This is a genomic window from Mesorhizobium sp. WSM4819 (genome assembly GCF_055811215.1).
On sequence record NZ_JBVVQO010000008.1, the window covers coordinates 56,066 to 171,408 of the forward strand.

Here is a 115,343-nt window from a genome sequence, read left to right on the forward strand (position 1 = left end):
CCTTGCCAACGCGCCGCGTGGTCCTGGCGACCGGCGGCATCGGCGGCTTGTTTAGCGATACGACAAACCCTCCTGGCTCATGTGGACAGGGGCTCGCGCTCGCCGCCTGTGCCGGGGCGGAGTTCGCCGACCTGGAATTCGTGCAGTTCCACCCGACCGCCCTCGAGGGTCCGCGGCGGCCGATGCCGCTGGTGAGCGAAGCGGTGCGCGGCGAGGGTGCTGTGCTCATCGACGAGCAAGGAGAGCGTTTCCTCGCTGAAACCCCCGGGGGCGAGCTTGCGCCTCGCGACGTGGTTGCGCGCGCGGTTTGGCATCAGCTCGCTGTCGGACGCCGTGTGTTCCTGGACGCAAGGCAATGTCTCGGCCTCAGATTTGACAAGCGCTTTCCGGCGATCGCCGATTTGTGCCACCAGGCCGGCATCGATCCCGCGACCGACCCGATCCCGGTGCGCCCGGCGGCACATTATCACATGGGCGGTGTCGCTGTAGACGCTGCCGGCCGCAGCTCCATCGAGGGATTGTGGGCATGTGGCGAGGTCGCATGCACCGGTCTGCACGGCGCGAACCGACTCGCCAGCAACTCGCTTATCGAAGCGGCGGTCACAGCGAGCTGGGTTGCTGAAAGCGTCGCCGACGTATCACACACCCGGCGTCCGCGCGTGTGTTCCGCATTCGTGCCTCGACGGCCAGACGCCTCCGGCATCCGCCCAATCGTCTCGGCCGCGCTCGGCATCATCCGCGATAGCGAGACGCTACGCGACGGGGTGGCGACCCTGTTGCCGATCGCAGCTCACGACAGCGCTGCCTCCGACCCCGCCTTGGTCGCGCTGATGATCGCCATTGCGGCCCTGCGGCGCGAAGAGAGCCGCGGCTCGCACTATCGTTCCGATTTCCCCGGACGCGATGCAGATGCGCGCCAGTCACGGCTGACACTGTGCAGCGCAATACAGACCGCCGTCGCACTCAGCTGGCGGGCGCCGATACGGAGCACCCTGACATGAATTCGTTCTCACCCCTTCCCTCAACCCTGATCGAGCCGATCGTGCGCGGTGCTCTTCTCGAAGACCTGGGCAGATGCGGTGATCTGACCAGCGACGCCGTGATCCCGCGTGATCGCACGGCCACCTTGGTGCTCAAGTCGCGACAGATGGGCATCGTTGCCGGTCTCGATCTGGCCGCCTTCGCCTTCATGCTCGTCGAGCCTGCGATCGACATGCACATCTGGCGAGCTGACGGCAGCGATGTCGCGGCGGGCGAGACTATCGCCAAGTTGTGCGGACCGGCGCGAGGCCTGCTCACGGCCGAGCGCACGGCGCTCAATTTTCTGTGCCGCCTGAGCGGCATCGCCACTGCCACAGCGGCGATGGTCGAGGCCGTGCGTGGCCACAAGGCGAAGATCGTGTGCACGCGAAAGACCACGCCCGGCCTGCGCGCGCTGGAGAAATATGCGGTACGCGTCGGCGGCGGCGCCAATCACCGCTTCGGGCTCGACGACGCCGTGCTGATCAAGGACAACCACATCGCGATCGCCGGCGACATTCGCACGGCAATAGAGCGGGCGCGCGCCGCCGCAGGCCACATGGTGAAGATCGAGGTCGAGGTCGACACGCTGGAGCAGCTCGATGTAGCGCTCACGCTGGGAGTCGACGCAGTGCTGCTCGACAATATGTCGGTTGAGGACCTTGCGCGCGCCGTGGCAATCGTCGGTGGCCGCGCCATCACCGAGGCTTCCGGTCGGGTGACGCCGAAAACGGCTCCGTTGATTGCTGCGACGGGGGTCGACCTCATCTCAGTCGGATGGCTGACACACAGCGCGCCCATCCTCGACATCGGCCTGGATATGCCGGCGCATCAGCGCGCGCTTGAACTGATGGAGATGGAATGAAAGGCATTCCCACCTCCGCTGGAGCGCGCCGACGCAGGAACTGCTCCATGCGAGCCTGCATCTTTGTGCGGCGCACCCTCCAACTGGTTCAGGCTCATCGGGCTGATCGACGATCATAGCGAACCCGAGGAGGGTCGACAGACTCCTGCACGCGCTGTCGGACCAGCGACAAAGCTTTTGATGATGACGATTGGAACGAACTCGGAGTGCGACGTGAAGCAAGCCATGCAATCGATCGAGGGGGCACTATCCCGATGGAACCGCAAAGAGGCCGAGGCTATCCACGGGATGCCGTTCAATGACCTGCTCTTCCTGGCTCAGACAATCCACCGCCAGAACTTCGATCGCAACCGGGTGCAGCTGTCGCGGCTGCTCAGCATCAAGACCGGCGGATGCCCGGAGGATTGCGGCTATTGCAGCCAGTCTACGCATTACGAAACCGGCCTGAGGGCGTCCAAGCTGATGGAGGTGGAGCGTGTCATTGCCGAAGCGATCAAGGCGCGGGACGCCGGCGCCACCCGCTATTGCATGGGCGCCGCATGGCGCAGTCCGAAGGAACGCGACATGGGCTCCGTGGTCGCCATGATCGAGGGCGTGAAGGCGCTCGGCATGGAGACGTGCATGACGCTCGGAATGCTGGACCTCAGTCAGGCGCAGCGCCTGAAGGCGGCCGGTCTCGACTACTACAACCACAACATCGACACGTCCGAGCGCTATTACGGCGAGGTTGTTTCAACCAGGACCTTTGCCGACCGGCTGGAAACACTTGGGCACGTGCGCGAGGTTGGCATGAAGGTCTGCTGCGGCGGCATTGTCGGGATGGGAGAGGAAAAGGCCGATCGCATCGACATGCTGGTCACACTGGCGAACCTGCCCGAGCCGCCGGAAAGCGTGCCGATCAACATGCTCATCCCCATCGAAGGCACGCCGCTTGCCGAGGCCGAGCCCATCGATCCGATCGATTTCGTCCGCACCATTGCGCTCGCCCGCATCATGATGCCGAAGTCCTATGTAAGGCTCTCCGCCGGCAGGACGGCGATGAGCGACGAAACGCAGGCGCTGTGCTTCTTTGCCGGCGCCAATTCGATCTTTGTCGGCGACATGCTGCTGACGGCGGACAATCCCGGCGAGGACAAGGATAATCGTCTATTCAGGCGTCTCGGCATTGAGCCGATGCCACGCGAGGCAAGATGAACGAGCCGCCGCTTGCCCGCTATGAAGCAACCTTGCAGGGTCTGGCACGCAAGGGCCGGCTGCGGACACTGGCGCCGCGCGCCGGGCTCGACTTCTCGTCCAACGATTATCTCGGGCTTGCTGCCTCGAAGAGACTTGGCGATGCAGTCGCGGCGGCAATCGAGGGGGGCACCCCGGTCGGCGCTACCGGATCGCGGCTCCTGCGCGGCAACGCGCCGGAGCATGAGGCATTGGAGGCAGATGCGGCGGCGTTCTTCGGGGCCGAGCGGGCGCTGTTCTTCGGCAGCGGCTACATCGCCAACTTCGCCCTGCTGAGCGCCCTGCCGCGAAAGGGTGACCTGCTGATCCTCGACGAACTCGCGCATGCCAGCATGCATGAAGGGGCGCGGGCTGGACGCGCCGAGTTCAGGCCGGCCACGCACAACGACATAGATGCTTTTGAGGACGCGATCAGGCGCTGGCGCGCCGAAGGTGGCATGGGGCATATCTGGATCGCAGTCGAAGGCCTGTACAGCATGGATGGCGACTGCGCGCCGATGGAGAGCCTGGTCGCGCTTGCCGATCGGTACGAGGCATTCATAGTGGTCGACGAGGCGCATGCCACCGGCGTCTGGGGACCGGACGGCCGGGGGCTGGCCGCCGCTTTCGAGGGCCGCGACAACATTGTCGCGCTCCACACATGCGGCAAGGCGCTCGGCGCATCCGGCGCACTCGTCACTGGGCCGGGAGTGCTGTGCGACTATATTGTCAACCGCTGCCGGCCCTTTATCTACGCCACCGCGCCATCGCCGCTAATGGCGGTGGCGGCGCGCGAAGCGCTCGCAATCCTGGTCGACGAGCCGATGCGCCGCGTTCAGCTGCACGAGTACGTTGCCTTCGCGGGCCGCCAACTGGCCGAGCGCTGTGGCGTGGCGCGCAGCGGCTCGCAGATCCAGCCACTTGTCATTGGCGACGTCAGCCGCACCATGTTGATGGCGGCGGCATTGCAGGCCCGCGGCTTCGACATACGCGGCATTCGCCCGCCGACCGTGCCGGAGGGCACGTCGCGGCTGCGCATTTCGCTGACGCTGAATGTCGGCAAGCCTGACATTTCGGCCATGGTCGAGACGCTCGTCGAGGTGTTGGCCACGGCATGACCACGCGTATCGTCGTCACCGGAACAGACACCGGAATAGGCAAGACCGTGTTCTCGGCTGGGCTGGCCGGGCTGCTCGACGGCTTTTACTGGAAGCCGGTGCAATCTGGTCTCGATGAGGAGACCGACAGTGAGGCGGTTGAACGGCTCGCCGGCCTGCCGTCAGGGCGCGTGCTGCCGGAAGCTCACCGCTTGAAGAGCCCGCTGTCGCCGCATCGTTCAGCCGAAATCGACGGCGTCTCGATTGAGGCTGCCGATCTTGCATTTCCGGTCCTGCCGACACCGCTCGTCATCGAAGGCGCTGGCGGACTGATGGTGCCGATCAACCGACAGACAAGATTTATTGACATCTTCGCTGAATGGCGGCTGCCGGTCATTCTGTGCGCCCGCACCGAGCTCGGCACGATCAACCACACTCTGCTGTCGATCGAAGCCCTGCGGGCTCGCTCCATCCCGCTGATCGGCATCGCCTTCATCGGCGAAGAGGTAGCCGATACGCAAAGGACAATCACCGAATTCGGCGCGGTGCGTCAGCTCGGCAGGCTGCCACACCTCGTTCCGTTGACGCGCGAAACTCTGCGGAAGGCGATGTTTGCCGGCTTCGACCTCGCCAAGATTGCCGGAGGCGAATGATGTCGCGGTCGCCGGTCTGGCATCCATTCACCCAGCACGCGATCGAGCCGGCCATGCCGTCCGTTGTCCGCACGGAAGGGGTTTGGCTAGAGACGAATGACGGAAGGCATATCCTCGATGCAATCTCCTCCTGGTGGGTGGTCACCCACGGGCACCGCCATCCACGGATCATGGAAGCAATCCGGAATGCGACTGAGATGCTCGACCAGGTGATCTTCGCCGGTCTCACCCATCAGCCGGCAGAGCAATTAGCCTCGGCGCTGATCGAAATAGTGCCGGCAGGCCTCGACTGGGTCTTCTATTCCGACAGTGGATCCACGTCCGTCGAAGTCGCGCTGAAGATGGCGCTCGGCTATTACCGCAATATCGGCGCGCCGCGTTCGCGCATCGTCGTCATGGAACACAGCTATCATGGCGACACGATCGGCACGATGAGCGTCGGAGCCCGCGGCGTGTTCAACGCCGCCTACGAACCCCTGCTGTTCGAGGTCGACACCATTCCGTTTCCGGCCGCAGGGCGCGAGCAGGAAACGCTGGATAGATACGAGGCTTTCTCTCGCGACCGCCGCGCCGCCGCGCTGATCCTCGAGCCGCTGGTGCTCGGCGCCGGCGGCATGCTGATGTATCCGGCCTGGGTTCTGGCCGAATTGAAAAAGATCACTGAGGCCTCCGGCACGCTGCTGATCGCCGACGAGGTGATGACCGGCTGGGGGCGCACCGGAACCATGTTCGCCTGCGACCAGGCATCGATTTCTCCTGATATCCTGTGCACCTCGAAGGGCTTGACTGGCGGCGCAATCCCGCTGGCGGCCACGCTTGCCACCGACACCATCTTCCGGGCCCACTATTGCGAGGACCGGAAGAAGACCTTTTTCCACTCGAGTTCCTATACCGCCAATCCGATCGCTTGCGCGGCAGCATTTGCCAATATCGAGATCTGGCGGGACGAGCCGGTGGCCGAGCGGATTGCGGCCTTGAGTGCCGGGCTGGCCGTCGGGCTTCGACGCTTTCGCAACAATACCAAGTTCACAGATTGCCGGGCGACCGGCACGATCGCAGCTCTCGATCTGCGCGCCGGCTCAGCCGGCTATCTGGCCGAGATCGGGCCAAAACTGCGCGCCTTTTTTCTCGAACGCGGCCTGTTGGTGCGCCCGCTCGGCAATGTCCTTTATCTTCTGCCGCCCTACTGCATCACCGGCAACGAGCTGGACAGGCTCTATGATGCCATCGAGGAGGCCGGCGAACGCTTCGGTTCCCGGCCATGAAGAGATCGTCGACCATTCTCGGCTTGGGTCATGATGCGCCGTCGCGCAAGGTCGAGAATCCGGAAATCGAAATCCGTCTCGGGCTTGAGCCCGGCTGGATCGAGCAGCGGACCGGGATACGCTCGCGCTTCTGGGCAACGGACCAAGACACGCTGTCGGGTCTTGCCGCGCACGCCGGCGACATGGCGCTGGCGAATGCCGGCATCGACCGTGGCGACATCGGTCTTTTGCTGCTTGCCACCTCGACACCCGATCACCTTTTGCCGCCCAGCGCGCCGCTGGTCGCGCATCGGCTGGGGCTCAGCTGCGCCGGCGCGGTCGATCTGACCGGCGCCTGCGCCGGCTTCATCTATGCGCTGATGTTCGCCGACAGCTTCACCCGTCTGCACGGGAAGGCGAGCCTTGTCATCGCCGCCAACATCCTCAGCCGCCGCATCAATCCGGCGGAGCGCGCCAGTGCCGTGCTGTTTGCCGACGCCGCCGGCGCCGTGGTGATTGCCCCGTGCGATGACCCGGATCGGGGCATTCTCGGCGCCGCGTTGGCTTCGGACGGCTCGCGCTACGGGCTGATCCAGATTCCCGCCGGAGGAAGCAACACACCGTTCCACGGCGGCATGGACCTCGGGCAGACCCGCATGACGATCGCCAACGGCCGTGAAGTGTTCAGCAAGGCCGTGGACATGATGACGGCCTGCTCGCAGGACGCGCTCACTTCTGCCCGAATGCTGCCGCAAGACATTGATCGTTTCGTGCCGCATCAGGCCAATGCTCGGATTTTCGATGTGGTCGGGAGGAACCTCGGAATAGCGGATCAGGCAATCGTCAAGACGATCGCCGAGTACGGCAACTCTTCCGCCGCGACCATCCCGCTCTCGCTGTCGCTCGCCCATCGGACGCAGCCGTTTCGGGCGGGCGAAAAGATTCTCCTTGCCGCGGCGGGTGCCGGCCTCACCGGAGGCGCCCTCATCCTCGGAATTTAGCGGTACGACGGCCATGCACAGGATTTGTCACGAATGACACTAGCAAAACGGGCCCAATGCGAAAAAATAGACGCCGGCAAGCTGCATGGGCACTGGTTTGATGACGCGAGATCGAAAACCCTGCAGACGATTTCTCGAGCAGGACGATCGGCAACGCTACTTTGCTGGGCGAGGAGTGGTTGGCGCCAGTCCAGGAGAGCGGAGGTATCCAACTCCTCATTGCGATGAAGTCATCCTCGATATGTCGGCCCTTATTGGTCAACATCGTAACAGCAGTAGTGGCAGCCGTGAATTGAATAACCGGCCCCCCGAAGGCATCAACCGTCATGCAGTCCGAAAAAAATGCTCATCTGCCTGTCTCAACAACGCTGGCTCCATTTCGGAACCCGGTGTTTCGCTCGATCTGGACGGCCACACAAATATCCAGCCTCGGGTGGCTCGTGCAAACGGTCGCCATCAGTTGGCTGATGGCCACGATTTCCGCTTCGGATCTGATGGTTGCACTCGTGCAGGCCGCATCCACGTTGCCGGTATTCTTCCTCTCAATCCTGGCCGGAGCCATTGCCGACAACTTCAGCCGCCGATGGGTAATGTTTGCGGGGCACTGCCTGATAGCATTGGCATCAACGACGCTGATGATTTCTGTGGGTCTGGGATTTGCCGGTCCCTGGCTAATTCTCGGATTAGGTTTCCTGGCCGGCTGCGGCTTTGCCTTGAATGATCCGGCCTGGCACGCTTCTGTCGGCGATATTCTTCATAAGCGCGACATCCCGGCTGCGGTGACGCTTATGTCCGTCGGATACAACATTGTGCGCAGCGTTGGTCCGGCTTTGGGGGGCGTGGTCTTGGCATTTCTTGGACCGCTGGCCGCTTTCGCGTTGGCAGCGCTGAGTGATCTGGCGCCGCTGACCGCAATATGGCGCACTAGATGGAATGTTCGCACGTCACCTCTCCCTCGTGAGCGCATGACGATGGCAATTCATGACGGAGTGCGCTTCACCGTAATGTCCCTGGAGATCAGGGCAGCGATTGCCCGTGCAACCTTTTTCGGGTTGGCAAGCATCTCCATCCTTGCGCTGCTCCCTTTAGTCGTCCGGGATCAGCTGAAAAGCGGCCCAATCGTCTACGGCATCCTGCTGGCGGGCTTCGGCATGGGTGCTTTCGTCGCGGGCATGAGCAATAGCTTTCTAAGGCGGATCACGTCTCAAAACAGGCTGGTATCGTTCGCCTCCGTTGCTTGTGCAGCATGTTGCCTTTCCCTTGCACTCACATCATCGGTCGCTGTAGCGGCCATTTCGCTGGCACTTGCTGGCGCGGGTTGGCTTATCACCTGGACGGGCATCGACGTGTCGGTGCAGCTGGCAAGCCCAAGGTCGGTCGTCGGCCGCACACTATCGATCTACTACGCCTTTAGCGCAGGCGGGATGGCGGCAGGCAGCTGGATATGGGGTACTGTCGCACAGAACTACTCCTTAGCCTGGGCTTTGCAGGGCGCCGCAGGCGCTCTGTTGCTGGTTGCAGCTGCGGGAGTACTGTTACCAGTCCGTCCATGGGAAGAAACGGATCAGGAAAGTTCGGATTTTCACGCGCCGGAGCTGGCACTCGAGTTGAAGCCCAGGAGTGGCCCCATAGTCGTCAAGGTCGAGTATCTTATATCCGAGGAGAATATCGAGACCTTTCTGGGCTACATGCGCGCAAGGCGCCATGTTCAGAGCCGTGCCGGTGCGCGAAACTGGACACTGCAGCGAAATCTTCAAAAGCCTTCGATTTGGACAGAGACATTCCGCACGCCAACCTGGATGGATTTTCTGCGGCTGAATCATCGGCTCACGGCAGCGGATAAGGAAATCGGCCAGCGTCTCCTGGCACTGCATGATGGAGAGCGTCCTCCGCACACAGTGCTGTCGATCGAACGAACGACTGAGGCAGCTCGTACCCGTGCCTCAACAATCTTTTCTCGTCCTCCCAGGTGACGTGATCACGAAAGCGATCGCATTCTGCCGCGCCAGTCGATTTCAAGCAGCGCGCAGGCCGCATCGCCAGTACGCGGAGCCTATGCGTCCGGCGCTCTCTCGCGAATACCCATGCCGCCGCGGGGCTCGAGGCCGGGGGCAGGAACAGTCCGTTCTGGGCCATCTTCGATGCGGCGCGCGACGGCAAGAAGGAGGGTATGGGTTTCGAGCGCTGGTAGTCGCCCTGCGCACAAGCCGATCAGCATCACGTTCGACGTGCGCTTCAGCAGCGCTGTGCGGCTCAGAGACTGGCAGAAGAGTATCTGACTCGTTAGCGGCTGGCGCTGGGCCAGCCGGAACCAGGCCTGTTCGAAGACGGCGCTGGCGCTCGACCTTTCGGCGCCGGACATGGAGTGAGGGTAGGCGAAACGGAGAACCAGTCGCCTTGACGCCCTTGCAGGACGCCATCTTAACCGCAAACGGCAAGCTTTCAGGGATCATTTCTGCGCCGTTGGGCGGCTTGCCGTTCCCGATGTTCGAACGCGTCGGTGAAGCTATCGAGTTCTTGGGGGGTCATCCCAAGCGCCCGCCCCTCCTCCCGCCATGACGCGACCGCCTTTTCGACTTCTGCGAGTATCGTCTTCGCTCGATCACTCCTGATCCGGAAATAAGCGATTACCGACATCAGTGCGTCGACAGTCGCTTCGGGCCCAGTTTCCTCGGATATCCAGGTTTTCAGCTCTCGCACGCGCTCAGGGAACGGGTTGATGTCGAATGCAGGCGCCAGGCGCCATTGCCCGTGATGCACATGGAGAAAGCCGTGATTGTGGAGGTGGTCCTCGACATTGGTGATAAGGATCGAGAACGCGATGCGCCGCCAAAGCTCTTCGATGTTGGCCGCTGGCTGGCTGCCGTGCTGACGAAGCACATCCACAAGTTCAGTATAGCTATGCTCGCCAACGTCCCCTGACTCTGCGCCGATCATCGTGGCGGCCGAGATATACATGAGTCGATTGCCGTTCGGAGTCCTATCGAAACGCCGTATGAGCGCGACAGGGGCGCCGTCGCTGTCGAGCAGACGTGTCTCAGCAGCATCCACGCCGGCTTTTCTGGCCAAATTCATAGCGAGCACTTCGCCTTTTGTGACAGATCGATCATCGGCAACGCTCGGAAACTTACCGATAGCGAGGCGTCCGTCATCGTCGACGACAGAGCATTTCGGACGAAGGCCCCCAAGGGACGTGCCACGTCCACGCAAATAGGCGAGATCCGTTGCCGTCTCGGTGTTCGTCTCGACGGCGTGCGTGGCTGCGAGAAGTTGACCGATTTCAATGAGCGGCGGCGTGGTGCGTCGACCCTCCTCGGTCGTTCTTTGGTAACGCCCTTCTTCGTCCTTCAACCGGAGCGCACCAATGCGGCTCATGTCGTCCACTGCCAAGAGGTAATCCATCGCGTTCAGAGGCCGCGTTTCGGCGACATTTCCCGCCCGGCGCGCCTCTTGGCGACGCTTGGCCTGGTCGCGCTGGATTACACGCCGGCCCCATCCGTCCGGCTCCGTGTCCGCGATCGCGTTGTGGAACACGGATCCATCGCCGGTCTTTCGATGGAATTGAGGGCCAGTAACGAGTGGCAGACCGGGTTCGATCGAGAAGCCTTCCGCTGCTCTCAGCCAACCTGCATCATATTCAAAGGCAGCGCTCTCGCGCGCACCCTGCTGATCATAGCACAACGTACCCAGTAGCATCGCTTCTTCGCCAATGTGAACAGCAATAGAACGTCTCATATTGCACCCGGTGGCTTCCGCACCCTTACCCTCTTGGGCAAACGTTCAGCGTCGAGGAGCAGGCCTTGCTCATCGCGATGCGCGTCGATGATCTGCGCCAAAGCCTCATCAAAGCCCAAAACGAAAAAGGTCATGGCGTAGGCCCCCATAGCGACGGTCGGGTCTCCTTTTTCGATCTTCAGATAGGTGCTCTTTGCGACACCCAGTCGTTCCGCCATCATCATCACGGTCAGGCTGCGCTTCTTACGGGCGACCGCAATGTCGGCGCCGAGCTTGCCAAGCGCCCTCTTGACTCTGGGAGGCAATGTATCTGTCACTGTTGAGCGCATCTTTGTCTCATAGAAACGACCTTAACTCTCTCTAGGGCGCTTATATAAGACCTAAGCCGTGATCTGTCGAGAGTTGGCCTGTTTGACCGAACAAGGCGGTGGCCCTGCAACCAACCACACTACTCTCGTGAGCATGCATCCATCCGATCCGCAATGGGCGCTAGGTGAGTCGCACGGGGGTGTGAACGATTGCGCCGCTGCAAAACGAAACGGGCCATCCTTGGCACGATCCAGTTGTGCGCTGCAGCGAGGCTCCCGCCTGACGTGTACCGAGCGGCGCCGCCGCATGCTGTCTCGACCCGAGCTTCACAGCAAACAGGTGCTGTCGGTATCGAACGAAAGTGTCATATATCGAACATACGAACCGTGTCCCAAAACGTCTGCTCGGTGCTCAGCTGACCCCCAAAAAGCAAAAAGAAAAGAGCGCGACGAAGTTGCGCCGGCCAATTTAAGTGTCAGCGCGGAGCTACCTCTTCAGGATGGCACGTCGCTTGCTGCTCCGCATCGAACGCCGACGGCCAACTCACAAATAACGGAGATGAATATTGGTTCAGAAATGCTGAATCCCCGATGTACTGAAAGAATGAGGAACGCTTGTGGGAAGCGCGGCAGGGCAACAGGCGATTTTGCCTTTTCTTGGATCCGGACGGAAGTCGAATCTCACCTCCTTCGGGCAGTTGATAGCCAACCACAGTTGTTTCTTCTATAAGTCGAACTGCTATAAAGAAATGTACAAGTATAACTTGACTTACTCACACCGGGACTACACAAGTCAACATAGTATCGGGCATTCCTCAGGTACGAAAGAGGAGCGAGATGCACATGTTTTTGGTCCTGGGACAGGCCGCCGGTTCGCCCTTTGACGCGTCCGCCTTTTATTCTTTGAACTGGAGATCCAGAATGAACGTAAGCAGGCTTCTTCTCGGCTCAGTTGCGGCCCTGATCTCCGTTTCCGTCGCTCGCGCGACGGACGAAGTCTCCGCGCCGGGTCCGACCGAATATGTCAATATCTGCGACGTCTACGGTTCGGGCTACTTCCATATCCCCGACACCGAGACCTGCGTGCGCATCGGCGGCTACATCCGTTACGACGTCGGCCTCAGCGATGTCCGATCGTATGACGGGATAAGAACCTCCGATGTGAGAACTGGCGAGGCTCAGGGCACCTGGCGAAACAACACGCGTTTCACGTTCAAAACTTGGACGCGCCAGGAGACCGAACTAGGCGCACTGAAGACCTATACTGAGACTCGCGTGAACTTCGGCAACCACAACGCTTATCCGGGTCCGGAAAGCCCTCACAACTATAGCTTCAACAGCGGCGTCAAGTTGTCTTCCGCCTGGATCCAGCTTGGTGGCCTCCGAGTTGGCAAGGACGAGTCGGCCTTCGACACGTTTACAGGCTACGCCGGAAACGTACTCAATAACGTACTCGCTCCGTACGGCGACTTCGATACCAACGTGGCTCAGTATTACTTCGATGCCGATAATGGCTTTTCGGCTCTGGTTTCACTTGAACAAGGGTCGGGTGTAGTCGGTACTATCGACAGCTATGTTCCGCACGTCGTCTTCGGCGTGAAACAGACGCAGGGCTGGGGCGCGATCACCGGCGTAATGGCTCCTGACAGCGACTACGAAGCTTTGGCCGGCAAGCTCCGACTCGATGTCAATGTCACAGATGACCTGTCGCTATTCGGAATGTTCGGCTATGGCTCCATTGGCAATCTCAACGATGACCCAACCAACGCGCTCGCCGCTCACGGTCGCGGCTTCTACAAAATTTGGAGCGGCAACTGGGCTTTCTGGACGGGCGCCACTTACACGTTAAACGAGAAAACTTCGTTCAACCTTCAGGTCTCGGGTGATCAGCTCAGGAACTCCGGACTGGCTGCAAACGTCGCCTATATGGTCATTCCAGGTTTCACAGTCACAGCCGAAGTCGATTATGCCCATTACGCCAAGTTCGCTGCCGTCGACCGTTCCGGAACGAACCCGGCTCACGTCGGCAAAAGGAACAGCCTCGGCGGCGTGCTGCGATTCCAAAGCTCGTTCTAACGAAGCGAATCTGAATGTCGGAGGCCCGACTGGAGGCCTCGGTGTCTGGCTTTACGATGTTCAAGATGTGGTCCCGGACGATCATGCCCGGACATTGGTTGCCGGACTTCATAGCCTGATCAGCGAGGCTTCCATAGAGCGCTTAGCAATGCCACTGAATAACTCGTCCAAGACATGTCTCTCGGCCCCATCTGCATCCCTGTTGTGCTACCCTCATTGCGATGAGCGCTCGAGATCGAGAGCTTCGGAGGCACGGCAAGAACGGCTGAGAAATGCCTGGACGCTTCGTCCAAGCACTCGTCAAGTTTCCTCAGTGGTTCAGAATCATCTTCGGCGACCGTCATTGCAAAATTAGTTCGGTTCAGTAAGATTCTTGTTCTGTTTTGGGTCATCTTGAAGAACTACTCCGTGTCTGAGTCGCAGCGGACCGCCCAGAGGCGCGCAAGCCTTTGGTCCTGATCGAACGCGTGACAGCATAAGCTCGATCTTTAGTCCACGGTGGTGCAACCTTGCCTAGTTCTCCGGCGCGTGATTTCTCGCCGAGATATGGCGGATCGAGCCGGCGTCCTCAGCAGCACCGCAAATTGCGCGTGATTGCATCCATGTCGTGGATGTTCTTTATCGAAGCAATCGATTTCTCTGGCTGTCCGATGATGAATATGAAGCGTCACTTGGCGTGGTGGGCGCCATCGGAGTAGTTGCATGGAAGTTTGTCCAGTGTGGCCCGGGTGCCGAGGCGTTCGGTGAGGTCGACCATGTGATCAGCAATCGAACGGCAATCGGCGGTCGTGGAGACAATGAGCACGCATTCGGCCAATAGCTGGGACTATCTACCTGATAATAGCTGCTACAAACCGCATGTGGTCGGCGAGCACGGCCGCGCGCGGGAATGTCCTATGTCGGTCGACCTGAAGCCGCGATGGTGGCGTACCGAACTGTTCGCCGCAAATTGCGACGATGTCGCCCACATCACAGCTGCGACTGCAGTTTCTCATGCCAGCGCTAAATTGAAGTGTTCAGTAGGAGCCAAAGCAATATGCACCGTCGTAATCTGATCAAAGGATTTGTTGCACTCGGCGCGTGTCCTATTTGCGCTGAAGCCGCGCGGGCGGCCAGCACCGAATGGGGATATGCCGGCCTGGTCGGACCCGAACAATGGGGGCATTTGGACAAGACAAATTTGGTCTGCTCGGCGGGCATGCAGCAATCGCCGGTCGATATCCGGGGCGCGGTCAAAGCGGATATTCCGCATATCGCCATAGGCTGGCACAAGGGCGGCGGCAGGATGGTGAACAACGGCCACACCATTCAGATCAACCTGCCGCAAGGCAGCACGCTCACTCTGGGGGATCGTGTCTATGAGCTGCTACAGTTCCATTTCCATGCGCCAAGCGAGCACCACGTTGCAGGCAAGAGTTTCCCGATTGAAGCGCATTTTGTCCATAAGGACCGCAACAGCGATACTCTGGGTGTGCTGGGCGTGTTTCTGACGCCAGGCGCGACAAATGCCAGTTTCGCCAGGCTTGCTGCAGCATTTCCGGCAACGTCAGGCGAAGAGGCAGCGGTCGACGACGTCGACCCGAACGGGCTTCTGCCGGCTTCGCTTGGCTACTGGACATATGAAGGATCTTTGACGACACCACCATGCACCGAAAACGTCGACTGGATGGTGGCGACGGAACCGGTTGAGGTCGACCCAGCAGACATCGAGCGATTTACCTCGCTATATCCCCGGAACGCGCGCCCTATCCGTTCACCCAATCGGCGCTTCATCCTGGGCTTCAGCTGAGGGTCCCTGAAGCCGCGAGGGGTCGAAGCATCGCGTGCGCGTTGTATTCATCTGCTTCCAAGATCGCAACGATGTGCTCCGCATCGCGGGGTCCTTTGGGCGCTCATTCTCGTTCTGGAAGCGGGCCAAAACCAAGTTTGGCAACGGTGTTGAACCGTCCTCATAAGGGGAGAGGTAGGCGTGGCTTTCCTATTCCAGCAGCATCCGGCCGCATACCGAACCCGTGGCGAGCTGGACTTCAGGTTGGATCTTCGCAAGGCGTGCACCGCGGATCAAACGCCGTTTCCTTGGGAAACACGGCTCAGTTCCGACAAAGCAATTGTAATCGCCCTAGCCGCCTCGATTGCGCTCTTGGTCGGGACGCAGGGGCAGCCCCCGCAGATCAACGACGCGATCCTAAGCCAACTGCGAACGATTCAGATCAACGATGCATTGCTCCGGCGCGACGTCGCCCGCGCCCGGACGGATATGGTATTGGACTCCCGATCGGTTGCTTCTACCGGACAGGCATTGCAAAGGAATCGTGAAAACTTGCAACGCCCTCCCGAGACTTCGCCCGATGAGAGCTCCGGGCAATCCAGATTGCGCGCGCAGCTCATAAACTCGATCGAAAACAAAGAGGCTGCCGTCTCAGCCTTGGTCAAGCAAGATCAGCTTGTGCAAAACTGTCTCGCAGATCTTGCTCGCTCGCTTGGTCGCCTTGGGGGGGCATCGTCGCGCAGAGTTGCACTGTCTAAGCTGATCGCGTTTTCGGCCGAACCGGGGCTCACCCTTGCATCACAGATGGATCAGCCTCCCGACCGATTTGCTCCGAGCCAGGCCCGGGCTGCCGCGGATGCTTTGGGCATTTTCCGCAGTCTCCTGTCTTGTTTATGGAGGTTGGACCAAGCTGCCAATCAGATCGCATCCCTCGACACGTCCTCCAGGGCCGCCGAACTGGAGCGAGAGCATCTGAAAGGCTACAGCTTAGCCAGCGCGCAAGCGCAGCGTACGCGATTTTTCTTTGGCTTGCTGTCCATATGCCTCTGCTTGTTTGCGATCATTCGGTCCTCCAGGCAGCATCTGCGGATGAACCGGCTGAAAAGGCGGTTGCAGCTTGAAGAGGCAATGCGTGAGATCGAATCTCTCTTCAACGATAGCAAAGCAAAGAACGCCTCGGCGTGCTTTTCCACCGAAGCAGCGCTTAGAGTCGTGCAACGCGTTTTCGATGCGCATCAATGCGCGCTTGCTCTGGTGGATCCGAGTCTCAGCAGGCAGACTGAGTGCTTTGTGGCGAACACGTGCATACCCGTCTGGAACGTCGCGCTTATTGATGAAGTCGTTTCACTTGTCCGTGCCGGACGACCAGTGTTTCGCGTCGTTCCGGCGGCGGAAATGGTTCGGACCGCCCTAGGCACTTCCGGTGTTTGTCAAATTGTTGCTTGCAGGGCCTCCGATCAGCAGGCTGTGGTTTGCATCCTTGTTTTTGAACGAGATCGCTCACTCCCCTCAGCAGACGACCTGCGGGTTCTTGCCAGTGCCATTGTGCGTTTGAGCAACCATCTTGAAATGCAACGAGTAAATGCCGAACGCGACCTTCTGGTGAGTCGATGGGAGCATGTGGAAAGGCTGAGGACCGTCGGCACGATCGCAAGCGGCGCCACACATGAATTCAACAATATTTTAGGCGCAATAATCGGATATTCAGAGATTGCCCAAGGGCTGGTGCGTCGACCCTCTAGGATTCGGAACCACATCGACCAAATCATCTTAGCTGGACACCGAGCCAAGCTGATCGTTGACCAGATCTTGTCACTCAGCCGAAACCGGAAGCGCGTGGCAGTGCCTATCAGCGTCTCCGAGATTGTTATGGATCTTGCGCCATTGCTGAGGGTTACAGTTCGTGCGGGTGTTCAGTTGAATTTCAAGATCAATGAGTGGCAAACGGTGGTCGAGGGCAGCCCAACCGAGATACAGCAAATCCTTATGAATTTGTGCAAGAACGCGTCGGAGGCTGTCTTGAACCAGGGCCGTGTCGAGATTAGCGTTTCCCGCGCCCAAGTGTGCCAAACAAAGCCACTGGCTCGGGGCACCTTGAGACCTGGACACTACGTTCTCCTCTCCATCAGCGACGATGGCCCGGGAATTGCAAGTTCGATACTTCCGCATGTCTTTGAGCCCTTTTTTACCACCCGCTCTCGCCTCGGCGGGACCGGGCTGGGTCTTTCTGCGGTTGACAGGCACGTGAGCGCGCTCGCAGGATGCCTTGACGTCACCTCGGCTGTTGGCCGAGGTACCCGCTTTGATATCTACTTACCGGCCTCCGAGGAGGAGCCAGTCAGCGCTGACATCGCTGTCGGCCCATACGACGGATCACTTGGCAACGGAGAAATCATTGCAGTCGTGGAGCCCGACCCAGCAGAGTTGGAGATCTACAAGAAGAATATCGCCGCGCTGGGTTATAAGCCGGTCGGCTTCGCGACCTTCGAAAGCCTTTGCGGCTGGATCGAGAGCGGGAAAGCAGCCGACCTGCTGATCTTGGATAAAATGCCTTTCCTCGAGCGAGAACAGGCAGAATCCGCATGCCCCACCCTCATGACGGTGCCTGTCATAGTCGTCGGTGAAATCGACCTCATGCCGGTCACATCTGCTAATCAGGCCTTCGTCCTTTGGCTAGCGAAGCCGGTCTCGTCCAGGACAATGGAGCATGCAATTCGTACAATGATGATGGCATGATGCCGCTGACTCGCTCAGGCTACCCAAGCAATCTGAGAAAGCCCGTCAAAGAGGCATCGAAGCAGAACAAAATGACGCGTCACATCACAATCGACCTATCGAGCCCGAGACGTTGTTCTAGCCTTAGTGCTTGTTAAGAAGGTCGGCTACTGTCTCTCCCCGTCGCCGGGCATCGGCGGCGAGCCATACCTCTCCCACCTCATATACTTCGCCTTGGGTACGGAACGGTACAATGACGTCAATGGCAGCCGACAGCATGTCAAGAAGCGTGCGGTCTTCCACAGCGGCTCCTTGCGGGCTGCTCTTGACGAGTGAAAAGAGCTTTTTAAAGCCTTGGACCGGATCTGCCCCGTGAATCGTTGATATTGATCCCGCATGGCCGGAGACGACTTCGCTGAGGTAGGCCCATGCAGCATCGTCGCGCATCTCACCCAGCAATATTCGATCAGGGCGCATGCGCAAGCTGGCTTGCAACAGTTGCTCTGCCGTCACCGCACCTATGCCTGCCTGGTCTTTTGGATAGAGTAACCGGACATGGTTCTCATGCGGGATTGCAAGTTCGAGCGTGTCCTCGATACTTATCAGTCTCTCTTGCGGGGGTATAGCGTTGATCAAAGTCTTGCTCATTGTCGTTTTGCCGCTTCCAGTAGGTCCGCAAAGCAGCATCGTGAGCCGCCCGCAAACGCACGCTCGCAAAAATTGCTCCAAGTCACCATGGTCGTAGTGCTGAAGAATCGTTTCGTCCTGCCGCTCTTGGCGCTCCTTTCGTGACCGCCATTGATTCCAACGCGAGTATTCGTAGCGAGAAGAAACTTCCTTAAGCTCGGTCACACGACTTGAGGGACGCCGTATGGTCAGGCTTATTGTTCCTGAGGGAACAGCGGGCGGCAAACAGATCTGCAGCCGCTCTCCGTTCGGCAGCTCAGTCGCACAGAGGGGGCTTTGCGGTCCGACATCTTGCTTGCGCAGCGCTCCAGCGAGGATCGCGATGTCCTCCAGATCGTCATAAGATAGCGGTAGCGGATGTTTCGTGAAAACGCCGGCCTGTCGGACAAAGGCTTCCCCAGGCCGGTTGATAGCGACCTCTTCGGTCCTTGGCTCCTCAAGCCATTTCAGAACGGGGTCGAGAAGCAAACGCAATTGAGGATCAGCCTCCGATCGCATTTTTGTCTCTCCGGCGTTCGCGATGTTGGGGGGCTGGCGCCACGGCGGTCGCTCTAAGTTCGTATACATCTGAGAAATCGAGGTCCCGAGCCACAAAGATGGATACAGCATCTCCCTGGTTTTTCTTCAGAGTTGGCGGAAGATTGATCGTCGCTCTCAGTGTCGTCTCGACGGCTTGTCCACCATTGCTCTGGAAGCTGTTGATGCCGCTTCCTTCGCCAGAGCTAGCCGCATATTGACCGGCCGCCTGAAACGCGCCTTGAAGGACGCTCATGAGCATTGCTCCGCCAAAGCGCTGCCAGACGTGATTATCCACCGTGCCAGGCATACCGGAGCGGCCGAGTTCGTCAGCGCCCGGCGATGCTATCGACACGAGGGCATGGTCAGGCGTTTCGATGCGCGTCCACAGCACGAAGACACGCGCATCCCCCTGTTGGAGACCGCGCTGGATCTCGCCAATCACGGTCGTCCCGCGATCCAGGAGCACGACATTGTTGGTAGCGCCGCGGACGTCTTTAGGTAACACGCACTTCACATAACCCGGTAAATTTGTGTCGACTGCCGTTTGCAAAATGCAGGGAATGATCGTTCCTTGAGTAATCACTAGATCAGGGTGCGGCAAAAGTGTAGCCCGGCTTGGCTCCTGTATATCTGGCTTCAATCGCCCTGACAGATCGCCACCGATTGAAATCTCATCCTCGGTCGCGGGAGCATCCTTATGGTGGTCTTCGCTCCGCTGACCGTCGTCGGGCATTTGACTGCTGCTACTGTAGGCGAAAATTGGTGTTTCCTCCGGCGGCGGATCAGCTGGCGCCGGTGGCGGCGTGGATGGCGCAGAATCTGCCGCCTGCGCCGCCTGTACGGGTGCTGGAGGTTCGGGAGCAATCTCGATTGGCACAGGGCGGTATGGCTCAGCGTTGGGGAAAATTGGCGGTTTTGGCTGAGGTGGTTCATCTTGTGTGCTGGGACGACCTCCGAGCCAGATGAGCGATAGAGATGAGATGAGAACAAGACCGGCGACGGCCAACTTCTGCGATCCCGATAGATGCCGGCGGGCCGGCTCCGAGACGATCGATCTGGATGCATCGACATCGTGTACCGACTGTGGGCCGGTTTCATTCATCGGCCCGAGCCTTTCAAAACGCGCCACACATCGGGTCTCACTGTACCGGTCTTTGGCGCTCGTCCCACAGGATCATAAGCCCTGTTAAAAATGGACAAGACCGTATTGCCATCTCTCAGACGCCATTCCCGCGCGACTGCGGATACTTCAACATAGTCCCCTTTGACTGTGTAGTTGGCAGCGGCTTCCTTGCCGTCGGGATTGATAACGTAGAGGGAGGGTATGCGGGAATTGCTTGCGAATCCAAATACGGTCGTAAAGCCATTATCGAAGACTTCCAGCGGCGCCAGCGATCGGTCGCCCTTTGCGACGTAGTGGAAATTGCTTTCGTCCGGACTGGCAGTTGCGGCGGGCCGATTCAACAAATCCTGAACTCTGTCTTCTTGCAGCACTTTCGCCCGGGCCTGACCAAGAATCGAGCGCCTTTCTGCTTCCTTTCTCTGAGCAGCAGCCTCATCAGCAGGATAGGTGAACTGCACACTGTAGTATAGGTCAGGTTGCTGCTCATCGAGTTTTGGCATCGCTCTCGTTGAAATACTGAATACGTATCTCCGTGTACCGGACTCACTCTCGGCCAGCACGATGACCGGCTGCGGCGGGAGCATCCGGCTAGCCTTAAAAAAGAGATAGTTGGCGCGCGGGAGCGCAGCCAGGTCTTTGCTATTGGAAACGGCCACGGCTGCGACGGTCTCGTTGGTCGCGAATGTGACAACCAGCGTTGCCCCCACTGCGGTCGATAGACGCACCACTTCGTCGGGACGGTAAGCCAGGTAGCGCATCCGCGCATCATGCTTGCCGGCAAGTGGTGTGTCTTCCGCGGACGCCTCGATCGTTAAGAAAAGTGAACAGGCCAGCGCGAGAAACGCTCGTTTTGTCATGGCTGTACGGGCCCCGGGATTGATACACTATCTTCCGAGGCTTGATAGGAGGTAACGAGTAGTCCTCCCGGATTGGTCAGCCTCGATTGCCCAGGCAGACCCGTCAAGCGCTCGTAGCGGATGGTTGCTGTCCAGGTGGTCACCATCGGCATCTGCCCATCAACGATAAGAGTGCGTTTGTAGCGGATCTGTTGAACGTCCGGACTGATGTCATTTGAGGAAATGTGCTCGACCTCGAGCTTGCCGCGCTTGCCGACCGTGACTTGCGGCGAGGTGGGATTCGGATAGTTGAAGTAATCTTGATATTCCTGTCGCACAGCCGGTGCGCTGAAACTGGATACGAGATCATAGCCGTATTGGGCTGTATCTGCTGTGTAGCCCTCGCGCAGGCGTACATATTCCCACAGCGAAGCATTTACGACGGCCCGGTCTTGGGTTGCCGGCAGTTGAGAGACTGACACTTCGCTGTCAACTGTCCCATCCGGCCGTACCCAAAGGAACACAGGCACGAGCTTGGTGAACGGGACCATGGCAGCGATGGTAAATGCCTGCGCAACGTTTCCTAGGACCGCCGCCGCCGCAAAGGCTATAAGGGTCTTTGACAGGCGCCGCGCAGACTTCGCTCGTGACGTTTGAAACGCTTCCACCTCCTTGTAGTGGGCGGCTAGCGTTTCTCTCTCCACCAGAAGGGCATGTTCAGGAAACTTCACTTGGGCTCTTCCGCGCAATCGACCTGAAGATCCTCAGGGGTGATTTCCCATTGTCCCACGTTCAGTTGGAATGGCGTACCCGCACAGGTCGCAAGCCCATCGGTTGTCTTGCAGGCGGCCAAAGCTAGGATTGATAAAATTAGGCAATATTTCATTTTGGCACCGCGCTAGTGATTGATTAACGACCCGCCGTTTTGGCAGGGGGGCGAGTGAGGCTGCTAGGCAGTTGGTTCGTACCTGCCCAAGAGCCGCCGGCGATGCTGCTGGCGATCGCCGGAAGCGCGACGATCAGAGCGTCGCCAGCTAGGAAAAGCATGTCGAGTTCGTAAAGCCCGATGATCTTGGCTGCTGTCGTACCGGAGTTTTTGATCACCAAAAGCATGACTCCCAGCGAGGCTGCTTCGGCAGCGATAACTATCGTTGCAACGATGTTGAGGAGGAGAAGCAGCAGCCCATACGAGAGCAGTTGGCCGATCCATTTGGTAGCTATGTCTCGAGTGTGATCAAAAAGATAGCCTACAAGAACCAGGGGGCCGATCGCCAAAAGCACCTTCGTCAGAATTCCGACGGCATCATAGATCTCGAACGCTGTCCACAGCGCGCCGTAGAAAATCCATTCCGCTCCCTGGAAAGCAAGTATGTCCTGGCCATTCATAGGCCCAATTTCGGAAGCAATCACCTGAAGGCTATACTGAGTCAAAGCAAACATCATGTCGAGCTTCTGGGGGATACCGATGAAGGGCAAGTCGCTGCCACTGATCTGGTGAGCAAGCTCTGGAATCGTGTCGTCGAAGACCGATTCAATGTACTGCTGGTAGTTGGCCTGGCCTAAGATAAGGCCAACGACAATCGATACCATGATTACGCGCGAGATACCCCCGCGCGCATCGACTTGACCACGCATGACCAGACAGCCTTGGATTATTATCCAAAGCGTAACACACGCAACCAGAGGCGCGCTGACCGCCTCTTGGATTTTTTCAAGCACGTTGTGCAGCCCTAACGTAAAGGCCTGATGAAAGATCGTGTGTATAGCCGTGAATGGCGCGTGAATTTTGAAAGGCATGGCGTGAGCCTGATGTGTCCCTGATCAGCGCAGCTGAGCCGAATGAACTCTGCGTGGTTTACGGGAGGATGCTAAACATCTTGGCGGTGTCCTGGCGTTCGCGACGCTGCGTGGCGGCCTCCTCCACGGCGTGAAGGCTGCCTTGTGCAGTGGCCATTGTCAGCAGACTCGTGGCCTGGACATTTTGGATGATCGCATCGTGAATCTGCTTTAGGACCAGACCGTTGGTCACCGTGGCCTGCACAATATTTCTCGAGCTGGAAAGCTGACCAAGCGTGTTGTCGTTGGCCTTAAGGCGCTTGTCCATTACGTCCAGAGTGTCGGCTGCAAGACCTGCGGCATTGGCGGCACCAGCGATTTGCCTCTCTAACAGTTTCCCTTCTGCATCGGTGCCGGTGACTATCCGAGTTGGGTCCTGCGCAATGTTACGCGCTATGGTCGAAACTGGCGCCCGAGCATCAAACATCTGCCCCTCCAGCTTATTGCTCGACGGGTAGTGATTTCCTTGGTTCAGTGCGCCCAACAGTCCCATGACACCGAATGACGACGTTAGCATATCCACCATTTCGATCGTGGCAGCGAGCGTCTCGGCTGACTTTATAAGGATCGCCGCAGTGGAAATCGCGGTCGCGGTCGCTTGTGCTTCTGTTAGAGGGTCGCTGACGACAAATTGCGACCTGGCCTGTCCGTGAAGCAGAAGGGAAGCAGCAAGCGTCGTTGCTGCAAGCTTAGCAAATCTCATGAATATTCCTCCGTCAGTCTTGAACTTCGTGGTAACGAGCCATGAACTTATCGAGCCACCCACTTGGGGCATCTCCGTACTGGTCACGAAGCTGGTCGGCAAAGCGCACGGTGTTGGCCCGCCCCGAGAGCACGGCTACGTACTCGCGCATCTGGCCAAGGTCGAATTCGCAAACAACACTCCCGCTGTCGCGCTTGAGCAAAAACTTGCGGCTGCCAATTGCCATTCCCTGGCGGATTGCCTCGAACTCCTGAGTAGTGCACTTCAAGCCATCGACATACGCGGCCCGGTCGGCCGTCGGTGATGGGTAGAAAATCTTCGTCATGCATTGTGCAACGAGACTAGCTCCGAGTGGCGATTCCAGCACGTGTTCAGGCTGCTGCGTTGCGAGTATCAACATCCCGTTGTTCTTGCGAACGGTGAGCAAGAACTTGTCGATAACAGCCGAGAACTGTGGGTTGAGCAGATAGAAGCGAAATTCGTCGCAGCTCATGACGAACCGACGGCCATCGACAACAGCGCCCACGCGGTGCAGAAGATATGCGGCGGCCGGCGCACAGACCTCCTCAAATTCCAGGAGCTGCGTCATGTCGAAGCCGGTAATGGAGGCATCAAGCCTTACTTCGTCGACATCGCCGTCAAAGGCCCATCCAAGCGCATTCCCTCTACACCACCGCTGCAGCCGCGCTCCTGCGCCCTCGGAGGGGCCGTGCAGCAGGAATTCGCGCAGGCCCGCAATTGAGCGCATGACGGGCTCGAACGAAAGTTGACGAACAATGCCACGTTCCAGTCGACGGCTTTCCTCCGGCGAGATCGGACCACGGCCGTCACTCTCGATTAGGGCCATCAACCATTCGCGCAGAAAGTCCAGCGAGGCGGAGGTGTTGTCCAGTCCACGCAGAGGAGCCAAGCCGCTCGGAGCGCCTCTGCGCAACGCTAGATATGTCCCTCCCGTGGCTCGCACCAGCAGTTCACCACCCCGGTCCTTATCGAAAAAGACGATGGCACCATCGCGATCGACCACGCTTTGTTCAAGCATCGCGAGGATAAAGGTCATCAGCGTCGTCTTGCCTTTGCCGACGGGCCCGAATATCGCCGTCATGCCGACGTCATTCTCATGGGGGATGTAGTCGAAAGAAGTTCCACCGTTTGTGCGAAAGCGCGCAACAGCTTTGCCCCAATGGCCGGAACTGCAACCGCTTGGGAAGTTCTCAAAAGAGACAAGCCCGGCAAAATTGTACGAGGTGATCGCCCCGGGGCGCGTGCGCCACCTGTTGTTCCCCGGAAGTTGGGACCAGTACGCGGCCTCCATGCCGATACCCTCTTGGACGATTACGGCGCCCGCGTCGGCCAGCCTTGCGCGCGCATTTGCTGCGCGATCTGCAAGGCTATTGAGGCTGTCGGCATAGACGCACAGGCTCAGATGATGCGAACCCATGACGAACTCGTTGCTTGCCAGTGCGTCCTCTGCTTCGGCAAGTTCATTGATCTGGGTGAGAGCCTTGTCGCCGGCACTCGTCATCTGGCTGGACTTAAGGCTAAGCTTCGCATGAGCTTGTGGCCGAGTGAGGAAGGAAAAGCTCTGGCTGAGGACAAGCGGGAAGTTGGCGGACAGCAGGGGATTTAGCATGCCTGGCCGCGTCGTCGCCGGATATTCACGGAACGAAAACAATGATCCCACGGAGCTATCCCCGGGCCTTCGAATCTCAAGCGCCCGTTTCCCGCAGATGACCTGGTCAGTGTAGATCGAGGCGCCAAGTGAGCCGGTAACCATCGGAACCGGAAGAAACCGGCAAGTCATTATCAGCCGAAGCGCCTCCCCAATTTCCGTGAAGAGCACGTTGCCTTTCTCACGAATACCCAACCGGCGCAGACCGTAACCGCCGAGTGAGCCAGCAATGATCTGCCAGAGGTCTTCCAGGCTTCGCATTTGTGTGGCCAGATCGTTGTCATTCCATCTGGGGGATTTGGCAATGCGCCAGCCGATCTTGCCGATTGCGGTGCGGGGGAACACGATGACAGTCAGGAAGTGGTCGTTGCGAAAGAGCTTTCCCGACAGCACACGGCTCTCATAGGCCTCGCTCAGACTGCCAGCGAATGCACTTTGAAACTGGCGCGATGCCGGCTCCGGCACATCGTTGTTCCGCACAAGATGCGCGTATAGCGTGACATTGTCATCGGCGATGTTGCGCAAGAGAGTGTTGAACGCGCGGCAGCGCGAGTTGCGCATCTCAGCGTCTTCCAAATCAAACGGCAGCCCGTTCACATGTGCCATGGCCATGATCGATCCGTCCTCCATAAGGACAACCTGATCGCTTAGATGACCGACATACGGAAGGTAGATCTCGCCAGATCTCTCGGTCCTGCCACTGGCGCCAAACATTACACCATTCCTCTTCCGCGTTTCGGCACTCTGATCGGATTGGCGCTGACGCTCGCGCCGCCCCAGACCGGCCCGTCCACGCTTCTGCCGGCAGTCTGCAAATAGAGAAGCGCGACGCTTGCGGCGTTATAGTCACGCTCAACAACCAGCCGTGCTCCGAACCAGAGTGGCACGAGCACGATTTCGTAGAGTGGATTCTGAAGGATAATGATGACGAGCCCAGCCAACATCATGAGCAATCCGGCCAGCGTCAGCGGCACCCCCAGGAATAGTGCGGGGCGTGTCGCCGCCACATAGAGGGTGCTCACTTCCAACCGGTCGCTCATCAGCCACCGCCTATGAGCGCCTTGCCCAGGAAGCTGGCGCCGAACATGATGACGATCCCTCCAACGACACCCGCAACCAGGCCAAGTGAAGCACGACCGAACATCCAAGAGATACCGATGGCCACGAGTCCGAGCACGGCCAGTGATTGTCCGAAGGGGCCAAGTATGAAGGTGCAGATATTCTGGACCATCTTGGCGGGATCCGTCCCTCCGGTCACCTGAGCCGCGGCTGGCCCGATGGAGAAGACCGTCCACGCCGCGCCTACAGCAGCGGCCGGTACATATTCAGCCGCCATGCGCAGCATGGAAAAAGGCGAAGGAACACGCGTCTTAAACGTTCGAAGTATTTTGAGTGGCTTCATCATTGCATCTCCATGATTCAATCGAATACGAGTTTGTTCGGGTTCGAAGGTTCCCGCTCTTCCGCAGCCTGGCTGCCTGTCGGACCGGAGGGATCGGCCCCGGAGCGGTTTCGCTGATAGGAGCCCCAAACGTCCCACGAATCTTGTGCGGGTTGCTTTTCATTGGTCTGTTGGCTCTGTTCGAGCAGAGGGGGCACGGTTTTCGGACCGGCTGCCTCAAGGTCTGGCACATCTTGAGCGGTCGGCTCCAGCGTTCGCTCAAGGAGACTTGAGATGTCCTTTGCGGCCGACTCGACCTTGCGTACATAACCGTTGGTGAAGCCACGCGTGACGTCGCCCGTGTTATAGGCCGAGATGGCACGGCGAAGCGCAAGTTGCTGCGCCGGAGCAGTCGTGCCGCCGGCATACCGGCTTTCAAGCAAGTGGGCGGCAGCCGAAAGCGAGGCGCAGGGCTCGAAAGCCTTTTCCGGCGTGAGATTGAGCATGGGAAAGTTGTTGCTGTTTATCTGCATCAATCCAACGTCGACAGAATGTTGTGCTTCGAGGCGGTGCTTGATGCCTCGCGTGGCTTCCAGGTGATCTATCCAGCGAAGCTGCTCACCTGTGGTGTTGTCATGAGCCACCAGCGGTTCAAAGCCACTTTCAATCTTGGCAATCGCGGCGAGGGTGGACGGCGCAACCCATGGAGCGCATTTGCGCGACAGGCTGTGGAACTCACGGGGAGAAAGTGGCGCGGGCTCGGCTGGGAGTGACATGGATGTCAACAGGACGATGGCCAGGGGCCAAGCTGCAATAAACATTCCCTATCACCTACCTTTCCAAGCCGCCGGGCGAGTTCTGCCCCTGTCCGGCACGCGCTTATCGGGGAGGTCTGTTACTCTGTGATGTTCAATTTCAGCTTTTCGGTTTCAACTGAAACAAAGACCGTGTTCGTGTTAGCGTAGGTGAGCAGCTTGCGCATGCGTGGGCTGGCGCGGGCCCGATCAGCCAGCGACATCCGGAGCATCTTGGTACGATGACTCCTGTGCGGGATTGCTCGTCCCGGCCGTCCGTTGCTCCTGGACCGTGGCCCGCGACTTCGGCGCCATGGATGGTGATGGGATCTTCTGTCATCGCTAAGCCAAGGACAAAATGGGAAGCTTGGCGGGTTTCTTCAGGCTAGGGATCACCGTGGGGAATCGACGAAGGCGCTAAAGCAGCCCAACTTTGCCGATATGCTGCCGTGCTTTAAGAGACAGCCATGCGCGGCCCTGCACACTCAGATCATTGTTTGAGACCGCGAGCTCGTCCGCGAAGCTGGCTCGAAGGCGCAAATCCGCGGGGGCGAGGGTCAACTGGGAAGACGTGGCGGCGCAGCCCATCCTGGTGCGAGCCTGGTTCAGCTGTTCGGCCGCGCCGCTACCGGGTGGATCATGCACTGTCCCATCGGCAGAAAACCGCATGTCATTGACGGAGTCCGACGGCGCAATGGACAAGCATAGTGACACGCTCAAGATGGAGGAGTTGCAGTAACCGAGAAATGTTAGCCCGGACGTTCGGCGACCTGCCGGTCGCCCGAACAGCATTTTGAGGCCGCCGGCCACCTTGGACGAAGCCGGCTTGGCAGGAGACCTACTATTTGGCACAAGGCCGCTGCAGCGAATCACGGTCTTCTTCCGCCGACCGCCTCTCCGATCAATTAAACGCCGCGCTGCTCAACCATGTCCGAGCTGGATCCACGAGCCGGAGGATGTCGAGATGATCCAGCCGCACGCAACGGCGAGTGGTATTAAGGGGCAGCTGTTCTGCGTCGGTGCCCCAGGGTTGCTCGGCAACAGGTTTAGACAAGGGGATACAAGATTGAAGGTGTGCCGTTGAAACATGTTCTTGTCATTGACGATGATGCCGCAATGCGGCGCCTCATCGCCGAGTATCTCACGATGCATGCCCTGAAGGTAACCGCAGTCCACGATAGCAAGCAGTTTGACCATGTTCTTTCACATGAGCCAGTCGATCTCGTGGTTGTTGACCTTAACCTAGGCCGGGAGGATGGACTTGCGATTGTCCGCAATCTGGCGACAAAATCGGATGTTCCTATTATAGTGATCAGCGGCGACCGGCTTGATGAGGCGGAAAAAGTGGTTGCACTGGAGCTCGGCGCAACCGATTTCATTCCAAAGCCTTTCGGGATGCGCGAATTCTTGGCCCGCATTCGAGTAGCGCTACGCGAGCGCATGTCTAGTCCGCGAACCAGAGATCAGCGCTCATTTCGCTTTGGGGCCTGGAAGCTCAGCGTGAAGCAGCGGCGACTGATCTGTGCGGAGCGTGGCGAGGTCAAGCTTACCGCATGTGAGTTCAATCTCTTGATCGCATTTCTGGAGAACCCCCGCAACGTACTATCCAGAGAACGGCTTTTGCTCGCGAGCCGTGTGCGTGGAGAAGAGGTGTACGATCGAAGTATCGATGTCCTAATCATGCGCTTGCGCCGAAAGCTGGAGGTTGATGCGGCCAATCCTCGCCTAGTCAAGACATGCCGTGGTGCAGGGTACTTCTTCAACGCTGACGTAGACGTTAGCTACGGAGGTACCTTGGCCGCGTGACAGGAGCTATTCAGGAGAATCAAGCGTAAGACCGTATGTCCGCCTCTGCCGATGAGGTGGCTCGCCCTACACTGCGCGTCCGAGGGTTGCTCGGCGGGCCGAGCCGATCCTCACCACAGGAGGACGAGCCGTGGCGGATTATAGAGAAGCATTTGTCGGAATCGATGTTGCGAAGCTGAAGAACGCTATTGCGATTGCGGAGGCAGGCCGGGAAGGAGAGGTTCGGTTCTTCGGTGAGGTCGACGCGTCGGCGACTAGCATGCGGCGGGTCATAGGCCGGATCGCCAGCCGCTTTGATTACGTGCATTTCTGCTATGAGGCTGGGCCGACCGGGTACGGCCTTTATCGCCTGATCCGGTCGCTCGGGCACGAGTGCACCGTGATTGCACCATCATTGATACCGAGGAAGCCCGGCGATCGGGTGAAGACGAACCGTCGAGACGCCATTTCCCTTGCCCGGCTATTGCGCGCCGGCGAGCTGACCGCGGTGTGGGTTCCCGACGAAGGGCACGAGTCCATACGGGATCTTGTTCGCGCGCGGGCGGCCGCGGTCGAGACGCTGCGGGTCCATCGCCAGCAGGTGAGCGCATTCATGCTCAAGCACGGCCGTAGCTATCCGCGAAAGAAGAGCTGGACGATGCGCTATCTACGCTGGCTTCAGGAACAAAGGTTCGATCATCCCGCGCATCAGATCGCACTCCAGGAGATGGTCGAGGCGGTGCGCGTCTCGAAAGAGCGGGTCGAGCGGCTGGAGCGTGTGATCGAAGAGTTCGTCCCGGCCTGGTCGCTGGCACCGATCGTGTGGGCGCTTCAGACATTGCGTGGGGTAGACCTAATTGTCGCCGTGACGTTCGTCACCGAAGTCGGCGACGCCAGCCGGTTCGAAAGCCCACGCCAGCTCATGGGATATCTCGGTCTGGTCCCCGGCGAGCGCTCAACCGGGGAGACAGTCCGGCGCGGCGGCATCACAAAGGCAGGCAACGGTCGGGTTCGCCACATGTTGGTCGAGAGCGCCTGGACCTATCGACATCCGCCCAAGGTCGGGAGGAATGCCGCCAATTCCCCGCCATGTATGGTGTGTGCGGTAGCTGCGGGAATGGCGCCTTCGGCACGCAGCACTGCAAGCAAATGCGTGATGGCCGCCCTGAGTTCGTGCGGCAAGCGACGGGCCGGATAAGGGCAGTCACAGACGGGAAGATGCTCGCTGATAAACCGAACTCGCGCGGCTTCGCCTGTGGACTCTAACGCGAGCCGTTCGGTCGAGATCCAGTGGGCGAAATGGGCAATGCAGCACAGATAAACACGTGCGGTGCTGGGCGCATAGCGGGCACGGCCCAGGTGCTCAAGATAGCGCTCCGAGAATGGCCCAACGGGCTGTTCTCAAGCCACTGACGGGGCGCCGGCTGCAGTTTGATTTGGTTCATGACGATCTCCTCTACGGTTGGCGCGCAGAGGAGATCAGGATTATGTAAACCTACGGTCGCCCGGCCTGCTGGGGGATGCCCGGCATCCGCTCGCATCCCGAACGTCGCGCACACAAACTGCGCATAATCCGGGCCTGAGCATAATTGCGGTTGAGCGCGATCGGACGGATTGAGCGCTCGACGGTGTTGCTGTCGATCTCGATGCGGCCAAGGAAGCGCGAGAGGCCTTCCCAGCGTGAGAGCGTAGCGGATTGCCTCGGCGAGCTTGATCTTCTGACTGATCAGCCCGAGCTTTTCGCGCAGTCAAGGTTCAAGATCGGCGACAATAGCGCGGCTATTTTCCTGACGCATCGCACGGCGTTCATTGGCCGATCGGCCGCGGATATCGTCCTCGATCTTGAGGTCGGCGATTGTCTCAGCGCCTGGCCGGCGATCGGCGAGTTCCAGGCCTACAATCGCCTGCCAACAGTGCCAGCCTGATCAATTACGGCGAGAGCTACCGGTCCGGAGATCGCATCAGCCTCTCCGTCGCCAAAGAGCTGTTCTGCTTCATCCCGGCCATCGAGCTCAACGCCCCGCGTCGGAGCGCTCTCTGCTTCTGGAGGAAGCCATGAGGTCCGCTCGGGCTTGATCGGAGGCTTGCCTGATGGGCGTCGTGGTTGCTTCGCTCGCCTGCCGCCCCGTGGCGAGGGCTTGCGGATTATCGGTCCTCTGCCTCTTCGCCGGTATCAACAGCGCTGTGTAATGTTCATTGTTTATGATGACGCCTCCGCTGTTCACGACAAGTGTACTCGTCAGTTCGTCCTGGGCCTCGCGCTTCTTGCCCAAGTGCCGTTCAAACGGCGCTGGCGCGACTTGTCGGGCTTGCTGCTCTTGCAAGACGGCGTGTTGCACCTGCGACCCGGCTGCTGCAAAAGCGTCGGCGGGGATTGCGGCAAGCTCGTGCGGCAAGCGCTCCTCCCTCAGTCGGTTTTGCAGCGCCTGCCGATCGGCAACGAGGTAGTTGAGGTCCAGCGGCAGCTGCGGGACTGGCCGCTCATCGTTCGCCAATCGAAGAACCAGCTCGCGCGTGCCGTCCACCACAAAGACGCCGCAATCAACATCGTTGTTCTGCTGCGCCATGGCGGGTGTCACCATGGTGGTAGCGTCCAGTCTTGTTGCGAGCTCTAGTGCAGGCGCGTTGTTGTATCCCTGTCGATTTTGCTGGATGGAGTCGTAGTGATAGGCGACCGCTCTTTCCGGGTCACGGCGATCAACGAGCAGCAGCGACCAATGGGTGCCGCTCTCACCAAGAGTGCCATCATTCACTGGCAGGAACAGGAAGTCGGGTGGGCCGGCGTTTCGATTATAAATCGACTGCAACGTGCCTCGCGCGTCTTGCTGCTCCATGTGGCGCAGCAGATGGGAGACCGTCGGATCCACCAGCCGCATCTGGGCGGCGAGCGCTGGATCGGCCTGCTGCAGGTCCTGCTCCAGCAACCGGTAATCCCTGTGGATATGGGCGTCGCTCAGCAGGTCGGCGCCGAGCACCGCCCCCTCGGGGAGGTTGGACGAGCCTGACGGAAAAGCTTCGATCCGAGCATCGGAGGAGGTGGTCAGATGGACCAACGGAACACCGCGATAGGTGTCTGACAGCCTGGCGGTCGCTGGCGAGGCGGATCCTGGAGCCCTTGCCGGTACTGCTGCCGCTGCAGCTTCACTCATCGGACCGCGATGGACGAGCCAAAAGTCGTTGCGCCCTTCTGGCCTCTCGGCGGCGTAGCCGTGACCTTCAATCTCGTAGTTCCATCCCGGCTTTTCCGCATCCGGCAAGAGGCCATAATGGTCCAAGGAAGAGAGCATCGCGTCGCGTTGAATCCCATGGGAGAAGCCTTTGGGGACGGCGAATGAGACGTTTATAGAGTTCTCGATCGCAGCGGGGGGTGCCTCAGACCTTGCGGAGGGCGCGGCCTCCGCATGCAGCCTCCCGATGTGTTCGGACCATGTCCCTTGAACGGTTACCCCTTCCAATGGCAATTCACCCAACTGCTGCATGGGGGGCTGCATCGGCACGCGGCCGCCTGAATTGCCGATTTCGCTCAGCGGCTGCTGAATGGCGGCGGCTTGCGGCGTATTCAGGGCCCTCTGCCTCTCCGCTGGCCTCAATAGCACTGTGGAATGTTCGTTGTTGATGATGACCCACCCGGGCACCTGGTTGCCCTGGTCAAGCGCATCCGGCGAGGGCCGGATCTGCTGTTGGCTGGCTGCTAACGCTGGCGGGGCGGCGGCCTCAACTCCGGCGTGCCCAGAGCCGGCCGCTGCGAAAGCGTCCGCCACGATGCTGTTGAGGTCACGCGGTCGAGCGGGCATCCCTGGGTCGCTGAAAAAAGACGAGGCGGCTTGATCATCCTGCCGTCGCTGAAGCACTTCGCTCAACCCCTGTTCCAGTCGCAGAAGCTCCTCTCGACTGGTTGGCGACTCATCAGCTTGATCGAACAGCCTCCGGGCCGTCTCGAGACCCCCGGCTGACGCGGACTCCGCATCGCGAACCCGTTGCAACGCGAAGATGAGATTGCGTTTGTCTGGAAGTAACGTCTCGGCGAATTTGATCCGCGAATCGTGATCCAGCCCAGAGATCGTCAGGCCCCGACTCTCAAGCGCCTCAGAAAATCTGCGAAGACTACGACCATAGACAACACGGCTGCTTAAGGCCAAGCTGCTGTCACTGGTCACTTGTTCTAAGACACGCGCGTCTGCCTTTGACGGCACTGCCGGCCGGGCAGTCGCTGAATAGTCCGGATCATGATACGCACGGAGGAAGTTCAACGCCGTCTTTAGATCACCGTTTTTCGGAAAGAAAGCATCGACGTGATCGACCAGGGATTGGTGATTTTTTAGATCAGTCGCTTGACCACGAGCGCCGAGATCATTCGCCAATCGGCGAAGCGCATTCGCGTATATTCGAAGCGTCGCCGCGCTATGGTGTTGCTGAGCCGCAGCGTGGGCGATCGCCGTATCAATAACGTCCCGGTGTTCGCCGGACATATGGGGATAGCGGGCATCACGGGCGCCACTCGCGACAGGAGCCGGATCGGCTCGGCGCGGCTGGGCCACGTGCTGCTCAAAACTCACTTGCCGGGCCTGGCCCGCATTCGGCAAGGGGTCGTGGCGGTCCGCGAAAGGGAGCATCGCGTCTGGGACGCGATGAGTCCAATGGGAGAAGCCTTTGGGGACCGCAAATGAGACGTTTATGGAGTTCTCGATCGCAGCGAGGTGCTTCTCAGACCATGCGGACGGCGCGGCCTCCTCATGCAGCCTTCCGATGTGTTCGGACCCTGTCCCTTGAACGGGTACCCCTTCCAATGGCAATTCACCCAACTGCTGCATGGGGGGCTGCATCGGCACGCGCCCGACTGAATTGCCGATTTCGCTCAGCGGCTGCTGAATGGCGGCGGCTTGCGGATTATCAGTCCTCTGCCTCTTCGCCGGTCTCAACAGCGCTGTGGAATGTTCGGTGTTGATGATGACGCCCCCGGTGTTGCTCCTGTCAGGTGTACGCGTCAGCTCGTCCTGGGCCTCGCGCGTCTTGCCCAAGTGCCGTTCAAACGGCGCTGGCGCGACTTGTCGGGCTTGCTGCTCTTGCAAGACGGCGTGTTGCACCTGCGACCCGGCTGCTGCAAACGCGTCCGCGGGGATTGCGGCAAGCTCGTGCGGCAAGCGGCCCTGCCTCAGTCGGGTTTGCAGCGCCTGCCGATCGGCGACGAGGTCTTCGAGGTGCAGCGGCCGCTGCCGTTCCGGCCACTCTTGGTTCGCCAATCTCTGAACCAGCGCGCGCGTGCCGTCCACGACAAAGACTCCGCAATCGACACCGTTGTTCTGCCGGGCCATGGCGGGTGTCACCAGGGTGGTCGCGTCCAGTCTTGCTGCGAGCTCTCGTGCAGGCGCGTCATTGTATCCTCGTCCATCGCGCTGATGGATAGAGTCGTAGTGATAGGCGACCGCTCTTTCCGGGTCACGGCGATCAACGAGCAGCAGCGACCAATGCTCGTTGCGTCCATCAGTCGCCACCGTAGCCAAAGGATTGCCACTGTTCACCGGCAGGAACACGAAGTCGGCTGCGACGTCGTTTTGATGATAGATGGACAGCAATGTAAGTTGCGGGTCCCGGTCGTGACGGCGCAGTTGCTGGGAGACCAAGGGATCCACCAGCCGCGTTCGGGCGGCGAGCGCTGGGTGGGCCTGCAGGCTCTGCTCCAGCAACTGGTAATCCCTGCTGATATGGGCGTCATCCAGCAGGTCGGGGCCGAGCACCGCCCCCCGGGGGAGATTGGACGAACCTGACGGAAGCGCTGCGATCTGTGCATCGGAGGAGGTGGTCAGATCGATTAACGGAACACCGCGATAGCTGTCTGACAGCATGGCGGTCGCAGGCAAGGCGTGTCCTGGAGCCCTTGCCGGTAATGCTGCCGCTGCAGCTGCACTCATCGGGCCGCGATCGACGAGCCAAAGGTCGTTGCGCCCTTCTGGCCTCTCGGCGGTGTAGCCCTGACCTTTAATCTCGTAGTTCCATTCCGGCTTTTCCGCATCCGGCAAGAGGCCATAATGGTACAAGGAAGAGAGCATTGCGTCTGGAGCGGGTTGAGTCCTATAGCCTTCAGGGAGGGTGAATGAGACGTTTGTGGAGTTCTCGATCGCAGCGGGGGCTGCCTCAGACCTTGCAAAGGACCCGGCCTCCGCATGCAGCCTTCCGATGTGTTCGGACCATGTCCCTTGAAACGGCAGCCCTTGCAAAGGCAATTCACCAAACTGCTGCATGGGGGGCTGCATCGGCACGCGGCCGCCTTCGCTCAGCGGCTGCTGAATGGCGATGCTTTGCGGATTATCAGTCCACTGCCTCTCCGCTGGCCGCAACGGCGCCGTCGAATGTTCATTGTTGATGAACCGCTCGGGTGGCAGGAGGTTGCCCTGGTCAAGCGCATCCGGCCAGGGCCGGTGTTGGCTGGCAGCTAACGCTGGCGAGGCGGCGGCCTCAACTCCGGCGTGTCCAGAGCCGGCCGCTGCGAAAGCGCCCGCCACGATCCTGTCTGACGCGGGCTCCGCATCGCCGACCCGTTGCAGCGCGGAGCGGAGATTGCGATTGCGTGGAAACAACCTCTCGGCGAATTCGATCCGCGAATCATGATCCAGCCCAGAGATCGTCTGGCCCTCATTCTCAAGCGCCTCAGAAAATCTGCGAAGACTGCGACCATAGCCAACACGGGTGGTTGAGGCCAACCTGCTGTCACTGGCCACTTGTTCCAAGACATCCGCGTCTGCCTTTGACGGCACTGGCACTCGCCACCCGCGAGTAGCTGAATAGCCCGGCTCATGATACGCACGCAGGACGTTCAACGCCGCCTTTATATCCTCGTTATGCGGAAAGAAAGTATCGACGTGATCGACCAGGGATTGGTGATTTTCTAGATCAGCCGCTTGGCCACGAGCGCCGAGATCATTCGCCAATCGGCGAAGTGTACGCCTGTAATTTTGGAGCGTTCTCACGCTCAATTTTTGCTGAGCCTCAGCATGGGCGATCGCCTTATCAATCACGTCCCGGTGTTCGCCGGAGAGATGGGGATAGCGGGTAGCACGGGCGCCACTCGCGACAGGTTCGGCGCGGCGCGGCTCGGCCACGTGCTGCTCAAAGCCCGCTTGCCGCGCCCGGCCCGCATCCGGCAAGGAGCCATGGCGGTCCAAGGAAGAGAGCATCGCGTCTGGGACGCGTTGAGTCCCATGGGAGAAGCCTTTGGGGACGGCGAATGAGTCGTTTATGGAGTTCTCGATGGCAGCGAGGGGCTCAGACCTTGCGGAGGGCGCGGCCTCCGCATGCAGCCCTCCGATGTGTTCGGACCCTGTCCCTTGAACGGTTACCCCTTCCAATGGCAATTCACCCAACTGCTGCATGGGGGGCTGCATCGGCACGCGGCCGCCTGAATTGCCGATTTCGCTCAGCGGCTGCTGAATGGCGGCGGCTTGCGGCGTATTCAGGGCCCTCTGCCTCTCCGCTGGCCTCAATAGCACTGTGGAATGTTCGTTGTTGATGATGACCCACCCGGGCACCTGGTTGCCCTGGTCAAGCGCATCCGGCGAGGGCCGGATCTGCTGTTGGCTGGCTGCTAACGCTGGCGGGGCGGCGGCCTCAACTCCGGCGTGCCCAGAGCCGGCCGCTGCGAAAGCGTCCGCCACGATGCTGTTGTGGTCACCCGGTCCAGCGGGCATCCCTGGGCCGCTGAAAAGAGACGAGGCCGCTTGATCATGCTGCCCTCGCTCAAGCCCTTCGCTCAATTGTTCAAGTCGCAGAACCTCTTCTGGATTGGTTGGCGACTCGTCCGCTTGATCGAACAGCCTCCGGGCCTCGGCAAGGTGCTGCTCAACGCCCACTTGCCGGGCCTGGCCCGCTTGCCCTTCTTGCAAGCCGGCGTCCTGCATCTGCGACAAAGCTGTTACACGGGATGGATTACTATTTCGCGGGTCCACACTAGCCTCACATCAAACTGTATCGTCAAAGTCCTGCGCCAATCCACGCAGCGGCTCATCGGGTTGAGATTCTGCCGAGAGCCCCTCGTCTGCTATCGTCAAGGGTGCCGGCTCCGGGAGGGCGCCTGTCTGGCTTTCAAAGATGCGTTTCAGGATGCGATCCGAAAAATATCTGACCTTCCTCAATTGCAATGGTGGCAGACCTTTGATGAGGAACGATCTCGTACTCGTCATTGAGCAGCCGCACCTGTTCGGGACGCAACAGCGGTGCATCTTGATTGAATTCTGGATGTTCCAATCGAACGTTCGCGCCTGGCTGTAGGAAATCGATTGGGCTTGAAATGTGTATTCACCGATAGCTTTGGAAAAGTAGTTCGGAGTCTCGTCATCGGCAGTGGCCATGAACACTTGCAGTCCGGTATTGCTGAGAAAATTCTGCTTGCCAGCCTCGCCATAAGCCCCCGTCAGAGCCGAAAGGCTTTGGATGATGAGCATGAAGCGACCCTTGTAGCCCGCGATGGTCGTAATTGCGGTCTCGATCGCCTCCAGCTTACCCAAGTGCTTGAATTCATCGTGCAGAAAGAAGTGCAACGTCCTGAACTGCACGTCGCGCTTGCCTCTCGGCGGATTTGAAGCTCCCAAGATCGCGTGCTGTATCGCGCGGGCTAGCGGTTATTACCCGCTCTGCAACATTGGTCAGTGGCCCGTCCGGAAGGTCAAGGCGGTTACGCCGTTCCTCGGCCCTCCTTCCGTCGCGGGATGAACTTCCAGCTGCACGTGTCCGCTTGCTATCGCGATCCATTGCTCGGCTTCCAGAGTCGTATCTCTACCCCATGAGGTTACCACCGAAGCTTGATCCGCTAAACCAATATGGTGTTACACTTGTAGTCTCGCAGAGGCTTCTCCCAGCTCTCTGGGTCACGCCGAGAGCCGTCGATGAACAGGTGAGCACAAGGTTCGCGCCCCTCTGGGGAACAAATCTGTAGACCGACGTTCCTCACTGCAATCTTATGCGACTTTTGGGTGAACAAACACCAAACAACACTACAAAGGCTCCGCTCAAATTCTACGGAATCCAAGAGACAAGATACAGACCGCTGATGGGTCCGACGCGGTACTCTAACTTGGGACGCGATGTCGGATGAGCGTGAGCCCTGTCGGCCGAAGGGCATTTACCGTGAGTCCTTCGGCGAGGACAAACCCATCGTCGTTCTTGCCGGCAAGCTCAATGCCAATCGCTGCCATGGCGCAGGTCACTGGTCTCCTCTCGCTGCGGCGCCAGATCATCGCTATCGACGTTGAAGGCCACGGCCAGGTCTGCGAGACACGCCCATGAACCGCGAAAGGAACGGCGATGACGTTGCCGCAGTCCGGCGCCACCTGGGGATAGTCCAAGCCGACGTAGCAGTTTGGCCGACCATCTGCACAACGGTAACATTTCCGTCGTTTCCGACGATTATAGGTTGCGCATCACTTCTGATTCGGCGGACCAGATGGCGGATTAGCGCAAGAAGCAAATCTTTCGTACGAGCAGCAAATGGCGGTGGAACGACCCGACGCCGGCCCCGTGCCTAAGAGCGCTACGGACTGGGGCATCCAGGGTCTGGCCATCCTGCCCGGTGATGTCCAGAAGACCCGACGCATTCGAAGCCCTAAATTTGAAGGTCTGCCGGCCGACGCCAGCACCATGTTCGAACTGCTGTCCGTCACCTGGAACAGGTTGTCGGCTCCAACGATCTGCGCCCGGCCTGGTGGCTGGAGGAAGGCGCAGCTCGCTCGCGCGCCGTTTGCAAGATCGACGCTTCTGGCGTCGATCTACAAAGGGCGCTCCGGCACTTGGAGCGGGTCCGGTTTTCTGGTCGCGCCGGGTATACTGTGCACCAACCATCACGTCCTCAACAGCAAGGAGGTCAGCGCGCGCTGTTCGATTTCGCCGCCCTTCCCGACGGGACTGTGCGACAGGTCTCAACTTTTCACCTGCGTCCCGACCACCTTTTCTGGACCAGCCCGGTCGTCGCAACCGGCTGCAAGGGCAGTCTCGATGTCACATTTGTTGCCGTCGAAGGCCAGCCCGGCTCGACCTTCGGCAGCATTCCGCTTCTGCGGCAAGCCTTTGTTGTAGCTGACGAAGACAAGCTGAATGTCATCCAGCACCTAAATGGACGCCTCAAGGAAGTCGCGATCCGCAACAACACGGTGGTGTTCCAAAACACCCAGGTCGTCCAATATCGGTCGGACACCGAGGCGGGCAGTTCGGGCGCGCCGGTAATGAATGACGGTCGGTAGCTCGTAGCGCTTCACCATGCGGCGAAAGAAGACAAGTCGAACGAAGGCATCAAGTTCTCGGCGATCGCCGCTGCTCTGGAACTGGAGGCGCAAACCGGCAACGCGAGATGCACCCGAACCGACAATGGCACTTGGCCTCGATCCTGTCGGCCCTCTACGAGCGCCTTGACGATGTGTGATCCCGATCGGCGGATGCACGCGGTCGGGCGACCTCAAGTGCCTCGCCGTCAGGCCCGCAAACAAGGCCGTTTCGGGCGGCAAACGTCTCGCACCACTCCTTCATCGCGTTCAGGACCGGCGCGAGCGTCTTCCCGAACTCTGTGAGGGAGTACTCCACGCGGGGCGGCACTTCGGCAAAGACCTGGCGTTCGACCACGCCGTCGGTCTCGAACTGTCGGAGTTGCATCGCGATGGAGCGCTGGCTCGGCTCGCCCACCATGCGCCGGAGTTCACCACGTCGTGGGCCGTTGAGGAGTTCGTAGATGATCAGCGGTTTCCACTTTCCGCCGGCCACGTCGACCGTCACCTCCACCGCACAGTTGTAGGCGAAGCTTCAATGATGTACTTTATACACCTATAGGCAAAAATATTGCCTACTTGCAAGAACACTTGTGGCATCGACATCCCTTTGGTCATTGGCAAATGTCAGGAGACCGAGAATGAGAGCTGCTTTCTACGACCGGCAGGGCGCCGCGAAGGACGTCCTCCAGATAGGTTCTCTTCCTGATCCCGAGCCCCAGTTCGGCGATGTCCGGGTCAAGGTGGCCGTCTCCGGCCTGAACCCCTCGGATATCAAGACGAGAACGGGGTTCGGCGGCAGGCCGATGCCCTTTCCCCGTGTCGTTCCCCATCAGGATGCGGCCGGGATCATCGACAAGGTTGGGCCGGGCGTGTCCGAGGAGCGGATCGGTGAACGGGTCTGGGTTTTCAAGGCTCAGACAGGCCAGGCGTTCGGATCCGCGGCCGAGTTCGTGGTGGTTCCGTCCTCCCATGCGGCCCCTCTTGCCGAGAATGCGTCGTTTGATGTCGGGGCTTCACTGGGCATCGCGGCCATCACCGCCCATCGCTGCCTCTTCGCCGATGGTGATCTGCGCGGAAAGCGCGTTCTCGTCCAGGGCGGCGCGGGAGCCGTCGGCACGGCGGCCATCCTCCTCGCCAAATGGGCGGGCGCCTGGGTCGCGGCGACCGTGAGCCGCGAGGAGCAAGCCACGGTGGCAGCGGCGGCGGGCGCCGATCTCGTGATCAACCGTCATCAGGAAGACATCGCTGAACGGATCAGGGCCGCGACCGGCGGCCGTGGCGTCGAGCGTATCGTCGACGTCGATTTGGCAGCCAACGTCGAGGCCGATATCGCCTGCCTCGCTCCGAGCGGCGTCGCGACGGCCTACGCGACGGAGGATCCGACGGTCAGGTTGTCGATGCCGTTCCTATCGACGATGTTCGGGGGCTATGCCTTCCGCTTCGTGTTCTTCTACACGATCCCTGAGGATGCGTTCCGCCAGGCAGTCGAAGAGGTCTCCGCCTGCGTGGCGGCTGGGGCCTACTGGCCGCAGATCGCGATGAAGCTGCCGCTCGACCGCATTGCCGAAGCGCATGAGGCACAGGAGAGGGGCAAGGCAGTCGGCAAGATCCTGATCGAAATCTGATCTGATCTTGCATTTTGGCGACGGAGCGTGCCACCCATCCCTCACTCGGGGTCGGGGCACATGTGCTGATTTCCTGCACGGCCTAAAAGCGGTCGTTCAGGAGATCGTCAACGGGCGGCTTCGAAAGCGCCGCCGGTAGTCGTTGGGCGTCAAGCCGACGATCCGGATGAGCACTTTCCGGAGGGCGCCGGGATCGGATGACCACCGGGGTTCAGCCGCAGGCCAACACCATGTCGGGATACGAGACCCAGTAGGTGCTGGGAGGATGACCTCGTCGCTTTCGCCGACGGTGCCACCAAGGCGTTGTAGATGACCTGCTTCGGTCCCAACCGTCACCTGATCGAGGTCGCAACGGAGCTTTGCGATGATGGCCTGGCGCAGCGCCGGCGCATCGTTACGGGCGTGTACCGCGTCTTGCCTGCTGCGAGCGCGGCCACGACCGCATCCTTGGGCCTCCTGTTGGCGCACGAGCGCGAGCAGTTCCGGAGCGACCGCGCGATCGAAGGCCGCGACGCCATCCTTGTCGCCGAGAACGACATCCCCGGCATGACCACCATGCCGTTGGCAGCAACGGGAAGGTTGATCTCGCCGCGCAGCGAGCAAAGCGTTCTTCCTCAAGGCACTCGAACCGCTCGGTGTAGCTGTTGCCTCGGAGGGGACGCCGACGTACGGTGTCGAGCTTGGCCCGAAGGGTAAGGCTTCATTGTGCATGTACCAAACCCAGGAGAAGCCGGCGCATCTTCACGGCCGAGAATCGCCAGCAAGTCGAACTTTCTATCGCGCGGCTCTGGAGGCAGGTTGCAAAGACAATGGTGCGCCTGGTCTGCGCCCGCACTACCACGCGACCTACTATGCAGCTTTCGTCATTGGTCCGGACGGGCACAACATCGAAGTGGTTTGCCACGAACCCGATGCCTAACCCTTCCATCCAGGGGACGTCCACAAGCGGGGCTTCGCTGACTTGCGGCCGCCCCGCATAGCAAACGTCGAATATGTGCTTCCAGCCCAGATGCATTTGACTATCGCCAAAGTGCGTCTAGCTGGACGCGTCACAACGTCCGCCCTTGGAGACCAGACGAGGCCGCCTGATTACTGACATACGGCGCGAAGCGGCCATTCACCTGCAGGAGACAAAGGTCGCCTTCGGTGAGGGGCGTGAATTTAACGACGTCACTGGCTCGGATCGGCGGAGACACTGCGCTCCAACCCATCGCACAGTGCCGAGGGTCATATAGACCAACGCGCCACGGCTCACCCCGGTTGTTCGCAAGCAGTCCTCGAGTTGGCCCGCGTGGATTCGCATGTCCTCCTCCGATGGCGCGATGTCGCTTTCCAATCAAGAACGACCGAGACGCGGCCATCGTCCATAGCGACGGCATCGATCCGGCCGGCAAGCGCTGGTGTGGTCGCTCTCGATTTCCATCTCAGGTCTTGCAGGATCGAAAGTGTCCGACGTGCAATCGGATGCGTGTGTCACTTGGCAGTTAATGAGGGTCTTCCTCAATTTGTGTGGTTCATCCGCTGTTAGCGACGCTATCGCTATGGGCGGGCATGCGAACGAAATCGAAATGGTCGCCCGGCCCAGGGGTCAGAATTCTGGGTGTCGCGCTCACTGATGATCACAGTTGGGTTGTTTCCGCTGCCGGACCAGCGATCGGCATTTGCCCGATTGCGGCCGGCGAAGCCGAAGTCGGCATGGCTGGTCCAACCGCACCTTCAGGATCTGCCGGTCCAGGGCAAGCCCGTGACGGTGAAGCTCCTGCTGAGCCGCTGGCGATGTGCACATCAGAAATGTGAGCGACAAACGTTCACTGATCGACTCCCGACGGTTGCTTCCCCTTATGCGCGCAGGACAACGAGGGTCGTGGAGATTGTCGGCTTGCTCGGCCATAGCACGGGTGGACGTCCTGGCGAACGCCGCATGCAACGGCTCGGCATGCCGGTCAGTGACGGTCGGAAACACTGGACCCCTGGATCGACGATGCAATTGACTCCGACATCATTCCGATCATGCGATACGCCCGTGTTTTGCGCAGAGACATCGATGCCGTCAACAACGCCATCGAGCTGCCCTGGAGCAACGGACAGGCCGAAGGTCAGATCAACCGCCTCAAGACCATCAAGCGCGCAATGTACGGCAGGGCAGGCCCCGAACTGCTGAGAGCACGAATGCTGCCACCGCGCCACACAAATTGAGGAAGAACCCAGTTAACTGCCAAGCGACAGCAGAAAATCCTCCAGCGAAAGTACGTCCTCGACCATCCCGATCCGCCCCTTGCGGCCTTGATAGTTACATTTTCGATAGTTACAAACGCAACAACTTGGATCGTCAAGCCTGTCTGCGGGCGGCGATCTGTCGAAACCTGAACGGGAGGTTCACATGCTGGTCAATGACGTCTCCCTGCGCGGGCTGATCCCGGTGGAGCTTGCAAAGGGATTCGGTTTCTTTCAGTCAAAGCCGTCTTCCGCCTTCTCACCGGTGGCGGTCACCCCCGGGGAGCTGGGCGATGCCTGGGACGGAGGCAAGCTGCACCTGCCGCTGGCCGTGGACTTGAACGGCAAGCCCTTCGGCCGCGCCAACGCCGCCATCGACATGACCTTCGATTTCCTACGCTAATGGCCCACGCGCCGAAAACACGGCCGCTCGCCGCCGGCACAATCATCGGCTCGGGCACGGTATCGAACAAGCTCGGCGATGGGCCGGGCAAACCTGTCTCTGAAGGCGGCGTCGGCTATTCCTGCATCGCCGAGATCAAAATGATCGAGACTATCGAGCAGGGTGCGGCAAAGACACCTTTCATGCGTTTCGGCGACACGGTCCACATCGAGATGAGAGACAAGGCCGGCCACTCGGATCTTCGGCGCGATTGAGCAGACGGTGCCGCAACACAAGAAGGAAGCCTGAGACCATGGCCAAGCAATTCGCATCTGTCGGCGATATGGCAGAGAAAAAGATCTCCTTCACCGAGATCGGCCGCGACTTGTGGGCCTTCACCGCCGAGGGCGACCCGAACACTGGTGTCATCATCGGCGACGAATCGGTGATGGTGATCGACGCTCAGGCCACGCCCCGACTGGCCGGCAAGGTGATCGAGAAGGTCAGGACCGTCACCGACAAGCCGATCAACTATGTCGTGCTGACGCACTATCACGCTGTGCGGGTTCTCGGCGCTTCGGTCTATGGCGCGCAGCAGACGATCATGTCGGAGAAGGCGCGCGCCATGGTCGCCGAGCGCGGGCAGGAGGACTGGGACTCCGAGTTCGGCCGGTTTCCGCGCCTCTTCCAGGGCCACGAGTCGATCCCCGGCCTGACCTGGCCGACGCTGACCTTCAACGACCGGTTGACGCTCTATCTCGGGAAGCGGCGGGTGGACCTTGAATTCCTTGGCCGCGCGCATACGGCAGGCGACATCGTCGCCTTCGTGCCCGACGCCAACGTCATGTTCACCGGCGACATCGTCGAGTACCATTCGGCCTGCTATTGCGGCGACGGCCATTTTGCCGACTGGCCGCGCACGCTGGAGGCGATCCGGTCGTTTGACCTCGACGCGATCGCGCCGGGACGCGGCGACGCGCTGGTTGGCGCGGAGAAGGTCAATGCCGCGCTCGACAACACTGCCGATTTCGTCAGTTCCACCTACCGGCCGGTGGCGCGGGTGGCGCAGGGCGGTGGCTCGCTGAAGGAGGCGTGGGACGCGGCGCGCGCGGCGTGCGATCCGAAATTCGCATCCTACGCTATCTACGAGCACTGCCTGCCCTTCAACGTCGCCCGCGCCTACGACGAGGCGCTCGGCATCGACATGCCGCGCATCTGGACCGCAGAGCGCGACCGACAGATGTGGGCGGAACTTCAGGGCTAGCAGTCCGGATGCGACCCGGCGGGAGGACACATGGCAAAGATCTTCGAGACGCCGCTTTATCCCTACAGGCGCTCCCCTGATCAGGACGCAATCGCGCCAGTGCGCCGTCCGGTTGTTGTGGTAGGCGCCGGGCCGGTCGGTCTAGTCTGCGCCATCGATCTCGCCCGCCAGGACATTCCCGTGGTGGTGCTGGATGAGAACGACAAGGTCAGCTTCGGCTCGCGCGCGATCTGCTTCGCCAAGCGGCCGCTGGAGATCCTGGACCGGCTGGGCTGCGGTGAGCCGATGGTGGAGAAGGGCATCGTCTGGAACGTCGGCAAGGTGTTCTTCGGGAACCGCCGGGTCTACGAGTTCAACCTGCTGCCGGAGGCCGGCCACAGGCGGCCGGCCTTCATCAACCTGCAGCAGTACCATTTCGAAAAATTCCTCGTCGACCGCGTGTGCGAACTGGAGGCGGAAGGCAGGTCGATCGAAATCCGCGGCAACAACAAGGTCACGGCGGTCGAACAGGATCGCGACGGGGTGATGCTCTCCATCGACACGCCGGAAGGCCCTTACCGCCTGCGTGCCGACTGGCTGGTCGCCTGCGACGGCGCCAACTCGCCGATCCGCGCGATGATGGGGCTCGACTTCATCGGCCGCGTGTTCGAGGACAATTTCCTCATTGCCGACGTAGTCATGGACGCCGAGTTTCCGACCGAGCGCTGGTTCTGGTTCGACCCGCCCTTCAACCGCAGCCAATCGGCGTTATTGCATAAGCAGCCCGACGGCGTCTGGCGCATCGACCTCCAGCTCGGTTGGAACATCGACAAGGAGCGGGAAAAGCAGCCGGAGAACGTCATCCCGCGGCTCAAGGCAATGCTGGGCGAGGACGCCAAATTCACACTCGAATGGGTGTCGATCTACACCTTCCAGTGCCGGCGCATGGAGAGTTTCCGCCACGGCCGGGTGCTGTTCGCGGGCGACTCGGCGCATCAGGTCTCGCCTTTCGGCGCGCGCGGCGCCAATTCCGGCCTGCAGGATGCCGACAACCTGGTGTGGAAGCTGAAGCTTGTGATGGACGGCAGGGCGCCCGAAAGCCTGCTCGACAGCTACGATACCGAGCGTATCCATGGCGCTGACGAGAACATCCTCAACTCCAGCCGGTCGACTGACTTCATCACGCCGAAGTCGGAAATGAGCCGGATTTTTCGCGATGCCGTGCTAGATCTGTCCGAGCACTTCGCCTTCGCGCGGCCGCTGGTCAATTCCGGGCGCCTGTCGGTGCCGTGCACCTATGGCGGCTCGCCGCTCAACGGCCCTGACGCGCAGGGGCTGCCGCCGCGCACCCAGCCCGGCTCGCCGGCCGTCGATGCGCCGATAAAGGGCGGCTGGCTGCTCGACCGGCTGGGCGACCGCTTCCAGCTTCTTACCATTGAAGCCGAGGCGCCCGACCTGATCGAAAGCGGCGGCATTGCGGCCGAGCGGCTGGCCCTGTCGGCTGCGGACGATCCGACCAACGCGCTGCGAGAGCGCTATCTCGGCGATGCGGGTTCGGCGGTCTATCTGTTGCGCCCCGACCAACACGTCGCCGCGCGCTGGACCGCGTTCGACTGCGCGGAGGTCGAAGCCGCGCTTGCGAAGGCCACGGGACGCTGACGGGAGAAACCGGCGATGACGACACTCAATACGGCTCCGAACATTCCGCAGCCGGACGATTTCTACGCCGAGCTGCTGGCTCTGCACGACGGGCGAAGCAAGGCCGAAAGTGACGCCATCAATGCGCGGCTGGTTCTGCTTCTGGCCAATCATATCGGCGACGGCCGGGTGTTGAGTGATGCGCTTAGGGCGGCGGCGGACCCACCGCAATAGGAATGATGACAAGGGAGGACGCAGCTCCGGGTGGAAGTGTCCGGAGCAGGGCCAAGGCAGAGAAGCCATTCCAATGAACATCGAGAGAATTCACCACGTCGCCTATCGCTGTAAGGACGCGAAAGAGGCCGTCAACTGGTATGTCAACAACCTCAACATGGACTTTGCTCGCCATCGCCGAAGACCAGGTGCCGTCGACCCACGAGCACGACCCTACATGCACGTCTTCCTCAACGCGGGCGACGGGTAACGTGCTCGCCTCTTCGAGTTGCCGACCAAGCCGGAGATGGGCCGCGACCCGAACACGCCGAAATGGGTCCAGCACATCGCCTTCAAGGTCAAGGATCGCGACACGCTCTTGGCCTTCAAGGACAAGCTGAAGAGGGGCGCCACATCGCGGGATCGGACCCCGCGATGAGCAAGCCTGTCCTCTACGACTACTGGCGCTCGTCGGCGAGCTATCGGGTGCGCATCGTGATGAACCTGCTCGGCATCTCCTGCGAGACGGTATCCGTGCACCTTCTGAAGAAGGAGCACAAGACGCCGCAGCATCTCGCTCACCCGCAGGGACTAGTGCCGGTGCTGGCGATCGACGGGCTGAGGCTGACCCAGTCGCTCGCTTCATTGAATATCTGGACGAGACACGCCCTGGCTCCGGCCTGTTGCCGCCGGACCCAGCCGGGCGCGCCCGTGTACGGGCGCTGCTGCCGACATCCATCCGGTCTGCAACCTTGGCCCTGTCAGCCATGTGATGGCCCTGACAAAGGGGGGCGAAGAGGTACGCGTCGCGTGGATGCGGAAGTTCATCGGCGAGGGGCTGGCCGCGTTTGAAACGCTCCTCGAGAGTCCCACGACAGGCCTCTTCTGCCACGGCGAGCTGCGGCACCAGGCACAGATCGCCCATGTGTAACGCCCATCGCTGGAATGCGGACATAGGCGCATTGCAGCGCGTCAACGCGATCGCACAGCGTTGTGCGAAACTTCCGGCGTTCGAGGCCGCCGCTCCCCGAAACTGACCCAACCAAAGCGCACTCTGGCAGACCGTCGGCAGCGGGTCGAACCGGATTCGTTCCGCTGTGGCGACGCCCTGTCAGGCGGCGCTTTGTTCCAAACGCTGCTCGCGCATGCCCATGTACCAGTCTGCGAATTTCGAGATGCGCTTTTCCTGGGTGGAGTATCGGCCAGGCCTGTAAGCGGAGGAATTGACTCCCTTCGGCTCCGTCAATGCACGACGAACAGGAACCTCGAACCCCTGAATGTGCTGCTCTCCGGCGGCCATCACACGGGTGCTCCGCCGCCGAAGGAGAAGAAGGAGAGGAAGAAACTCGATGCCGGGAAGGCGATCGACAGGCCGAAACGATCTGGATCAGCCGGGCGGAACCCACCTGCCATGTCGCCAAAGGCAAGGGTCAAGCCCGTGGTAATGATGATGATAACCGCGACGATCTTGGCGACGGGTCCCTGCACCGACTCCAGGACCTGCTGCAGCAGCTGTTCCCAAGGCAAGCCGGAGCCCGCCGCGCAAGCTGGGACCGTGAGAACAAACGCGAGCCCGGCGGACCAAAGAAACCGAAGCTTCTTGCACATGAATTCCGTTTCAAAACAGCTGAAGTTGCGGGAGCGTCAGTTGGGTGACGGCGTAATCGCCGCTGGCCTCTGACCGCTGGACCATGGTTCGTCCGGTTTGACGACCGACTTTTCAGCGCCGTCGGCTGAAGCGTCGCCCGCCGCCACCGAGACCGGCAACTGCTACGCAGAAGGACGAAGCCGATGCCACACATCCATTTCGTAAATCTTTCTATCTGCCAATTCGATTTCCCCGATTATCTGATGAGGAATATGAGGGCGCCAGGTGGCGTGGTGGGTTGCATCATAAGGAGTATCTGCGATGGCAAACATCATCGAGGGTAAGTCCTCGCGTCCCGAATGGCTCATCGGCACCGATCTCGAGGATTGGATGGCGGGTGACGAGGGCAATGACCGGTTTGAGGATCGTCGCGGCAATGACAAGATCGAAGGTGGCGATGGCGATGATCACGGCATCGGCGGCGAGGGAAATGACCGAATCTGCGGCGGAACGGGCGACGACTATCTTCGCGGCGACAACGGCCGCTTCCAACCGCGCCTCGTCGGCGAGAATCATGACAAGCTCTCCGGCGGTCCCGGAGACGATGTCCTCTACGTGGGTGATGGCAAAGACGATTTGACGGGGGGCCGGCAATGACACGCTTCTGTTCCAGTTCCACAATCCGATCCACGGAGTAGTCGAGGGGACGGCGGACATTACCACTATCAGCGATTTCAACGCGAAGGAGGACACTTTCGCCTTCGATGAGGTGAGCCGCGGCGACGACGGTTTTGGCGCGAACTTCGTCAACAACGCCGCCGCAAAATCTGGCAGCCTGGTGAGCAGCTTCTACAGCGGTCCGTCTGCGGTTGCGAAGGGCGAGCATGTGGTGGTGATCACTGACGACTCTTTTGAGACTGCCTCCGACGCAGCGCGTAAGATCTCCGGCGAGGCCGTCGGCGACATCATCGTCTACTACTGACACGACGATTTAGCAAAATGGCAAAGCTGGCGTATGTCACCGCCCGCTGACAGCAACGCCGCTGATTTGCGCATCAACCGAGGAGTTTCCCCAACGTGTTCGTATCCTTCTTCCCGCAGCCGAAGCCTTTTTTCATCTCGGCCGCCGTCTGGAGCCTTCTGCTCGTCCTCCTGTGGTTTTTCGGCGGCGAGCACCTTGGCACGATGCTCGGCATGCCGCCGGTCGACCCGCAGGCCGCCCCTATCATCAGCCCAGTAAGATTCCTGACGCCGGCATTTCTCTGGTTTCATGGATATTTCTTCGCCGGTATGGGCGTATTCTACCTTTTCTGGGCGCTGTATTCCCCGCATCGCTGGCAGAACTGGTCGATCCTTGGCTCTGGTTTGATCATTTTCGTCACCAATTTCATCGTCCAGCTCAGCGTGGCGCTCAATGACTGGCGCGGCATGTTTTACGACATGGTGCAGAGGGCACTCACCACACCGGGCTCCGTTTCCCCTGCCGAGCTTTACTACGGCGTATGGCAGTTTCTGTCCTTGGCCCTGGTCTATATGAGCATTGCCGTTCTGAACGTCTTTTTCGTCAGGCACTATGTGTTTCGCTGGCGCACCGCGATGAACGATTATTTTACCGCTTACTGGCCGCGGCTGCGCCATATCGAAGGGGCGTCGCAGCGCGTTCAGGACGACACGATGCGCTTCTCCGGCACAATGCAGGGGCTCGGAGTGAACTTCATCGACTCCATCATGACCCTGATTGCATTCCTGCCCTTGCTGGCCTCCCTTTCCCTCCATGTCTCGACGCTTCCAATCGTCGGCGCAATCCCTTATCCGCTGGTCATCGCGGCGGTCGGGTGGTCGCTGTTTGGCACCAGCTTGCTGGCAATCGTCGGCATCAAGCTTCCCGGCCTGGAATTTCGCAATCAGCGGGTTGAAGCCGCTCTGCGCAAGGAGCTTGTCCTCGGCGAGGACGATACGGCACGCGCGCAGCCACCAACGCTGGCCGAGCTTTTCAGAAATGTTCGCAAGAACTATTTCACTCTCTATGCGCACTATGTCTATTTCGACATGGTCCGCTATCTCTATCTCCAGGTCGACAACGTTTTTGCTACCTTCCTTCTTGTTCCGACCTTAGCCCTTGGCAAGATAACATTTGGCGTTTTCCAGCAAATTGTCACCGCGTTTTCCCAAGTCGCCAGTTCGTTCCAATATCTCGTGAATTCCTGGCCGACCATCGTCGAGCTGATATCCATCTACAAACGCCTGCGCGCCTTCGAGGCGACGCTTGAAGGGGCGCCGCTAACGAAAATCGACCAAGACTATTTGGCGCGAGAGCGGGCCGGCTTGCGCCTTGAGGATCAGCCGGTAAGCTGAGCGTGGCGGGCGGCGAGCGCTTCTAGTCAGCCGCCCACCGACCTCTGCTTCGCCGTCACGTCGCCGTGAAACATAGTCGCGGTAGCTGATGCACTCGACATCGCGCTTGGTGCAGACCTCGCCGGCAAAGCGCTCCAGCGCATGCCAGTAGGCGCCGTCATTTATCGGCGTGAAATGGAAACGAGTTCCAGCGGAATGCGTTTGCCCTGGTACTGCATGTCGAAGGCGGTGCGGAAGGCGTCTGTCCGGTCGGCGAATTCGTCCGCCTTGCTCGGCCGCTCGAAGCCGCCGGAATGCCTAAAAGAAGATTGTAATCCATCGCGATCACCCGCCTTCCGGCAGACCGGCAAGTCCAAGAGCTGCATATGGCGTTGGCAGAGCGCTTCGCCGCCGAAGGCTTCAAGGGCTATTGCGCGACGCGGCCCTCGCGTATTGCGGCTCTCGGGCCCGAAGCCCGCCGAGAGGTAACGTCGTGAGAGGAACCCGGCGACGGGCCAGAAGTGTGAAATATCGCGGCATTATGTAATTTTAGAGATCCCAGTAACAAATAAAATTAACATTCTTTTCACTTGTATTTTGGGTCTTCTTATTCAACAATTAGGCGGCCGACCCGCGGCAAGGTCAAGCGGGTTAGTCGAAATCCAATTTTGCTGGTGCTTGTTGAGGGATGAGACGCTACGCATTTTGCGCGAAGCTGCAAATGATTTCGTAACTATTACATAATGGTTCTTTGAGGAGTTGTTCGCATGCGCGTAAAAAACGATCATTGCGATGTGATCGGTGTGTCGGTCGCTCCCACGCAGCTTGATAATCTGTCTTCTGCGATTCTGCAGCAGGGGATGGCGCGAGTGTCGCTGCCAGGCGATGTGGTGACCTGGGCGGCAGGCCGTCACCAGACGCTCAGGCGGATGCTTTCCGACCAGCGTTTAGAGATAAGGAATTACGTTCCGTTTTTCACGTCGATGGGAAAAATCGGGATGTTAGCTGCATGGAAACGAAGTTGACGGTTTAGGAGCGGGATGCGGCCCCAAACGCACGCCGGAACCAGCCGAGGCGCGCTCGTGGTTGGGCTTAGCCGAGAAGGGAATCCGCGAAGCACAGCTCCAATTAACCAAGAGGTGAAAGCCGCGCCAGGGTATCTCTCCGCCTGTCGCTACGAAGCTGCTGTAGGCAACGCTGTTTCAAACGCAAGAACTCGCCGGACGCGATGATGTCAGTGGTCCTCGGCTTCTCGAAAGGCCACATTGATTTCTTCGTGGATGCGACCTGGCTGTGCACTGCATGACGATGATTCGATCCGAAAGCAGGAAGGCTTCGTCGATGTCGTGACGAAGACGACCGTCGTTTTGAACTGCTCCCAAACCTCGAGCAGCAGTTCCTGCATCCTGAGCCGTGTAGCCGAACGGAGACAGTCGAGAATGCTGCCAACGGAATTGTGCGCGGGATCAAGGAGCCTGCGAGGGCTGGAGCGCGATCGGTGAGTGGAGGGGTATTCCTCTGAGCGTCTTCCTCCAGCATGTTGGCGCGGACATGACAGCCAAATATGTCGGCTTCAAATGCGGACCGCTATTATTCCAGTATCGATATGCCGACAGCACTGCACCCGCAAACCATCCTGTCGCTCGATTTCGGGAAGGATTCTTGCCGCTCAAATATCGTTCACCGATGAAGCTTAGGGTGTCGACTAAGCTCGGCTTCAAGAACCCCAAAGCATATCCTAGAGGTGTTCGTCGCCAATGTATCCGGGCTACTGGGAAGACAAGGGCTCCAACTGGGTTCAGTGGGCTGTGAACAGCTCCGCCGCCAGCCTTGGGTGCCGTAAACTTCCACGATCGATTGATAGGCTATTGACCCGCGGCGGGTGTACCCTCAGCGATCATGCGAAGATCGTGTGACTGTCCAAGTTTCCCAAAACGCAGGCATCCCACAGATGGGGCACTCGGCTGCTGCGGGTCACCGTCGACGACAGTCCCACTTACTGATCTCGATAGTGATTGTTGAACCTCGGTCTTAAGAGCAGCAGTGCTGACCTCAAGCTCCTGAACCGATGTCGAAATGAGTTCGGCCGCATGGCACGCGCAAGCGGAGCACCCTGGCCAGCCATTGTGCTCCAATCCGTGCCCATTCCTTGCTTTTGCGGCAGCATGCAGCGCCTTTCCAGCATCGTAGGCGATCTCTGGGCAAACGGACTCTACGAGCTGCCATCAAGATCCGCCGACGATTGCGTCTGACTGACCCCTTGTTTTTGCTCCACCTTTCCTAAGCCCGCTGCAGTTGTCGCACCGGCTCTGGTCTTGCCGGCTGAGGCCGTGAATGCGCCTCAGACGCCACCGTCATGAAAGCCTGAAGTGCCGCGGAGAGATACTCGTCGCTCCGCGTCACAAAAACAGTCGGCGCCGACCGCAGATTGTCAGGTAGCTGGTGTATGATGACCTGTCCGTCGGCTGCCGCATCCTGAACGACCCCCCGAGGTAGCATGGCCATCCCTACCCCGGCGGCGACGCAGCCGATGATCCCGTCCATTGTTCCGAGTTCCATCCAGCGGACATGCGTTACCCCACACGCCGCCAGGAACGTGTCCATGCGCCGGCGATAGGAACAGCCTGATCTGGCGAGGCGGCGGCCTCAACTCCGGCGTGCCCAGTGCCGGCCGCTGCGAAAGCGTCGGCCACGATGCTGTTGAGGTCACCCGGTCGAGCGGGCATCCCTGGGTCGCTGAAAAAAGACGAGGAGGCTTGATCATCCTGCCGTCGCTGAAGCACTTCGCTCAACCCCTGTTCCAGTCGCAGAACCTCCTCTGGATTGGTTGGCGACTCGTCAGCTTGATCGAACAGCCTCCGGGCCGTCTCGAGACCCCCGGCTGACGCGGACTCCGCATCGCGAACCCGTTGCAACGCGAAGATGAGATTGCGTTTGTCTGGAAGTAACGTCTCGGCGAATTTGATCCGGGAATCGTGATCCAGCCCAGAGATCGTCAGGCCCCGACTCTCAAGCGCCTTAGAAAATCTGCGAAGATTACGACCATAGTCAGCACGGCTGCTTGGGGCCAACCTGCTGTCACTGGTCAGTTGTTCAAAGACATGCGCGTCTGCTTTTGAGGGCACCGGTGCTGGCCGCCCGACAGTAGCTGAATAGCCCGGCTCATGATACGCGCGGAGGACGTTCAACGCCGTCTTTATATCATCGTTTTTCGGAAAGAAAGTATCGAGGTGATCGACCAGGGATTGGTGATTTTTTAGATCAGTCGCTTGGCCACGAGCGCCGAGATCATTTGCCAATTGGCGAAGTGAATACGTGTATTTTCGGACCGTGCTCTCGCTATATTTTTGCTGAACCGCAGCGTGAGTGATCGCACGATCAATAAGGTCCCGGTGTTCGTCGGACAGATGGGGATAGCGGGTAGCACGGGCGCCAGGTGACGCGGGCTCCGCATCGCGAACCCGTTGCAACGCGAAGATGAGATTGCGTTTGTCTGGAAACAACGTCTCGGCGAATTCGATCCGCGAATCATGATCCAGCCCGGAGATCGTTAGGCCCCGACTCTCAAGCGCCTTAGAAAATCTGCGAAGACTACGACCGTACTCAGCACGGCTGCTTGGGGCCAACCTGCTGTCACTGGTCACTTGTTCAAAGACATGCGCGTCTGCTTTTGAGGGCACCGGCGCTGGCCGCCCGACAGTCGCTGAATAGCCCGGCTCATGATACGCACGCAGGACGTTCAACGCCCTCTTTATGCCGTCGTTTTTCGGATAGAAAGCATTGACGTGATCGACCAGGGACGGGTGATTTTTTAGATCCGTCGCTTGGCCACGAGCGCCGAGATCATTCGCCAATTGGCGAAGTGAATAACGTGTATTTTCGGACCGTGCTCTCGCTATATTTTTGCTGAACCGCAGCGTGAGTGATCGCCTTATCAATAACGTCCCGGTGTTCGTCGGACAGATGGGGATAGCGGGTAGCACGGGCGCCACTCGCGACAGGAGCCGGATCGGCTCGGCGCGGCTGGGCCACGTGCTGCTCAAAACTCACTTGCCGGGCTTGGCCCGCATCCGGCAAGGAGCCATGGCGGAAAGAGAGCATCGCCTCTGGGACGCGTTGAGTCCCATGGGAGAAGCCTTTGGGGACGGCGAATGAGACGTTTATAGAGTCCTCGATCGCAGCGGGGGGCTTCTCAGACCTTGCGGAGGGCGCGGCCTCCGCATGCGGCCTTCCGATGTGTTCGGACCTTGTCCCTTGAACGGGTACCCCCTGCAATGGCATCAGCGGCTGCTGAATGGCGGCGGCTTGCGGCGTATTTAGGGCCCTCTGCCTCTCCGCTGGCCGCAACAGCGCTGTGGAATGTTCATTGTTGATGATGACCCGCTCGGGTGGCAGGTGGTTGCCCTGGTCAAGCGCATCCGGCGAGGGCCGGATCTGCTGTTGGCTGGCAGCTAACGTTGGCGGGGCGGCGGCCTCAATGTGCCCAGAGCCGGCCGCTGCGAAAGCGTCGGCCACGAAGCTGTTGTGGTCACCCGGTCCAGCGGGCATCCCTGGGTCGCTGAAAAAAGACGAGGCGGCTTGATCATCCTGCCGTCCCTGAAGCACTTCGCGGAATCCCTGTTCCAGTCGCAGACGCTCCTCTCGACTGGTTGGCGACTCATCAGCTTGATCGAACAGCCTCCGGGTCTCGGCAAGGTACTGCTCAGCGCCCACTTGCCGGGCCTGGACCGCTGGCCCCTCTTCCAAGCCGGCGTCCTGCACCTGCGACAAAGCTGCTACCCGGGATGGGTTACTATTTCGCGGGTTCATACTAGCCTCACATCAAACTGTATCGTCAAAGTTCTGCGCCAATCCGCGCAGCTGCTCATCGGGTTGAGATTCTGCCAAAAGCCCCTCGTCTGCTTCCATCAAGGGTGCCGGCTCCGGGATGGCGCCTGTCTGGCTTTCGAAGATGCGTTTAAGGATGCGGTCCGAAAAATATCGCACCTTCCTCAATTGCAACGGTGGCAGGCCTTTGATGAGAACAATCTCGTAGTCTTCATCGAGCAGCCGAACCTGTTCGGGACGCAACAGCGGTGCACCTTGATGCGAAATCTGAATGTTCCAATCGAACGTTCGGAAATGGCAAGGCCGTGAACGGAATTCGGGGAGAAGGCGTCACTTACCATGGCCGAGACCTCAACGGCCGGAGCGATCTCTGCTTCTGGAGGCAGCCATTAGATCCTCGCGGGCGTGATTGTAGGCGTGGCTTATGGACTGCCCGACTTGACCACCCCGCCGCAGCTGTTCATAGGAGATTTGTGCACCTGTCGCACGGACTTCAGCCGCAAGACCTGCTATGTGGCCGTCCAGATTCACATTCCGTTCCTCTGCTGCATGCTGCGGCGGAGGCATGTGCGGCAAGATATCTTGCATGCCGGGAACTGCGTGAGCTTGGGCCTGTTGATTTGCGTCGAACTGGTGATACGCCGCCAATTCCGGCGGCTCGACAGGAGGCCGGGGCAGCGAGTCCAGTTGGTTGGCGGCCACCAGAACTGATCCCACTGCGTCTTGGTGCGTGCGCGAGGAAGGATCCATTCCGTAGGCTTCCTGAATCATCAGTGATGCGATTTCCCTTTGTTGGCCTTCAGGAATACGGGACAATGCGTTGCGTACACTATCGGCGAACTCGGGTGAGATCACCTGTACTTCTGCATATTTCTCCCACGATACGGGTGCGTTTTGCTTGCGGCGCAAATCGTTGGCAGTTTGTTCATTTGCGTCCGGATGCACGAACGGAATTAACCCCTCAACACGGTTTTTCAGGAATTCGGCGGTGCTTTTGTCCATCGACCAATGACCTTCCTTGACCGGCACTCCGCTCCATGCGCTGTCTTTCAACCGAACAGCGGGACCGTTGGCCCAGGCATCCATAACCACGGTCGACCTCGCGTCGCGGCTTCCGCGCCGCAGTTCGTTCCAAATGTGACCCGTCTTGACTGGGATCTCATCACCTTGGTCGGTTATCTCTTTCATTGACACGAAAGCACTAGAGGTCATACTCCGCTCGTCGGTCGCCATGTGTGGGGCGTGGACGATAGCGGAAAGGGGAGCGGTCTGATTGCAGCACGCCGCTCCCATGACGACGGCCACTGCAACCTTAATGTTGTCGTCTGCTCCCCTCATTGCAACCGACGATCCGATGCTGTTGTGGCCGTGAGAGGGAATGTCGTCCACCTTAACGTTTCCCCGGCCATGCTTGAGCAGCAGGCGAACGTCGTGAACTGTTTGCCCCGCTGTCGCGAGTCTTATCGGGCTGGTGACGTTGTCACCGACGACACACGCTCCCATATGATAGGCGGCCTGCTGGATCTGATGTGGCTCCAGAGGCGCATCTCCGCCCCGTCGCAACCTGTCGGCAGGCGTGCCCAGGGAGACCCTCAGCGCTGCCGTGGATTCTCGCGGCGACTCTTCCGCATGTCGAGTCGATCCGGAGGATTTGGAGATGCAAATTCCCATAGCCGTTCACCTGTAGTGGAGTTTCTGATCGCCGAGGGACGGGATACGCGAGACGGGCGCTTAACCGTCAGTGTCATCTGGATGAGCTTCCATCAAGGGTGGCGGCTCCGGGAGGGCGCCTGTCTGGCTTTCGAAGATGCGTTTAAGGATGCGGTCCGAAAAATATCGCACCTTCCTCAATTGCAATGGTGGCAGGCCTTTGATGAGAACAATCTCGTAGTTTTCATCGAGCAGCCGAACCTGTTCGGGACGCAACAGCGGTGCACCTTGATGCGAATTCTGAATGTTCCAATCGAACGTTCGCGCCTGGCTGTAGGAAATCGACTTGGCTTCAAACGTGTATTCACCGATGGCTTTGGAAATGTAGGTTGGGGTCTCGTCATCGGCAGTGGCCATAAACACTTGCAGGCCGGTATTGCTCAGAAAATTCTGCTTGCCAGCCTCTCCATAAGCCCCCGTCAGTGCCGAAAGGCTTTGGATGATGAGCATGAAACGCCCCTTGTAGCCCGCGATAGTCGTAATTGCGGTCTCGATCGCCTCCAGCTTACCCAAGTGCTTGAACTCGTCGAGCAGAAAGAGAACCTCGTTCTTTTCATCTTGGCGGGGCAGCGACCGCTGTAGAATTGAAACGATTTGCTGAAAGAACAGGCGTATCAAAGGCGCGATCACCTCAAGGTCGTTCGGACCGACGCACAGATAGATGCACGTTCTGCGACGGCGAAGATCATAGACCGAAAAGTCCGAGCGACTTGTAGCTGCCTTTACAGCCGGATCCGCCCACAGATTGAGCCCGCCATCGCCGAGGACGGACGTGTAGGAGGTCAGGATTTTTGTATCGTTCCCCGCCATGTCGTCGAAGATGCGTTGTGCCTCTTTGTTCCGGGTCTCCATGGCGAGTTGCGCGAAGAGCTTGAACTTCTCCCCCGGCTGGGCGAAGAGGTCATAGACGGCGCCGATTGTTGGCGTGCCCCGCTCGATGCAGGCAAGGATCCCCGCGACAAAGATATCTCGCGCGCCGCTGACGAAACCTTCCGCGCCCTCCCCCTTGGCCGTGATCAGGTTTGCGGCCAAGCGGCGGGCTTCGGTGAATTGCAGCTGTGGAGGCAGCGCTATAAGATCCAACAGCGGATTATAGCAATTCGTGCGCCGCTCCGAATCCAGCGGCGCAAATTTGAACACCTCGTCGCCCGCGGCCTGGCGCGCCCTCGAGGTGAGCTCAAAGAGCTCCCCCTTGACGTCGAGAGCTATCACTGAGCCTTTGAATGTAAGTAGCGTTGGAATGACTATGCCGACGCCCTTACCAGCACGGGTCGGTGCAACGACAAGGCTGTGAGGCTGCTCGCCATTGGTCAGGTAGTAGCCAGGCCAGAAAGGGCCACTCGTCTTCCCAAATACCGGGCCTGTCACGCCACGGTATCGTCGCAGATATCCCGTGCGTCGCATTTCATCCACTCGAGCCCAACGAGCCGTCCCGTGGTGTTCGAGCTTGCGGCGTAATACAATTCGCTGAATCAGCAAGACGACCGCGGACGTCGAGAGCAAGATAGCTGCGCCCCGATAGAAGACGGGGGTTGCGAAACCCAGATAGAAGGGCGTCTCAAACCAAAAGGCACGGACGTCAAACGTCATCAAAGCCTCGCCGCTACCCCCGTGGCGGAACGTTGCGTACAGACTTGCCGCGCAGAAGCCCAAGGCGAGCGAGCACGCGATGCTAATGGCTATGTTTGGGGGCGTCGTTTTTGTTGAAGGCATTGTTCCATTGCCGGATTAGCCGTAGCTAATGCTGCGCTTTTCTCAGACACTGAACCGACGTCGCGCGATGTCGCCGCTCGACAGATCGATGCCGCAACGGGTGGTGCGATGCTTGCATCGCACCACCCGGAAGACGTGGTTTTTGAAAGTTACACTAAGCAGGTACGTCAACGGCCAGCGAATTGGAAACGGCAAGGCCGTGAACGGGATTCGGGAGAGAAAACGTCACTGTACCATGGCCGAGACCTCAACGGCCCGAGCGATCTCTGCTTCTAGTGGCCTCCATTAGGCCCTCTCGGGCGTGATTGTAGGAGCGGCTTATGGATTGCCCGACTTGAGCACCCCGCTGCAGCTGTTCATAGGAGGTTTGCGCGCCTACTGTATCCCGGACTGCAGCCTCAAGACCTGCTATGTGGCCGTCCAGATTCGCAGTCCGTTCCTCTGCTGCATGTTGCGGCGGAGGCATGTTCTGCAACAGGCCATGCAGGTCGGGAAGTGAGCTAGCTTGCGCTTGTTGATTTGCGTCTAACTGGTGATACGCGGCGACAATAGCATTTTGTGCGGTCGCCTTGACCATGTGGTCCTGATGAGGATCAGCAGCCAATTCAATGGCCTGCTCAAAAATGCGAGATTTATTTTGATCATTAAACTTGCTGAAGTTTTGCGCCACAAACATAACTCCAAGCGCTTGCTCCATTGGGTCCATGTTGCCAATGCGATTAACAAGAGCAGTCTGCTTCTGGGGCCCTAGAAAATGGCCTACATTACTAGCCGCTCTGACTTGGAGCAATGCTACATCATCCGAGTTGAACCCCAATCCGGCTGTCAATTTCTCGGCCAGATCGATGGCTGATCGTCCGAGCTGATTAGCCCGCCGTTCAAATGTCGCGAGGTCAGTTTCTGGCCCGGGTTGAGTGCCCCGAACGGCTGTTCGCTCGTGCGTCCCGAGGGCTTTGAAGCCCCCAAGATTTCGCGCTGTGTCGCGCGGGTTAGCGGTTACTAGCCGTTCTGCAACATCGCTCAATGGCCCCTCTGGAACGTCACGGAGGGTACTGCGTTTCCCCACGCCTTGGGATGAACTTGCAGCTGCGCGTGCCCGTTCATTGTCGCGATCCATTCCTCGGCCTCCAAAGTCGTTTCTCTACCCTATGAGATTAGCACCGAAGCTTGATCTGCTAAACCAATATGGTGTTACAGTTGTAGTCTCGCAGAGGGTTCCCAAGAGCCCGTCTAAGCCAAAGAAAATACGATGAAGCTGACATCAAATGCGATGAGTGGGGTTCTGCCTGATGGCATGAATGGCACGCCGACGGCCTACTCCTTCCGGTCCTTGCAAGAGCCCGGCATGATGTTCCCCCGCAGCAGCTTCTCCTTTGAGCGCAGGCTTGCATGCTCGAGGGTTTCGATGACGGCCATCGCCCACTCCGGCTGATCAGCCGCGGCCGAGCTGTCCTGCTTGCTTGGCAAGGAAATCAGTCGCGACCTGATCGGCAATTTGAGCAGGGCCGCGCTAATAGCATCGCTGTACCATGCCACCACCAAGGCATTCCTGCTGCAGGTCGGTGGCTTCCCGACCCAACCGGCGCCAGGCGAGGAGCAAAGGTCCGACTAGGAAAATCGCGCGCGGGCGGGCCGCACGGTCGCGCAATGCCGCCCCGTCCTTCACCCGGCCGTGTGTCGTCTATGAGTGCCGCGGTCGTCAGCACCAGCCGGTGGCGAGCCAACCGCCGCCTGGGCGACGCGACGTCTTCAATGCCTTTGTTCCGGGGTTTTCTCAACGCAGGCGCGCCATCGACTAACTTGCTTGGCTGCAATCCCCTCGCCTTCCGCGCCCCTGGACGGTGCAGGACTCACAGAAACCTTCAATCCCCAAAGACGGTCGGTTTCTCGCGCTCGTATCCGGGGCCAACTGTGGATGCTCCTACGATCGGGTCAAAAGAGTTCGATGGATGAGGGTGTAAGTGGCGCCGACGCGCTCTGCTTGTCAGACGCCATTGGTATTACCCGCGGGAATGCAGCCATCCTGACACCATGCCTGTTTTTCAACGTATCGCGTCTTTGCCGAGGCCCCCGCGCCTCGTCGCCGAGTCAGCTCTGGCTTGCGTGGTCCCGACCGAAGATCTCAAGCCTATGGCCAGCCAGAACGACAGTGTCGACTTTGCAACAATGTCAGAGGTCCGGCTGACACGGGCGGCCCACAACCGTGCAGTTGAAAGCTTTTCTCCTTTGGCACGCTTGGTGCAGCAGATGATCCTCAAACGTTGCGCGGAACCGCGATACACCGACCGGGGAATCCCAGGAATGAACATGACAGGCATCATTGCGTCGGTCGCTGTCGACTTTGTCTGGCTGCCAGCGGTTGGAAAAAATGGACGTAGGCCTGATATCGCTAGAGGTCGATCCTACAAAGCGGCATTTCACGTCCTGGGCGAACCCGATGCGGAGAGCACCATGGCTGTCAGGTTTTTCACGTGTGAAAGCCTGGGATGCGGTTCGAACTTTGTTCGACCGCAACCTATGGGAACAGGGAGCCGATCTGCAGCCAAAGCCAAGGGACAGTGACCGAGATCTACCACGATCACTGCAACATCGACGAGATCGTTGGATCATCAGGCACGGTTGAGGACACCACCTATGATGGGAGCATCGACAGCGGCGATGGGTAGGCAAGCCTGCTTAGCGACGAACATCAGGTTGCTACTTCGAAGGAGCCTCTCACATCGAAGGCATCGTAGAGCCGGCCAGAGTTGCCTCTCGCCTGAAGCAGAGGCGCGCCCAAACCATTGTTGCTGTGCAGGTGTTTGCAGGCCTGTGCGATTTAGGAGACCGCGCGTCAATGAAGTGGATCAGCTTGCTTCTGCTGAGCGCATTCAGGCTCGGACCTGAGTTCCTCAAGATGAGAGTGGTTCGATCCGTCACTGACTCTAGGGCGGGGGGCTTGTTGAGCCGGTGCCGGACCGAACCGTCTAGGGCAACGCCGGCTATGTCGTCGGATTGTGTGGCATCCCCGTGGCCAAACCGTGGCGGTAATGTGTCGCAGATTCACCGTTTCCAACACGCGCATTGCAAACGTGACTGGACGTTTGGGGAAGCGCGTAGCGCTGCTGGGTGTGGCGGGAGCTCTGCAGGCGGGAGGTACCATGGCTGTGAAAATAGCCGCCGGATAACGGTGGCCCGGATGCAGGAAGGGAAAATTCACAATGTGATTCCGCGGGGCGCCGGGCGACTCACCAACTCACGCCGGTCGGCGTCGCGCACCAGATCGAGATCGACCATCTCCTCTCGGAAAGGCTCACAACAGAGCATGGGTGTAGCAGGACATTCGCATCCGAGGCAGAAGTCATGCGCTTAGAGCGGGCTGATGCAAAAGCCCCCGCGATTTTCATGATCTGGCAAGGCCGTTCCGTTTGTCGGGGATGCCGGAATGACGGAACGGCCCCGAGTCGGGACAATACAGATGAGGCGAGCCGGACGAGAGTGGGGTCGGGCTATGGGCCGTTGGGGGAGACGGCATGAGCGGCAGGGTTTCGCGGTGCCAGTTCATCGCAGCGGCGGCTGGCGCGGGGATCGCGGTCAAGATCGGCTTTATGGGCCGGCCATCACCGGCTGGGCCCATTGCCAATTCGCCCGGCCGTTCGCCAAACTGGATCGGACCGGACGGTCGGCCGCGCTTTCGGATGGACGCCACGGCCAAGGTCACCGGGGACAAGCCTTCACCCGCGATTTTTGCGCCCGTGACATAGCGGGCTGGCCGCAGGAACAGAGCCACGCGTTCCTGATCCGCGGCACCCGGGCCGACGCCGCGTTCGACGGGCTGGACCTCTCACCGCTGGGCGAATATCTCAGGCCCGACCGATTGATAGTCGGCGAAGACCTTGTGCGCGATGGTCTCGCGCCTCCGGAAACGACGGCTCCCGGCTTTTATGGCGACATGTTCCTGGTGCCGAAGGGACGCATTCCGCGCCTGCTCGGTCAGCCGGTCGCGCTCTTGATCTACAAGGATTTCGCGCGGTTCGACGCGACCAAGCGGCTGGTCCGTTTCGCCAAGAGTCTCGTGCGCTGGGGCGCGGTCGGCGGCTACGACACGCCGCCCATTACGGCGCCAGCCGGTTCGTGCGCATCGGCGGCGCGACATCGGATGAAACCGCTCCGCTCGAAGGCACCGCCATCTACGGAAGTTTCGAGCGCGATCGGGTCGTCTGGCCGAAGCCGGATCAGAGCGGCGATGCCGCGGCCCGCGCCCTGTGGGCGGCGGGCGAGATCGAGCGTGAGATCACGGCAACCGGCGACGACGCATTGGTCCTGAAGCGCAGCTATTTCTCGCAGTCGACCGATGCCTGCGCGATGGAAGCCGACAATGGTAATGCCTGGTTCGAGCCGGGCAGTTCGACCCTGCACGCACTCATCGCGACCCAATCGCCTTATGAGGTGGCGATCTCCACGTTGGAAGTGCTGTCGAAATCGCGGTTCGCGGTGAAGGAGCGCTCGACCTTTCGATCGGTTACACGGTCGGATACGGTAGCAAGGATCATTCCATCTTCCCCTACTACGCTATCCTGGCAGGCCTCTATGGCGACGGGCGGCCGGTGCGTCTTGCCAACGACCGCTTCGAGCAGTTCCAGATGGGGTTGAAGCGCCATGCCTTCTGGATGGAGAATACGCTTGTCGTGGATCGCTCCACGCACGCCTTCCGCATCATGAAAGGCAACTATCGCACGGATGCCGGAGGACGGCGCAACTTCTCGCCAGACGTTGGTAAGGTCGGGGCCGGCGCGGCGCAGAGCATCTATTATCTGCCGAAGAGCGATTTCTCGGTCGAGGTCCGCGCTTCGCGCGCTGTCGATGCCGGCTCGACGCGCGGGTACGGAACGCTGCAGACCATGGCCGCGACCGAGATGATGGTCGATGAAGCGGCCGAACTGCTCGGCATCGATCCGATCGAGCTTCGCCTCAAGAACGCGTTCAAGACCGGCATGAAGAACTCGCAGGGCGCCATTGCCGGCGAGGCGCTAAGGACCGAGGAGATCCTGAAGCGGGTCCGTGCCCATCCGTTGTGGAGGGATCGCGACGCGAACAAAGCCGCGTTTGAAGCTGCCAATCCGGGTAAGCGCTATGGCATCGGTTTCGCGCAGGTGCAGAAGAATTACGGCACCGGAGCCGAGGCAGCGGTGACCACACTGTCATTCGATCCGTCCGGCCGGCTCACCATGCGCCAGAACGGATGATATCGGCACGGGCCTGACCACCTCGCAGGGGTAATGGTCGACGACATCATCGGCCGGGTGCCGCACGACTGCGCCTTCGGGATCGTCGACTGGCCCGAGATGCCTCTCGTCTCCGCCGAGGAGCCCTATGCGACGCCGCAGGACAGGGAGGACGCGCTGGCACGAAATCCGCGCTGGACGCCCTCGTTTATTTCACCGATGAGCGCCTCAAATAGCGCCTATTTCGTCGGCCACGCCACGCGGACGGCGGCGCGGGCGCTGCTGCGCCTGTCGCTCTGGCCGGCTGCGGTCGCGCTCTGGTCGAGTGGACCGGTCGGCGGGCGGGCGGGGCCGCTCGCTGTCGACATGGCGGACGTGCGAATCGCAGATCGGGCGTGGCGACGATTGCCGAAATCGCAGTGGACACCGCCTCAGGCGACGTGAAGCTCCTTGCACATCATTCCATTCTCGAATGCGGCACTCAAATCGTGCCGGAAGTCGTCTCGGGTCAGCTCCAAGGCGGGCTTGCTATGGGCGTCGGCCACGCCCTATGGAGGAATTGCCGCTCTATGAGGACGGTCCCGGCGACGGGACGTGGAACTGGAACCGGTATCGCCTGCCGCATGCCAGGGATGTCGCGGTCTGGACACAGATATCGGAGGTGTTGGCGCCGCTTTCCGAAATCGACCCACCAAAGGGAATGGCCGAGGTCGTAATGATCGCGATCGTTCCGGCCATCGTCAATGCCGTCAACCACGCCATCGGCAAGCGTTTTTATCAGACACTGATCACGCCAGAGAAGATTTTGCAGGCCCTGCCGTGACCGTTGCCACGCGACCACTTTCGATGACGGTCAACAATCGCAAGGTCGGTCCTGTCGACGTACCTGACGATCTGATGATGATCGACTTCCTGCACGAATATCTCAACCTCACGGGCTCGCGGCTTGGCTGCGGCAAAGGCATCTGCCACGCCTGCGCGATCATTCTCGATGGGCCGGAAGGAAATTCTAGCGAGACGCGGAGCTGCATCACCGGAGCGCATTTCTTCGAGGGCAAGTCCGTCCGCACCATCGAAGCGCATGCCGAACGCGACGCGAACGGCGATGTCGTCCGGCTCTCGGCGATTCAGCAGGCCTTCGCCGAACGTTTTTCGTTCCAGTGCGGCTATTGCACGCCGGGCTTTGTCACCGGTGCAACCGTGCTGGTTGAGCGTCTCAAAGAGAAGCCGGTCCACAGGGCGGATGTCGAACGCACGATCGAGCAGGCGCTTGCGCCGCACATTTGTCGTTGCACCGGTTATGTCCGTTACTATGAGGCGGTCCGTCACGTGATCCTGAGCACGCCCGGCCTGGTACAGGGCTGAGGTCCGGCGACGAGGCGTTCCTGGATATTTGGCCTGCGGCAACGCGTCAGGTGGACGTGCAGCCAATGCGGGCGGTCTGTTTCCGGCACCTGGGCCTGCCCTCTTTGCTTGCCGCGATACGGTCAAATAATTCTCGTCCGTGCCTGCGCTTACGCGGCACGCCTCGCAAGAATATGCGGCTCGCGTCCCAATGTTGCCCAAGCGGCCAGAAGCGCGTCTCTTTCCTGGCCCGTTTCAATCGAAGAACGATTCACCGCTCATTTTCCGCCTTCGAGATCGCCGCATGGACCCAAGCTGGCACTTTCGCCTTGAGGGCGAGTACGCGAGTCCATTCCTCGGGTGTCAGTCTGTTCTTGAGCAATTTCGCGTAGTGGACACCGTTAGATCGGCCAAGGTGCGCGATTGCCCGGATGGCTTCGCCCGACCTGTTCATTGGCAGGCTCGTGATCCAGGCAGGCGCGTGCTTCAGGCGTATTGTGCGGCGGCCAAGTTTCAGCTTCTTCGACTTTCCGGTCGTGAGAAAGACTGTTTGAACCGGAACTTGTGTCGTCAGGCCGAGCCGGTTCGCCGCCGTAGCACCGGTATTGACGACCTTCTCCCCTGACAAGGAAGCGTACGACTTCACGACGGCTTCCGCTTCCGGCAGCACATATCCATACGGCGTCTTCCTGGAGGGCGTGTACATTCCTCTGTAGACGCGCGCCAGTTCGCCCTTTTTCGCAAGTCTGCTGAGAGCTTGATCGGCTGCCGCACGGTTTCCAGAGCCAACGAATTCCTTCGAAGTGAGCAAAGCACCTTCCTTGGCTCTTTTCGCACGCATTTGAACCGCTCGCGTGACCTCTTCCATGGCATTACCTCCTGTCAGAGAGAAGATTCGAGTTTCTGACCGAATTGGCTCTTATGATATTGATTGCAAAGAAACAGTTCAAGATGGGGCTATGGCCCAATCTGGGCGCTATATCCCACCCAAATTATGACGCGGCCTGCCTGTCCAAACCGGACGTCTGGCATTGAGCTTTTGGAACGGGATCAGGCTGCCGCAGGTCTTCGAGCCTTCCTGCGTGGACGAATGAGGATCCCGGGTAAGGCGACTGCCGAAGATCGCTGGATCATTGCCGCCTTCGCCCGGAACTTCAGGCTCGACGAGGTTGCCGATGATCGGCAGCTCCATGTCGGGGCCGCGGCTCAAGGTTTTTTTGGAATCAAATCGCGACCATCTTACGGCCGCACCAAGTCGAAATCGGCCAATTCAGAATCCGAGCTTCAGCGTCGGATCCACAGTTCCCCGTGTTTTCCTGAAGGTCTCGGCGAAGTCGTCTTCCAAAGCCACATTGGCCAACGCAAATTCGACGAGCTCGGCATCAGATGTCAATCCGGTTCGAGCTTTGGCCATCTTAATGAGATCAGCGCTCACCCGTCCCGCAATCCTGCCGTCCTTCTCAGCGCGCAGGCCGGATTCTTCCGCCCTCTGCAGGACGGCGTTAATCCTGGCCAAGCGACGCATCTGCAATTTCTCAGCCAGTTTGGGAAGGGTTCTCGTTCGCTTGCCCACGGATTCTTGGCCGCCACGCATACGTACAGCTGTCTTCGTCATCTGGATTTCCGCAGGTTCCGTTTAACAAAAATCGATTTTAGACAACATAGCAGGCAAGGTGTTTTTTCAAATACCCAAAAATAAAACGGGTGTTGGCAGCCGGAGTTGCGTTGCTGAAGCTCTCCGAAGGGAGGGATGCCACGGCTGCAACCGACCCGTTGGCGGGGTCCACTCGGAGCACCAGGTCGTAGGCGCTCCCGGGCCAAGCTCGCAGCGGGAGTTTTCACCTCGTCCGAGCGGCCCGGCAGCGCCAAGTTGGCACGATTCGGGAGTGCTAGCACAGCGCCAATTCGAAGACCGGTGCGGCCTTGACCCTCGCCAGCACCTGACATACTTTCTATAAGCAATTTGCGTAGGGAACGCGTGTGCAGCCCGATGATATCGAACTCATTGTGGACGCTGAAATTTCGGGGACCCATGCCTCCTCTTTGATGTCGTCACGCCCGATGGCGTGCTTCAGCTATTGGGGGACGTGGAGATGGGCAGCAACCATCTTGTTGTCCGTGACCTAAGAAGCTTAATGTCGACTACATCGAAGTTCATGGAGCGGTTCGGACAACGGGTGCGAACCCGGGACGTCGTCCAGGTGTCGTCAGGCTCTCCCGTCCGGCTGAGCCTCAGCTTTCTACACGGCGCGAATACTCCTGAGGCTGCTAGGGTTCTCGTCAGGAGACAGCTGCCGCTGAGGACGGCCCATGCGGTCCTCACGGAGATGGTCGATCAGGGCAAGGCGTTCGTGACTGTTCCTTGCGTCGACGACCTGCGGGCACTGAAGGACGAACTCTCGTCCGCAGGAGTGATCGCGAAGGTTCATGCGCCGCGGCCGATAAGCGTTCGCGAAGTTCGGGATAGCACCAAGCTGTCCCGGGAGGCGTTCGCCGTGAGGTATGGCCTCGATCTGGCAACGCTTCGAAACTGGGAGCAAGGTCGCTCGGAACCGGATGCAGCGGCGAATACTCTGCTTTGGACCATCGCCCGGAATCCGGAGGCAGTCGAAAAATCGCTCGACATGGAGGACGAAGTGGCGGCGCCGTCTCCCTAGTAATCTAAGTCTGGGGAGAGGCCGTCGGAACGGCCACTCCATCGCGCGGCTACTCGGCATGCCAATGAACTCTAACCCGACCGCGCTTTGCTCCATCGTGGGCATATCCCAATCAGATCCGCAAACTGCAGCACGACCTGTCGAGACGCACGGAGCACGCCCTGGAGGCGGGCCTGCGCCTTCGCGCGAAGACGGCCAAGCATCTCCAGTCCCTTAGCCAGAACCGGAATATCTCGTCACCGCTACGGCCCGGAACTGGCCGCCACCGCCTCCTAGATAAACCGGCTCACCGCCACCCTTGAAGAGATGGCGGCAAAGGTCACTGCATTGATCGCGCGGCGCGCGAGATTGCAGCAGGCAGATCCAGCTGCCTCCTGGGAGGTTCACGGCCGGGATTCAGCGGCCTCCTCGTCTGCTGCGACAGCTAGTCCGATGACATGATGCACCGCGAACACATCGACGAGGTACGCAGCCTCGTCCCGGGAAATAGGCAACATGTCTGCCGTGATTTCATTATCGATATAGGACGCGGCGTCCCATAGGGTGCGAGTCAGCTTCTCGTTGGCCGGCTCAATCCGCTCAATGACCCTTTCGAACGCGGCGTTGGCGGCCTCGATAAGCAAGTTACGGTCGGCCCCGGCGATTGGCAGGGACGCAATAACGGCATGGGAATCCATGACGAACGTTTCCTTCTGGAGTGGCGGTCTCTTGCCTCAGCATTTTCGGTCGCCATGCCGACGCTGGTTCTTGCTGGCGTGGCTCGTCGAAGCGCCAGGCGCCACCTTGTGCTCACATGCGCAGCCGCAGGATACGCGAGAATTCGGCAGATGCAATCAAAGGTGACAAGCACGGCAGCGCCAGGGACAGAACAGTGTCGGCATAGTGGGCGAAAGGCGGTCTCCGAGCTTTAGGTTCCCGCACGAAGCGGCCTGGAACCCAAGCCTGATTCCCGGAGCCGCCGTCGCGCGTTCCGTCAAGCGCAGGCGCGCGCACTCCGCAAGGGCTTGAGCGGAGCGTCCCTTGAGGACGAGCACGGCTGCGCGAGGGACAGAGCGCGTCGGAGGCGGACCGGGTTCAGGCGGCCTGATCCTTGGTGAGTCCAGAGCGTCTTCTTTGGTCGGCCGCTCGGCGAAACGCTGTCCCTGGGGGTGGCAACCTGGCCCTACCATTTCGAAAGCAAGGAGCTAAGGGGATTAAGCCTTCCGGTTTCGCCACGCCTTGTCTAGTCGGCGGATAGATGAGTGTTGTGATGTCTGCTACAATCGAAAAGTAGCGTCGAGGGGGGCGACAATGGTTGAAGTGTTCCGCGGAAGGAGCGGTAAACTCGAACACGAAGGGGCCGCGCGCGGCAGAGTCCATGCGCAGGCAAATCACCGCAAGGCGTTGGGGTACTGGCTCGGGTTCTTGAAGGGCGTGATGGCCAGCGAGCGGGTCGAGCGGGCGGAGATGCCGCCACTCAGGGTCGAAGCTGAGCAGTTCCTGTCCCTTCTTCACGACGATGATGCTGCCGAGCTCATCCGCGATCTGGACATTTGGGGTAACGCGCCCGAAGAGATCTACGCCGTCCTTGAAACGATAATCGGCATACGCTCACGGGAGTTTGTCGCCGCTGACGACAAGGACGAAGTCAACGAGTTCTACGGATTCTGTGCCGGTATCGCCTGCGACAACTCCATCACGCCAGCAGAGGTCGAAAAACTGCTGTCCAGGTTGGACTCGAGTGTGGTCCTGCGCAGAGACAGCCGCGTGGCATCTCTCGGAGAAACTGCCAGAAGGTCTTTTGCTGACGGTCGCATAACCGCCGACGAGGCAGAAGACATATGCGGGTGGATTGCCCGTCTTGTCGGCGACAGCGCGACAGACACGGGGCTGCCTACCTTCGGCAATGTGGGTGTCATTGACGGCGCCTTGGAGGATGCAAGCCAGTTCGTGATTCCGAGCCGGATGTTCGTCCTCACGGGAAAATTCGCCATCGGCCCGCGAAAGGCAGTCGCTGCGATGATTTGCGAACGCGGCGGTGATTGGAAGGACACCGTCTGCGGCCAGACCGACTACCTCATCGTCGCGGCCGAAGCGTCTCGGGACTGGAAGCACAGCCACGAAGGCACGAAGATCATAAGGGCAATGGAGCTTCGCGAAAAGGGAGGTCGGCCGGATCTGGTTCTTGAACCGATGCTGGCCAAAGCGTTGGGTTTCTGACCGCCTCCATCCGGCAAAGGGAAACCCTATTGTCTTGGAGGTGCGGCTTCAGAGCCTAGTCGTCGGAAGCGCGGAGTCTGAACACCTGAGCCTTAGTGAATCCTGATACGGGTCGCTTTTCAAGGCGGGTAGCGGCGGCACCTGGCGCCATCAACCCGCAAAGGATTGGCTGCGAGCATGCCGCCGCTGCGGCTGCGCCTGCGCCGTGATTGCAGCGCTCAGCCCGACACGTCGGGCGGCTGTCAGCGGGGATAGTCCTCCGCTCGGAACAGGAGCCGGATCGATGCCCCTCAACGAAGGCCACGCGGTTGTTTAAACAACATATAACCCATTGAGTTACTGCCAAATGTTTTCTGGCCACGACCTGAGGCGTCAAAAAGTTACGCTTCTATTTTAGGGAAAATCGCCGAAAAAATATGTTTGAGGTTTCGTCAACTATCGGGACCGGTTGGACGATTTTGCACCTGGCGGCCGCCCGTCGGCCTGCTCGACGCTCGTCAAAAAATACCGTCGCACAACCATGCATCCTAGACCGATGCCATCCAACCGCAAGGGAGCACCGCCCGGACTGCCCGCGCCTTGATCAACCCCTGCGTTCTGGTTATATTACTGGAAATATGTCGGAGGCAACTATGGGCAGCTCGCAAAAACGCGCCATTCAAAACTATCGATCTCGCCTCAGCGAGCGCGGCTTGGCGCGCTTCGAAGTGCTTGGCCGCGATGCCGATCGCGACCTTATTCGATCTTTGGCACGCCGCCTGGCCGAAGATGGGCCGGATGCCTCTAGCCTGCGCGCTGCCGTCAGCCGGACCATCGCGGGCGAGCCACCCAAGCCTGGCGGAATCCTCGCCGCCTTGCGTCGTTCTCCACTAGTCGGCGCTGATCTCGATCTTTCCCGCCCCCGTGAAGAGGGACGCAAGATCGACCTGTGACACGCTACCTCCTCGATACCAACATCATCAGCAATGTCGTCAAATCGCAGCCGTCGGAATCGCTTCTGGCATGGATGTCGAGACAGCGTGACGAGGACTTGTTCATCGCCTCGCTGACCGTTGCAGAAATCCTTCGCGGGGTTCTGGAGAAACCTCGTGGCAAGAAACGCGACGCACTCGACAAGTGGTTCTCTGGGCCTGAGGGGCCGCAGGCGCTGTTTGCGGGCCGCATCATGTCGTTCGACGACAAGGCGGGGCTGATCTGGGCTCGGCTGATGGCAGAAGGAAAAGTGGCCGGCATGCCCCGCAGCGGGCTGGACATGATCATCGCCGCTGTCGCTGATGCGAACGAATGCGTGCTGGTGACGGATAACGAAAAAGACTTTGCCGGGCTCGAGGTCGTCAATCCGATACGCGGAGCGGTCTGATGCGGCGGCGGGTCAAGGAATGCTCGGGAGGGCAAGATGGCTGAAACTCAGATAGAGTGGACAGACTCCACTTGGAACCCGGTCGCAGGATGCTCGATCGTTACGGCAGGCTGCACCCATTGTTATGCAATGGAGATGGCCAAACGCCTTGAGGCCATGGGCATCGCGAAATATGCGGGGCTTACCCGTAAAACGGGAAAGCGCACGGTGTGGAATGGCGTGGTGCGGGAAGACCGCGAGGCGCTGGCCATTCCCTACGGATGGAAGAAACCGCGAAAAATCTTTGTAAATTCGATGAGCGACCTCTTTCACGAGGGTGTCAGCGACGAGTTCATCCTCAAGGTCTGGAAGGTCATGCGCGAGGCCGAGCAGATCACTCTCGATGAGGGGCACAAGGTCGAATACGCATCCGACGAGATGGCCGCGATCCAGCGCGTCGAATTCGCCTCGCGCCGGCGAAAAACGAACGATTGGCGCATCTCCCTCCAGATCCCAAAAGACTCCGAGGACACCGCCGATCTGCGAATGGGGAGGCGATCGGTCTGAAGCCGAGAAATAGCGACACACATTGCATTTTGAAAAACGTCTACCGGTTTGTGCCCCCGCCCGGCCCTACGTATGCGCAGCAATCGGACAATCTGCTGTGAGAATCCTGGCCAGGGGCGTGCATCCCAGGGAGGGATCTCGATGAGTATCGCCCAGACAGTTCGACCGGTTCATTTGCGACCGGCCCATCGTCTCGGGTCGTAGCGGCTCTCGCTACGGCCGCCGCGAGCGATACTGGCCTGAACGTTGGACCCGATACGCGCTCTGGAGCAGAGAAGTGAGCTCGATCGGACTTGGGACGTGCTGATGGGGCGTATATCCACTCAGCGCGACCGCCTTGTCCGCTCCCCACAATCCGACAGTGGAAATCAAGCTGCTCATTGGCCCAAGCTCGCTGCTGAGGCTGCCTGGGGCATAAGGAATGCAGCTACATCTCTAATGACGTTCCCAAGATCACCCGGATCGTGAGCGACTTCTCCAACAAACGCGCGCCACTGTCGCTGCTTTTGCGCATCCTCGGCAAAGGCCGACGTCAGCGCATCGGGCAGGTCTTGAGGTATCGCCGTTCCGCGCCGCGCGAAGGTGGCGGCGATCGCTCGTGGCAACCTGTCGTCGTCGAAGGTGAAGGACCGGCTAAGAATCCAGATGTCGTAGAAGTCCTTCATCCTGCTATTCGCCCGCCCCAGCGCCACCATCGCCTGAAATTTCTCGGCAATGACGGTTTCCCGCGCATAAGCCCGCAGCCGGGGCATGGGAAAGTCGAGCATGGAAGGATAGTCCAGCTCTTCGGCACCAGGCTCCAGCGCATCGCCAAAGCCGATGTCGATCGTCAGGCTGACCCGGGCGCCGCTGATCGAGGCCGTCGTCCGCAGCCTGAGCCCACCATACTCCAGTTCCTCGCGAATGCGGTCGACCCGGAGTGCGTCAGCGTCGAACTCGACGCCATCGCTAGCGTCCTGCGCCAGGACCTCCCGAAACGTCGCCAGCATCGGCTCCGCGCTCGGATCGCCAAAACCCAGCAGGTCAAGGTCGCGGGTGCCGCGGTGCGGATCATCGAACCAGCTCATCATCAGCATCGCGCCCTTCAGCACGAAGCGGTCGGCGTGGGGTGACTGGCTAAGCCGGAAAAGCAGCCGCTCGAGGGCGAAGCGGGTCAGAACCAGATCGAGGGTCTGGCCACTTACCTTGGCGAGTTGCAGCAGACGTGCGCGCACTGAGGCGCCGATGTTCTTGATCTCTTTAGCCATTGGCCGTCAGCGCCTCGATATACGGCCGGATGACCGTGGCGACACCGCCACGCTCAGCCTGCCTGGCAATTTCGCCGGGCGTGGCCTTGCGCTGGCGAAGCGCTTCCTGGAGGCCCTCGATCGCCACCGACAGGCCGATCTTGTTGCGATATCGAAAACAGTCCGCGATTGTTTTGACAACCCCAAAGACTTTTACGGTCACGCCCTCGACAACATGAGTTTCGACGCTGTCGTTGAGCAGACTTTCGGTAAAACGCACGATGCGGATGGGTGTGCCGTTGGGTTTGGGAGCCCAGTCCTTCTGGCCGATGGCCAGCCATACCTGTCTCGGAAGCTGATCCGTCAGCTGGTGGAATGCCAGGGCTGACACAAGGCAGACAACGCCTTTGGGTACGCGCTTGGCAGCCTCGGCTAGGCTATGATTAGCGTCGAGCGGCGCATCGGAGAGCTGGTAGAGGCCGCGTGCGAGCCGGAGCACCTCCCCATCCCGTTCCATGCGACTCATCGTGGCCGCTGTTACGCCGGCGTTGCGCAGCTCCGTGAGACGCGCGATTCCGCGCACTGTCAGAAGTGCGTGGGCGATTTGGCGCTGGGGAGAGGGCTCTGGCATTGATACGAAATCTCGGAACTAAGGGGTTACAGTCCGAGGATTTGTATCACTTGTTGAGAATCAATGGAAGCCAATCGTCAGCCGCATTGAGCCTTGCGCCGCAGCCATACTTTGAGCTCGCCGTGGACGGCGGCGCCTTCGAGCAGGATATCGGTTTCCTTGGGATGTGGTCCATCGGGATAGAGATCGGAGCCATGGACAAGATGGATTTCATCCCCGTCGATGCTGAGCGTCCCATCGCGCGGCGACCGGCGCATGAAGGCCTCGGCCGTACGCCGCATCTTCGCAAGCCGGCCTTACCGCGCAGCCGCCGTTGTGCTGGGGCGCATCCGGTATGCACGTGTCGCAACAGATCCTTCAAAGAAAATCGCGGACTTTTAGCACTCTAAACCGCTGAGAATATGTACGTTGAGCCTATCATTTGGGCTGCGGGTCGAGACCGTGACGTATCGGAAACGATCTGCGATGCGGTCGAGCGTATTGACCTCGTCGGACGGCAAGATTGCCTCTGAAAGAGTGGGAGGACGCCAAATGGAGGAAGTCAATACAAGGAGTGCCGGCCGATGATGACACTGGTCAGGCGCCTAAAGGCCGCGGCTCATCTTGATCGACTTCGAATCCTGGGACTTTGTGCGCATGCGGACCTGACCGTCTGCGAGCTAGCAGAAGTTCTGAGTCTGTCTCAGGAGCACGTGGTCGCACACGTGCGCCAGCTCGCCAGAGCCGGCTTTCTTCTCGGCAACGAACATCGCCCCTGGCCTTCGTACCACCTCGAAGCAGGAGGCTCGGACGGCGGCTTGGTTCAATTGTTGGTTGATCTCCTGCCCCACGGCGATGGCCATCACAGACAAGACCTACAGCGCCTGGAGGCGATACAGGGCGCGCGGTCCAAGGTGGCCGCCTGCTTGTCCTGAAACTTAGTCCCAATGGAGCGCGAAGCTGATATGAACAATTCGACTGGCGGCGCCATCGCGGAGCTTGACACTTGCGAGTGGCCTCACCTGGCTGTCGCAGATTCTCGCGTTCACGAGCTGCTTTTAAGACAGGAGCGCCAGGAGCGGACGACCCTCAAACTTATCGCCTCCGAGAACTTCGCGTCCTCGGCGGTGCTGGAAGCGACCGGGTCTATTTTCACCAACAAGTATGCCGAGGGATATCCCGGCGCGCGCTACTACGCCGGAAACGAGATTGTCGATGAGCTTGAGAACCTCGCCATCGAGCGATTGAAGGCGCTATTCGGCTGTGAACACGCCAACGTGCAGCCTTATTCCGGCTCGCCGGCCAATCAGGCTGTCTGTCGAGCGCTGTTGTGTCCGGGAGACAAGATGATGGGCTTGACCCTCCCCGGCGGCGGGCATCTGACGCACGGTTGGGCCGTCAACTTCTCTGGCACTGACTATCAGCGAGTTCCGTACGGGCTGCACGAAAAGACGCAGCAGATTGACCATGACCGTTTGCGCGAGACGGCCAAACGGGAACGACCGAAGCTCATTTGGGTCGGCGGAACTGCTTATCCGCGTATCTTTGACTATGAGGCAATGGCCGAAATTGCTTCGGAGGTGAACTCCTATCTGGTGGCCGACATCGCCCACATCAGCGGTCTCGTTGTCGCAGGAGTGCATCCGAATCCCGTTAGCCATTGCGATGTTGTCACCAGCACCTCTCACAAATCGATCCGCGGCCCCCGCGGTGGCTTCATCTTGTCAAGGAATGAAGACCGCTATCAGGCGCTCTACCATTCCAAGAGCAAACACAATCTGGCCAAACGCATAGACCGTGCCGTGTTCCCTCTCCTCCAGGGCGGACCGCACATGAATACCATTGCCGCGCTAGCTGTCGCTCTGCACGAAGCAGGGAATGCATCCTTCCGTGTGTACGGTCAGCAGATCGTCAACAACGCCAAGGCTCTGGCCCGGGCCCTTCTGGAGCGAGGTTATGAACTCGTCACGGGGGGCACTGACAATCACATGCTGATCCTTGATCTTAGGGACCGGCCGCTGTCTGGAAAAGCCTATGCCGATCGCTTGTCGCAAGCAGGTATCATTACGAATTTCAACATGGTGCCGGGCGACCGGCGCCATCCCGCGCTCACCAGCGGCATACGCTTAGGCACGCCAGCAGTGACGTCTGTGGGCATGCGCGAAGCGGAAATGGTGCAGATTGCCGCTTTCATCGACCTGGTCTGTCGCCAGCCCGATGATTCGGACGTGCATGCCAGAGTGCGCAGAGACGTTGCCGACTTCTGCGCTGCGTTCGACGTGCCTGGCATCTCCGACAGGTAAGACGGCCGGATCAACTGTCACATCAATTCCAACGTTTGAAGCGAGGACATTTCATGACCAGACAATTCGTGTTCTCTTCCGAATCCGTCGGCGCGGGACATCCCGACAAGATGGCCGACAATATCTCAGATGGCGTCCTCGATGCGATCCTTCGCAAGGATCCTAAGGCTCGTGTCGCTTGTGAAGCGTTGGTGAAGTCAGGGATGGTCGTTCTGGCTGGCGAGATCACCAGTCACGCGCATATCGACTACAGCCAAGTTGCCCGCGATATCATTTTGGACATTGGATATGACAACGATGCGATCGGCTTTGACGGCCGGCGTTGCGCCCTGATCTTGGCCTTGACCGAGCAGTCGCCTGACATCAGCCAGGGCGTCGACGAGGGACGAGGGCAGGATCTCGAGCAGGGAGCGGGGGATCAGGGCCTCATGTTCGGGTACGCGTGCAACGAGACCGAAACGTTGATGCCGTTGCCAATCCAACTTGCTCACGATTTGATAAAAAAACAGGCAGAGGTGCGCCAAACCGGACGCCTTGGCTGGCTTCGCCCGGACGTTAAATCTCAAGTTTCCATCCGGTATGAGGGTTTGCGCCCGGTAGCGCTTGATACCATAGTCCTGTCGACGCAGCATGACGAGGAGGTCTCACAAGCCACGGTGCGCGAAGGCGTCATTGAGGAGATCATAAGGCCGGTCTTGCCTCACGACGATCTGGATACGACGAGGATAAGGTTCCTGGTCAATCCAACAGGCCGGTTCGTGGTCGGTGGGCCGCGCGGCGATTGCGGGCTCACCGGCCGCAAGATCATCGTCGATTCCTACGGCGGCATGGGGCGTCACGGCGGCGGTGCCTTTTCGGGCAAGGACCCGTCCAAGGTTGATCGGTCGGCCGCCTATGCGGCGCGGTACGTCGCAAAAAACGTCGTTGCCAGCGGACTTGCGGAGGTGTGCGAGGTTCAGCTTGCTTATGCGATCGGTGTGGCCGCGCCGGTCTCTGTCCTCGTCAATACATTCGGAACCGCAAAGATTGATGAAAAAAGAATCGAGCGCGCCGTCCTTGAGCTTTTCGATCTCCGGCCGAAAGGCATCATCAAGGCGCTTGATCTCCTACGGCCGATTTACCGCAAGACCGCGACATACGGACACTTCGGACGCGAAGAGCCGGAGTTCACCTGGGAAAAGACGGACAGAGCTGACGACCTGTTGCGTGAGGCAGGACCGGCAGCTGCGTGATGCAAGGGTATCGGATGCGTCGTCATAGGGCGACCCATTCCACACTCGCCAAAAACAGGCCGGCCCTGACGTGGCAAGAAGCCGGCTCGGGTTTTTGGCGGAGACATTGATGCCGAAATATGACGTGCTTTGCATCGGCAATGCCATTGTCGACATCATCGCCCAGTGCGACGAGGAATTCCTCGAGACCAACGGCATCATCAAGGGCGCGATGAACCTCATCGACACACAGCGCGCCGAACTGCTCTACAGCCGCATGGGCCCGGCGATCGAAGCCTCCGGCGGCAGCGCCGGCAACACGGCGGCGGGCGTCGCCTCCTTCGGCGGTCGCGCCGCCTTCTTCGGCAAGGTCTCGAACGACCCGCTCGGCGAAATCTATGCCCATGACATCCATGCGCAGGGCGTTGCTTTCGACACCAAGCCGCTCAACGGCGAGCCGCCGACGGCGCGCTCGATGATCTTCGTCACGCCCGATGGCGAGCGCTCGATGAACACCTATCTCGGCGCCTGCATGGAGCTCGGGCCGGAGGACGTCGAAGCAGACAAGGCTTCGGGTGCGGCGGTCACCTATTTCGAAGGCTATCTGTGGGACCCGCCGCGCGCCAAGGAAGCGATCCGGCAGACGGCGAAGCTGGCGCACGCGGCAGGCCGCGAAGTCTCAATGACACTGTCGGATTCGTTCTGCGTCGACCGCTACCGCGATGAATTCCTCGACCTGATGCGTTCGGGCATGGTCGACATCGTCTTCGCCAACAGCCACGAGATCAAATCGCTTTATCAGACGGCGTCGTTCGACGAGGCGCTGGCGCAGATCCGCAAGGATTGCCGGATCGCTGCCGTGACCCGCTCTGAAAAGGGCTCGGTGATCGTGCGCGGCGGCGGAACGGTGGTGATCAAGGCGACCGCAATAAAGGAACTGGTCGACACGACAGGCGCCGGCGATCTCTATGCCGCCGGCTTCCTGCATGGCTACACGCAAGGCCGCGACCTGCAGACCTGCGGCGACCTTGGCTCACTGGCGGCCGGATTGGTGATCCAGCAGATCGGCCCCAGGCCGCGGCAGAATTTGCGCCGCGAGGCCACGCAGGCGGGGCTGTTGTAGGGGAGCATTTCCGCGAGGTGCTGCCCACCTTGCCGTTGTGCAGGCTGTCCAGACAGGCGCGGGTAAATCGAAATGTCGCGTGCCTGCGTGAAGGATGGCGGTTTTTCTCCGAATTTCTGATTGTTGAGGCTCAGGACGTTGTCGCACTTCGGGCCAGTACTGCCGGCCGATCATGATGGCCAACACGCCCTTTTTTGACGAAAGTCGTTTTGAGCCGAGATCGTAGATTGGCAGATTGCCCGAGCGGCCAGGCACAGCCTGCGCAGACCGGCGAGTGGCGCAAATGGCTCAGCTCTACTGCGACCTGCGACTTGGGAAACACGCCGCAGGTGAACGGTTCACATAAACACATAAACATTTCTTTATACGTCATTGACAACAATGCGAGCTGCTGCGATTGTCCGCATGTCGTGGTTCTCCGCAAGGCGTTGCCGTAGCGGAGCTAAGAGGGAAGCCGGTGCAATCCGGCGCTGCCCCCGCAACTGTAAGCGGCGAGCCAACCCACCAATGTCACTGGGGCGAACTGCCCCGGGAAGACGGGGCAGAGGCTGTGACCCGCGAGCCAGGAGACCTGCCACGGTGAACAACGTCCACGGGCGGGGTGTCTGGTGGCCGCGGCAGCTCGGCGTTCATGCCGGCCTGCTAGCGCCTTCCTTGTCCCCGCCCCAAGCATCGGGGTATGGAATGAATGTCTCCCAGCAAGTTCCCATAGCAACGCTTGGCGTGCCGCGTATCGGTCGCCGGCGAGAACTGAAGTTCGCGCTCGAAAGCTACTGGTCCGGAAAATCTTCTGCCGCCAACCTTCTGGCGACGGCGAAGGCACTCCGTGCCGCCAGCTGGAGCGAGCAGCACGACCGCGGCGTGTCGAAAATCCCGTCGAACGATTTCTCACTTTATGACCATGTGCTCGACACCGCAGCAATGGTCGGCGCCGTGCCATCTCGTTACGGCTGGACGGGCGGCGAGGTCCCGCTCGACATCTATTTCGCGGTGGCGCGCGGGACGCAAGGCGATGCCGCGGGTTGCGGACGCGCCAGTCACCGGCATGCAGTTCAGGGCCAGCGCGTAACCGCGATGGAAATGACCAAATGGTTCGACACTAATTACCACTACATCGTGCCGGAGCTGAGCAACGATCAGGCATTCGCCCTCTCGTCGACGAAACCAGTCGATCACTTTCTGGAGGCAAAAGAGCTCGGCGCCCATACACGCCCGGTCATCCTTGGACCGGTCACCTTCCTCAAGCTGGCGAAGTCTCCCGACCAGTGTTTCAATCCCATAGCGCTCCTACCGCGGCTGCTGCCCGTCTACGATCAACTCCTGCGGAGGCTGGAGCTCTCGGGGGCCGACTGGGTGCAGATTGATGAGCCGGCGCTTGTGCTCGACCTTAGCCCGAACGAACGAGCTGCCTTCGAATTCACGTACGGCCAGCTGTCGAAAGCCGCGCCCAAGTTGAAAATTATGCTGGCTACCTATTTCGGGCCGCTCGGGGACAATCTGGAGACCGCGCTTTCGCTGCGCCTGGCGGGCCTACATCTCGACCTCGTGCGCGCTCCCGAGCAGTTGGAGACGGTTGGTCGGCTCGCACCGAAGGATCTGGTGCTCTCACTTGGCTTGATCGACGGCCGCAATGTCTGGCGCGCGAACCTAGCTGCCATTCTCGACCGCATCAAGCCGATCGTTGCCGGCTGGCCGCTGGATCGCGTCGAGATTGCGCCTTCCTGCTCGATGCTTCATGTGCCGATGGACCTGCGGATGGAGACTGCGCTCGATGTGGACGTCAGTTCGTGGCTGGCATTCGCCGCCCACAAGACTGAAGAGCTGCTCGTGCTGGCCCAAGCCTTGTCCGGAGGCAGGGAGGCCGCAGCAGGCGCACTGAAAGCTTCTGCCGAGGCGGCCGCGGCGCGCGCAATGTCTGGAAAGGTCCATGATCCGCTCGTCCATGGGCGGGTTATCAGCATTGACGGCGCTATGAAGCAACGAAAGAGCGCATTTGCCAAGCGTTCCAGAGTCCAGGCTGACACGCTCGGCCTGCCGCCGTTCCCGACGACGACGATCGGGTCCTTCCCGCAGACGCCCGAGGTGCGCAGGGCGCGCTCCGCTCATGCGAAGGGCCGGCTGAGCTATGTCGATTACCAGGCCTTCCTGAAGAAGGAGACCGAGGCGGCGGTCCGCTGGCAGGAGGAGATCGGGCTGGACGTGCTGGTACATGGCGAGTTCGAACGAAACGACATGGTCCAGCATTTCGGCGAGCAGCTGTCCGGCCTCGCCTTCACCCAGCATGGCTGGGTGCAAAGTTACGGCTCCCGGCTCGTGCGCCCTCCCATCATCTTCGGCGACGTATCGCGGCCCAATCCGATGACGGTCCTCTGGTGGCAATTTGCCCAGTCGCTGACGAAAAAACCGGTGAAGGGCATGCTCACAGGCCCAGTGACGATTCTTAACTGGTCTTTTGTGCGCGACGACGTACCCCGCGCCGAGGTCTGCCGCCAGATCGCGCTCGCCATCCGCGATGAAGTGGCCGACCTGGAAAGAGCTGGCGCAAGGGTGATCCAGATCGATGAGGCCGCGTTTCGCGAAGGCTTGCCCCTGCGGAAGTCCGGCTGGAAACATTATCTCGGCTGGGCTGTCGAATGCTTCCGGCTCGCTTCAACGGGTGTAGCGGACGCGACCCAAATTCACACCCACATGTGCTATTCTGAGTTCAATGAGATCATCGACTCGATCGCTGAACTGGACGCGGACGTGATTTCGATCGAGACGTCGCGCTCCAAAATGGAACTGCTAGACGCCTTCACGAAGTCAGAATATCCGAACGAAATCGGTCCTGGCGTCTACGACATTCACTCACCACGTGTCCCGGAGATTGGCGAGATTTTGCATACTCGCCCAACTTGCCCGCGAGCGACTGTCGGACGGCCAATTGTGGGTGAATCCGGACTGTGGCCTCAAAACAAGGAAATGGGAGGAGGTCCGCCCTGCCCTCATCAACATGGTCGCTGCAGCATGCGCATTGCGGGAGAAAGTGCAGGCGCAGGCCGCTGGGCCACTGTGACGGGCAAACATGTGACCCGCGGGCTTCGCGGATATTTAAGGAAGAAAGGACGCCATCGAAAGCCGCGCGCAAGTCGGTCGACGCGTGCGAGTCCCACCCTTGTCGTCCAGCCGAAGGCCCGCTGGACGGCTGAGCGGCGGGGCAGGATCTGGGAAGCCGCTTCTGGTCCGAGGACGGATGATTTCGCCACGAAATGGAGGAAGGCGGCTCTGTCCATGAGCTTCTGCCTCCCGCCAGCGGTCAACAGACACTTCACCGAGGGCGAACGATGCCGCCGGTGCACCGGCACATCGAGATATCGGCGGCGAGCTCGACCATCGAGAGCATCGGTCGCATGTGGCGGACATCGACAAAATAGCAATACCGCCTAACCGCAAGCTGCGACTATTCCTCATCGCTTGATTGAAACTTGGCTGCATCTGGCATGGCGCTTGCTCCGCTTCCGCTAAGGTTCGCTGGAACAGGTTTTCACGCGCACGGGTCGCGGTGAAGTGTTGCTCGACACAAAAGCAGCCGCCAACATTACGATCGATCCAAAGATCTCAGGATGTGCTCTCCGAGCCTACCTTTCCGTTGTTTAGGCTACCGGAGGAGCGGCGAGGAGTAGAACCAACCAAGGTGTAAGGAGCATCTGATGTCGAACATGATGAAGGCGCTGGTCAAGGCCAAGGCCGAGCCGGGCATCTGGATGGAAGAAGTGCCGGTGCCGGAAATCGGCCCGAACGACGTTCTGATCAAGATCAAGAAGACCGCGATCTGCGGTACCGACGTCCACATCTACAATTGGGACCAGTGGGCGCAGAAGACCGTGCCGGTGCCGATGGTGACCGGCCACGAATTCGTCGGCACAGTCGCCGACTTCGGTGCGGCGGTCACCGAATACAAGTTCGGCCAGCGTGTTTCGGGCGAAGGCCACATCGTCTGCGGCCACTGCCGCAATTGCCGGGCGGGCAGGGGGCATCTGTGCCGCAACACGCTCGGCGTCGGCGTCAACCGGCCGGGCGCCTTCGGTGAATATCTGGCGATCCCGCAGCACAACGTCGTGCCGATCCCCGACGATGTGCCCGATGAGATCGCCGCAATATTCGATCCCCTGGGCAATGCGGTTCACACCGCACTGTCCTTTGATCTCGTCGGCGAGGACGTGCTGGTCACCGGCGCCGGGCCGATCGGCATCATGGGTGCGCTGGTGGCGCAGTGCGTCGGCGCGCGAAAAGTGGTCATCACCGACATCAACCCGGTGCGGCTGGCGCTGGCGAAAAAGCTCCGCGTCCAGCACGTTGTCGATGCATCGAAGGAAAAGCTGCGCGACGTCATGCCGGCGCTCGGCATCACTGAAGGCTTTGACGTCGGCCTCGAAATGTCGGGCGCGGCACCCGCCTTCCGCGACATGATCGACGCCATGAACAATGGCGGCAAGATCGCCATTTTGGGCATCGCGCCGACCGGCTTCGAGATCGACTGGAACAAGGTCATCTTCAAGATGTTGCATCTCAAGGGCATCTATGGCCGCGAGATGTTCGAAACCTGGTACAAGATGATCGCGCTGGTGCAGGGCCCGCTCGATGTCAGCGGCCTGATCACGCACCGCATCGGCATTGCTGATTTTCAAGTAGGCTTCGACGCGATGCGCAGCGGCAGCTCGGGCAAGGTGGTGATTGACTGGCAGGGCGACTGGTCGATGTGACTTTGCGGAGGTGCTGACGAGAACGCCACCCTGGCTGCCGTCGATCTCCGCGCGAGGGGCATCGCTGTGCAAAAGCAGTGGCTCCTCCCCCGACGTGCGCCGCTCAATCGTCGGCGACGTATCGCGGCCAAATCGGCGACGCTCGTGGCAATTCGCCCAGATCGGGCAAGGAAATGCTCACAGGCCCGCCGCGATCGTCTGCTTTCCCACTGCCTAGGATCGAGGCCGAGGTGTTGTGGGCGTTTCAGTCGGTAAGATGGGATATGTGATCTCCGGTCGTTTTCCGGTCAGCGAATGAAGGAAGGCAACCAGCTGATCGATTTCGATTTGCGTTAGCTGTTCGCCAAGCTGGGTGGTGCCCATGATAGCGACGGCCTCTCTCAGGTCCCAGACCTTGCCCGAATGAAAGTATGGCGCGGTGATTGCTACGTTGCGCAGCGACGGCACGCGGAAAACATAGGAATCCTCGGGTACATTGGTGACGGCAAATCGTCCTTTGTCGTTCTCCGGCAGAATGGCGGCGCTAGGCCTCTCAACGACGCCGAATGGATAATAGCCTTCCCCACCAATATTGACACCGGAATGGCAGGACGAGCAGCCCTTTTCGATAAAAAGGGCCAGGCCCTGTTTCTCTTTGGGACCGATGGCGGTCTCATCGCCATTGAGGAAGGCGTCGAAGGGGGCCGGCGTGACCAGTGTCGCCTCGTAGTCTGCGAGTGCATTGACTAGGTTGTCGAGGGTGATGGGATTGGCCTCATCCGGGAAAGCTGAATGGAACAACTCCACATATTGCGGCATCGATTTGAACGTCTCGACCACTCGATGCGGTGTGTTGGCCATTTCGACACCGGCCTGTATCGGGCCTTTGGCCTGAGCTTTCAGGTCTTCGGCGCGACCGTCCCAAAACTGTGATTTGTTGAAGACAGAGTTAAACACCGTCGGCGCGTTGCGCTGCCCCTTCTGCCAACCATGGCCAATCGAAGTTTCACGATTGTCGTCGCCCCCGGTGGCCAGGTTGTGGCACGAGTTGCAGGAGAAAACGCCTGAGAACGAGAGGCGTGGATCGAAGAACAGTGCCTTGCCGAGGGCAATCTTCTCCGGCGTGCTCGGGTTGTTGGCGAGCGCCGGCGTGAATGGCAAGGGCTTGAAGGTGGCCAGTGCCGTTTCTCTGAGGTCTGGCGGAATGGACTGCGCAGCAAAAGCTGTGGCTGCCACAAGCGCAACAGCCACCGCAGGGAATAGAATTTTCATAAATGGAGTCCTTACGATGTGCACGGAAACCATTCTCCACATGCGGCTTGCGAACGCCCTGCGCTAGATCAGCGGATCGAGGGAATCGTGCCTGCCGACGAAGCCGATCGAGCGCCGGGAACAGGAACTGCGATTCATCGCCCCGACGGCGGATTCCAATGGTGAGCGCGCGCAATCGCTGTTGTTCGCCTGAGGGTTTGGTCGGTTCCGTGGCCCGTCGCCACATGCTGCCGCAACGCCAACCCATACGCGCAAGCTGCCCCCATCGAGTGCACGGCTCATGGTCTACAAGCTTTGTGCGTCTTCCCTTTGCGATTCAGACGGACGAGATCGGGACTGAACGGCGGATACGGGCGCAGTTATGGACAGCGATTACCGCGCAGATCAGTGTTACGACAGCGTGAAGTGGCGCTATAAACCTCACTATTGGACGAGCAACGAACAATCCTGTGGCGAGATTTGTTGCTTTCATCGGAAATCACCACTAGAAGCGACCGCTCCGCAGACCAATCCACCGGAGAGTTTCATGCCAGAAGAAGACTTTGAAAACGCCAACAACCTCATCGACCTTACCGCGGATGTTGTCTCAGCCTATGTTTCCAACAACCCCGTTCCGGTGGGGGACCTTTCAGCCCTGATCGGCCAAGTGCACGAAGCTTTGAAGGGCGCGGCGGCCGGTCGCGTCTCGGCACAAGAGCCGACGGTGTTGACGCCGGCGGTCCCGATCAGAAAATCGGTGACGCCGGACTACATTGTCTCCCTTGAGGATGGGAAGAAATTCAAATCGCTAAAGCGTCATCTGTCGACCCATTACGGGCTGAGCCCTAATGAATATCGCGCCAAATGGGGTCTGCCGGCGGACTATCCCATGGTCGCGCCGAACTACGCGGCTGCGCGCTCTGCCCTGGCCAAGACAATGGGACTCGGCCGCAAACCGAAAGAGCCTGAAGTCTCGGCGCCGGAGAAGCGGTCCAGAAAGAAGGTACCAGCGTGACTTCCTCATCCAGACCCGCTGTGGGGCTGGCGGCTCGATCGGCATGATGTGAGCAAAACATCGAAAGGCGGGATCAAATCCCGCCTTTTCCTTGCACGGTGTGATTACACGGCGCGAAGCGGAATGGAATTGACATAGCGCAGAGACACAGGAGATCGCAGGGGTAAAAGGAGGACAGTTATCAACTTGGGAGGGAAACTGTTGCAGACTTCTATCCTGAAAAAACATCGCGAGGCTCTCCTGCCTTGGTACACCATCTATCCGACTGTGCCGGAGTTCTCCGCAGCGGTCGACGCCGAAAGTTATGAGGAATGGCTAAGAGGTCTGCCGGCTGACGATCCGGTGTCGCTCTATCTCCACATTCCGTTCTGCCGATCGATCTGCTGGTATTGCGGCTTCCCGACCGCGATTGCCCGCAATCAGGGTCCGATCCTCGACTATGTGGCCGTTCTGCGTGACGAGATCCGTTTGGTCTCGGAGCAGGTGCAGCAGAGGCTCGTCGTGAACGACGTGCATTTCGGCGGTGGAACCCCGACCCTGATCGGGGCAGCGGAATTCTTGGCCATGATTGAACTCCTGCGCCGCCGCTTCGTGTTCAGGGAGCCCGCTAAGATCGCCGTCGAAATTGACCCGCGCACGTTCACGCGCGAGATCGCCGAGGCACTGGGAGCAGCCAATGTGAGCCGCGCAAGTCTCGGGGTGCAGAGTTTTGATCCAATTGTTCAAAAAGCGATCAACCGGGTCCAGAGCGAGGCGCAGACGGCCGCTGCCGTCGAAGAGCTGCGCCGGCATGGAGTAAGCGGCATCAACGTCGATCTCATGTTCGGTCTCCCGAATCAGACGGTAGAGTCCTGCGTCCAGACTGCGGCGGCAACCGCCGCCATGCGTCCCAACCGGCTTGCGGTGTTCGGCTACGCGCATATTCCATCGGTGATCAAGAATCAGCGCCTGATCGAGAAGACTGCTCTGCCGGACAGCGTCGCCCTCGCCGAACAGGCTGCGGCCGTGGCAGATACGCTGGTTGCGGCCGGCTACCGAGAGATCGGCCTCGACCATTTCGCCTTGCCGGACGACGAACTTACGCTGGCGCAGACCCGCGGTCGGCTACGCCGTAACTCGCTGGGTTACTCGGCCGACACCTGCAAAACCGTGATCGGTTTCGGCGCGTCGGCTATCGGGCGGGTCGGCGATGGTTACGTCCAGAACGAGGTGACACACGAGTCCTACAGCCGGCACATAGCAGGGGGCCGTCTGGCAACGTCAAAGGGCTACCGGCTCACAGACGAAGACCGCGTGCGAGCCGCAATCATCGAGCGGCTGATGTGCGATTTGGAGGCCGATGTGCCGGCAATCTGTGCGGCCTATGGATTCGATCCAATCCGCTTTCTCGATTCAACTGAACGCCTGGCGAAGCTGGCCGAGGACGGGGTAGTGGACATCGAAAACGGTCTCATCCGGGTGCGGCAGGAGCATCGCTTCGTGATTCGCGCTGTTGCGGCCGCATTCGATGCTTTTCTCGACCGGGTTGTCCCATAAGCACAGCCAAGCAGCGTGAGGGGCGCCAAAGCGATAAGCTCGTGCCAAAGGGCACGCTCGTAAAAATGCCGCAGGCCCCGGTCACGGCGCCCCTGCGCGGATTGAAGTGTTGGACCTTCCCGAATGGACGAGCGTGCGGCCGATAACGCATTACAACCTTACAACGGTGACTGGTTTTGCGAGATGTCCGGCCGATCGACATCTGTGCCCATGAGTACCACCGTTTCGCAGGCAAGAAACTGGGCGTGAACGACAAGTCGTCGGCGCGATGATCTCGTCCATGGTGCGCGGTATTACGTGTACATCGCATCAGGTTCGATGCGGCAGCCCCTTGTTCGTCAGTGATGAGGATCAATAGTTTGGGTTATGGACGGAAACTAGCCTAGCCTAGCCACAACTAATAGCGACGTGGGTACGATCCGAGAATTCTCAGGCCATCAATCTCCGCCAACGCGGCCAGCGCCGGGTGCGTCAAAACGTGTCCAGCGACATCGATGACATACTGATGGGTGTCCAGCCGATCGCAGGTCGGACGCTGATAGACATTGAGAACGGCTAAATTGTCGTTCGAGAACCTGTTCAGGACACAACTGAGATTTTGCTCTGAAACGCGGAGGTGAAGTGTTGTCCGGTCAAATCCTGTCGGCGCAGGGGTCCTGCGCCCGAGCACCCACCACCGCGTAGCGTTATGCAGCCCTTTTTCAATTCCTGTTCGCAATATCTGCAGCTTGTACAGCTTGGCACCAAGCGCAGGACCAAAGGCTGCTATCGAGGGAGATTTTTGCTCTGCCACGAAAGATGTCGATCCCCGACGGCTCTCTCGCTGGACATTGGGCATGTTCTCGTCGAGCCACCCGGCCACCTCCTGCAGAGCCACGGGGTGGCCCACCACCTTAGCGATCTTCGAGAAACTCGCATCCTTGCTGGCCATGAGGCTGTAGCTCAGGACCTTCGGGTACTCGGCGATATCGTAGGAGCCCTCAAGCTCAAGACTTGGTCGAGGTCGGGAGTGGCTCCGACCAGAGAGGTCGTAGCTGGGACGCATGCAACGTGGACGCAGCCATTCTCATATGCTTCGAACAATCCGTCGCTGAACGGAACGAGTTCAACTTGGTCACCAAAGAGGTCCAGCGAGGCTTGATGGGTCCAGGTCCCCTCAGGGCCAAATGTACCCTGCCCTCTTGATCCAGGAGGTGTCGATCGCTGGAGCCTGGCTGAATTGCTCGTTCATTCCCCGGCACGCTCGATCGAGAATGCGATAAACATCTGCTGCAGAAAGTAAGAGGGCTGGGACCCGCCCCTCTTCGCTTGCAACATCGTGTGGCAGTAGAACTTAGCAGCTTGCTACAATCCGCTGCCCCAGTCGGCGGGGATCCGTGTTCTTGCCCGCTCCTATGGCGCGGTCAGTGGCACTTCTGCCCGGCTCTTGCCGGGCAGAAGCAGAAAAAGGTCAGCCAGCTTTGCTGAGACTGCCAGCGGATGATTTGCCAGTACGGCGGTCCTGTTCGACCTCATAGTTGATCTTCTGGCCCTCATTAAGGGTCGAAAGGCCCGCTCGTTCGACAGCGGAAATGTGGACGAAAACGTCCTGACCTCCGTTGTCAGGCTGGATAAAACCGAATCCCTTGGTGCTGTTGAACCACTTCACCGTTCCAGTCGCCATAGCGTATTCCTTTGTAACAATTCAATGTAGGCAGGCCATAAGCCAGGTCCGCTTCATATCCGAGACTTTAGGGCAGCAAAAGCTAAAATAGCAAAAGCCCGGTCAAATCGCTAAAGCGGCTCGCAAGCTCCATCATGACCGCCTGTCGCGGACAGCGTCTCCCGCGCTGGCGCTCCGAATGGCAAACACAAGTTCTGAAAAGCTCCGGTAAATTCCAGAACCGCGTCTATCGCTGGTTTGGAGTCCTGTTAGGCACCTGCGGTCGGCCGACGTGAGCAAGAGTACGCGGACGACCAGCAACTACGGGCGCGCTGACGCCACCATCTTCGCCGCTGTCCTAAGGGTAGTTCACGTAGCCACCTCTTTAAGCGGCAAGCGCCCCCCATTCGGCAGTGTCAGACGTCGGACAATGTCGGAGGTACGCAACAGAGAGTCCGTTGAATCGCATCGCCGAAACGGCTTTCTCATCTGGCACGGTTCCTGCGGGGTCATGCAAAACACGCAGGAGAGTCGTCCCATGATCCCCACCCAGAAAAATGCCGCCCCACCTTTCGCCGACCTACTCAAAACTGACATCCAAGCCGGGCCTGGCAGCATTGTGAGGGCTCGTCTGGACCGGCGCTGCCCACCGATCCACCTTCTCCCAGTGGGGGCGACAGGGACGCAGCACCTTCAAATTGAGGGACAACTCACTTCCGTGCGAACTTTGTCCATCGCCCGGTCACCACAACCGAAGCCACCGTCTGCTTGGCTGCGGGGCGCACTTTTTGCGACCGCGCTGGCATTTCTGACGACCGCGCCGTCTCCGGCGGCCGCCTATGACATAGCGAATTTCCTGCTCGACAACGGCATGGAGGTGGTCGTCATCCCCGATCACCGCGCGCCCATCGTCACCCATATGGTGTGGTACAAGGTCGGCAGTGCCGACGAGCCTCCGGGCAAATCCGGCATCGCGCATTTCTTCGAGCATCTGATGTTCAAAGGGACGGCCAATCACGGCGCCGGCGAGTTGGACCGCGCGGTGGCGGAGATCGGGGGCTCGCTAAACGCCTTCACCTCTTACGATTATACTGCCTTCTACGAAAGAGTGGCGCCCTCGGCAGTGGAGCAGATGATGAGCTTCGAGGCTGATCGCATGCGCAATCTCACCCTCACGGATGACGTCATCAACACCGAGCGGGACGTGGTCCGCGAGGAGCGTCGCTTGAGGGTCGACAACAATCCGGAGGCGCTTCTCGATGAGGAGGTCGTCACGACGCTCTGGCAGAGCCAACCCTACCGGATCCCGGTGATCGGCTGGATGCACGAGATCGAGAAGCTGGACCGCAACGACGCCGTGGCTTTTTATGACAAGTACTGGCCGAACAACGCCGTGCTGGTGGTGGCAGGCGACGTCGAGCCCGAGGCCGTGAAGGCGCTGGCCGAGAAGACCTATGGCAAGGTCCCGCGTGGACCAGATCTGCCGCCACGCGAACGCCCGTCTGAGCCGGTGCAGAACACTAGGCGCACATTGACGCTAAGGGATGGCCGCGTTTCGGTCCCCATCTTTTCCAGATGTTGGGTGGTGCCGTCCTATCGCACCGCCGAGCCCGGCGAAGCCGAGGCGCTGGACCTGCTGGCACAGATTCTCGCCGGGGGCAACCGCAGCCGGCTGTACCAGGAGCTCGTTGTGAAGCAGGGCATAGCCGCAGCGGCCGACGCTGATTTCGAGGGCACCATGCTGGATGCTGGCAAGTTCAGCATCCGCGGCTGGCCGCGCGGCAAGGCGAAGCTTGCGGATGTCGAGGCCGCAGTCGACGCCGAGATAGCGCGCATCGCCAGGAACGGCATCACCAGCGACGAACTGGAGAAGACGAAAAACCGCTATATCCGCTCGTTCATCTTCGCCCATGACGAGCAGGTCTCCGTCGCTGGCATGTATGGCGCCACGCTTGCCACAGGCGGCAATGTGAAAGACGTCGAGGAATGGCCGGACCGCATCCGCAAGGTCACGGCCGATCAGGTTAAGGCCGTTGCCGCCCGCTACCTCGTGTCCGACCATTCGACCACCGGCTATCTCCTGCCCAAGGAAAATTGATATGATGACGAACCAATTCCGCAGGGCCATTCCACCGGCATTGCCCTCTCCTTTTGGACAAGGCTGGCGCCTCGCCTCCTGGCTGGCTGTCCTTTGCCTTGCTATTTTCTTCCTCACCCTGCCAGCGTGTACCGCCCGTGCTGCGGCGAACATCCAGGAGGTGAAATCTGAAAAGGGGATCACCGCCTGGCTGGTGGAAGACCATAAGCTGCCGATCGTCACGCTCCAGTTCGTGTTTGACGGCGGCACCAGCCAGGACCCGGCCGGTAAGGAGGGGCTTGCCAATTTGATGACCGGCTTGTTCGACGAGGGCGCAGGCGATCACGGCGGCGACACCTTTCAGGTGCGGCTCGATGATGCCGGCGCTGAGATGAGCTTCCACGCGCGGCCTGACGGCATCTATGGCTCGGTGCGCATGCTTTCCCAGCGCCAGGACGCCGCTTTCGATCTCATCAGGCTCGCGTTGAACAGGCCCCGCTTCGATCAGGAACCCTTTGACCGAATCCGCGCTCAGCTTCTCTCCGGCATTATTGCCAACGAGCGCGAACCTCACGCGATCGGCAGGGATGCATGGCGGCGCAGGCTCTACGGCGCGCATCCGTATTCGAGGCCGCCCGAGGGCACCAAGGAAAGCCTGGCCCGCATAACGCCCGCCGATCTAAGCGCCTTCCACAAGGCCGCTTTCGCCCGCGAGGGGCTGCACGTGGCGGTTGTCGGCGACATCGATGCTAAAGCCCTGAGTGCAAGGCTCGACCAGTTGTTCGGCGATTTGCCTCAGAGGCAGGCGCTCGCCCAGGTACCTGATGTCACCCCGAAGCTCGGCCAGTGGACGTTGGTCGCATACGCCCTGCCCCAGACTTCGCTCCAACTGGCTTTTCCCGGCGTCGGACGCAGCGACCCGGAATTCTATGCCGCGCAGCTGATAAACGATATACTCGGAGGCTCGCCATTCACCTCACGTCTGTTCCAGGAAGTGCGGGAAAAGCGTGGCCTGGCCTACGATGTGTCCTCTAGTTTGGAAGGCCACCAGCATTCCAACACGCTTGTCGTGACCACGTCGACGCGCGCCGACAGGGCGGCGGAGACGCTCGACCTGATTAGACAAGTAATCAAGGAGCTGGTGGACACCGGGCCAACAGCGGCCGAGCTCGAAGCGAGCAAAAAGTATCTGATCGGGGCCTATGCTATGAGCAATCTGGGTTCCTCCACGGCGATTTCAGCCACGCTTCTCAGGCTGCAGCTCGACAAGCGCGGCATAGACTACATCCAGCACCGCCCTGCCCTCATCGAGCAGGTGACGCTCGACCAGGTCAGGGCGGCGGCGAAGAAACTGCTGTCGGCCGAGCCCGCCATTATGGGCGTTGGCCCGCGGCTTGCCGGCGTACCGTGACGACGAACAGTCTCGCGCTCTGCCAAGCTTCGCGCTGATCGTCTTGGGAACTGCGTTTATGCTGATTAGCCAACAGTTGGCAAGGAAGGGATTCTAACTTTCCCGTATATGAAACACGCGAAAGTTAGGATGTCTTTTAATTGAGCCGGTCGAGATCGAAGAGCGCCTCGCACAGAAAATGAGGCAGCCAAAGGAGCGTCAGCGCTTGCGCCGGCCGAAGGGCCGGGACGCGGGCCTGACCGCAGTGACAGATCGGTTAAGAGGGCAGACGCAGAATGTCAGCATAGCACCGCCGAGGGCGGAACACGGGACCCGGGCCCCCGACGAGGAGTGCCGCTTTTCCAGCTAGGGATCGTCACCTGCTTGGGCCGAAACGCACCTTTGCGGTTCGGTGGCGGTAACCATAGACCCCCGCCCGGCATAGCCGGCAGCCCCCGCAAAGTATAGGAGTTCGCGTCGTTTGGGTATTTATCGGTCGTTTATTGGGTAAAGCCGGTTCTGTCACTGGTTCAAAGTCATGTGCGACCTCGACAAAGCAGTTGTGTTCTGGCAGGCTAGTGTTCTCTTCGCACAATGCGTCGATGGCGCGGATTTTCCGTTTGGAGTCGCGAGTTTATTCAGACTGGCGGACCGATCGCGGCTTTCCACACGAGCCTCGATAATAACGCGCTGAAAAGGCGGCATGAGAAGCTTGGAAGAAGCGTGCAAAGCAACTTTTTGGGCAGGAAGCTCCGACCCCAGTTTTTGTCCAGTAATCTTTATAATGCCAGCCTCACCTTCGGGTTTGCGGAGGACACCGATCGTGATCCGCAGAGCTACCCGCGGTGGGAAGCCGATGTCCATTGTTCAGTTTGCACCGGTGAGAACCCGCAAGCCATCGACCAGAAGAGTTCAAAAATTCTCCCTTTCAAGTTGAGTGGAATGGTATACCAGCCGCTTGGCCGAGGCCCTATAAGGAACCCGCAGGTGCGGAGTACACGCCGATGCCTGCCAACATACATATCCGCCGCATTTGTGAGGAATCCGGTATTGCCCCTGCGCCTGCCGATGATCCGCCACCTGAAATCCCCGGACCTGTTTGGCGCCATCGATCGCCTGCCAGCACTCGGCACGCCAGTTAGCGAGCGGACATTCGAGGTCCTCAACCCATCGAGTGGCGAAGTGCTGGCAGAACTTCCCGATATGGGCGTGGAGGAGACACGCGCTGCGGTAGACAAGGCCCATGTCGCGCAGCCCGGATGGGCGGCGCTGACCGCCCGAGAACGCAGCGACGTTCTGTGGCGATGGCACCAGCTGACTGTTGACCACGCCGGTGATCTTGCCGCCATCCTCACCGCAGAGATGGGCAAGCCGTTTGCGGAAGCCAAGTCGGAGGTTTCGCATGCGGCCGCGTATCTGCAGTGGTACGCCGAAGAAGCCAATCGCATCTATGGCGAGACGATCCCCGCACCATCGATTGACCGTCGCATGATGGTGATCAAGCAGCCGATCGGTGTCGTCGGCACGATTACGCCGTGGAATTTCCCAGCGTCGATGGTGGCGCGCAAAATCTCGCCGGCCCTTGCGGCGGGCTGCGCGCTCGTGCTCAAACCTGCTGAACAGACGCCGCTCGTGGCAGGCGCTATGTTCGCCCTCGCGCAGCAAGCCGGTTTTCCCGACGGCGTCATCAACCTGGTCTATGCGTCCGAAGGTGACGCCGTTGGACGCGAACTCTGCTCCAATCCCAAGGTGCGAAAGATCAGCTTTACAGGCTCGACTGAGGTTGGCCGGTTGCTCATGCGCCAGTGCTCGGACCAGATCAAGAAGGTCCTTTCATCGTCTTTGATGACGCCGACATCGACGCCGCCGTTGACGGCGCGATCCAGGCGAAGTTCCGCAACGCCGGCCAGACTTGCGTTTCAGCGAACCGCCTTTACGTCCAATCGAGCGTTCACGATGAGTTCGTCGAGAAGTTCGTGGAGAAGGTCCGGCACTTGTCGGTTGGCGACGGCTTCGCTGCCGGAGTTGACCTCGGACCGCTCATCGACAGACATGCTTTGGCCAAGATCGAGTCGCACATCGCGGATGCCGTTGCCAAAGGTGGGACAATTCGATGCGGGGCCGAACGTATCGGCAAGGATGGCACCTTCTTCGAACCCACAGTCCTCACCGAAATTTCCAGCATCATGGCGGTTGCGCAAGAGGAGACTTTCGGGCCGCTGGCGCCGATCATTCGCTTCGAAGATGCGGATCAGGTTGTGCGTGAGGCTAACGACACGATCTACGGCCTCGCCGCCTATTTCTATGCCTCGAACCTGAGGCGTGTCTGGCGCGTGGCCGAGACATTGGAATATGGCATGGTTGGCATCAACACGGGGCGGATGTCTTCGGAAGCGGCGCCCTTTGGCGGAATGAAGCAGTCCGGCATAGGGCGGGAGGGTTCCCGCCATGGGCTCGAAGACTACCTCGAAATGAAATATCTCTGCATAGGCGGAATCTGATCTCTATGTGGATGGACACCTCCGGCTCAGAATGAACCAAAGGGATGATCGAGCGCTTTGGCGAACCTGCTTGCGGCTGGTTCGGGTCGTCTATCGCGACCCCGGCCTGCGCGCCTTAAGTGTGCATCTAGGCGCCCAGTACGTTGAACCGCCTCTGCGGCGACGAGCCAAGGCGCCGGTACCTGACGGTACGTTGCTCATCCTATCCAGCCGCGGCAAGCATCTCATCTGTGCGGGGCGACAGCATCAAGAAGTACCCGGAGATCCACGCCGCCGACAGCTCACCCTTATATGGATATTATAGGTTCGGCCGCAATCGCTCGTTTGGGCCTCATAAATGTCCCCTGTTAAACGACGTATAGCTTCTTCGGAACGGGCAGGTGCCGATCACAGTTCGGCGCCCCAATTGCCTCATTTAGTAATTTTGTCCGATCACGTTCAGATAGGGTTGAGGGGCATTTTCCGACCCACGTTTTCGGCTCGCTGTCGTGAAATTCAAAACGAAGTGTCTGGGGCTCTGCCTCAAAAAATGCCCTAGCCCAAGCTCGGCGACTAGCAGGCTTTTGAACGGGTCAGGCTCTTCGCGAAGGGACATCGCAGGCGCCCGACTGTTACCCTGACTTGGCGGAAACGCGAAAACAAATGAACGGGTAAACCACTCGCGGTCGGCGTCAATATTCGGTACTGAATCACACCTTGGGCGCGGGAGCGACTCTCGAAATCGTTCGATAGGCTGTCCGACCATTGGAAAGTCCGCCAAGGCACCGGCGTGTTTGCGTCCGCGGCGCGAGACAATGCTGGATCACTGTGGTGCCGTCAATCACGATGGTTCTGCAGAGAAACGTCTCGCCAGGTGGTTCACGCGAACTAGAACGCGATCGTCCATCAGATGCGCTGACGCAGCGAATGTCGTCAGCCCAACGGTGCAGCGCGTCCGCACGGCGAGCGGATGACGCACGGACACTTTTTACGCCGCAACCTCCTTATTGCCGCACAAGCAATTGAGCGCCCTTCGCGCATCGCTCTGAATCGCTACAGTCGCCGGTATTCCGGCCTGGAGAAGATACAGTGACACTAGACGTGCCCAGGCCGCGCATCCACGAGAGACATTGAGGGGTGAGATCCAATGATTATAGCGCATCTGCTCGACATGGACGGGGTCCTGGTCCGCGGCGGCCAACCGGTTGCTGGCTCGGTCGACTATGTCGCCGGGCTAGTTGCCAAGGGTGAGCCGTTTCAGATCTTCACCAATAACTCGCGCTTCACGCCCGAAGATCATGCCGAGCGTCTAAGAGCGGTTGGCTTCGCCGTGCAGCCAGAGCACATCTACACCTCGGCGCTCGCCACCGCGCGGTTCGTGGAACTACAAAAGCACGGATCATCTGCTTATGTCATCGGCGACCACGGTCTGGTCGAGGCCCTGCGGCAGGCAGGCTGCCGGATAACGGAGTTTGCCCCCGAGTTCGTGGTCCTCGGAGACACCACTTCGTACCACTATGAGCAGATCGCAACTGGCGCCGAGCTTGTGGCGAAGGGCGCGCGCTTTCTCGCCACCAATCCGGATGCGACTGGCCCGACCGAGCGGGGCTCCCATCCGGCATGCGGTGCAGTCGCAGCACTAATCGAGAAGGCCACCGGCCGTCAGCCCTATTTCGTCGGGAAGCCGAACCCGTTCATGATGCGCAACGTGCTCGACCGGCTCGGAGTGCGAGCTGTCGATACCATCATGGTCGGTGACCGCATGGACACCGACGTGCTCGCCGGGCTGGAATCGGGGCTGAAGACAGCCCTTGTGCTTACTGGGGTCACGAAACTGGCTGACATAGAGCGGTTTCCATTCAGACCGGACCACGTGGTCGAGTGCCTTGCCGATCTGGGCCAGATCATCGTGAACCAATAAGCCGAGCGCACCACTACACAAAGACCAAAGGCTCCCTCTGCGTTCCGCATGGCGGCCGTCAACCTGGGCAATTATCGGCAGGAACAGCTGGCCGCATCCAGAAAAGAAGTGATAAGCATGACAACTTAGTCGAAAATATACCCATGTAGACCAATGCAGGCCGGTCTTGGCTTCTATGAAGCAAGAGTCTTCGACCGAAGAGTCTCGCGCGCCGAAGTAGGCTACGTCCAGCGAATGGGTCAGGTCGGATCGACCAGATGCGTTCGCTGCGACACTCACGCCCGACACCGCCTTCTCTGTGATGGCTGCGAACCACGAGATGGGCGTCGTTCAACCCATTGGAGTTTAGACCGATATGCCGCCTCGCTCCGGAGGCGATCCTACACGTGGACGCCGCGCAGGTTGTTAGTCGTATACCCATAGGTCTGACAGACGAGTTCGTCGAAGTCGATCTGCTCTCCCTATCAGCGCATAAATTCCAGGGCCCGAAAGGCGTTGGCGCGTTATACATTAGGGAGGGGTTGCGCCTCGAACCGCTTTTTTATGGTGAACAGGAGGACGGGCGACGGCGCGGGGACGCTGAACAGCTAAGCAGCCGTCTGACTGGCCGTTGCCGCGAACAGGCGGCTCGGCGGCTGCGTCTAGCGAGTGGCATCGACGCGCTTCGAAACAACTTTGAACGGGAGTTGGCAATCCGCCTGCCGCAAGTACGTTTTAATGGGATTCAAGCACCGCGCCTTCCAAATACGTGCTCTTTGACCATCCCGTGGTGTGAGGCCGATGCGAATGTCGAGCGCCTGGCGATGCGCGGAATCTGTCTCTCCACAGGTACCGCATTGCGCCTCTAATTTGAAGTTCTGAACGCGAGTACATCTGAACACGGATGCCCGGCAGGAGACTGAGCTCGCTGCCGGGCCGGGTACGCCTTGGGAGGTGGCGTAATTCAGCGACTCTCGTGGAGGTGGGAACCACTCAGTCCGCGTGTTTTGCTGAATAGCATGCATGTACCGTGCCAGGTCAAAAAGCGCTTAAAAACACCCGAGAGTCAGGTTCCTGTACCTTGCGTACTCGACATTGTCGGCTATCGGACAATACGAACGTGCCTCTTGGCATCGAGGATGCCTCAACCAGAGCGCCCTCGAAGGCCGTTCGCTGCCATGTCGAGCGGGCCAATCGGTGGTAACGGGTTTTAGCTCCGAACTGTTCGCCCGCTGACGCTCAGGGCGGACTGTCACTTTTTAAAGAAGGAAATCTCTGTACCCTCCATTGATGAGGGCGCGGCCACGCGAGACGGCACGGCGAATGCGGTCGCGCAGATGATCGCGAGGATCCCTCCAGTCGGCATGGACGCGCCGTTGACCAACCAGCGCTTCGGCGAGCTCACGATGTGACGCTCCAGCAAGTGAGCCGTCGAGCGCACGAAGAACGAAGGTCAAACGCGGACCGCGTCTTTCCGGCGGAAACAAGCGGGCGGGCAGGTGTTGACCCAGACTTAGAGCATTGAGGCACTCGAGCGCCCTCAGACGGGGCTTCGAAAGCATCGCTGGCCAGATCGCCTCGGTGCGGAGGCAAACAGGGCGCAAGATATCCGCGCCAGAGACGGCGAGCTGGAGCGTATGTTCCGCATTGCGAAGAAGAACATGCTGGCCCTTGTCGGGCGCCAGCAGGACCGTCGCACGACATGGCAACGCCGAGAGCTCGAACGGCAATGTCGCCGAGGATGCGGACAGCTGTTCTGCAATGACCGGCAGCACATGGACGCACCAGAGCGGAGACCAGAATACGAGCGAATTTCGCCCATAAGACTCGGCGAAACAGGAGACCCCATTGTGACAGGTCGCCGGGCGACGCGACCACGTCGAAAAAGGGTTGGTGCGACAAAGTATTGGCCTGCTGGCTTGCAGCCGTCAAATCACGCTGGAATGCTGGATTGCGGCGCAAGAACTCCCAGGCCCATTCGCGCGGCGTCAGACCAGCGGTGTAATCGTACGATCTTTCATCGCGCCAATCAGCCTCATCCGCGCCAGTCACGAGAACTGTAGGCATCACTGTGCTCCCCTGCCCGCCCCCAGGGAGGTCGAAACATCATGCCACCTGGCAAAGCACCGGCGCCGGGGCCACCAGACCCCGATGACGCCATTTGGTCGAAGAGTGTGCCATTGGCACCTTGGAGGGCAGAAGGCGCGCGCAAATGGCCACCAGACCGTCGAACCCGCGCAGCGACAGCCAGCGCGGCCTGAGCACGCCAAGGGAGCCGGTTTGATGGCGGTGATCGGCTCCTGCGTCGCGTTCCAGACGTTCCTTGCAGGCGCATTAGCGCGGCGGTGGATTGCACGCTGCTTGTGGGAAAGTTGTCGTAGCGCCGGCGCTATAAGCTCAGTCATGGAGGTCTCCTCGGGGGAATTTCCGCCATTGGAGGCCAAGTTCCGCGCTATGGCAGCCTGTATAGTTGTACAGGTTAAGCCGACAGCTCAGTGGACCGCAAAACGAACCGGCGAGGCGCGCAGATCGCTTTTTGCCGGTGCTCACGCCGGGGTTTTGCGAGCGGCATGGAGATGGAGCGGCCGGGGCTCACTAGCGCCTGCTGCAGCTGATTCTTCCAAGCAGACTTGCCCCGCACTGCCCTGTTGCCGCGGCACACCAATGCGTAGCGTCAGGTAGACATCGTCGACCATTAGGCGTCTCGTTGAGATACTACGCCGAGCCCGAGCTCCCCCAATCCTAAACCCTCATATCGGACGGCGGCCCGACATCAGCCCAGGTTGCCATAGGGACGAGTCCCATGCGTTCGCCCGAATGCAGCTTGGTGACTTGATCGACAGACTTCAAGAATGCAACCAAGGGAACGGTGCAGGCCAAGATTGCGGCAGGGCTTGGGCACCATCAGGTCGCCCAAGCGGCGCCCAGCCCTTTCCTCGAATCTCCGGTTTTTTGCCGCTGGACCACAGCCCAGCCACTCCTGCTTGAGTGCTGCACGGTGTCACCGCTCGCGCCGGAGGTTGATCCGGTGATTACGGGGTACGCTCGTTGTCGCATTCGCGACGATGTCTGACATCTGACACAGCGCTGCCAGAGCGATCCCATTGTTCCGTAAGGATTTCCCAGTTGGCACGACGGTTGCGGTCCTATGCGCAAAAGCACTGCGACGCCGCACCGACTGGGAAGAACTCATCCATGATCACGCTTTTCGAACATGCGGGCGACGCCGCAAACATTGATCCTTCTCGAGCAGGCGAGAGCCATTGCGCCTTCATTCCTCAGGTCTTTCGCACATGAGCGAATTCGATTTCCGCCCAACGCTGAATGCGCCCGACGATGACCCTCATCTTTGGCTTGAAGATGTAGAAGGCGAACCGGCACTTGCGTGGACCGCCAGCCGGTCGGCAAAGACCCTGAAGCACTTCGCGGGAACGCAGTTCGAGCGCGACCGGGCGGCCCTGACAGCGATTTTCGACCGTCCTGACAAGATTCCCACCATCTGGCGCCGTGGTCAGTACCTCTACAATTTCTGGCAAGATGCCGGAAATCCGCGAGGACTGTGGCGCCGGACCACCCTTGCCGCCTATATGAAGGCGGATCCCCAATGGGAGCTACTGGTCGATCTGGACGCCCTCGCGGCTAGCGACGGAGAAGACTGGGTCTGGGGCGGCGCGTCGATCGAGCCGGAGACGCGCGAAAGAGCCGTCTTGCGCCTGTCGCGCGGCGGCAGCGACGCGGTCGTGCATCGCGAATTCGACCTGAGCTCTCTGAGCTTTGTCGCCGACGGTTTCAATCTCCCCGAGGCCAAGGGTGACATTGATTGGCTCGACCCCAACACGCTTCTGCTTTCCAGTGCGCTTGGTCATGGCATGGCCACCCGCTCCGGTTACGCGCGCACCGTGCGACTGTGGAAGCGTGGCGCGGATCCCCTCACCGCGCCGGTAATCTTCGAGACCGGTTCCGAAACCCTGGGTGTGTCTGGCCATCTGGACCGTACCGCCGAGAGCGAGCGCGTGTGGTTCATCGAGCAGCTGGCCTGCTTCGAGAAGATAGTCCGCATTGGCGATGAAAGCGGGCCGAAGATTGAGATCGACCTTCCTAAGGACGCCTGGTGGGGTAACTTCGGCGATTGGCTGGCGGTAAAGCCGCGCACAGCATGGACGGTTGCCGGGACGACCTATCACGCCGACGCGCTGATCGGCATCTCGCTTTCCTCTTTCCTGGCCGGCGAACGCCGTTTCAGTACCCTGTTTGAACCGGACGAGAGGCGCTGTCTGCAGTCATTCTTCTGGAATGACGGGAAGCTCATTATCGCCTACCTGGCGAACCTCGTTCCGAGATTCGAGGTGTTCACGCCGGGCCCGCAGGAATGGACGCGCCGAGCCCTGGACACCGTTCCCGTGCAAGGGACTGTTCACCTCTGGTCACTCGATGCCGCAGACCACGAGACCAATGGGGAGGTTCTGGTCGGGGCTCATGATCCAATCACCCCGCCGCAGCTTTTCCTATTCGATCTCAATGCCGCGCCGCCTGTCAGCGCTTCAGTAATCCTGAAGCGCAGCCCGGAGAATTTCGACGCATCCGGCCTGGTGGTCACGCGCCACGAGGCAGTATCGATCGATGGTGAGATGATTCCCTATACACAGGTCGGTCCGGCGGATGGGAACGAGGATGCCCCGGTTCATCTCAGCGCCTATGGCGGGTTCGGCATATCGCTCCTGCCCTCCTACAACTCCTCGCTCGGCAAGCTGTGGCTCGAGCGCGGCGGCACGTGTGTGGTGGCGAACATCCGCGGGGGCGGCGAGTTCGGCACCCGGTGGCACGATGCCGGGCGGAGGGAGGGCAAGCGTCTCGCCCATGACGATTTCGCCGCCGTTGCCGCCGACCTCGTGCGAAGGGGCATTACGCTGCCGAGGCGGATTGCCGCCGAGGGCGGCTCAAATGGCGGCCTGCTGATCGCCAACATGCTTACCCGCTATCCTGAGCATTTCGGCGCGCTGTTCTGCACGGTTCCGCTTATCGATATGCGCCGCTACACCAAGCTCCTGGCGGGCGCGAGCTGGATCGACGAATATGGCGATCCCGACAAGGCTGACGATTGGGCTTTCCTGAAGGAAGTCTCCGCCTATCACGCCGCGACGCCCGGACAGCCCTATCCGCCTATCCTGCTCGCGACCACGAAGCGGGACGACCGCGTCCATCCGGGCCACGCGCGCAAGATGGCGGCAAAGCTGCAGGCCCTTGGCTATCCCGCGTACTTCTACGAGCCCGGCGCGGGCGGCCACGGCTACGGCAAGGACAATCGGGAGCGCGCTGCATTCATCAGTCTTGGCATCCACTTCCTTCGCAGCGCGATCGGCTGGCACGCCGATAGCTTTCATAGACGACCGGGAGCTCGAGAAAGGCTGGCGTCGAATGAGTGAGTAGAGGTCGAGGACTGCGACAAGGTGCAAATAATGCGAGCACGGTTTGCGCAAATGCGCGCCCCGCACGCTGTCGATATCAATCAATACTGCAGGACTATTGCAGTCTACCATTTCTGAAGAGCAAGGAGAAATATAATGGCAACAAATCGAGTGAAGGTGGCGCGGGGAGTACCAGCGGCCGTCGTCTTGATGCTGCTGGCACAGCCGGCTATCGCGACTCCAAAAGCCCCCTGCGCCTCTCCGCCTCCCCCTCCGCCTCCCCCTTACCCGTGCCCGTCTACGACACCAATCTAGGAGCCAAGCTCTGGGCAGTTCCGCCTGCGCCGCCTCGGGGACATATTCGGGCTACGTTAATACGATGCCTATCCCGCTTACTTCTACGGACCAGCGCAGGCGGGCACAGCTACGGCAAGGACAATCCGAGCGGGCCGCATTCATTGCCTTGGCGACAATTTCCTTGGCAGCGCGATCGGCTCGCACGCCGATAGCGTTCATTGGCGACCGGCAGGTCAACAAGGGCGAACTTCGACGAAGTGAGTACAGGCCTAACAATGCGCGTAGAATTTGCAAATAATTCGCGCCAGTATTCTGTTGATAGCAATCAACACAGCAGGACTATTCAAAGTGAAGTCTAACGAGCAAGGAAACAACATTATGGCAACAAAGCGAATGAACGTGTTGCGGGGACTCACAGCGGCCGTCGTCCTGTTGCTGGTAGGACAGCAGGCGGCCGCGGCAGACCTTGCAGAACCGTGCGACCCGGATGAGGGTGCCTTGTTCAGGGAATGGCCAAGCCCTTGGCAGATCCGCCTGCGCGCGTTGGGGGTTATCACTGAGGATTCGGGCTACGTTAACGCGGTGCCCGGCTCCGGTCTTTCCTATTCGAACACCGTAACGCCGGAACTCGATATTTCGTATTTCTTCACGGACAATGTCGCAGCCGAGCTTATCCTCGGCACCACCTATGCCAACATCACAGGCCAAGGCTCGATCGGCGGGCTGGGGAATATCGGCAAGGTTTGGCTGCTGCCGCCCACGCTGACATTGCAGTACCACTTTACCGATTTCGGCGCCTTCAAGCCCTATGTCGGCGCCGGCGTGAACTATACGATCTTCTATCATCAGCAAGCCGGCAGCGCCGATGATCTCAAGGTCAAGAACACGTTCGGCACCGCGCTGCAGGTCGGGTTCGACTACATGGTCGACCAGCACTGGGGCGTCAACTTCGACGTGAAGAAGCTTTTCCTGAAGCCAGACTTCGACGTCACCGTGGCCGGCACGAAGCAGACGGGGAAGGCGGAGCTCGACCCCTGGCTGATTGGCGCAGGCGTCACGTACCATTTCTGACGCCGGCGAAGTCGGCTTACGCGCAGCCCGAGTCGAATGAAGGGCGCCTCGTGCGCCCTTTTGCCGTCGGCCCGACGGTCCACTTTTGTCAACCGACATACACCCAAGGTCATGTGACTTGGGGTTGTCCGAGCTGTCGGATATGCGACGTTAAAGTCGTTCACCCGACACAGACAGTCCGATCGATTGCCATGATCTAAAAGGATCTCCTTTGGCGCGCATATTGCATCGTTCATCCGGACACGGATCAACGGACTGACGACAGCCATGCAGAGAATGTCCATAGCCAACACTTTGTGCCGGGCCCAATTCCGGCCCTTCCAGGTACAGAGAAAGGAAGGGAGTGTGATTGCAAGCGTCATCGGGCTTTGAATTTTCCATCATTGTGGAAATGGAAAATACCCTGCTGGCTCGGCGCCAACTCTTCAGTCTGGTTCACCCGGCCAGTTCCTGGATATCCGCGTAGGGCGCACGGGTCATGGTGACTGCCGTCTCGGCTGCACCCCGCGTGCTGACTCCTTCGAGCAACGCTCAGCGCTGCTGCACACCGGCGATGAAAAGCCAGATCCAACAATGCGTCTCCCGAAAACCGAAGAGGTGAACAGATATGGTCAAGATCGGCGCTTCGGCGCTCTCGTTATTAATTGAAGGGGCATCGGGATCGGCAACCGCTGGGGCGCTGGCCAACGGTTCAACCGGTGCACATCCACCGCTAGCGCCGAGCGATTTGGAGCGGGCACTGACGATCAACGATCGCTATCGCGGGCTCACCGTGAATGTCCCCGAGGGGCCGTTCTGGCTGACTGGAGCCAACGCGTTCATATACCGCCGGACTAGCCATGGCGAGCAGCAGTTCATGCGAGTCGATGCTGCCACGGGTTTGAAACGGCCCGCCTTCGACCAGGCCCGTCTGGCGGCGGCGCTAAATGAAGCGAGCCATAAGAGCTATCAGGCAGGCGATCTTCCCTTCGAGCGTTTCGAACTGACCGAGGATGGTCGCAGGCTCGACTTCCTGATTGAGCAGGTCCGGTGGAGCTGCGACGTTGCAAGCTATGTTTGCACCAGCACAAACTTGGATGTGGACGCGCCGGACTTTCAGCTCCGCCACGACTACACCCCCCCGGCTAAGAATAACCCCGACCAGAGGAGCGTCTCGCCCGACGGCAAATGGATCGTCTATATAAGGAACCACAATGTTTTCCTGCGCAGCAATGACGGATTGCAGGATGTTGCGGTGAGCCGGGATGGATCAGAGGGCAATTACTACGTCTTTTCGACACTGAGCTGGTCGCCGGACTCGCGCCATCTCGCGGCCTACCGCGTTCGCCCCGGCTACAAGCGGGTGGTCCCCTACCTCAATTCGTCGACGGACCGGTTGCAGCGCGAATATTCGGCAATGGTCTATCCCAAGCCGGGCGATGTCCTTCCGCTGCCCCAGCCGGTCCTGTTCGAGATTGCCAGCCAGCGCCAGATCGTGATCGACAACGCCCTGTTCTCCAACCCCTTCAAACTTTCCGCTCTCCAATGGTGGGCAGACGGTCGCGGCTTCACTTTCGAATATAACCAGCGCGGCCATCAGCTCTATCGGCTGGTCGAGGTAGACGCCGCCACAGGGCGCGCACGCTCGCTGATCGAAGAGACCAGCACGACCTTCGTTGATTACCGGCTGCTGGTGATGAACCAGCACCGTACCGGGAAAATCTTTCGTTACGATGTCGACGACGGGAAGGAGATCATCTGGGCGTCCGAGCGCGACGGGCACGAGCACCTGTACCTGTTCGACGGCCAGACGGGCGCGCTCAAGAACCAGATCACCAGCGGTGAGTGGGTGGTCCGCGCGGTCAACCATGTCGATCCGGTCAAGCGCCAGATCTGGTTCGAGGCGAGCGGGAGGAACCCGGGGGAGGACCCCTATTTCGTCCATGCGTACCGCATCGGCTTCGACGGTGAGGGGCTGACTGAGCTCACGCCCGAGCCGGCCAACCACCATGTCGAGTTCTCTCCCGACGGCCGCTACTATGTCGATCTCTGGTCACGCATCGATCTGCCGCCCCGCATGATGCTCTACCGCGCCAGCGACGATGTCAAACTCATGCAGGTGGAGACCGCCGACATGTCCGAGCTCGTCGCCGCCGGCTGGCAGCCGCCACTCAGCTTCCACGCCAAGGGGCGCGACGGCAAGACTGATATCTGGGGCGTGATCCACCTGCCCGCCAATTTCGATCCGAAGAAGAAGTACCCGGTGGTGGAGAATATCTATGCCGGGCCCCAGGGCTCCTCCGTCCCGAAATCCTTCTCAACGCGGACAGAGCCGCTCACGCAGCTGGGCTTCGTCGTTGTGCAGATCGATGGCATGGGTACCAACAACCGCTCGCGCGCCTTTCATGACGTTGCCTGGAAAAATCTGAAGGACGCAGGCTTTCCCGATCGCATTCTATGGCATAAGGCGGCCGCCGCGAGGTATCCGTGGTACGATATCTCCAATGTTGGCATTTTCGGCGGGTCCGCAGGCGGCCAGAACGCGGTGGGCGCGCTGCTCTTCCATCCCGAATTCTATAAGGTCGCGGTCGCCAACAGCGGCTGCTACGACAACCGGATATACAGGATCAGGTGGAGCGAACAGTGGATGGGGTGGCCAGTCGGCATTGAATATTCCCAATCCTCCGCCATCGACAATGCTTACAGGCTGCGGGGCAAGCTGATGATCGTCGTGGGCGAAATGGACCGCAATGTCGACCCGTCCTCCTCGCTGCAGCTTGCCGACCGACTCATCAAGGCGGGAAAAGATTTCGACATGGTCTATGTGCCTGGTGCCGATCACGGCGCGCCAGGCATCTATACTGAGCGCAAACTCCTGGACTTCTTCGTCCGCAACATTCTCAGTCAGAGCCCACCCGACTGGGACGCTAAACGAACCGAGCTGCAAAAGAGCAAATCGTCACGATGATGCTTCGGCTGCTTCTGCCTGTAGCAATCCTCGCGCCCGTTTTGTTGGCTTTGATCGAGGCGGCGAGCGAGCGGAGAAACCGCTCGGACGAGGGCCTGTGCCGATTCCTGCGCAACGGGCCTTCGCAAGACGGAAACAGGAGCGATCCCGACGCTCGACGGCCGCAAAGCGGGAATTAAGGACATGGCGCCCCACCTCTGCCTTCCTCATCGATGACGGTACGCTTCTGCGCCTGAGATTACCGAAGAAAACCGGGACTGGTCCGCCCGGTAACCGTGGCTCCGGGAGGGCGCTGGCCCAGCTACGTTCGCAGGCTCAACAGAATTTCGCACGGGTCGGTGTCAAGCACTGCAGCTACGTCGAGGAACTCAATGACATCGAGACGCCGCTCCCCACCTTCATACTTGGCCACGAAGGATTGCGGCCGGCCAAGCTTCTCGGCTACCTGCGCCTGGGTCATGCCTTTGGCCTTGCGCAGCGATATCAACTGGGCCAGAAACCGCTGGTGGCGGGCAGATCGAAGTGATTTGGGCATGTAGGCGAACCGGTCAGGTAAAGACCGGCTCAGCCACTAATCCCGGTTCCGGATTATCCCATTTTGGGATATGCTGTCTTGAGTCCAGCTATTAACATGCGAGGTTCGCGGCAGAGATGAATCGATCGACGGGAACAGATGGGACTCAAAGCTCGGCACTGCGCGACGAGGTCCCCTGGTCGGACAGCCTCACGGCCTACGACAGGCAGCATTTCAACGTGTATCTGAGAATCCTGGACGCTTGTGCCGACAATGCCAGCGCAGAGGAGATGGCAGATCTCATTCTCGGCATCGACCCGGCTCTTGAACCGGTGCGTGCCCGCAACGCTGTCCGCTGCCATATCGATCGGGCGAACTGGATGGTGACGACCGGCTACAAGGAACTGTTCGCCGCTGAATGATGGAGCTGTGCGCTCCGTCACGCCTCGGGCGAACGTATGAGACCGAGCACGGCCAAGCTAGTCGGCAGGCTGACTGATCCGCGTTCGGCCTGGCGGCCTTGTTCTTCACGCACATCATGCCGCAAAGCTGGTTGAGCGCGGAAGAGACGGCGAATCCACTTGGTCGGCCCGCGGGCATCTCAAACCTCAGAAGTAGTTTGCTGGGGTGAAGCTGCGCAAGCGAATCTACGGTTGGCTCCTTGCATAGATGGCCGCCCCACCTGCGGGTGCAGACCATCCATCCGCGCAAATAGCACCCGCCCCACCTCGTTGCCGGTCGCATCGAGAATGGCCTCGTCCGTCCTGCTTAGGCTGCGGCCAATGCCCTTCAGTGCGAAGCGAATCATGTTCCCCGACGGTGACGAATCGTGAACTGCCGCTACAACAAGTTTACACAATCTTCATGACCGCCAATCGCCAGGGGTGGTAGGTTCCTCACCAGATTTAGGGCGTGGCCGCAACTCCTAGATCCGTCAAAAGAAGCTGACGCTGGTTGTCCTCGTGACGCCACACAGCTCACTGTATCGCCAAGAAGAGAGTGGAAATGGTGTCTTCACTGTCACTGCAGCGACACCCAATGGCAGCAACGACAACACCGGTCCGATTGCTTTCGGCTCATCGGCTGGTCGTCAAGATTGGCTCAGCACTGCTTGTCGATGAAGAAACCGGCGGTATACGCAGTGATTGGCTTGAAACGCTGATAGCAGATATCGCGCGCCTTTTCGCACGAGGGCAGCAGGTGATCATCGTCACATCCGGTGCTGTCGCGCTTGGATCTGGTAAATTCGACGGTTTGGGCAGACCGCTGCGAATTGAGGAGAAGCAAACGGCGGCTGCGATTGGTCAGGTTCGACTTATGCTTGCCTACGAACAGAGTTTAAAGCGCCACGGCTTCGCCGTGGGCCAAATGTTATTGACCGGTGAAGATATGGAGAACCAGCATCGCCGCCATAATGCATTGTCGACCCTTCAGCAACTTCTCAAAATTGGCGCCGTACCCATCATCAATGAGAACGACACGACTGCAACGGCGGAGATCTGCTTTGGCGACAATGACCGGCTGGCGGCACGGGTCGCACAGATGGTGAACGCTGACGTTCTCGTTCTGCTTTCTAACGTAGATGGCCTGTTCACCGAAGACCCATATCACAATCCGTTGGCTCGTCTGGTGACAGAGGTACGATGCATCACCCCCGAGATAGAGGCCATGGCGGGTCATTCCCACGCCCGCCATAGTTCGGGTGGCATGGTGACAAAGTTAATAGCAGCTAGGACAGCCATGGACGCGGGATGCGGCATGCTCATTGCGAGAGGAACCGGACGTTATCCGCTAGCCGCTATCGAGAACGGTGCGCCATCAACGTCCTTTGTGCCGCGCGGCAAAGACAGGGCCACACGCGAGAAACATTGATGAAGTCCTCGCCGCCTGAATAACTCCAAGGACCCACGATTCGCGGATTCGCGGGCAGGCTTGCAATGCCACCGGATGCGATTAAGTTGCGGCATGAGAGCCGGCAGGAATGACGCCTGCGCTCTGCACGAGTGCACCGACCGAAACAGCCTCTGCCAAGCATAGGGCACCAAAGGCACGTCCGTTTTTTAGAGAAGCGAAGATCGTGATGAGGCTAGCAGCGCTACAGCCTGGTCTTTTGTGCGCACGCCGAGCTTGTTCCTGGCATTATCCAGATGAAAAGCGACAGTGCGCGACTTGATACCCAAGATGCAGGCTGTGTCCGAGGCGGACTTGCCGCGCGCCGCCCACTGCAGGCACTCATATTCACGTTGTGTCAGCAAAATGCCGTCTACCATTGGATTGGCCGAGAGTTTGCGCCGAACATAAACGTGAAAGCACGTTGCAATCAGTTGGAGCGCCTGCTCATACCGCTCGGCAACGCGCAGCAAATCCGACAGCTCACGCGCGGCAAAGGTCATAGCTGCAGCACGTCCCCTGCGATCAACAATTGGGATCGTCAACCCACAGCAGATGCCGAACTCTGCCGCTTCAACGAATAGCCTTTGCTGAACCTGCGATGTTTCAACGCCACGAAGATCCGAATCCCATAGGAAGGGGCAACCGGCAAGGCGCGCACGCATGATGACGGGATCGACTCTCTGATACTGGTTTCGGAAATAGTGCGCGGTCCAAGTGGGCGGATAATTGGAGATCAGCTTGGGCTCCCCGGAAGGTCGCGACGGCAGGGATAAATAGGCAAACGTGAGTAGATCAAGTCCCGAGACAACGCTGGCCAAGGCTTCCCGGAAATCTGTTTCGTCGACACTCTCCGACAGCTTTTCCAGGAGTGTCTCGAACGCACGCGGCATGTCTTTGGCCATTGTTCTAAGTAATATTCCACACCATTACGACCGATAATCGGATAAGCGGCGTTGTCAATTTCATCCGCAATTTTGTCAGGCGGGGTGGTGACAGTGCTTCGGGCGACCTTATCGACGAGCCGATAGCGCTCTTTCATGACGTCGGCTTTCCAAACCTTATGCGAATGGGTAGAGCCGTGCTCGCCTTTGGCCGCCATCCTGTCGGGTCCGTGTTCGTAGTTCGTCCCCGCCTTCACAATCGCCTGATGCTCGTGAATGCTGATCCGAATCCTCTGCATGCCGACGGCAACATGCCAGTGCCCCGTCCGTTAAACCTGCAGGCAGACTGGCGACTAGGTCGCAAGCTATGAAAGCACTCATGTCATTGCCCGCGTCTGTAGTTGGTCAACCTCGTCGAATCCATCAACCTTATGTGAGTATGATCTCGGTGATCTGATCTTGAGCACATTGTCTCAAATCGTAACGCGCGAAATTCATTTTTCCCTCATTCTGTGTCCCCTCACGATGAGCCCTCGGTCGCTTCCTGCGATCTCGCGCGCTCTCCCGCCACGTCGGCCAGCTCTGGCATGCCGTCAGGATGGGCGTCCGCCAATGAAAGGACCGGGGTCACACATGCGTCGCTATTCGCGAAGACTCTGCTCCAATCGTCCAACGTTCGAGCCTTGAAACGCTCCGTCAGGCCTTTTCTTGCCTCCGGCCAGCCTTCCTTGCGCTCCATCAATCCGGTTAGTTCGGGCCAGCCGAGCTTCCGCCCGATCTCCGCAATGAACTTCGGCTCCAGCGCACCGGCCGCGAGCCAGCGGCCGTCAGAGGTCGCATAGGTGTCGTAGGTAGGCATCCCGCCGCTCAAGGATTCACGCCAGGATTCCTCCGGGTGACCGCCGAGCACCGTCGCAGCCGAGATGTCCGACAAAAGATATCGGACGCCGTCCGTCATCGAGAGGCAGATGCGCTGCCCCCGGTCCGTGCGCCCGCGTTCGAGCAGTGCGGCCAGGATCGCGCAGACGGCGAGGGTACCCCCTGCCGCATAATCGCCGATGATGTTCTGGGGGGCGACCGGCTTGCCCTGCCGGTCGCGGATCAAGGAGAGCGCGCCGGACAACGCTAGGTAATTGATGTCGTGGCCTGCCCGCGTCGCATGCGGTGCCTTACTGCCGTAGCCCTTGATCTCGCATACTATGAGGTGCGGGTTCTCCGAGCCGAGAACGTCCCATCCGAGCCCGAGCGCCTCAAGCTTTCCTGGACGCATCTCGCTGATAAAGACGTCCGCAGTCCGGACGAGTTGCAGGAGGTCGGCACGCCCCTCTTCCGACTTCAGGTTCAGCGGAAGCCGCGACTTGCCCCTGGCCAACGCGTCGTTCGGACCTCCGCGTCCAGCGAGCATCGGGTCGTCGGCGGCTCCCGCATAATCTGGCTTCGCCTGCGTCGGGTTTACGACCGCAATGACTTCCGCTCCCATGTCCGCGAGCACCATCGACGCGAACGGTCCAGGCGCGTTGACAGAAATGTCGATTACCTTGATCCCTGTCAGGGCTGTCTTCATCCGCGAGCGGCTCCGAGCACGATCATGATCTCTTCACCGATCTTGGAGGTGGTGATGTGCACGAGGGACACTCGTCCGTGCCAGAGTGGATGCCCCGCGGGGATCATGGCTATGTCTCCCGCCTCCATGACACGACGCATACCAACTCCGTCCCGCCCTAGACGGCGATCAGGATGATCGACCTTGTGCACGTGCATGCGGTTACGCGAGCCATTGGCGAAATTGACCGGGTAGGCCTCCAGCCTGTCTTCGGCGGGCTGCTCGCCAAGCCGCCGGAAAGTGTACAGCGGGCCGGTCGCGATCGCACGCCGGACCTCTGCGGGGATCCTAGTAGGGTCATGAATGACTCCCGGAATCGGATTGGACAGCTGCTGGATGATCCCTGCCCGAAGCCGTCCCGTGATGCAGGCTGGCCCCCAGAACCACGACGGGATCACCAAGGATCGCCTCGTTAACTTCGACGCCAAGCCCCGGTCCGCAGTTGTCGGGAAGCCGGATTTCTCCGTTGACGACACGAAGTGGGTTCTTCACGAGGGGAAGGTCGTCGCTGACGTAGTCATACAGTCCGAAGACGAGATTGCGGGGCAGCGTGTGCGCCAGGTGCGTCACCGCGGCGAGCAAAATTCCCGACCCGTAGTAGTCCTCGATCCGGACAGGCACTCCGAGAATTCTGGCAAGCGACATCGCCTGCCGGGTGGCCTCAATGCCGCCGATGCAGGAGGTCTTCAGCGAGGCGACGTCCAGAACCTGGTTCTCCACCGCCTCGAGAAGGCGCCGCGGGCTGTCGAGCACCTCGTCGAGCATGATCCGGACACTGGTGCGCTGGGCGACCGTCCGGCACTCCTCGTAGGTGTCGCAGGGATTCTCGATCATCGGCGAGAGCTCGCGCAACGTGTTGATCACGCGGATCGTGTCATCGACGAGCCAGCCGCGGTTCGGGTCGTACCAGATACGCTCATGAGGAAGCGCTATCTCTTCGACCATCCGGATGGTCTCGATATCCTCATGTACCTCGCCTGCTCCGACTTTGATCTGGAAGCGCGAGTATCCCCTCTTACGCTCCCTTTCGAAGGCGGCAAGCGTCTGGTCGCGCGTTCCGATGCGGACCACGGCGAGAACCGGCACGGAATCCGATACGCGCCCGCCCCAGAGGTCAATGAGCGGAAGGCCGTGTGCCTTCGCTGCGAGATCCCACAGCCCCATCTCCAGCGCTGTCTTGGCGTTGCCATGCCCTCTGAGGGCTGCTGACACGTCCCTCAAGATGGCCGCGACCTGTCGCGGATCGCGGCCCAGCACCACCGGGGAAACGTGTCGGATGCCCTCGCGAGCGCCTGCCGAGAGTTCCGGCAGATAATAAGGGGGCGCCGAGGAAACTTCGCCCCAGCCGACGAGACCGCCATCGGTTTCAATCTTGACCACGAGGATATCGAGCGCCGGATTCATTGACTGGCTCGACACATACCGCGTGAGCTCCATGCCGACGTCGATCGGCACGGAGTAGAGCGTTATCCTCTCAATGCGCATCGGATCACCTCTTCTTCAGGACGATGCCCTGTCCGGCGACCGCGGGAACTTCCTGTCCAGTCTGGGACTGCATGATCAGTTCGAGCCTCTCTGCGACGAGAGGTCGCCAGTTCTCCGGCCGCCGCTCTGTCAGGTTGAAACCGAGACACTTCACCTCGTTCGTGGCTGCCAGCTCGTTCGTCTCCGACTTCCAGATGTGGTGGAAGAGGACGAAGCGCTTGTTGTCCACGCCGATGAGCTGGGTGGTCACATGGATCGGCGTACCCAATGCCAGCTCGCCGATGTAGTGGACGTGGTTTTCGACGATGACGTACTCATGGCCATCGCGTACTTCCATCGTGCTGTCAGGACCGTTCAGCCAGTTCCAAAAACCCCAGTTCGCATGGTCACCTATGGTCAGGTAATGCGCGACATTCACGTGCTGGAAGACGTCGATCCACTCTTCCCGGACTTGCGCTCGGAACAGCGTAAGCGGCGATTCGATATCGCCTGTCCAAGGCAACGGGGCATCATAGACTTCCGCCATTGTCAGCGTCCTTTCCAGTTGGGTGCGCGCTTCTCCGATAGAGCTGCCATTCCTTCGGCTGCGTCCTCGCTTGCATAGACGCGCCGGTACACGGGCAGATCGGCCTCGCGCATGATCCGGTAGGCTTCCCGTTCGCCGTGGCCTTCGGTCGCTCGGTCGATCTCCTTGATTGCCTGCAACGAGAGAGGCGCCGATGCGGCGATCCGATCGGCAAGCTCATGCGCGGCCGACATCAGCTGGCCGGCGGGCACGACCTCATTCACGAGACCCCAGCTCTCCAGCATGTGCGCGCTGACTTGCCTTCCGGAGAACAGCATCTCCATTGCTATGGGCCGTGGGAGCCGGCGCGGAAGACGGATCACGCCACCAGCATCGGCGATGAGACCGATGGCCGCTTCGGTGAGGCCGAACTTAGCATGGGAGGCCGCGACGATCAGGTCGGCAGCCAGTGCAAGCTCGAACCCGCCGCCGAGTGCCAGCCCGTTCACCGCCGCGATGACGGGCTTCTTCAGGGCCCAGTACTCCGTGAGGCCAGCGAACCCGCCGATGCCATGGTCGGCGTCCGGCGCTTCGCCCTCGGCGGCCGCCTTGAGGTCCCAGCCCGCAGAAAAGAACCTGTCGCCGCCCCCTGTGAGGATAGCAACCGAAAGGCTGTCGTCTTCGTTAAGCGTGCGGAAGGCCTCGCCCAGCTCCTTCGACGTCGCGGCGTTGATGGCGTTCGCCTTCGGCCGGTCGAGAACGATCTCGAGTACGCGGCCGCGTCTATCTATCTTAACCGGGGAGCTCACGCACACCACTCCATGATCGGATCTCGAAGGACGTCCAGGTCGACCACGCCAAGGCCTGGACCGCAGCGTTGGGAACCTTGACGCGAACCGTCCACAACCTCGAACGGGTTCTTCACCACCGGGACTTCCGGCAGGTCGTAATCTACAGGCGGAAGCAGGCCACCTCCAGCAGGCCCGAGCGATATGGGCGATTCGGCCAGACGGGCCTGTGCCGCAGAACTCTTCGATCCGCATGCGGATGCCGAGACGTAGGCAAGCTCGGTCAGATGGCGGCGCTGCGAGATACCACCCGTCGAACCCATCTTCTTGAGGACCGCGACATTGATTATGCCGTTACGGGCGGCCCGGATGAAACTCGGCTGGTCCTCGATGGCGTCGTTGAGCATGAGCCCCATGCCCGTATGACGGGCGACCCTCAGGCACTCCTCATAGGGTTCGCAGGGCTGCTTAAAGAGAGGCGCGATGTCGCGGCATAGCGGTATGATGCGCATGGCTTGGTCGATGATCCACGCGCGGTTGGCGTCGAACCAGCAGCGCTCGCCTTCGCGGATGTCGCCCTGGCAGGCCCGGATGCGCGCGATTTCCTCCCGGGGCGAATGGTCGCCGAGCTTGATTTGGAAGAGCTTATAGCCCTGCGCGCGGAAGTCAGCGATCTCGGCAAGCTGTTCGTCGCAGAGGTCGACCAGCGGCAAACACCTGGCCGTGCCGACCAGGTCCCAGAGAGCCATGTCGATGACCGACTTCGTCGGCTTGTGTCCGCGAATCGCGAAAGCGACCTCCTCCATCCGTGCGCGGTGGTTCCGTGGGTCAGCGCCTAGAAGGATCGGGGCGATTAGGTCTAGACCCGCGCGTGCCTTCTGGGGCTTCCGCGGCAGGTAGTAGCTAGGCGGCGACATCGTATTCGAGGCCCCACTCGTCGACGAGGACCAGGTAGGCCGTGGTCCGGTGATCTTCACTACTACGCCTCCACTTTGGGGGGCATGAGGACGAAGCTGCCGACGTGTTTCTTCTCGAAGAACTCCGACTGAGCGGCGTGGATCTGATCCAGAGGCCAGGACTTCGTGCTGAACGGTTTGATCTGGCCGGAGACGACCAGATCGATGAGCCGCGGGAACGTGTCGCGCAGATAGACTGTGGAACCAAACAATGACAGGTTCTTGAGATAGAGCGTCCGCAGGTCGAGATTGACCTTGGGGCCGCCGATGGCCCCTGCCGTCACGTAGCGACCGCCACGGCGCAGCAGCTTCAGGAGATCAGGGAACCGGTCGCCGCCGACCACGTCTGCCACAAGGCTAAGCTTCCTCCCGCCCGTGATCTCCAACACCGCGGAGACGAGGTCTGGTGTGTCGCGATCAATCACGTGATCGGTGCCCAGTT

The 115,343-nt window shown here is 60.0% G+C and carries 92 protein-coding genes, 16 pseudogenes and 1 riboswitch (2 of these 109 running past the window's edge); of the genes and pseudogenes, 59 read left to right on the forward strand and 49 right to left on the reverse strand.

Annotated elements, in window-relative coordinates:
* The 8 genes from AC0L18_RS09895 to AC0L18_RS09930 all read left to right on the forward strand — a co-directional run.
* Window positions 1-1,001: the 3' portion of an L-aspartate oxidase gene (locus AC0L18_RS09895; RefSeq protein WP_473491932.1), read on the forward strand. The gene continues 547 nt to the left of window position 1, outside the view; the window shows 1,001 of its 1,548 coding nt (coding positions 548-1,548); its start codon lies off the left edge, out of view; it ends in the stop codon at window positions 999-1,001.
* Window positions 998-1,885 carry a carboxylating nicotinate-nucleotide diphosphorylase gene (gene nadC, locus AC0L18_RS09900; RefSeq protein ID WP_473491933.1) on the forward strand — a complete coding sequence of 296 codons (888 nt, stop codon included), beginning with the start codon at window positions 998-1,000 and terminating at the stop codon, window positions 1,883-1,885. Before AC0L18_RS09895 ends, nadC begins: the two co-directional genes overlap by 4 nt.
* Window positions 1,886-2,110: 225 nt before the next feature.
* Entirely contained in the window at window positions 2,111-3,079 is a 969-nt protein-coding gene (gene bioB, locus AC0L18_RS09905) for a biotin synthase BioB (RefSeq protein ID WP_473492065.1), read from the forward strand.
* A complete protein-coding gene (locus AC0L18_RS09910) occupies window positions 3,076-4,215 on the forward strand; it encodes an 8-amino-7-oxononanoate synthase (protein WP_473491934.1) in 1,140 nt (379 codons plus the stop codon). The genes bioB and AC0L18_RS09910 overlap by 4 nt, the downstream gene beginning before the upstream one ends.
* Entirely contained in the window at window positions 4,212-4,847 is a 636-nt protein-coding gene (gene bioD, locus AC0L18_RS09915) for a dethiobiotin synthase (protein ID WP_008874741.1), read from the forward strand. The genes AC0L18_RS09910 and bioD overlap by 4 nt, the downstream gene beginning before the upstream one ends.
* A complete protein-coding gene (locus AC0L18_RS09920) occupies window positions 4,847-6,112 on the forward strand; it encodes an adenosylmethionine--8-amino-7-oxononanoate transaminase (protein ID WP_473491936.1) in 1,266 nt (421 codons plus the stop codon). Before bioD ends, AC0L18_RS09920 begins: the two co-directional genes overlap by 1 nt.
* Window positions 6,109-7,092, forward strand: coding sequence for a beta-ketoacyl-ACP synthase III (locus AC0L18_RS09925; protein WP_473491937.1), 984 nt, complete (start codon window positions 6,109-6,111; stop codon window positions 7,090-7,092). The genes AC0L18_RS09920 and AC0L18_RS09925 overlap by 4 nt, the downstream gene beginning before the upstream one ends.
* A 326-nt stretch (window positions 7,093-7,418) precedes the next feature.
* Window positions 7,419-9,065 (forward strand): MFS transporter, encoded by a 1,647-nt coding sequence (locus tag AC0L18_RS09930; RefSeq protein WP_473491938.1) that lies wholly within the window; start codon window positions 7,419-7,421, stop codon window positions 9,063-9,065.
* Window positions 9,066-9,534: 469 nt separating this feature from the next.
* Here the strand turns inward: AC0L18_RS09930 and AC0L18_RS09935 are convergent, their stop codons facing one another.
* Entirely contained in the window at window positions 9,535-10,827 is a 1,293-nt protein-coding gene (locus AC0L18_RS09935) for a type II toxin-antitoxin system HipA family toxin (RefSeq protein WP_473491939.1), read from the reverse strand.
* Window positions 10,824-11,156 carry a hypothetical protein gene (locus AC0L18_RS09940; protein WP_473491940.1) on the reverse strand — a complete coding sequence of 111 codons (333 nt, stop codon included), beginning with the start codon at window positions 11,154-11,156 and terminating at the stop codon, window positions 10,824-10,826. Before AC0L18_RS09940 ends, AC0L18_RS09935 begins: the two co-directional genes overlap by 4 nt.
* A gap of 900 nt (window positions 11,157-12,056) precedes the next feature.
* Here AC0L18_RS09940 and AC0L18_RS09945 point away from each other — a divergent pair.
* The 3 genes from AC0L18_RS09945 (at window position 12,057) to AC0L18_RS09955 (ending at window position 17,715) form a co-directional block, all read left to right on the forward strand.
* Window positions 12,057-13,211 carry a porin gene (locus tag AC0L18_RS09945; RefSeq protein WP_473492067.1) on the forward strand — a complete coding sequence of 385 codons (1,155 nt, stop codon included), beginning with the start codon at window positions 12,057-12,059 and terminating at the stop codon, window positions 13,209-13,211.
* Between the two features lie 1,036 nt (window positions 13,212-14,247).
* Window positions 14,248-15,000, forward strand: coding sequence for a carbonic anhydrase (locus tag AC0L18_RS09950; protein WP_473491941.1), 753 nt, complete (start codon window positions 14,248-14,250; stop codon window positions 14,998-15,000).
* Between the two features lie 243 nt (window positions 15,001-15,243).
* A complete protein-coding gene (locus AC0L18_RS09955) occupies window positions 15,244-17,715 on the forward strand; it encodes a two-component system VirA-like sensor kinase (protein ID WP_473491943.1) in 2,472 nt (823 codons plus the stop codon).
* A 123-nt stretch (window positions 17,716-17,838) separates the two neighbouring features.
* Here AC0L18_RS09955 and virB11 read toward each other — a convergent pair whose 3' ends face one another.
* From virB11 to AC0L18_RS10010, 11 genes are read right to left on the reverse strand one after another with little or no spacing between them, the layout of a single operon-like run.
* The gene (gene virB11, locus AC0L18_RS09960) at window positions 17,839-18,879 is read right to left on the reverse strand and encodes a P-type DNA transfer ATPase VirB11 (RefSeq protein ID WP_473491945.1); all 1,041 of its coding nucleotides are present in this window, start codon (window positions 18,877-18,879) and stop codon (window positions 17,839-17,841) included.
* Window positions 18,863-20,002 (reverse strand): type IV secretion system protein VirB10, encoded by a 1,140-nt coding sequence (gene virB10 / locus AC0L18_RS09965; RefSeq protein WP_473491947.1) that lies wholly within the window; start codon window positions 20,000-20,002, stop codon window positions 18,863-18,865. Before virB10 ends, virB11 begins: the two co-directional genes overlap by 17 nt.
* Complete coding sequence (locus AC0L18_RS09970) at window positions 19,999-20,880, reverse strand: P-type conjugative transfer protein VirB9 (protein WP_473491948.1); 882 nt, start codon at window positions 20,878-20,880, stop codon at window positions 19,999-20,001. The genes virB10 and AC0L18_RS09970 overlap by 4 nt, the downstream gene beginning before the upstream one ends.
* A complete protein-coding gene (locus AC0L18_RS09975; RefSeq protein WP_473491949.1) occupies window positions 20,877-21,590 on the reverse strand; it encodes a type IV secretion system protein VirB8 in 714 nt (237 codons plus the stop codon). Before AC0L18_RS09975 ends, AC0L18_RS09970 begins: the two co-directional genes overlap by 4 nt.
* Window positions 21,587-21,745: a type IV secretion system lipoprotein VirB7 gene (locus tag AC0L18_RS09980; RefSeq protein ID WP_473491950.1), complete on the reverse strand. Its 159-nt coding sequence runs from the start codon at window positions 21,743-21,745 to the stop codon at window positions 21,587-21,589. The genes AC0L18_RS09975 and AC0L18_RS09980 overlap by 4 nt, the downstream gene beginning before the upstream one ends.
* 23 nt (window positions 21,746-21,768) lie before the next feature.
* Window positions 21,769-22,656: a type IV secretion system protein gene (locus tag AC0L18_RS09985; protein ID WP_473491951.1), complete on the reverse strand. Its 888-nt coding sequence runs from the start codon at window positions 22,654-22,656 to the stop codon at window positions 21,769-21,771.
* Window positions 22,657-22,714: 58 nt separating this feature from the next.
* Complete coding sequence (locus tag AC0L18_RS09990) at window positions 22,715-23,398, reverse strand: TrbJ/VirB5 family protein (RefSeq protein WP_473491952.1); 684 nt, start codon at window positions 23,396-23,398, stop codon at window positions 22,715-22,717.
* A 13-nt stretch (window positions 23,399-23,411) separates the two neighbouring features.
* On the reverse strand, window positions 23,412-25,781 hold the full coding sequence (virB4, locus tag AC0L18_RS09995) for a type IV secretion/conjugal transfer ATPase VirB4 (protein WP_473491953.1): 2,370 nt from the start codon (window positions 25,779-25,781) through the stop codon (window positions 23,412-23,414).
* Window positions 25,781-26,107 (reverse strand): type IV secretion system protein VirB3, encoded by a 327-nt coding sequence (locus tag AC0L18_RS10000; protein WP_473491954.1) that lies wholly within the window; start codon window positions 26,105-26,107, stop codon window positions 25,781-25,783. Before AC0L18_RS10000 ends, virB4 begins: the two co-directional genes overlap by 1 nt.
* Complete coding sequence (gene virB2, locus AC0L18_RS10005) at window positions 26,107-26,472, reverse strand: pilin major subunit VirB2 (RefSeq protein WP_473491956.1); 366 nt, start codon at window positions 26,470-26,472, stop codon at window positions 26,107-26,109. Before virB2 ends, AC0L18_RS10000 begins: the two co-directional genes overlap by 1 nt.
* Window positions 26,473-26,486: 14 nt before the next feature.
* Window positions 26,487-27,269 (reverse strand): type IV secretion system lytic transglycosylase VirB1, encoded by a 783-nt coding sequence (locus AC0L18_RS10010; protein WP_473491957.1) that lies wholly within the window; start codon window positions 27,267-27,269, stop codon window positions 26,487-26,489.
* Between the two features lie 1,053 nt (window positions 27,270-28,322).
* Between AC0L18_RS10010 and virG the strand changes: the two genes are divergently transcribed.
* On the forward strand, window positions 28,323-29,048 hold the full coding sequence (gene virG, locus AC0L18_RS10015; protein WP_473491958.1) for a two-component system response regulator VirG: 726 nt from the start codon (window positions 28,323-28,325) through the stop codon (window positions 29,046-29,048).
* A 130-nt stretch (window positions 29,049-29,178) separates the two neighbouring features.
* Window positions 29,179-30,093 (forward strand): annotated as a pseudogene (locus AC0L18_RS10020) (IS110 family RNA-guided transposase); the annotation flags it as partial.
* Window positions 30,094-30,609: 516 nt separating this feature from the next.
* Here the strand turns inward: AC0L18_RS10020 and AC0L18_RS10025 are convergent.
* The 3 genes and pseudogenes from AC0L18_RS10025 to AC0L18_RS10035 all read right to left on the reverse strand — a co-directional run.
* A pseudogene (locus AC0L18_RS10025) lies at window positions 30,610-30,912 on the reverse strand (IS66 family transposase); the annotation flags it as partial.
* A 127-nt stretch (window positions 30,913-31,039) separates the two neighbouring features.
* Window positions 31,040-36,919: a Ulp1 family isopeptidase gene (locus AC0L18_RS10030; protein ID WP_473491960.1), complete on the reverse strand. Its 5,880-nt coding sequence runs from the start codon at window positions 36,917-36,919 to the stop codon at window positions 31,040-31,042.
* Window positions 36,920-36,979: 60 nt separating this feature from the next.
* Window positions 36,980-37,573, reverse strand: a complete 594-nt coding sequence (locus AC0L18_RS10035) for a type IV secretory system conjugative DNA transfer family protein (RefSeq protein WP_473491961.1) — start codon at window positions 37,571-37,573, stop codon at window positions 36,980-36,982.
* 1,230 nt (window positions 37,574-38,803) lie between these two features.
* On the opposite strand from AC0L18_RS10035, the gene AC0L18_RS10040 reads away from it, so the two are divergent.
* On the forward strand, window positions 38,804-39,253 hold the full coding sequence (locus tag AC0L18_RS10040) for a trypsin-like serine peptidase (RefSeq protein ID WP_473491963.1): 450 nt from the start codon (window positions 38,804-38,806) through the stop codon (window positions 39,251-39,253).
* Window positions 39,254-39,407: 154 nt separating this feature from the next.
* Here AC0L18_RS10040 and AC0L18_RS10045 read toward each other — a convergent pair whose 3' ends face one another.
* Window positions 39,408-39,779 carry a winged helix-turn-helix transcriptional regulator gene (locus tag AC0L18_RS10045; protein WP_473491965.1) on the reverse strand — a complete coding sequence of 124 codons (372 nt, stop codon included), beginning with the start codon at window positions 39,777-39,779 and terminating at the stop codon, window positions 39,408-39,410.
* Window positions 39,780-39,912: 133 nt separating this feature from the next.
* Here AC0L18_RS10045 and AC0L18_RS10050 point away from each other — a divergent pair, with 133 nt between their 5' ends.
* The 11 genes and pseudogenes from AC0L18_RS10050 to maiA all read left to right on the forward strand — a co-directional run bounded on the left by AC0L18_RS10050 (window position 39,913) and on the right by maiA (window position 47,626).
* Window positions 39,913-40,899 carry an NADPH:quinone reductase gene (locus AC0L18_RS10050; RefSeq protein WP_473491967.1) on the forward strand — a complete coding sequence of 329 codons (987 nt, stop codon included), beginning with the start codon at window positions 39,913-39,915 and terminating at the stop codon, window positions 40,897-40,899.
* Between the two features lie 592 nt (window positions 40,900-41,491).
* Window positions 41,492-41,818: pseudogene (locus AC0L18_RS10055) on the forward strand (VOC family protein); the annotation flags it as partial.
* A 632-nt stretch (window positions 41,819-42,450) separates the two neighbouring features.
* Window positions 42,451-42,850 (forward strand): annotated as a pseudogene (locus AC0L18_RS10060) (transposase family protein); the annotation flags it as partial.
* A 2-nt stretch (window positions 42,851-42,852) separates the two neighbouring features.
* Window positions 42,853-43,095 (forward strand): annotated as a pseudogene (locus AC0L18_RS10065) (transposase); the annotation flags it as partial.
* Window positions 43,096-43,276: 181 nt separating this feature from the next.
* Window positions 43,277-43,804: pseudogene (locus AC0L18_RS10070) on the forward strand (fumarylacetoacetate hydrolase family protein); the annotation flags it as partial.
* A 4-nt stretch (window positions 43,805-43,808) separates the two neighbouring features.
* Window positions 43,809-44,759: an MBL fold metallo-hydrolase gene (locus AC0L18_RS10075; protein ID WP_473491969.1), complete on the forward strand. Its 951-nt coding sequence runs from the start codon at window positions 43,809-43,811 to the stop codon at window positions 44,757-44,759.
* Between the two features lie 30 nt (window positions 44,760-44,789).
* Window positions 44,790-46,397, forward strand: coding sequence for an FAD-dependent oxidoreductase (locus AC0L18_RS10080; RefSeq protein ID WP_473491971.1), 1,608 nt, complete (start codon window positions 44,790-44,792; stop codon window positions 46,395-46,397).
* A gap of 15 nt (window positions 46,398-46,412) precedes the next feature.
* Window positions 46,413-46,610, forward strand: coding sequence for a DUF2783 domain-containing protein (locus AC0L18_RS10085; RefSeq protein WP_473491973.1), 198 nt, complete (start codon window positions 46,413-46,415; stop codon window positions 46,608-46,610).
* 73 nt (window positions 46,611-46,683) lie between these two features.
* Window positions 46,684-46,860 carry a VOC family protein gene (locus AC0L18_RS10090; protein WP_473491975.1) on the forward strand — a complete coding sequence of 59 codons (177 nt, stop codon included), beginning with the start codon at window positions 46,684-46,686 and terminating at the stop codon, window positions 46,858-46,860.
* Window positions 46,861-46,896: 36 nt separating this feature from the next.
* A complete protein-coding gene (locus AC0L18_RS10095; protein WP_473491977.1) occupies window positions 46,897-47,028 on the forward strand; it encodes a hypothetical protein in 132 nt (43 codons plus the stop codon).
* A pseudogene (gene maiA, locus AC0L18_RS10100) lies at window positions 47,025-47,626 on the forward strand (maleylacetoacetate isomerase). The gene AC0L18_RS10095 and the pseudogene maiA overlap by 4 nt, the downstream one beginning before the upstream one ends.
* A gap of 74 nt (window positions 47,627-47,700) precedes the next feature.
* Here maiA and AC0L18_RS10105 read toward each other — a convergent pair.
* Window positions 47,701-47,889: a hypothetical protein gene (locus tag AC0L18_RS10105; RefSeq protein WP_473491979.1), complete on the reverse strand. Its 189-nt coding sequence runs from the start codon at window positions 47,887-47,889 to the stop codon at window positions 47,701-47,703.
* Window positions 47,889-48,197 (reverse strand): TrbC/VirB2 family type IV secretion system protein, encoded by a 309-nt coding sequence (locus AC0L18_RS10110; protein ID WP_473491981.1) that lies wholly within the window; start codon window positions 48,195-48,197, stop codon window positions 47,889-47,891. Before AC0L18_RS10110 ends, AC0L18_RS10105 begins: the two co-directional genes overlap by 1 nt.
* A gap of 301 nt (window positions 48,198-48,498) precedes the next feature.
* Between AC0L18_RS10110 and AC0L18_RS10115 the strand changes: the two genes are divergently transcribed.
* The 3 genes from AC0L18_RS10115 to sbmA all read left to right on the forward strand — a co-directional run bounded on the left by AC0L18_RS10115 (window position 48,499) and on the right by sbmA (window position 50,532).
* Window positions 48,499-48,834: a hypothetical protein gene (locus tag AC0L18_RS10115; RefSeq protein WP_473491983.1), complete on the forward strand. Its 336-nt coding sequence runs from the start codon at window positions 48,499-48,501 to the stop codon at window positions 48,832-48,834.
* 112 nt (window positions 48,835-48,946) lie between these two features.
* Window positions 48,947-49,159: a hypothetical protein gene (locus AC0L18_RS10120; protein WP_473491984.1), complete on the forward strand. Its 213-nt coding sequence runs from the start codon at window positions 48,947-48,949 to the stop codon at window positions 49,157-49,159.
* A gap of 95 nt (window positions 49,160-49,254) precedes the next feature.
* The gene (gene sbmA / locus AC0L18_RS10125; RefSeq protein WP_473491986.1) at window positions 49,255-50,532 is read left to right on the forward strand and encodes a peptide antibiotic transporter SbmA; all 1,278 of its coding nucleotides are present in this window, start codon (window positions 49,255-49,257) and stop codon (window positions 50,530-50,532) included.
* 33 nt (window positions 50,533-50,565) lie between these two features.
* Here the strand turns inward: sbmA and AC0L18_RS10130 are convergent.
* A pseudogene (locus AC0L18_RS10130) lies at window positions 50,566-50,866 on the reverse strand (polysaccharide deacetylase family protein); the annotation flags it as partial.
* 412 nt (window positions 50,867-51,278) lie between these two features.
* Between AC0L18_RS10130 and AC0L18_RS10135 the strand changes: the two are divergent.
* Both AC0L18_RS10135 and AC0L18_RS10140 read left to right on the forward strand, forming a co-directional pair.
* Window positions 51,279-51,536: a hypothetical protein gene (locus AC0L18_RS10135; protein WP_473491987.1), complete on the forward strand. Its 258-nt coding sequence runs from the start codon at window positions 51,279-51,281 to the stop codon at window positions 51,534-51,536.
* Window positions 51,537-51,990: 454 nt separating this feature from the next.
* A pseudogene (locus tag AC0L18_RS10140) lies at window positions 51,991-52,307 on the forward strand (molybdopterin-dependent oxidoreductase); the annotation flags it as partial.
* A gap of 484 nt (window positions 52,308-52,791) precedes the next feature.
* Here AC0L18_RS10140 and AC0L18_RS10145 read toward each other — a convergent pair.
* The 8 genes and pseudogenes from AC0L18_RS10145 to AC0L18_RS10180 form a co-directional block, all read right to left on the reverse strand.
* Window positions 52,792-53,115, reverse strand: a complete 324-nt coding sequence (locus AC0L18_RS10145) for a LysR substrate-binding domain-containing protein (RefSeq protein ID WP_473491988.1) — start codon at window positions 53,113-53,115, stop codon at window positions 52,792-52,794.
* The gene (locus tag AC0L18_RS10150) at window positions 53,085-54,365 is read right to left on the reverse strand and encodes a hypothetical protein (protein ID WP_473491989.1); all 1,281 of its coding nucleotides are present in this window, start codon (window positions 54,363-54,365) and stop codon (window positions 53,085-53,087) included. Before AC0L18_RS10150 ends, AC0L18_RS10145 begins: the two co-directional genes overlap by 31 nt.
* Complete coding sequence (locus AC0L18_RS10155) at window positions 54,355-55,320, reverse strand: hypothetical protein (RefSeq protein ID WP_473491990.1); 966 nt, start codon at window positions 55,318-55,320, stop codon at window positions 54,355-54,357. Before AC0L18_RS10155 ends, AC0L18_RS10150 begins: the two co-directional genes overlap by 11 nt.
* Window positions 55,321-55,332: 12 nt before the next feature.
* Window positions 55,333-55,629 (reverse strand): annotated as a pseudogene (locus AC0L18_RS10160) (type IV secretory system conjugative DNA transfer family protein); the annotation flags it as partial.
* Window positions 55,630-55,689: 60 nt separating this feature from the next.
* On the reverse strand, window positions 55,690-56,727 hold the full coding sequence (locus tag AC0L18_RS10165; RefSeq protein ID WP_473491992.1) for a type III secretion protein: 1,038 nt from the start codon (window positions 56,725-56,727) through the stop codon (window positions 55,690-55,692).
* Between the two features lie 342 nt (window positions 56,728-57,069).
* Window positions 57,070-58,761 (reverse strand): type IV secretion system ATPase VirD4, encoded by a 1,692-nt coding sequence (gene virD4, locus AC0L18_RS10170; RefSeq protein WP_473491994.1) that lies wholly within the window; start codon window positions 58,759-58,761, stop codon window positions 57,070-57,072.
* 247 nt (window positions 58,762-59,008) lie between these two features.
* Entirely contained in the window at window positions 59,009-59,878 is an 870-nt protein-coding gene (locus AC0L18_RS10175) for a hypothetical protein (RefSeq protein ID WP_473491995.1), read from the reverse strand.
* Between the two features lie 197 nt (window positions 59,879-60,075).
* On the reverse strand, window positions 60,076-60,297 hold the full coding sequence (locus tag AC0L18_RS10180) for a hypothetical protein (protein ID WP_473491996.1): 222 nt from the start codon (window positions 60,295-60,297) through the stop codon (window positions 60,076-60,078).
* Window positions 60,298-62,874: 2,577 nt separating this feature from the next.
* On the opposite strand from AC0L18_RS10180, the gene AC0L18_RS10185 reads away from it, so the two are divergent.
* From AC0L18_RS10185 to AC0L18_RS10210, 6 genes and pseudogenes are all read left to right on the forward strand, one after another.
* Entirely contained in the window at window positions 62,875-63,393 is a 519-nt protein-coding gene (locus AC0L18_RS10185; RefSeq protein WP_473491998.1) for a hypothetical protein, read from the forward strand.
* Window positions 63,318-63,986 (forward strand): molybdopterin cofactor-binding domain-containing protein, encoded by a 669-nt coding sequence (locus AC0L18_RS10190; protein ID WP_473492068.1) that lies wholly within the window; start codon window positions 63,318-63,320, stop codon window positions 63,984-63,986. The genes AC0L18_RS10185 and AC0L18_RS10190 overlap by 76 nt, the downstream gene beginning before the upstream one ends.
* A gap of 33 nt (window positions 63,987-64,019) precedes the next feature.
* Window positions 64,020-64,409 (forward strand): hypothetical protein, encoded by a 390-nt coding sequence (locus AC0L18_RS10195; protein WP_473491999.1) that lies wholly within the window; start codon window positions 64,020-64,022, stop codon window positions 64,407-64,409.
* Window positions 64,406-64,468, forward strand: a pseudogene (locus AC0L18_RS10200) (hypothetical protein); the annotation flags it as partial. The gene AC0L18_RS10195 and the pseudogene AC0L18_RS10200, both read left to right, overlap by 4 nt.
* A gap of 47 nt (window positions 64,469-64,515) precedes the next feature.
* Window positions 64,516-64,788 (forward strand): hypothetical protein, encoded by a 273-nt coding sequence (locus tag AC0L18_RS10205; protein WP_473492078.1) that lies wholly within the window; start codon window positions 64,516-64,518, stop codon window positions 64,786-64,788.
* A gap of 23 nt (window positions 64,789-64,811) precedes the next feature.
* Window positions 64,812-65,330, forward strand: coding sequence for a (2Fe-2S)-binding protein (locus AC0L18_RS10210; RefSeq protein ID WP_473492000.1), 519 nt, complete (start codon window positions 64,812-64,814; stop codon window positions 65,328-65,330).
* Window positions 65,331-65,580: 250 nt separating this feature from the next.
* Here the strand turns inward: AC0L18_RS10210 and AC0L18_RS10215 are convergent, their stop codons facing one another.
* From AC0L18_RS10215 to AC0L18_RS10225, 3 genes are all read right to left on the reverse strand, one after another.
* Window positions 65,581-66,177, reverse strand: coding sequence for a DUF6088 family protein (locus AC0L18_RS10215; RefSeq protein ID WP_473492002.1), 597 nt, complete (start codon window positions 66,175-66,177; stop codon window positions 65,581-65,583).
* A 108-nt stretch (window positions 66,178-66,285) separates the two neighbouring features.
* Complete coding sequence (locus tag AC0L18_RS10220; protein ID WP_473492004.1) at window positions 66,286-66,501, reverse strand: hypothetical protein; 216 nt, start codon at window positions 66,499-66,501, stop codon at window positions 66,286-66,288.
* Between the two features lie 78 nt (window positions 66,502-66,579).
* Window positions 66,580-66,924 (reverse strand): hypothetical protein, encoded by a 345-nt coding sequence (locus AC0L18_RS10225; RefSeq protein ID WP_473492006.1) that lies wholly within the window; start codon window positions 66,922-66,924, stop codon window positions 66,580-66,582.
* 478 nt (window positions 66,925-67,402) lie between these two features.
* Here AC0L18_RS10225 and AC0L18_RS10230 point away from each other — a divergent pair, with 478 nt between their 5' ends.
* Entirely contained in the window at window positions 67,403-67,966 is a 564-nt protein-coding gene (locus AC0L18_RS10230; RefSeq protein ID WP_473492007.1) for a helix-turn-helix domain-containing protein, read from the forward strand.
* Window positions 67,967-68,349: 383 nt separating this feature from the next.
* Here AC0L18_RS10230 and AC0L18_RS10235 read toward each other — a convergent pair whose 3' ends face one another.
* Window positions 68,350-68,643, reverse strand: a complete 294-nt coding sequence (locus AC0L18_RS10235) for a hypothetical protein (protein WP_473492008.1) — start codon at window positions 68,641-68,643, stop codon at window positions 68,350-68,352.
* A 613-nt stretch (window positions 68,644-69,256) separates the two neighbouring features.
* Between AC0L18_RS10235 and AC0L18_RS10240 the strand changes: the two genes are divergently transcribed.
* The 4 genes and pseudogenes from AC0L18_RS10240 to AC0L18_RS10255 form a co-directional block, all read left to right on the forward strand.
* Window positions 69,257-70,165 carry a BRCT domain-containing protein gene (locus AC0L18_RS10240; protein ID WP_473492009.1) on the forward strand — a complete coding sequence of 303 codons (909 nt, stop codon included), beginning with the start codon at window positions 69,257-69,259 and terminating at the stop codon, window positions 70,163-70,165.
* Between the two features lie 632 nt (window positions 70,166-70,797).
* Window positions 70,798-71,097: a hypothetical protein gene (locus tag AC0L18_RS10245; protein WP_473492010.1), complete on the forward strand. Its 300-nt coding sequence runs from the start codon at window positions 70,798-70,800 to the stop codon at window positions 71,095-71,097.
* Window positions 71,094-71,525: a PIN domain-containing protein gene (locus AC0L18_RS10250; protein WP_473492011.1), complete on the forward strand. Its 432-nt coding sequence runs from the start codon at window positions 71,094-71,096 to the stop codon at window positions 71,523-71,525. Before AC0L18_RS10245 ends, AC0L18_RS10250 begins: the two co-directional genes overlap by 4 nt.
* Before the next feature lie 36 nt (window positions 71,526-71,561).
* A pseudogene (locus tag AC0L18_RS10255) lies at window positions 71,562-71,903 on the forward strand (DUF5131 family protein); the annotation flags it as partial.
* A 545-nt stretch (window positions 71,904-72,448) separates the two neighbouring features.
* Here AC0L18_RS10255 and AC0L18_RS10260 read toward each other — a convergent pair.
* The 3 genes from AC0L18_RS10260 to AC0L18_RS10270 form a co-directional block, all read right to left on the reverse strand.
* A complete protein-coding gene (locus AC0L18_RS10260; protein ID WP_473492012.1) occupies window positions 72,449-73,318 on the reverse strand; it encodes a nucleotidyl transferase AbiEii/AbiGii toxin family protein in 870 nt (289 codons plus the stop codon).
* A complete protein-coding gene (locus AC0L18_RS10265; protein ID WP_473492013.1) occupies window positions 73,311-73,928 on the reverse strand; it encodes a type IV toxin-antitoxin system AbiEi family antitoxin domain-containing protein in 618 nt (205 codons plus the stop codon). The genes AC0L18_RS10260 and AC0L18_RS10265 overlap by 8 nt, the downstream gene beginning before the upstream one ends.
* 77 nt (window positions 73,929-74,005) lie before the next feature.
* Complete coding sequence (locus AC0L18_RS10270; RefSeq protein WP_473492014.1) at window positions 74,006-74,209, reverse strand: hypothetical protein; 204 nt, start codon at window positions 74,207-74,209, stop codon at window positions 74,006-74,008.
* 282 nt (window positions 74,210-74,491) lie between these two features.
* On the opposite strand from AC0L18_RS10270, the gene AC0L18_RS10275 reads away from it, so the two are divergent.
* From AC0L18_RS10275 to tdh, 6 genes and pseudogenes are all read left to right on the forward strand, one after another.
* A complete protein-coding gene (locus AC0L18_RS10275; RefSeq protein WP_473492015.1) occupies window positions 74,492-74,842 on the forward strand; it encodes an ArsR/SmtB family transcription factor in 351 nt (116 codons plus the stop codon).
* 30 nt (window positions 74,843-74,872) lie between these two features.
* Complete coding sequence (locus tag AC0L18_RS10280) at window positions 74,873-76,210, forward strand: serine hydroxymethyltransferase (RefSeq protein ID WP_473492069.1); 1,338 nt, start codon at window positions 74,873-74,875, stop codon at window positions 76,208-76,210.
* Between the two features lie 53 nt (window positions 76,211-76,263).
* Window positions 76,264-77,442: a methionine adenosyltransferase gene (metK, locus tag AC0L18_RS10285; RefSeq protein ID WP_473492016.1), complete on the forward strand. Its 1,179-nt coding sequence runs from the start codon at window positions 76,264-76,266 to the stop codon at window positions 77,440-77,442.
* A 109-nt stretch (window positions 77,443-77,551) separates the two neighbouring features.
* Complete coding sequence (locus AC0L18_RS10290; protein WP_473492018.1) at window positions 77,552-78,544, forward strand: adenosine kinase; 993 nt, start codon at window positions 77,552-77,554, stop codon at window positions 78,542-78,544.
* Window positions 78,545-78,938: 394 nt separating this feature from the next.
* A riboswitch (cobalamin riboswitch) is annotated at window positions 78,939-79,137 on the forward strand.
* 115 nt (window positions 79,138-79,252) lie between these two features.
* Window positions 79,253-81,599 (forward strand): annotated as a pseudogene (gene metE, locus AC0L18_RS10295) (5-methyltetrahydropteroyltriglutamate--homocysteine S-methyltransferase).
* 634 nt (window positions 81,600-82,233) lie between these two features.
* Window positions 82,234-83,286, forward strand: coding sequence for an L-threonine 3-dehydrogenase (tdh, locus tag AC0L18_RS10300; RefSeq protein ID WP_473492019.1), 1,053 nt, complete (start codon window positions 82,234-82,236; stop codon window positions 83,284-83,286).
* Window positions 83,287-83,499: 213 nt separating this feature from the next.
* Here tdh and AC0L18_RS10305 read toward each other — a convergent pair whose 3' ends face one another.
* Window positions 83,500-84,537 carry a cytochrome-c peroxidase gene (locus AC0L18_RS10305; RefSeq protein ID WP_473492020.1) on the reverse strand — a complete coding sequence of 346 codons (1,038 nt, stop codon included), beginning with the start codon at window positions 84,535-84,537 and terminating at the stop codon, window positions 83,500-83,502.
* 526 nt (window positions 84,538-85,063) lie between these two features.
* Here AC0L18_RS10305 and AC0L18_RS10310 point away from each other — a divergent pair.
* Window positions 85,064-85,531, forward strand: a complete 468-nt coding sequence (locus tag AC0L18_RS10310; RefSeq protein WP_473492070.1) for a Ros/MucR family transcriptional regulator — start codon at window positions 85,064-85,066, stop codon at window positions 85,529-85,531.
* 201 nt (window positions 85,532-85,732) lie between these two features.
* Window positions 85,733-87,067 (forward strand): oxygen-independent coproporphyrinogen III oxidase, encoded by a 1,335-nt coding sequence (gene hemN, locus AC0L18_RS10315; RefSeq protein WP_473492072.1) that lies wholly within the window; start codon window positions 85,733-85,735, stop codon window positions 87,065-87,067.
* 397 nt (window positions 87,068-87,464) lie between these two features.
* Here the strand turns inward: hemN and AC0L18_RS10320 are convergent, their stop codons facing one another.
* From AC0L18_RS10320 to AC0L18_RS10330, 3 genes and pseudogenes are all read right to left on the reverse strand, one after another.
* Window positions 87,465-88,112, reverse strand: coding sequence for a prephenate dehydratase domain-containing protein (locus tag AC0L18_RS10320; RefSeq protein ID WP_473492022.1), 648 nt, complete (start codon window positions 88,110-88,112; stop codon window positions 87,465-87,467).
* A pseudogene (locus AC0L18_RS10325) lies at window positions 88,010-88,225 on the reverse strand (prephenate dehydratase domain-containing protein); the annotation flags it as partial. The pseudogene AC0L18_RS10325 and the gene AC0L18_RS10320, both read right to left, overlap by 103 nt.
* A 292-nt stretch (window positions 88,226-88,517) precedes the next feature.
* Entirely contained in the window at window positions 88,518-88,730 is a 213-nt protein-coding gene (locus AC0L18_RS10330) for a cold-shock protein (RefSeq protein WP_008874821.1), read from the reverse strand.
* Window positions 88,731-89,220: 490 nt separating this feature from the next.
* Between AC0L18_RS10330 and AC0L18_RS10335 the strand changes: the two genes are divergently transcribed.
* The 5 genes and pseudogenes from AC0L18_RS10335 (at window position 89,221) to AC0L18_RS10355 (ending at window position 97,425) form a co-directional block, all read left to right on the forward strand.
* Window positions 89,221-90,807 carry a M16 family metallopeptidase gene (locus tag AC0L18_RS10335; protein WP_473492023.1) on the forward strand — a complete coding sequence of 529 codons (1,587 nt, stop codon included), beginning with the start codon at window positions 89,221-89,223 and terminating at the stop codon, window positions 90,805-90,807.
* Between the two features lie 4 nt (window positions 90,808-90,811).
* A complete protein-coding gene (locus AC0L18_RS10340) occupies window positions 90,812-92,197 on the forward strand; it encodes a M16 family metallopeptidase (RefSeq protein ID WP_473492073.1) in 1,386 nt (461 codons plus the stop codon).
* Between the two features lie 1,029 nt (window positions 92,198-93,226).
* Window positions 93,227-94,677 (forward strand): annotated as a pseudogene (locus AC0L18_RS10345) (NAD-dependent succinate-semialdehyde dehydrogenase).
* Between the two features lie 1,126 nt (window positions 94,678-95,803).
* The gene (locus AC0L18_RS10350) at window positions 95,804-96,577 is read left to right on the forward strand and encodes an HAD-IIA family hydrolase (protein ID WP_473492024.1); all 774 of its coding nucleotides are present in this window, start codon (window positions 95,804-95,806) and stop codon (window positions 96,575-96,577) included.
* 338 nt (window positions 96,578-96,915) lie between these two features.
* Window positions 96,916-97,425: an aminotransferase class V-fold PLP-dependent enzyme gene (locus AC0L18_RS10355; RefSeq protein WP_473492026.1), complete on the forward strand. Its 510-nt coding sequence runs from the start codon at window positions 96,916-96,918 to the stop codon at window positions 97,423-97,425.
* Between the two features lie 390 nt (window positions 97,426-97,815).
* Here AC0L18_RS10355 and AC0L18_RS10360 read toward each other — a convergent pair whose 3' ends face one another.
* The gene (locus AC0L18_RS10360) at window positions 97,816-98,331 is read right to left on the reverse strand and encodes a DUF2285 domain-containing protein (RefSeq protein WP_473492028.1); all 516 of its coding nucleotides are present in this window, start codon (window positions 98,329-98,331) and stop codon (window positions 97,816-97,818) included.
* A 115-nt stretch (window positions 98,332-98,446) separates the two neighbouring features.
* A pseudogene (locus tag AC0L18_RS10365) lies at window positions 98,447-98,623 on the reverse strand (transcriptional regulator domain-containing protein); the annotation flags it as partial.
* Between the two features lie 1,226 nt (window positions 98,624-99,849).
* Between AC0L18_RS10365 and AC0L18_RS10370 the strand changes: the two are divergent.
* From AC0L18_RS10370 to AC0L18_RS10380, 3 genes are all read left to right on the forward strand, one after another.
* Complete coding sequence (locus tag AC0L18_RS10370) at window positions 99,850-101,979, forward strand: prolyl oligopeptidase family serine peptidase (RefSeq protein ID WP_473492030.1); 2,130 nt, start codon at window positions 99,850-99,852, stop codon at window positions 101,977-101,979.
* 672 nt (window positions 101,980-102,651) lie between these two features.
* A complete protein-coding gene (locus AC0L18_RS10375; protein WP_473492074.1) occupies window positions 102,652-103,329 on the forward strand; it encodes an OmpW/AlkL family protein in 678 nt (225 codons plus the stop codon).
* Window positions 103,330-103,936: 607 nt separating this feature from the next.
* Window positions 103,937-106,276 (forward strand): S9 family peptidase, encoded by a 2,340-nt coding sequence (locus AC0L18_RS10380; RefSeq protein ID WP_473492031.1) that lies wholly within the window; start codon window positions 103,937-103,939, stop codon window positions 106,274-106,276.
* A 301-nt stretch (window positions 106,277-106,577) separates the two neighbouring features.
* On the opposite strand, the gene AC0L18_RS10385 is transcribed toward AC0L18_RS10380, so the two are convergent.
* Window positions 106,578-106,811, reverse strand: coding sequence for a helix-turn-helix domain-containing protein (locus tag AC0L18_RS10385; protein WP_473492032.1), 234 nt, complete (start codon window positions 106,809-106,811; stop codon window positions 106,578-106,580).
* A 116-nt stretch (window positions 106,812-106,927) separates the two neighbouring features.
* Here AC0L18_RS10385 and AC0L18_RS10390 point away from each other — a divergent pair, with 116 nt between their 5' ends.
* Entirely contained in the window at window positions 106,928-107,212 is a 285-nt protein-coding gene (locus tag AC0L18_RS10390) for a DNA -binding domain-containing protein (protein ID WP_473492034.1), read from the forward strand.
* Window positions 107,213-107,828: 616 nt separating this feature from the next.
* Window positions 107,829-108,662 (forward strand): glutamate 5-kinase, encoded by an 834-nt coding sequence (gene proB / locus AC0L18_RS10395; protein ID WP_473492036.1) that lies wholly within the window; start codon window positions 107,829-107,831, stop codon window positions 108,660-108,662.
* Between the two features lie 188 nt (window positions 108,663-108,850).
* On the opposite strand, the gene AC0L18_RS10400 is transcribed toward proB, so the two are convergent.
* The 7 genes from AC0L18_RS10400 to AC0L18_RS10430 all read right to left on the reverse strand — a co-directional run.
* Window positions 108,851-109,573, reverse strand: coding sequence for a LuxR family transcriptional regulator (locus AC0L18_RS10400; protein WP_473492075.1), 723 nt, complete (start codon window positions 109,571-109,573; stop codon window positions 108,851-108,853).
* A 511-nt stretch (window positions 109,574-110,084) separates the two neighbouring features.
* Window positions 110,085-111,128, reverse strand: a complete 1,044-nt coding sequence (locus tag AC0L18_RS10405; protein ID WP_473492037.1) for a CaiB/BaiF CoA transferase family protein — start codon at window positions 111,126-111,128, stop codon at window positions 110,085-110,087.
* Window positions 111,129-111,464: 336 nt separating this feature from the next.
* The gene (locus tag AC0L18_RS10410; RefSeq protein ID WP_473492039.1) at window positions 111,465-112,652 is read right to left on the reverse strand and encodes a mandelate racemase/muconate lactonizing enzyme family protein; all 1,188 of its coding nucleotides are present in this window, start codon (window positions 112,650-112,652) and stop codon (window positions 111,465-111,467) included.
* A 4-nt stretch (window positions 112,653-112,656) separates the two neighbouring features.
* Window positions 112,657-113,178: an acyl-CoA thioesterase gene (locus tag AC0L18_RS10415; RefSeq protein WP_473492040.1), complete on the reverse strand. Its 522-nt coding sequence runs from the start codon at window positions 113,176-113,178 to the stop codon at window positions 112,657-112,659.
* A 2-nt stretch (window positions 113,179-113,180) separates the two neighbouring features.
* A complete protein-coding gene (locus AC0L18_RS10420) occupies window positions 113,181-113,966 on the reverse strand; it encodes an enoyl-CoA hydratase-related protein (protein ID WP_473492041.1) in 786 nt (261 codons plus the stop codon).
* Entirely contained in the window at window positions 113,963-114,862 is a 900-nt protein-coding gene (locus tag AC0L18_RS10425) for an enolase C-terminal domain-like protein (RefSeq protein WP_473492076.1), read from the reverse strand. The genes AC0L18_RS10420 and AC0L18_RS10425 overlap by 4 nt, the downstream gene beginning before the upstream one ends.
* 62 nt (window positions 114,863-114,924) lie before the next feature.
* A protein-coding gene (locus AC0L18_RS10430) for a zinc-binding dehydrogenase (RefSeq protein ID WP_473492043.1) crosses the window boundary here: on the reverse strand, window positions 114,925-115,343 show its 3' end. 703 nt of this gene lie beyond the right edge of the window; only the last 419 of its 1,122 coding nucleotides appear in the window; its start codon lies beyond the right edge, outside the window; its stop codon occupies window positions 114,925-114,927.

Coding starts and splice junctions, on each gene's coding strand:
- tdh (WP_473492019.1), top strand. CDS start 82,234: ATGTCGAACATGATGAAGGCGCTGGTCAAGGCCAAGGCCGAGCCGGGC.
- AC0L18_RS09985 (WP_473491951.1), bottom strand. CDS start 22,656: ATGCCTTTCAAAATTCACGCGCCATTCACGGCTATACACACGATCTTT.
- AC0L18_RS10210 (WP_473492000.1), top strand. CDS start 64,812: ATGACGGTCAACAATCGCAAGGTCGGTCCTGTCGACGTACCTGACGAT.
- AC0L18_RS10220 (WP_473492004.1), bottom strand. CDS start 66,501: ATGGAGCTGCCGATCATCGGCAACCTCGTCGAGCCTGAAGTTCCGGGC.
- AC0L18_RS10010 (WP_473491957.1), bottom strand. CDS start 27,269: ATGTTTATTGCAGCTTGGCCCCTGGCCATCGTCCTGTTGACATCCATG.
- virB11 (WP_473491945.1), bottom strand. CDS start 18,879: ATGCGATCGGAGGCTGATCCTCAATTGCGTTTGCTTCTCGACCCCGTT.
- AC0L18_RS10405 (WP_473492037.1), bottom strand. CDS start 111,128: ATGAAGACAGCCCTGACAGGGATCAAGGTAATCGACATTTCTGTCAAC.
- AC0L18_RS10115 (WP_473491983.1), top strand. CDS start 48,499: ATGGCAAACATCATCGAGGGTAAGTCCTCGCGTCCCGAATGGCTCATC.
- AC0L18_RS10135 (WP_473491987.1), top strand. CDS start 51,279: ATGCGCGTAAAAAACGATCATTGCGATGTGATCGGTGTGTCGGTCGCT.
- AC0L18_RS10390 (WP_473492034.1), top strand. CDS start 106,928: ATGAATCGATCGACGGGAACAGATGGGACTCAAAGCTCGGCACTGCGC.
- bioB (WP_473492065.1), top strand. CDS start 2,111: ATGCAATCGATCGAGGGGGCACTATCCCGATGGAACCGCAAAGAGGCC.
- AC0L18_RS09940 (WP_473491940.1), bottom strand. CDS start 11,156: ATGCGCTCAACAGTGACAGATACATTGCCTCCCAGAGTCAAGAGGGCG.
- AC0L18_RS10105 (WP_473491979.1), bottom strand. CDS start 47,889: ATGGCCGCCGGAGAGCAGCACATTCAGGGGTTCGAGGTTCCTGTTCGT.
- virB2 (WP_473491956.1), bottom strand. CDS start 26,472: ATGATGAAGCCACTCAAAATACTTCGAACGTTTAAGACGCGTGTTCCT.
- metK (WP_473492016.1), top strand. CDS start 76,264: ATGACCAGACAATTCGTGTTCTCTTCCGAATCCGTCGGCGCGGGACAT.
- proB (WP_473492036.1), top strand. CDS start 107,829: ATGGCAGCAACGACAACACCGGTCCGATTGCTTTCGGCTCATCGGCTG.
- AC0L18_RS10380 (WP_473492031.1), top strand. CDS start 103,937: ATGGTCAAGATCGGCGCTTCGGCGCTCTCGTTATTAATTGAAGGGGCA.
- AC0L18_RS09925 (WP_473491937.1), top strand. CDS start 6,109: ATGAAGAGATCGTCGACCATTCTCGGCTTGGGTCATGATGCGCCGTCG.
- AC0L18_RS10275 (WP_473492015.1), top strand. CDS start 74,492: ATGATGACACTGGTCAGGCGCCTAAAGGCCGCGGCTCATCTTGATCGA.
- AC0L18_RS10260 (WP_473492012.1), bottom strand. CDS start 73,318: ATGGCTAAAGAGATCAAGAACATCGGCGCCTCAGTGCGCGCACGTCTG.
- AC0L18_RS10370 (WP_473492030.1), top strand. CDS start 99,850: ATGAGCGAATTCGATTTCCGCCCAACGCTGAATGCGCCCGACGATGAC.
- AC0L18_RS10280 (WP_473492069.1), top strand. CDS start 74,873: ATGAACAATTCGACTGGCGGCGCCATCGCGGAGCTTGACACTTGCGAG.
- AC0L18_RS10000 (WP_473491954.1), bottom strand. CDS start 26,107: ATGAGCGACCGGTTGGAAGTGAGCACCCTCTATGTGGCGGCGACACGC.
- AC0L18_RS10310 (WP_473492070.1), top strand. CDS start 85,064: ATGCCAGAAGAAGACTTTGAAAACGCCAACAACCTCATCGACCTTACC.
- AC0L18_RS10030 (WP_473491960.1), bottom strand. CDS start 36,919: ATGCAGGACGCCGGCTTGCAAGAAGGGCAAGCGGGCCAGGCCCGGCAA.
- AC0L18_RS10215 (WP_473492002.1), bottom strand. CDS start 66,177: ATGGAAGAGGTCACGCGAGCGGTTCAAATGCGTGCGAAAAGAGCCAAG.
- AC0L18_RS10410 (WP_473492039.1), bottom strand. CDS start 112,652: ATGCGCATTGAGAGGATAACGCTCTACTCCGTGCCGATCGACGTCGGC.
- AC0L18_RS09990 (WP_473491952.1), bottom strand. CDS start 23,398: ATGAGATTTGCTAAGCTTGCAGCAACGACGCTTGCTGCTTCCCTTCTG.
- AC0L18_RS10080 (WP_473491971.1), top strand. CDS start 44,790: ATGGCAAAGATCTTCGAGACGCCGCTTTATCCCTACAGGCGCTCCCCT.
- AC0L18_RS10195 (WP_473491999.1), top strand. CDS start 64,020: ATGGTCGACGACATCATCGGCCGGGTGCCGCACGACTGCGCCTTCGGG.
- AC0L18_RS10155 (WP_473491990.1), bottom strand. CDS start 55,320: ATGAACCCGCGAAATAGTAACCCATCCCGGGTAGCAGCTTTGTCGCAG.
- AC0L18_RS10235 (WP_473492008.1), bottom strand. CDS start 68,643: ATGGATTCCCATGCCGTTATTGCGTCCCTGCCAATCGCCGGGGCCGAC.
- AC0L18_RS09980 (WP_473491950.1), bottom strand. CDS start 21,745: ATGAAATATTGCCTAATTTTATCAATCCTAGCTTTGGCCGCCTGCAAG.
- virD4 (WP_473491994.1), bottom strand. CDS start 58,761: ATGCCTTCAACAAAAACGACGCCCCCAAACATAGCCATTAGCATCGCG.
- AC0L18_RS10340 (WP_473492073.1), top strand. CDS start 90,812: ATGACGAACCAATTCCGCAGGGCCATTCCACCGGCATTGCCCTCTCCT.
- AC0L18_RS10320 (WP_473492022.1), bottom strand. CDS start 88,112: ATGCGTCCCAGCTACGACCTCTCTGGTCGGAGCCACTCCCGACCTCGA.
- AC0L18_RS10110 (WP_473491981.1), bottom strand. CDS start 48,197: ATGTGCAAGAAGCTTCGGTTTCTTTGGTCCGCCGGGCTCGCGTTTGTT.
- AC0L18_RS09910 (WP_473491934.1), top strand. CDS start 3,076: ATGAACGAGCCGCCGCTTGCCCGCTATGAAGCAACCTTGCAGGGTCTG.
- AC0L18_RS09950 (WP_473491941.1), top strand. CDS start 14,248: ATGCACCGTCGTAATCTGATCAAAGGATTTGTTGCACTCGGCGCGTGT.
- AC0L18_RS10090 (WP_473491975.1), top strand. CDS start 46,684: ATGAACATCGAGAGAATTCACCACGTCGCCTATCGCTGTAAGGACGCG.
- AC0L18_RS10330 (WP_008874821.1), bottom strand. CDS start 88,730: ATGGCGACTGGAACGGTGAAGTGGTTCAACAGCACCAAGGGATTCGGT.
- AC0L18_RS10175 (WP_473491995.1), bottom strand. CDS start 59,878: ATGGATCGCGACAATGAACGGGCACGCGCAGCTGCAAGTTCATCCCAA.
- AC0L18_RS10145 (WP_473491988.1), bottom strand. CDS start 53,115: ATGGACACGTTCCTGGCGGCGTGTGGGGTAACGCATGTCCGCTGGATG.
- nadC (WP_473491933.1), top strand. CDS start 998: ATGAATTCGTTCTCACCCCTTCCCTCAACCCTGATCGAGCCGATCGTG.
- AC0L18_RS10350 (WP_473492024.1), top strand. CDS start 95,804: ATGATTATAGCGCATCTGCTCGACATGGACGGGGTCCTGGTCCGCGGC.
- AC0L18_RS10375 (WP_473492074.1), top strand. CDS start 102,652: ATGAACGTGTTGCGGGGACTCACAGCGGCCGTCGTCCTGTTGCTGGTA.
- virB10 (WP_473491947.1), bottom strand. CDS start 20,002: ATGAATGAAACCGGCCCACAGTCGGTACACGATGTCGATGCATCCAGA.
- AC0L18_RS10075 (WP_473491969.1), top strand. CDS start 43,809: ATGGCCAAGCAATTCGCATCTGTCGGCGATATGGCAGAGAAAAAGATC.
- AC0L18_RS10095 (WP_473491977.1), top strand. CDS start 46,897: ATGGGCCGCGACCCGAACACGCCGAAATGGGTCCAGCACATCGCCTTC.
- AC0L18_RS10290 (WP_473492018.1), top strand. CDS start 77,552: ATGCCGAAATATGACGTGCTTTGCATCGGCAATGCCATTGTCGACATC.
- AC0L18_RS10085 (WP_473491973.1), top strand. CDS start 46,413: ATGACGACACTCAATACGGCTCCGAACATTCCGCAGCCGGACGATTTC.
- bioD (WP_008874741.1), top strand. CDS start 4,212: ATGACCACGCGTATCGTCGTCACCGGAACAGACACCGGAATAGGCAAG.
- AC0L18_RS10305 (WP_473492020.1), bottom strand. CDS start 84,537: ATGAAAATTCTATTCCCTGCGGTGGCTGTTGCGCTTGTGGCAGCCACA.
- AC0L18_RS10415 (WP_473492040.1), bottom strand. CDS start 113,178: ATGGCGGAAGTCTATGATGCCCCGTTGCCTTGGACAGGCGATATCGAA.
- AC0L18_RS10225 (WP_473492006.1), bottom strand. CDS start 66,924: ATGACGAAGACAGCTGTACGTATGCGTGGCGGCCAAGAATCCGTGGGC.
- AC0L18_RS10270 (WP_473492014.1), bottom strand. CDS start 74,209: ATGCGGCGTACGGCCGAGGCCTTCATGCGCCGGTCGCCGCGCGATGGG.
- AC0L18_RS09930 (WP_473491938.1), top strand. CDS start 7,419: ATGCAGTCCGAAAAAAATGCTCATCTGCCTGTCTCAACAACGCTGGCT.
- AC0L18_RS10265 (WP_473492013.1), bottom strand. CDS start 73,928: ATGCCAGAGCCCTCTCCCCAGCGCCAAATCGCCCACGCACTTCTGACA.
- AC0L18_RS10335 (WP_473492023.1), top strand. CDS start 89,221: ATGCAAAACACGCAGGAGAGTCGTCCCATGATCCCCACCCAGAAAAAT.
- virB4 (WP_473491953.1), bottom strand. CDS start 25,781: ATGTTTGGCGCCAGTGGCAGGACCGAGAGATCTGGCGAGATCTACCTT.
- AC0L18_RS10050 (WP_473491967.1), top strand. CDS start 39,913: ATGAGAGCTGCTTTCTACGACCGGCAGGGCGCCGCGAAGGACGTCCTC.
- AC0L18_RS09935 (WP_473491939.1), bottom strand. CDS start 10,827: ATGAGACGTTCTATTGCTGTTCACATTGGCGAAGAAGCGATGCTACTG.
- AC0L18_RS09945 (WP_473492067.1), top strand. CDS start 12,057: ATGAACGTAAGCAGGCTTCTTCTCGGCTCAGTTGCGGCCCTGATCTCC.
- AC0L18_RS10245 (WP_473492010.1), top strand. CDS start 70,798: ATGGGCAGCTCGCAAAAACGCGCCATTCAAAACTATCGATCTCGCCTC.
- AC0L18_RS10400 (WP_473492075.1), bottom strand. CDS start 109,573: ATGCCGCGTGCGTTCGAGACACTCCTGGAAAAGCTGTCGGAGAGTGTC.
- AC0L18_RS09970 (WP_473491948.1), bottom strand. CDS start 20,880: ATGACAAAACGAGCGTTTCTCGCGCTGGCCTGTTCACTTTTCTTAACG.
- AC0L18_RS10205 (WP_473492078.1), top strand. CDS start 64,516: ATGGAGGAATTGCCGCTCTATGAGGACGGTCCCGGCGACGGGACGTGG.
- AC0L18_RS09920 (WP_473491936.1), top strand. CDS start 4,847: ATGTCGCGGTCGCCGGTCTGGCATCCATTCACCCAGCACGCGATCGAG.
- AC0L18_RS10240 (WP_473492009.1), top strand. CDS start 69,257: ATGGTTGAAGTGTTCCGCGGAAGGAGCGGTAAACTCGAACACGAAGGG.
- AC0L18_RS10385 (WP_473492032.1), bottom strand. CDS start 106,811: ATGCCCAAATCACTTCGATCTGCCCGCCACCAGCGGTTTCTGGCCCAG.
- AC0L18_RS10230 (WP_473492007.1), top strand. CDS start 67,403: ATGGGCAGCAACCATCTTGTTGTCCGTGACCTAAGAAGCTTAATGTCG.
- AC0L18_RS10425 (WP_473492076.1), bottom strand. CDS start 114,862: ATGTCGCCGCCTAGCTACTACCTGCCGCGGAAGCCCCAGAAGGCACGC.